Source organism: Neobacillus niacini, from assembly GCF_000759675.1.
Classification (GTDB): Bacteria; Bacillota; Bacilli; order Bacillales; family Cytobacillaceae; genus Neobacillus; species Neobacillus niacini_A.
The window spans coordinates 1-109,044 of record NZ_BAWM01000020.1 but is presented as its reverse complement, the minus strand read 5'-3'; the positions used below and the strand labels follow the sequence as shown (position 1 = coordinate 109,044).

General features: G+C 38.4%; 119 protein-coding genes, 1 other RNA gene and 1 riboswitch. Of the genes, 91 read left to right on the top strand and 29 right to left on the bottom strand.

Features of this window, described 5'->3' with window-relative positions; all coding sequences use genetic code 11:
• The first annotated feature begins 482 nt into the window (after positions 1-482).
• From secG to ssrA, 5 genes are all read left to right on the top strand, one after another.
• Positions 483-716, top strand: a complete 234-nt coding sequence (gene secG / locus TR08_RS10495) for a preprotein translocase subunit SecG (protein ID WP_045518079.1) — start codon at positions 483-485, stop codon at positions 714-716.
• Between the two features lie 138 nt (positions 717-854).
• Entirely contained in the window at positions 855-1,601 is a 747-nt protein-coding gene (locus TR08_RS10490) for an alpha/beta hydrolase (RefSeq protein WP_045518078.1), read from the top strand.
• Positions 1,602-1,621: 20 nt separating this feature from the next.
• Positions 1,622-3,964: a ribonuclease R gene (rnr, locus tag TR08_RS10485; RefSeq protein WP_045518076.1), complete on the top strand. Its 2,343-nt coding sequence runs from the start codon at positions 1,622-1,624 to the stop codon at positions 3,962-3,964.
• An 87-nt stretch (positions 3,965-4,051) separates the two neighbouring features.
• Positions 4,052-4,519 carry an SsrA-binding protein SmpB gene (gene smpB / locus TR08_RS10480; protein WP_045518074.1) on the top strand — a complete coding sequence of 156 codons (468 nt, stop codon included), beginning with the start codon at positions 4,052-4,054 and terminating at the stop codon, positions 4,517-4,519.
• A gap of 147 nt (positions 4,520-4,666) precedes the next feature.
• Positions 4,667-5,025: a transfer-messenger RNA gene (ssrA, locus tag TR08_RS30955) on the top strand.
• 125 nt (positions 5,026-5,150) lie between these two features.
• Here ssrA and TR08_RS10475 read toward each other — a convergent pair.
• Together TR08_RS10475 and TR08_RS10470 are read right to left on the bottom strand one after the other, a co-directional pair.
• Positions 5,151-8,693 carry a bifunctional 2',3'-cyclic-nucleotide 2'-phosphodiesterase/3'-nucleotidase gene (locus tag TR08_RS10475; RefSeq protein ID WP_045518072.1) on the bottom strand — a complete coding sequence of 1,181 codons (3,543 nt, stop codon included), beginning with the start codon at positions 8,691-8,693 and terminating at the stop codon, positions 5,151-5,153.
• 298 nt (positions 8,694-8,991) lie between these two features.
• A complete protein-coding gene (locus tag TR08_RS10470) occupies positions 8,992-9,666 on the bottom strand; it encodes a spore coat protein (RefSeq protein ID WP_045518070.1) in 675 nt (224 codons plus the stop codon).
• A gap of 163 nt (positions 9,667-9,829) precedes the next feature.
• Here TR08_RS10470 and TR08_RS10465 point away from each other — a divergent pair, with 163 nt between their 5' ends.
• Genes TR08_RS10465 through TR08_RS10455 form a run of 3 tightly spaced genes read left to right on the top strand, consistent with a single transcriptional unit; the run spans position 9,830 to position 11,615 of the window.
• Complete coding sequence (locus tag TR08_RS10465; RefSeq protein WP_045518068.1) at positions 9,830-10,399, top strand: IMEF encapsulin system ferritin-like cargo protein; 570 nt, start codon at positions 9,830-9,832, stop codon at positions 10,397-10,399.
• A gap of 20 nt (positions 10,400-10,419) precedes the next feature.
• A complete protein-coding gene (locus TR08_RS10460) occupies positions 10,420-11,268 on the top strand; it encodes a family 1 encapsulin nanocompartment shell protein (RefSeq protein WP_045518066.1) in 849 nt (282 codons plus the stop codon).
• Positions 11,268-11,615 (top strand): 2Fe-2S iron-sulfur cluster-binding protein, encoded by a 348-nt coding sequence (locus tag TR08_RS10455; protein WP_052427412.1) that lies wholly within the window; start codon positions 11,268-11,270, stop codon positions 11,613-11,615. Before TR08_RS10460 ends, TR08_RS10455 begins: the two co-directional genes overlap by 1 nt.
• Positions 11,616-11,740: 125 nt before the next feature.
• On the opposite strand, the gene TR08_RS10450 is transcribed toward TR08_RS10455, so the two are convergent.
• Entirely contained in the window at positions 11,741-12,205 is a 465-nt protein-coding gene (locus TR08_RS10450) for a hypothetical protein (protein WP_045518064.1), read from the bottom strand.
• Positions 12,206-12,419: 214 nt separating this feature from the next.
• On the opposite strand from TR08_RS10450, the gene TR08_RS10445 reads away from it, so the two are divergent.
• Positions 12,420-12,713, top strand: a complete 294-nt coding sequence (locus TR08_RS10445) for a hypothetical protein (protein WP_193747712.1) — start codon at positions 12,420-12,422, stop codon at positions 12,711-12,713.
• Here TR08_RS10445 and TR08_RS10440 read toward each other — a convergent pair.
• From TR08_RS10440 to TR08_RS10425, 4 genes are all read right to left on the bottom strand, one after another.
• On the bottom strand, positions 12,679-14,565 hold the full coding sequence (locus tag TR08_RS10440; protein WP_052427411.1) for a vWA domain-containing protein: 1,887 nt from the start codon (positions 14,563-14,565) through the stop codon (positions 12,679-12,681). The two genes, TR08_RS10445 and TR08_RS10440, sit on opposite strands and share 35 nt — an antisense overlap.
• 175 nt (positions 14,566-14,740) lie before the next feature.
• The gene (locus TR08_RS10435; protein ID WP_045518061.1) at positions 14,741-15,688 is read right to left on the bottom strand and encodes a Tad domain-containing protein; all 948 of its coding nucleotides are present in this window, start codon (positions 15,686-15,688) and stop codon (positions 14,741-14,743) included.
• Positions 15,689-15,830: 142 nt separating this feature from the next.
• Positions 15,831-16,907: a Tad domain-containing protein gene (locus TR08_RS10430; RefSeq protein WP_045518059.1), complete on the bottom strand. Its 1,077-nt coding sequence runs from the start codon at positions 16,905-16,907 to the stop codon at positions 15,831-15,833.
• A 96-nt stretch (positions 16,908-17,003) separates the two neighbouring features.
• Positions 17,004-17,342, bottom strand: a complete 339-nt coding sequence (locus tag TR08_RS10425) for a DUF192 domain-containing protein (RefSeq protein WP_045518057.1) — start codon at positions 17,340-17,342, stop codon at positions 17,004-17,006.
• Between the two features lie 239 nt (positions 17,343-17,581).
• Between TR08_RS10425 and TR08_RS31895 the strand changes: the two genes are divergently transcribed.
• The 9 genes from TR08_RS31895 (at position 17,582) to TR08_RS30950 (ending at position 24,310) form a co-directional block, all read left to right on the top strand.
• Positions 17,582-17,758 carry a Flp family type IVb pilin gene (locus TR08_RS31895; protein WP_152597386.1) on the top strand — a complete coding sequence of 59 codons (177 nt, stop codon included), beginning with the start codon at positions 17,582-17,584 and terminating at the stop codon, positions 17,756-17,758.
• Positions 17,759-17,843: 85 nt separating this feature from the next.
• Positions 17,844-18,368, top strand: a complete 525-nt coding sequence (locus tag TR08_RS10420) for an A24 family peptidase (RefSeq protein ID WP_045518056.1) — start codon at positions 17,844-17,846, stop codon at positions 18,366-18,368.
• On the top strand, positions 18,368-18,733 hold the full coding sequence (locus TR08_RS10415; RefSeq protein ID WP_045518054.1) for a TadE/TadG family type IV pilus assembly protein: 366 nt from the start codon (positions 18,368-18,370) through the stop codon (positions 18,731-18,733). Before TR08_RS10420 ends, TR08_RS10415 begins: the two co-directional genes overlap by 1 nt.
• Positions 18,734-18,882: 149 nt before the next feature.
• Complete coding sequence (gene cpaB, locus TR08_RS30240) at positions 18,883-19,509, top strand: Flp pilus assembly protein CpaB (RefSeq protein ID WP_052427410.1); 627 nt, start codon at positions 18,883-18,885, stop codon at positions 19,507-19,509.
• Positions 19,506-20,690 carry an AAA family ATPase gene (locus TR08_RS10405; RefSeq protein WP_045518053.1) on the top strand — a complete coding sequence of 395 codons (1,185 nt, stop codon included), beginning with the start codon at positions 19,506-19,508 and terminating at the stop codon, positions 20,688-20,690. The genes cpaB and TR08_RS10405 overlap by 4 nt, the downstream gene beginning before the upstream one ends.
• Before the next feature lie 10 nt (positions 20,691-20,700).
• Positions 20,701-22,041 carry a CpaF family protein gene (locus TR08_RS10400; RefSeq protein ID WP_052427409.1) on the top strand — a complete coding sequence of 447 codons (1,341 nt, stop codon included), beginning with the start codon at positions 20,701-20,703 and terminating at the stop codon, positions 22,039-22,041.
• A gap of 2 nt (positions 22,042-22,043) precedes the next feature.
• Complete coding sequence (locus tag TR08_RS10395) at positions 22,044-23,006, top strand: type II secretion system F family protein (protein ID WP_045518052.1); 963 nt, start codon at positions 22,044-22,046, stop codon at positions 23,004-23,006.
• 4 nt (positions 23,007-23,010) lie between these two features.
• Positions 23,011-23,943: a type II secretion system F family protein gene (locus TR08_RS10390; RefSeq protein ID WP_052427408.1), complete on the top strand. Its 933-nt coding sequence runs from the start codon at positions 23,011-23,013 to the stop codon at positions 23,941-23,943.
• 28 nt (positions 23,944-23,971) lie between these two features.
• Entirely contained in the window at positions 23,972-24,310 is a 339-nt protein-coding gene (locus TR08_RS30950; RefSeq protein WP_081954433.1) for a helix-turn-helix domain-containing protein, read from the top strand.
• Between the two features lie 37 nt (positions 24,311-24,347).
• On the opposite strand, the gene TR08_RS30235 is transcribed toward TR08_RS30950, so the two are convergent.
• Positions 24,348-24,989 (bottom strand): DUF2085 domain-containing protein, encoded by a 642-nt coding sequence (locus tag TR08_RS30235; RefSeq protein ID WP_052427407.1) that lies wholly within the window; start codon positions 24,987-24,989, stop codon positions 24,348-24,350.
• Positions 24,990-25,048: 59 nt separating this feature from the next.
• A complete protein-coding gene (locus TR08_RS10375; protein WP_045518051.1) occupies positions 25,049-25,267 on the bottom strand; it encodes a hypothetical protein in 219 nt (72 codons plus the stop codon).
• Between the two features lie 240 nt (positions 25,268-25,507).
• Here TR08_RS10375 and TR08_RS10370 point away from each other — a divergent pair, with 240 nt between their 5' ends.
• From TR08_RS10370 to TR08_RS10360, 3 genes are all read left to right on the top strand, one after another.
• Positions 25,508-26,515, top strand: a complete 1,008-nt coding sequence (locus tag TR08_RS10370) for an AI-2E family transporter (RefSeq protein WP_370576297.1) — start codon at positions 25,508-25,510, stop codon at positions 26,513-26,515.
• 12 nt (positions 26,516-26,527) lie between these two features.
• Positions 26,528-26,761, top strand: a complete 234-nt coding sequence (locus TR08_RS10365; RefSeq protein ID WP_045518048.1) for a hypothetical protein — start codon at positions 26,528-26,530, stop codon at positions 26,759-26,761.
• Between the two features lie 132 nt (positions 26,762-26,893).
• Positions 26,894-27,862, top strand: a complete 969-nt coding sequence (locus tag TR08_RS10360) for a cation diffusion facilitator family transporter (protein ID WP_045518047.1) — start codon at positions 26,894-26,896, stop codon at positions 27,860-27,862.
• A 29-nt stretch (positions 27,863-27,891) separates the two neighbouring features.
• Here TR08_RS10360 and TR08_RS10355 read toward each other — a convergent pair whose 3' ends face one another.
• On the bottom strand, positions 27,892-28,404 hold the full coding sequence (locus TR08_RS10355) for an acyl-CoA thioesterase (RefSeq protein WP_045518044.1): 513 nt from the start codon (positions 28,402-28,404) through the stop codon (positions 27,892-27,894).
• A gap of 150 nt (positions 28,405-28,554) precedes the next feature.
• On the opposite strand from TR08_RS10355, the gene nadE reads away from it, so the two are divergent.
• The 9 genes from nadE (at position 28,555) to TR08_RS10310 (ending at position 38,350) form a co-directional block, all read left to right on the top strand.
• Positions 28,555-29,370, top strand: a complete 816-nt coding sequence (nadE, locus tag TR08_RS10350; RefSeq protein WP_081954431.1) for an ammonia-dependent NAD(+) synthetase — start codon at positions 28,555-28,557, stop codon at positions 29,368-29,370.
• A gap of 585 nt (positions 29,371-29,955) precedes the next feature.
• Complete coding sequence (locus tag TR08_RS10345; protein ID WP_045518041.1) at positions 29,956-31,383, top strand: amino acid permease; 1,428 nt, start codon at positions 29,956-29,958, stop codon at positions 31,381-31,383.
• Positions 31,384-31,553: 170 nt separating this feature from the next.
• Entirely contained in the window at positions 31,554-32,387 is an 834-nt protein-coding gene (locus tag TR08_RS10340; RefSeq protein WP_045518039.1) for an amino acid ABC transporter substrate-binding protein, read from the top strand.
• Positions 32,374-33,069, top strand: coding sequence for an amino acid ABC transporter permease (locus tag TR08_RS10335; RefSeq protein ID WP_193747733.1), 696 nt, complete (start codon positions 32,374-32,376; stop codon positions 33,067-33,069). Before TR08_RS10340 ends, TR08_RS10335 begins: the two co-directional genes overlap by 14 nt.
• 21 nt (positions 33,070-33,090) lie before the next feature.
• The gene (locus TR08_RS10330) at positions 33,091-33,825 is read left to right on the top strand and encodes an amino acid ABC transporter ATP-binding protein (protein ID WP_045518035.1); all 735 of its coding nucleotides are present in this window, start codon (positions 33,091-33,093) and stop codon (positions 33,823-33,825) included.
• Between the two features lie 121 nt (positions 33,826-33,946).
• Positions 33,947-34,480: an NfeD family protein gene (locus TR08_RS10325; RefSeq protein ID WP_045518032.1), complete on the top strand. Its 534-nt coding sequence runs from the start codon at positions 33,947-33,949 to the stop codon at positions 34,478-34,480.
• 13 nt (positions 34,481-34,493) lie between these two features.
• Positions 34,494-36,005 carry a flotillin family protein gene (locus tag TR08_RS10320; protein ID WP_045518031.1) on the top strand — a complete coding sequence of 504 codons (1,512 nt, stop codon included), beginning with the start codon at positions 34,494-34,496 and terminating at the stop codon, positions 36,003-36,005.
• Positions 36,006-36,285: 280 nt separating this feature from the next.
• A complete protein-coding gene (locus TR08_RS10315) occupies positions 36,286-36,996 on the top strand; it encodes a response regulator transcription factor (protein WP_045518030.1) in 711 nt (236 codons plus the stop codon).
• A complete protein-coding gene (locus TR08_RS10310) occupies positions 36,974-38,350 on the top strand; it encodes a HAMP domain-containing sensor histidine kinase (RefSeq protein ID WP_045518028.1) in 1,377 nt (458 codons plus the stop codon). Before TR08_RS10315 ends, TR08_RS10310 begins: the two co-directional genes overlap by 23 nt.
• A 10-nt stretch (positions 38,351-38,360) precedes the next feature.
• Here TR08_RS10310 and TR08_RS10305 read toward each other — a convergent pair whose 3' ends face one another.
• Genes TR08_RS10305 through TR08_RS10290 form a run of 4 tightly spaced genes read right to left on the bottom strand, consistent with a single transcriptional unit; the run spans position 38,361 to position 41,660 of the window.
• The gene (locus tag TR08_RS10305; RefSeq protein WP_045518027.1) at positions 38,361-39,134 is read right to left on the bottom strand and encodes an ATP-binding cassette domain-containing protein; all 774 of its coding nucleotides are present in this window, start codon (positions 39,132-39,134) and stop codon (positions 38,361-38,363) included.
• Entirely contained in the window at positions 39,131-39,829 is a 699-nt protein-coding gene (locus tag TR08_RS10300) for an ABC transporter permease (protein ID WP_045518026.1), read from the bottom strand. Before TR08_RS10300 ends, TR08_RS10305 begins: the two co-directional genes overlap by 4 nt.
• A 32-nt stretch (positions 39,830-39,861) precedes the next feature.
• On the bottom strand, positions 39,862-40,728 hold the full coding sequence (locus TR08_RS10295; RefSeq protein WP_045518025.1) for a substrate-binding domain-containing protein: 867 nt from the start codon (positions 40,726-40,728) through the stop codon (positions 39,862-39,864).
• Positions 40,722-41,660, bottom strand: a complete 939-nt coding sequence (locus TR08_RS10290) for a substrate-binding domain-containing protein (RefSeq protein ID WP_045518024.1) — start codon at positions 41,658-41,660, stop codon at positions 40,722-40,724. The genes TR08_RS10295 and TR08_RS10290 overlap by 7 nt, the downstream gene beginning before the upstream one ends.
• 246 nt (positions 41,661-41,906) lie before the next feature.
• Here TR08_RS10290 and TR08_RS10285 point away from each other — a divergent pair, with 246 nt between their 5' ends.
• The gene (locus TR08_RS10285; protein WP_045518023.1) at positions 41,907-42,569 is read left to right on the top strand and encodes an FMN-dependent NADH-azoreductase; all 663 of its coding nucleotides are present in this window, start codon (positions 41,907-41,909) and stop codon (positions 42,567-42,569) included.
• Between the two features lie 508 nt (positions 42,570-43,077).
• Here TR08_RS10285 and TR08_RS10280 read toward each other — a convergent pair.
• Positions 43,078-43,860 carry an undecaprenyl-diphosphate phosphatase gene (locus tag TR08_RS10280; RefSeq protein ID WP_045518021.1) on the bottom strand — a complete coding sequence of 261 codons (783 nt, stop codon included), beginning with the start codon at positions 43,858-43,860 and terminating at the stop codon, positions 43,078-43,080.
• A 359-nt stretch (positions 43,861-44,219) separates the two neighbouring features.
• On the opposite strand from TR08_RS10280, the gene TR08_RS10275 reads away from it, so the two are divergent.
• Together TR08_RS10275 and TR08_RS10270 are read left to right on the top strand one after the other, a co-directional pair.
• A complete protein-coding gene (locus TR08_RS10275) occupies positions 44,220-44,996 on the top strand; it encodes a DUF4931 domain-containing protein (protein WP_045518020.1) in 777 nt (258 codons plus the stop codon).
• A gap of 136 nt (positions 44,997-45,132) precedes the next feature.
• Entirely contained in the window at positions 45,133-46,302 is a 1,170-nt protein-coding gene (locus TR08_RS10270; protein ID WP_045518019.1) for an FtsW/RodA/SpoVE family cell cycle protein, read from the top strand.
• 57 nt (positions 46,303-46,359) lie between these two features.
• On the opposite strand, the gene TR08_RS10265 is transcribed toward TR08_RS10270, so the two are convergent.
• Positions 46,360-47,352: an ABC transporter substrate-binding protein gene (locus TR08_RS10265; protein ID WP_045518018.1), complete on the bottom strand. Its 993-nt coding sequence runs from the start codon at positions 47,350-47,352 to the stop codon at positions 46,360-46,362.
• 265 nt (positions 47,353-47,617) lie between these two features.
• Here TR08_RS10265 and TR08_RS10260 point away from each other — a divergent pair, with 265 nt between their 5' ends.
• The 5 genes from TR08_RS10260 (at position 47,618) to TR08_RS10240 (ending at position 51,738) form a co-directional block, all read left to right on the top strand.
• Positions 47,618-48,622: a FecCD family ABC transporter permease gene (locus TR08_RS10260; protein ID WP_045518017.1), complete on the top strand. Its 1,005-nt coding sequence runs from the start codon at positions 47,618-47,620 to the stop codon at positions 48,620-48,622.
• Entirely contained in the window at positions 48,619-49,674 is a 1,056-nt protein-coding gene (locus TR08_RS10255) for a FecCD family ABC transporter permease (RefSeq protein ID WP_045518016.1), read from the top strand. The genes TR08_RS10260 and TR08_RS10255 overlap by 4 nt, the downstream gene beginning before the upstream one ends.
• A 265-nt stretch (positions 49,675-49,939) precedes the next feature.
• The gene (locus TR08_RS10250; protein ID WP_045518561.1) at positions 49,940-50,758 is read left to right on the top strand and encodes an ABC transporter ATP-binding protein; all 819 of its coding nucleotides are present in this window, start codon (positions 49,940-49,942) and stop codon (positions 50,756-50,758) included.
• Positions 50,751-51,530, top strand: coding sequence for an IucA/IucC family C-terminal-domain containing protein (locus tag TR08_RS10245; RefSeq protein ID WP_052427406.1), 780 nt, complete (start codon positions 50,751-50,753; stop codon positions 51,528-51,530). The genes TR08_RS10250 and TR08_RS10245 overlap by 8 nt, the downstream gene beginning before the upstream one ends.
• Entirely contained in the window at positions 51,490-51,738 is a 249-nt protein-coding gene (locus tag TR08_RS10240; RefSeq protein WP_045518015.1) for a DUF2573 family protein, read from the top strand. Before TR08_RS10245 ends, TR08_RS10240 begins: the two co-directional genes overlap by 41 nt.
• 25 nt (positions 51,739-51,763) lie before the next feature.
• Here the strand turns inward: TR08_RS10240 and TR08_RS30945 are convergent, their stop codons facing one another.
• Positions 51,764-51,895, bottom strand: a complete 132-nt coding sequence (locus TR08_RS30945) for a YuzL family protein (protein WP_081954429.1) — start codon at positions 51,893-51,895, stop codon at positions 51,764-51,766.
• A 409-nt stretch (positions 51,896-52,304) separates the two neighbouring features.
• On the opposite strand from TR08_RS30945, the gene TR08_RS10235 reads away from it, so the two are divergent.
• From TR08_RS10235 to yunB, 22 genes are all read left to right on the top strand, one after another.
• Entirely contained in the window at positions 52,305-54,692 is a 2,388-nt protein-coding gene (locus TR08_RS10235; RefSeq protein ID WP_370576292.1) for a 3-hydroxyacyl-CoA dehydrogenase/enoyl-CoA hydratase family protein, read from the top strand.
• A gap of 36 nt (positions 54,693-54,728) precedes the next feature.
• On the top strand, positions 54,729-55,904 hold the full coding sequence (locus tag TR08_RS10230; RefSeq protein ID WP_045518013.1) for an acetyl-CoA C-acetyltransferase: 1,176 nt from the start codon (positions 54,729-54,731) through the stop codon (positions 55,902-55,904).
• A 20-nt stretch (positions 55,905-55,924) separates the two neighbouring features.
• Complete coding sequence (locus TR08_RS10225) at positions 55,925-57,709, top strand: acyl-CoA dehydrogenase family protein (protein WP_045518011.1); 1,785 nt, start codon at positions 55,925-55,927, stop codon at positions 57,707-57,709.
• A 179-nt stretch (positions 57,710-57,888) separates the two neighbouring features.
• A complete protein-coding gene (locus tag TR08_RS10220; RefSeq protein ID WP_045518009.1) occupies positions 57,889-58,245 on the top strand; it encodes an arsenate reductase family protein in 357 nt (118 codons plus the stop codon).
• An 85-nt stretch (positions 58,246-58,330) separates the two neighbouring features.
• Positions 58,331-58,714, top strand: coding sequence for a glycine cleavage system protein GcvH (gene gcvH, locus TR08_RS10215; RefSeq protein WP_045518007.1), 384 nt, complete (start codon positions 58,331-58,333; stop codon positions 58,712-58,714).
• 114 nt (positions 58,715-58,828) lie between these two features.
• The gene (locus TR08_RS10210) at positions 58,829-59,071 is read left to right on the top strand and encodes a YusG family protein (protein WP_045518006.1); all 243 of its coding nucleotides are present in this window, start codon (positions 58,829-58,831) and stop codon (positions 59,069-59,071) included.
• A gap of 131 nt (positions 59,072-59,202) precedes the next feature.
• Complete coding sequence (locus TR08_RS10205; RefSeq protein ID WP_045518005.1) at positions 59,203-59,559, top strand: toprim domain-containing protein; 357 nt, start codon at positions 59,203-59,205, stop codon at positions 59,557-59,559.
• Positions 59,560-59,562: 3 nt separating this feature from the next.
• On the top strand, positions 59,563-59,871 hold the full coding sequence (locus tag TR08_RS10200; RefSeq protein WP_045518004.1) for a thioredoxin family protein: 309 nt from the start codon (positions 59,563-59,565) through the stop codon (positions 59,869-59,871).
• Positions 59,872-60,035: 164 nt separating this feature from the next.
• On the top strand, positions 60,036-61,352 hold the full coding sequence (locus tag TR08_RS10195) for an O-acetylhomoserine aminocarboxypropyltransferase/cysteine synthase family protein (RefSeq protein WP_045518003.1): 1,317 nt from the start codon (positions 60,036-60,038) through the stop codon (positions 61,350-61,352).
• A 134-nt stretch (positions 61,353-61,486) separates the two neighbouring features.
• A riboswitch (SAM riboswitch) is annotated at positions 61,487-61,596 on the top strand.
• A 163-nt stretch (positions 61,597-61,759) separates the two neighbouring features.
• Positions 61,760-62,785 carry a methionine ABC transporter ATP-binding protein gene (locus TR08_RS10190; RefSeq protein WP_045518002.1) on the top strand — a complete coding sequence of 342 codons (1,026 nt, stop codon included), beginning with the start codon at positions 61,760-61,762 and terminating at the stop codon, positions 62,783-62,785.
• The gene (locus TR08_RS10185) at positions 62,778-63,443 is read left to right on the top strand and encodes a methionine ABC transporter permease (RefSeq protein WP_045518001.1); all 666 of its coding nucleotides are present in this window, start codon (positions 62,778-62,780) and stop codon (positions 63,441-63,443) included. The genes TR08_RS10190 and TR08_RS10185 overlap by 8 nt, the downstream gene beginning before the upstream one ends.
• A gap of 16 nt (positions 63,444-63,459) precedes the next feature.
• A complete protein-coding gene (locus TR08_RS10180) occupies positions 63,460-64,296 on the top strand; it encodes a MetQ/NlpA family ABC transporter substrate-binding protein (protein WP_045518000.1) in 837 nt (278 codons plus the stop codon).
• 463 nt (positions 64,297-64,759) lie between these two features.
• Positions 64,760-65,545 carry a Fe-S cluster assembly ATPase SufC gene (sufC, locus tag TR08_RS10175; protein WP_045517998.1) on the top strand — a complete coding sequence of 262 codons (786 nt, stop codon included), beginning with the start codon at positions 64,760-64,762 and terminating at the stop codon, positions 65,543-65,545.
• Between the two features lie 23 nt (positions 65,546-65,568).
• Positions 65,569-66,879: a Fe-S cluster assembly protein SufD gene (gene sufD, locus TR08_RS10170; protein WP_045517996.1), complete on the top strand. Its 1,311-nt coding sequence runs from the start codon at positions 65,569-65,571 to the stop codon at positions 66,877-66,879.
• Positions 66,879-68,108, top strand: a complete 1,230-nt coding sequence (locus TR08_RS10165; protein ID WP_045517994.1) for a cysteine desulfurase — start codon at positions 66,879-66,881, stop codon at positions 68,106-68,108. Before sufD ends, TR08_RS10165 begins: the two co-directional genes overlap by 1 nt.
• On the top strand, positions 68,098-68,538 hold the full coding sequence (gene sufU / locus TR08_RS10160) for a Fe-S cluster assembly sulfur transfer protein SufU (protein ID WP_045517992.1): 441 nt from the start codon (positions 68,098-68,100) through the stop codon (positions 68,536-68,538). The genes TR08_RS10165 and sufU overlap by 11 nt, the downstream gene beginning before the upstream one ends.
• 161 nt (positions 68,539-68,699) lie before the next feature.
• A complete protein-coding gene (gene sufB / locus TR08_RS10155) occupies positions 68,700-70,097 on the top strand; it encodes a Fe-S cluster assembly protein SufB (RefSeq protein ID WP_045517989.1) in 1,398 nt (465 codons plus the stop codon).
• Between the two features lie 743 nt (positions 70,098-70,840).
• On the top strand, positions 70,841-71,686 hold the full coding sequence (locus tag TR08_RS10150) for a DUF72 domain-containing protein (RefSeq protein ID WP_045517987.1): 846 nt from the start codon (positions 70,841-70,843) through the stop codon (positions 71,684-71,686).
• A gap of 15 nt (positions 71,687-71,701) precedes the next feature.
• Positions 71,702-72,523 (top strand): sulfite exporter TauE/SafE family protein, encoded by an 822-nt coding sequence (locus TR08_RS10145; protein WP_045517986.1) that lies wholly within the window; start codon positions 71,702-71,704, stop codon positions 72,521-72,523.
• 18 nt (positions 72,524-72,541) lie between these two features.
• Positions 72,542-73,888, top strand: a complete 1,347-nt coding sequence (locus TR08_RS10140) for a bifunctional metallophosphatase/5'-nucleotidase (RefSeq protein WP_045517985.1) — start codon at positions 72,542-72,544, stop codon at positions 73,886-73,888.
• 60 nt (positions 73,889-73,948) lie between these two features.
• The gene (locus TR08_RS10135; RefSeq protein ID WP_045517984.1) at positions 73,949-74,251 is read left to right on the top strand and encodes a YunC family protein; all 303 of its coding nucleotides are present in this window, start codon (positions 73,949-73,951) and stop codon (positions 74,249-74,251) included.
• 105 nt (positions 74,252-74,356) lie between these two features.
• Entirely contained in the window at positions 74,357-75,112 is a 756-nt protein-coding gene (gene yunB / locus TR08_RS10130; RefSeq protein WP_045517982.1) for a sporulation protein YunB, read from the top strand.
• A 149-nt stretch (positions 75,113-75,261) separates the two neighbouring features.
• On the opposite strand, the gene TR08_RS10125 is transcribed toward yunB, so the two are convergent.
• On the bottom strand, positions 75,262-76,212 hold the full coding sequence (locus TR08_RS10125) for a M23 family metallopeptidase (protein WP_045518555.1): 951 nt from the start codon (positions 76,210-76,212) through the stop codon (positions 75,262-75,264).
• 186 nt (positions 76,213-76,398) lie between these two features.
• Here TR08_RS10125 and lipA point away from each other — a divergent pair, with 186 nt between their 5' ends.
• On the top strand, positions 76,399-77,334 hold the full coding sequence (gene lipA, locus TR08_RS10120) for a lipoyl synthase (protein ID WP_335451984.1): 936 nt from the start codon (positions 76,399-76,401) through the stop codon (positions 77,332-77,334).
• A gap of 80 nt (positions 77,335-77,414) precedes the next feature.
• Here lipA and TR08_RS10115 read toward each other — a convergent pair whose 3' ends face one another.
• Positions 77,415-78,053, bottom strand: coding sequence for a YhcN/YlaJ family sporulation lipoprotein (locus tag TR08_RS10115; protein ID WP_045517979.1), 639 nt, complete (start codon positions 78,051-78,053; stop codon positions 77,415-77,417).
• A gap of 113 nt (positions 78,054-78,166) precedes the next feature.
• Here TR08_RS10115 and TR08_RS10110 point away from each other — a divergent pair, with 113 nt between their 5' ends.
• Positions 78,167-78,442, top strand: a complete 276-nt coding sequence (locus TR08_RS10110) for a YutD family protein (RefSeq protein WP_045517978.1) — start codon at positions 78,167-78,169, stop codon at positions 78,440-78,442.
• Between the two features lie 27 nt (positions 78,443-78,469).
• Here TR08_RS10110 and TR08_RS10105 read toward each other — a convergent pair whose 3' ends face one another.
• Together TR08_RS10105 and TR08_RS10100 are read right to left on the bottom strand one after the other, a co-directional pair.
• Positions 78,470-78,754: a hypothetical protein gene (locus TR08_RS10105; protein WP_045517976.1), complete on the bottom strand. Its 285-nt coding sequence runs from the start codon at positions 78,752-78,754 to the stop codon at positions 78,470-78,472.
• 173 nt (positions 78,755-78,927) lie between these two features.
• Positions 78,928-79,194: a DUF3055 domain-containing protein gene (locus TR08_RS10100; RefSeq protein WP_045517975.1), complete on the bottom strand. Its 267-nt coding sequence runs from the start codon at positions 79,192-79,194 to the stop codon at positions 78,928-78,930.
• Between the two features lie 201 nt (positions 79,195-79,395).
• On the opposite strand from TR08_RS10100, the gene TR08_RS10095 reads away from it, so the two are divergent.
• From TR08_RS10095 to TR08_RS10085, 3 genes are read left to right on the top strand one after another with little or no spacing between them, the layout of a single operon-like run.
• Positions 79,396-80,688, top strand: coding sequence for an EAL domain-containing protein (locus TR08_RS10095; protein WP_238579115.1), 1,293 nt, complete (start codon positions 79,396-79,398; stop codon positions 80,686-80,688).
• Positions 80,689-80,711: 23 nt separating this feature from the next.
• On the top strand, positions 80,712-81,149 hold the full coding sequence (locus TR08_RS10090; RefSeq protein ID WP_045517972.1) for a DUF86 domain-containing protein: 438 nt from the start codon (positions 80,712-80,714) through the stop codon (positions 81,147-81,149).
• A 5-nt stretch (positions 81,150-81,154) separates the two neighbouring features.
• Positions 81,155-81,919 (top strand): TIGR01457 family HAD-type hydrolase, encoded by a 765-nt coding sequence (locus tag TR08_RS10085; RefSeq protein WP_045517971.1) that lies wholly within the window; start codon positions 81,155-81,157, stop codon positions 81,917-81,919.
• 321 nt (positions 81,920-82,240) lie between these two features.
• Here TR08_RS10085 and TR08_RS10080 read toward each other — a convergent pair whose 3' ends face one another.
• On the bottom strand, positions 82,241-82,741 hold the full coding sequence (locus TR08_RS10080; RefSeq protein ID WP_045517970.1) for a phosphatidylglycerophosphatase A family protein: 501 nt from the start codon (positions 82,739-82,741) through the stop codon (positions 82,241-82,243).
• Between the two features lie 210 nt (positions 82,742-82,951).
• On the opposite strand from TR08_RS10080, the gene yutH reads away from it, so the two are divergent.
• The gene (gene yutH / locus TR08_RS10075; protein WP_045517968.1) at positions 82,952-83,962 is read left to right on the top strand and encodes a spore coat putative kinase YutH; all 1,011 of its coding nucleotides are present in this window, start codon (positions 82,952-82,954) and stop codon (positions 83,960-83,962) included.
• A 43-nt stretch (positions 83,963-84,005) separates the two neighbouring features.
• Here the strand turns inward: yutH and TR08_RS10070 are convergent, their stop codons facing one another.
• Complete coding sequence (locus TR08_RS10070) at positions 84,006-84,251, bottom strand: NifU family protein (RefSeq protein ID WP_081954428.1); 246 nt, start codon at positions 84,249-84,251, stop codon at positions 84,006-84,008.
• A 150-nt stretch (positions 84,252-84,401) separates the two neighbouring features.
• On the opposite strand from TR08_RS10070, the gene TR08_RS10065 reads away from it, so the two are divergent.
• Positions 84,402-84,737, top strand: a complete 336-nt coding sequence (locus TR08_RS10065) for a YuzD family protein (protein WP_045517966.1) — start codon at positions 84,402-84,404, stop codon at positions 84,735-84,737.
• Positions 84,738-85,510: 773 nt separating this feature from the next.
• Here TR08_RS10065 and TR08_RS10060 read toward each other — a convergent pair.
• Complete coding sequence (locus TR08_RS10060) at positions 85,511-86,578, bottom strand: NAD(P)/FAD-dependent oxidoreductase (protein WP_045517964.1); 1,068 nt, start codon at positions 86,576-86,578, stop codon at positions 85,511-85,513.
• A 210-nt stretch (positions 86,579-86,788) separates the two neighbouring features.
• On the opposite strand from TR08_RS10060, the gene TR08_RS10055 reads away from it, so the two are divergent.
• Complete coding sequence (locus TR08_RS10055) at positions 86,789-87,028, top strand: YuzB family protein (protein ID WP_045517962.1); 240 nt, start codon at positions 86,789-86,791, stop codon at positions 87,026-87,028.
• A gap of 112 nt (positions 87,029-87,140) precedes the next feature.
• Positions 87,141-87,506: a HesB/IscA family protein gene (locus TR08_RS10050; protein WP_045517961.1), complete on the top strand. Its 366-nt coding sequence runs from the start codon at positions 87,141-87,143 to the stop codon at positions 87,504-87,506.
• Between the two features lie 38 nt (positions 87,507-87,544).
• On the opposite strand, the gene TR08_RS10045 is transcribed toward TR08_RS10050, so the two are convergent.
• Complete coding sequence (locus TR08_RS10045) at positions 87,545-88,543, bottom strand: NAD(P)/FAD-dependent oxidoreductase (RefSeq protein WP_045517960.1); 999 nt, start codon at positions 88,541-88,543, stop codon at positions 87,545-87,547.
• Between the two features lie 344 nt (positions 88,544-88,887).
• On the opposite strand from TR08_RS10045, the gene TR08_RS10040 reads away from it, so the two are divergent.
• The 9 genes from TR08_RS10040 to kapD all read left to right on the top strand — a co-directional run bounded on the left by TR08_RS10040 (position 88,888) and on the right by kapD (position 95,888).
• A complete protein-coding gene (locus TR08_RS10040) occupies positions 88,888-90,105 on the top strand; it encodes an NAD(P)/FAD-dependent oxidoreductase (protein ID WP_045517959.1) in 1,218 nt (405 codons plus the stop codon).
• Positions 90,106-90,187: 82 nt separating this feature from the next.
• Entirely contained in the window at positions 90,188-90,682 is a 495-nt protein-coding gene (locus TR08_RS10035) for an NUDIX hydrolase (protein WP_045517958.1), read from the top strand.
• Between the two features lie 156 nt (positions 90,683-90,838).
• Positions 90,839-90,970 carry a YuiA family protein gene (locus TR08_RS32470; protein WP_193747711.1) on the top strand — a complete coding sequence of 44 codons (132 nt, stop codon included), beginning with the start codon at positions 90,839-90,841 and terminating at the stop codon, positions 90,968-90,970.
• Positions 90,971-91,135: 165 nt separating this feature from the next.
• Positions 91,136-91,459: a YuiB family protein gene (locus tag TR08_RS10030; protein WP_045517957.1), complete on the top strand. Its 324-nt coding sequence runs from the start codon at positions 91,136-91,138 to the stop codon at positions 91,457-91,459.
• Positions 91,460-91,590: 131 nt separating this feature from the next.
• Positions 91,591-92,208 (top strand): 3D domain-containing protein, encoded by a 618-nt coding sequence (locus TR08_RS10025; RefSeq protein WP_045517955.1) that lies wholly within the window; start codon positions 91,591-91,593, stop codon positions 92,206-92,208.
• A 118-nt stretch (positions 92,209-92,326) separates the two neighbouring features.
• Positions 92,327-93,835, top strand: a complete 1,509-nt coding sequence (locus TR08_RS10020; RefSeq protein ID WP_045517953.1) for a leucyl aminopeptidase — start codon at positions 92,327-92,329, stop codon at positions 93,833-93,835.
• Between the two features lie 530 nt (positions 93,836-94,365).
• Positions 94,366-94,593 (top strand): hypothetical protein, encoded by a 228-nt coding sequence (locus TR08_RS10015; RefSeq protein WP_045517951.1) that lies wholly within the window; start codon positions 94,366-94,368, stop codon positions 94,591-94,593.
• 114 nt (positions 94,594-94,707) lie between these two features.
• On the top strand, positions 94,708-95,091 hold the full coding sequence (locus tag TR08_RS10010; RefSeq protein ID WP_045517949.1) for a hotdog fold thioesterase: 384 nt from the start codon (positions 94,708-94,710) through the stop codon (positions 95,089-95,091).
• Between the two features lie 176 nt (positions 95,092-95,267).
• Positions 95,268-95,888 (top strand): 3'-5' exonuclease KapD, encoded by a 621-nt coding sequence (gene kapD, locus TR08_RS10005; protein ID WP_045517947.1) that lies wholly within the window; start codon positions 95,268-95,270, stop codon positions 95,886-95,888.
• A gap of 38 nt (positions 95,889-95,926) precedes the next feature.
• Here kapD and TR08_RS10000 read toward each other — a convergent pair whose 3' ends face one another.
• Positions 95,927-96,307: a kinase-associated lipoprotein B gene (locus tag TR08_RS10000; RefSeq protein WP_045517945.1), complete on the bottom strand. Its 381-nt coding sequence runs from the start codon at positions 96,305-96,307 to the stop codon at positions 95,927-95,929.
• Between the two features lie 100 nt (positions 96,308-96,407).
• Between TR08_RS10000 and TR08_RS09995 the strand changes: the two genes are divergently transcribed.
• The 6 genes from TR08_RS09995 (at position 96,408) to TR08_RS09970 (ending at position 100,195) form a co-directional block, all read left to right on the top strand.
• Positions 96,408-97,148: a peptidylprolyl isomerase gene (locus TR08_RS09995; protein WP_045517943.1), complete on the top strand. Its 741-nt coding sequence runs from the start codon at positions 96,408-96,410 to the stop codon at positions 97,146-97,148.
• 88 nt (positions 97,149-97,236) lie between these two features.
• Entirely contained in the window at positions 97,237-97,452 is a 216-nt protein-coding gene (locus TR08_RS09990; RefSeq protein WP_045517941.1) for a hypothetical protein, read from the top strand.
• A 76-nt stretch (positions 97,453-97,528) separates the two neighbouring features.
• Positions 97,529-98,050 carry a superoxide dismutase family protein gene (locus TR08_RS09985; protein WP_045517939.1) on the top strand — a complete coding sequence of 174 codons (522 nt, stop codon included), beginning with the start codon at positions 97,529-97,531 and terminating at the stop codon, positions 98,048-98,050.
• Between the two features lie 131 nt (positions 98,051-98,181).
• A complete protein-coding gene (locus tag TR08_RS09980; RefSeq protein WP_045517937.1) occupies positions 98,182-99,384 on the top strand; it encodes a serine-tRNA(Ala) deacylase AlaX in 1,203 nt (400 codons plus the stop codon).
• A 63-nt stretch (positions 99,385-99,447) separates the two neighbouring features.
• Complete coding sequence (locus TR08_RS09975; RefSeq protein WP_045517935.1) at positions 99,448-99,825, top strand: PH domain-containing protein; 378 nt, start codon at positions 99,448-99,450, stop codon at positions 99,823-99,825.
• 106 nt (positions 99,826-99,931) lie between these two features.
• A complete protein-coding gene (locus TR08_RS09970) occupies positions 99,932-100,195 on the top strand; it encodes a DUF1871 family protein (protein WP_045517933.1) in 264 nt (87 codons plus the stop codon).
• 25 nt (positions 100,196-100,220) lie between these two features.
• Here TR08_RS09970 and TR08_RS09965 read toward each other — a convergent pair whose 3' ends face one another.
• On the bottom strand, positions 100,221-101,045 hold the full coding sequence (locus TR08_RS09965; RefSeq protein ID WP_045517931.1) for an alpha/beta fold hydrolase: 825 nt from the start codon (positions 101,043-101,045) through the stop codon (positions 100,221-100,223).
• A gap of 200 nt (positions 101,046-101,245) precedes the next feature.
• A complete protein-coding gene (locus TR08_RS09960) occupies positions 101,246-101,461 on the bottom strand; it encodes a helix-turn-helix domain-containing protein (RefSeq protein WP_045517929.1) in 216 nt (71 codons plus the stop codon).
• Positions 101,462-101,666: 205 nt separating this feature from the next.
• Here TR08_RS09960 and yugI point away from each other — a divergent pair, with 205 nt between their 5' ends.
• The 3 genes from yugI (at position 101,667) to TR08_RS09945 (ending at position 104,740) form a co-directional block, all read left to right on the top strand.
• Positions 101,667-102,071, top strand: coding sequence for a S1 domain-containing post-transcriptional regulator GSP13 (yugI, locus tag TR08_RS09955; protein ID WP_045517927.1), 405 nt, complete (start codon positions 101,667-101,669; stop codon positions 102,069-102,071).
• A gap of 156 nt (positions 102,072-102,227) precedes the next feature.
• On the top strand, positions 102,228-103,427 hold the full coding sequence (locus tag TR08_RS09950) for an ornithine--oxo-acid transaminase (RefSeq protein ID WP_045517925.1): 1,200 nt from the start codon (positions 102,228-102,230) through the stop codon (positions 103,425-103,427).
• A gap of 23 nt (positions 103,428-103,450) precedes the next feature.
• Positions 103,451-104,740: a Glu/Leu/Phe/Val family dehydrogenase gene (locus tag TR08_RS09945; RefSeq protein ID WP_045517923.1), complete on the top strand. Its 1,290-nt coding sequence runs from the start codon at positions 103,451-103,453 to the stop codon at positions 104,738-104,740.
• A gap of 39 nt (positions 104,741-104,779) precedes the next feature.
• Here the strand turns inward: TR08_RS09945 and TR08_RS09940 are convergent, their stop codons facing one another.
• Complete coding sequence (locus tag TR08_RS09940; RefSeq protein ID WP_045517921.1) at positions 104,780-105,007, bottom strand: DUF378 domain-containing protein; 228 nt, start codon at positions 105,005-105,007, stop codon at positions 104,780-104,782.
• 131 nt (positions 105,008-105,138) lie between these two features.
• Between TR08_RS09940 and TR08_RS09935 the strand changes: the two genes are divergently transcribed.
• The 4 genes from TR08_RS09935 (at position 105,139) to TR08_RS30940 (ending at position 108,930) form a co-directional block, all read left to right on the top strand.
• Positions 105,139-106,302, top strand: coding sequence for an iron-containing alcohol dehydrogenase (locus TR08_RS09935; protein WP_045517919.1), 1,164 nt, complete (start codon positions 105,139-105,141; stop codon positions 106,300-106,302).
• Between the two features lie 481 nt (positions 106,303-106,783).
• Positions 106,784-108,130, top strand: a complete 1,347-nt coding sequence (locus tag TR08_RS09930) for a glucose-6-phosphate isomerase (RefSeq protein WP_045517917.1) — start codon at positions 106,784-106,786, stop codon at positions 108,128-108,130.
• 87 nt (positions 108,131-108,217) lie between these two features.
• Positions 108,218-108,616, top strand: a complete 399-nt coding sequence (locus tag TR08_RS09925) for a YugN-like family protein (protein WP_045517915.1) — start codon at positions 108,218-108,220, stop codon at positions 108,614-108,616.
• A 131-nt stretch (positions 108,617-108,747) separates the two neighbouring features.
• Positions 108,748-108,930 (top strand): aspartyl-phosphate phosphatase Spo0E family protein, encoded by a 183-nt coding sequence (locus TR08_RS30940; protein ID WP_081954427.1) that lies wholly within the window; start codon positions 108,748-108,750, stop codon positions 108,928-108,930.
• Positions 108,931-109,044 lie beyond the last annotated feature (114 nt).

Here is a 109,044-nt window from a genome sequence, read left to right as displayed (position 1 = left end):
AAAAGAAGAGAGTTCACGGTCACTCCAAGGGTGCTGGAGTGACCGAAATACAAAAAGAAGAGAGTTCACGGTCACTCCAAGGGTACTGGAGTGACCGAAACATAAAAAGAAGAGAGTTCACGGTCACTCCAAGGGTGCTGGAGTGACCGAATCATAAAAAGAAGAGAGTTCACGGTCACTCCAAGGGTGCTGGAGTGACCGAAACATAAAAAGAAGAGAGTTCACGGTCACTCCAAGGGTGCTGGAGTGACCGAAATACAAAAAGAAGAGAGTTCACGGTCACTCCAAGGGTGCTGGAGTGACCGAAATACAAAAAGAAAAGGGTCCATGGTCACCCCAGAGGGGGATCTAGTTTGGAATGGTCTCATCCATCTTTAGGTAAATTCCTATAGGCTGACACAAACACTAGTATTGTTAAAAGGGCAATAATATGGTACATTTAAAATACTGTGAAATGTACGAACAAACAGGAGGTGGCTTACATGCATGCATTGGTTGTTACATTATTAGTAATCGTTAGTATTGGACTTATTCTTGTTGTTTTATTGCAATCAGGTAAAAGTGCTGGATTATCTGGTGCCATTTCAGGTGGTGCAGAAACATTATTCGGTAAGCAAAAAGCACGTGGACTTGATTTGATTCTACATCGTATTACTGTAGTATTAGCAGTTCTTTTCATTATTCTTGCAATCTTAGTTGCATACTTCGAAGTTTAATAAAGAATGCTCAAAAACCTGGTTTATGTCAGGTTTTTTTTAATGCACAAAAATCGAAGGCTTTTTTCTGGAATGTTACCCATTAGTTTGCTTAAACTAAGATAATGGATTTTGATTAGAGTTGAAGGAGTTTTTACTATGAAAATTGCTACACCGAAGCCTTTTACCTTTAAAGGAGGAAAACGAGCGATTCTATTGCTTCATGGATTTACAGGTAATTCGGCTGATGTTCGGATGTTGGGACGCTTTTTAGAAAAAAAGGGCTATACCTGTCATGCCCCTCACTACAAAGGGCATGGAGTCCCCCCAGAGGAACTTGTGCATACTGGTCCAGCAGATTGGTGGCAGGACGTCATAAATGGCTATAATTTTTTGAAAAATCAAGGACATGCAGAAATTGCAGTTGGAGGACTTTCGCTTGGCGGCGTATTTTCCTTAAAATTGGGTTACACTGTACCTATAAAAGGTATTGTTCCGATGTGTGCACCTATGTATATAAAAAGTGAAGAAGTGATGTATCAAGGAATTCTCGAGTACGCCCGTGAATATAAGGTACGGGAAGGGAAAACCGAAGAACAAATCGAATTGGAAATGAATGAGTTTGCGAAAACGCCGATGAAGACCTTAAAAGAGCTTCAATCATTAATTTCTGACGTCCGTAATCATGTTGATATGATCTATGCTCCAACATTTGTCGTTCAAGCTAGTCATGACAAAATGATAAACACAGAAAGTGCAAACATAATTTACAATGAAGTAGAGTCTGTAATGAAGGAAATAAAATGGTATGAGGAATCAGGACATGTTATCACGTTAGATAAAGAACGTGATCAGCTTCATGAAGATATTTACGCCTTTTTAGAAAAATTAGATTGGCAGAACTAATCCTTTGAGGAGGGATTTTATTGGAAGATAATATTCAACTGCACGTTGATAAACTATTACAATATATGAAAGATGAGGCTTACAAACCTTTAACAGTCCAAGAGCTGGAAGAGGCATTTGGTATTTCAGATTCGAGTGATTTTAAGGAGTTTGTAAAAGCGCTTGTTCAAATGGAAGAAAAAGGGCTTGTAGTTCGTACTCGCAGCAACCGCTATGGTTTGCCGCAAAAAATGAACCTTATTCGTGGGAAATTAACGGGTCATGCTAAAGGATTCGCTTTTGTGATACCAGATGAGCCAGGAATGGACGATATTTTTATTCCACCAAATGAAACTAATACGGCAATGCATGGAGATACCGTACTTGCCCGTATATCATCAGAAAGCTCTGGTCAGCGCAGGGAAGGCAGCATTATTCGCATTCTTGAGCGTGGAGTACAACAAATTGTTGGTACCTATGTAGAAAGCAAAAGCTTTGGTTTTGTGATTCCAGATGATAAGAAGTTTGCTAGTGATATTTTTATTCCCAAATCAGCATCAAAAGGTGCGGTAGAAGGACATAAAGTTGTCGTCAAATTAACGACCTATCCAGAAGGCAGGAAGAGTGCTGAAGGAGAAGTTATTACGGTTCTTGGACATAAAAATGATCCTGGTGTGGATATTCTCTCTGTTATTCATAAGCATGGTCTGCCGATGGCATTTCCAGATGAAGTATTAAAGCAGGCAAATGAGACCCCTGATACTATCGATGAAAGCGAATTGGCGAACCGCCGTGATCTACGAAATGAAACGATTGTCACTATAGATGGAGCTGACGCGAAAGACCTTGATGATGCGGTTACTGTGACCAAGCTTGAAAATGGCAATTATAAGCTTGGCGTACATATTGCAGATGTCAGCTATTATGTGAAAGAAGGAACGCCAATTGACCTTGAGGCGGAAGAACGGGCAACCAGTGTTTATTTAGTCGACAGGGTTATTCCGATGATCCCCCACCGTTTATCCAATGGTATTTGTTCTTTAAACCCACAAGTTGATCGGTTAGTATTGTCTTGTGATATGGAAATCAACAGTGAAGGTCAAGTGGTTAATCATGAGATTTTTCAAAGTGTCATTAAAACGACTGAGCGGATGACCTATCATGATGTAAATAAGATTTTAGTTGATAAAGATGAAGAAACAAGGAGTCGCTACGATTCACTTGTGCCGATGTTTGAATTAATGGAAGAACTAGCTCAAGTTCTTCGTGAAAAAAGAATGAAGCGCGGTGCTATTGATTTTGATTTTAAAGAATCAAAGGTCTTGGTGGATGATGATAGTAAACCTGTTGATGTTGTTCTGCGCGAGCGTTCTATAGCTGAAAGGTTAATTGAAGAATTCATGCTTGCTGCTAATGAAACAGTTGCAGAGCATTTTCACTGGATGGAAGTTCCGTTTATTTACCGAATCCACGAAGATCCGAAAGAAGATAAGCTAAGAAGATTTTTTGAGTTTATCACCAATTTTGGATACATTGTCAAAGGAACGGCGAATGACGTTCATCCAAGAGCCCTGCAGGAAATTATTGAAGAAGTTCAGGGTAAGCCGGAAGAGATGGTTATTTCGACCGTTATGCTCAGGTCCATGCAGCAGGCGAAATACGATCCAGAAAGCCTAGGACACTTTGGTCTATCGACAGAGTTTTATACTCATTTCACATCGCCAATTCGCCGATATCCAGATACTATTGTTCATCGTTTGATCCGGACGTATCTAATTGAAGGAAAGCTCGATGAGACAACAAGGGAAAAATGGAATGCAAGATTACCGGAAATTGCTCAGCATTCATCAAAGATGGAGCGTAGAGCTGTTGACGCAGAACGTGAAACGGATGAACTAAAGAAAGCTGAATATATGGAAGACAAAATTGGTGAAGAATACGACGGTATCATCAGCTCAGTCACCAATTTTGGGATGTTTGTCGAACTGCCAAATACGATCGAAGGTCTCGTTCATGTCAGTTATTTGACGGATGATTACTATCGTTTTGACGAGCGCCATTTTGCGATGATTGGCGAACGGACAGGGAATGTGTTCCGAATCGGTGATGAAATTACTGTTAGAGTAGTAAAAGTCAATAAGGATGAACGTTCCATCGACTTTGAAATCGTCGGCATGAAAGGGACCCGCCGCGAGCGTACAGAGACTACTAGGGTGTTCAAAACAGGCAGCGATACGAAAAAGCCGCGCCGCAATAAAGCTCAAGAAGGACGCGGAGGTCAAAAGTCAGAAGGTACTGGTCAAGGCAGTACGAGAAAGAAAAAGAAGTTTTACGATAATGTCCCTAAGAACAAAAGCACCAAACGGAAAAATAAGAAAAGATAATTTAGGAGAGGGCCTTTTTAGAGGCTCTCTTTCAATTGTTATGAATAACGTTTTCTGCTAAAATTAACCCATAACGAGGTGAGAGACATGCCAAAAGGTATAGGGAAAGTGGTTGCACAAAATAAAAAAGCATACCATGATTACTTTATAGAAGAAACATACGAGGCTGGAATTGTTCTTCAAGGAACAGAAATCAAGTCCATTCGTGCTGGAAAAGTGAATTTAAAGGATTCCTATGCAAGGATCCATAATGGTGAAATGCATTTGTTAAATGCGCATGTAAGTCCGTATGAGCAAGGGAATCGCTATAATCACGATCCATTGCGTCAAAGAAAGCTTTTGCTCCATAAGCGCGAAATAAATAAGCTTTTTGGAGAAACAAGGGAAGCAGGCTATGCACTAATACCATTAAAAATTTATCTGAAAAATGGATTTGCAAAGGTATTATTAGGACTAGCAAAGGGTAAAAAGAATTATGATAAACGTGAAGTTCTGAAGCAAAAAGAGGCAAAACGTGATATTGAGCGAGCATTCCGTGATCGACAAAAGATGTAATTACAAATAATTACAATTGAAAAATTTGCTCAGTGTGTTATAATAAGTTTGTCGCTGAGAAACGCGACGGAAACTTTTGCTCAAACTATTGTTGAGCATCCTAACGCTTGCTAAAATCTTTAACTAGATTTCAGCACATTTTATAATGGGGGCGCTACGGATTCGACAGGGGTAGTTCGAGCTTGGGTTGCGAGTCGAGGGGATCGGCCTCGTTAAAACGTCAACGCCTATAACTGGCAAAACTAACAACAACCTAGCTTTCGCAGCTTAATACTGCATAGCTGTTCGCCCCTCCATCGCCTATGTGGTAGGGTAGCGGACTCACTCTAAGTAGGCTACGCCGGAGTCCACCGTCTGAGGGCGAAGGAAGAGAACAACCAGACTAGCTGACCGGCCGCCTGTCGATAGGCAAAAGGATCAGCGAAGCGCCAATATGTCGACTACACTCGTAGAAGCTTAAGTGCCGATATCTTTGGACGCGGGTTCGATTCCCGCCGTCTCCACCATACATAAGGTGGATAACAAGATCAGTAGAAATACTGGTCTTTTTTATTTTTAAAAAAGTATTCAGTAAAATGAAAATCAGCCTAACAAAGAGAAATTTCCTTTGTTAGGCTGCAGTTTAAAACTATTAAGGTGTTACTTTTTGAATTCGACCTTCTGCTTTGTATTCAAATTGGGATGGTAGTGTTTTTACATAGTCAACTGTTGCTTGTAGATCTTCAGGACCTACTTCTAAGCCCGTTGCTAAGGCACCAATACCATAGCTGGCATTACCATACATGTAATTGTTTACTACAACTGAATACTCTTGGGCTGGGTCAATTTTGCTTCCATCCGGTAAAAAGATGTCAACAACCTGACCTGTTTTTGCTGTATCATCCCAAGTGTATGTGTACTTGAACCCAGCAATATGATAGTCAAGACCTTTTGGTGTAATTTGCTTGTTTAATACTTCTTTTAAATCCGCACCACTTAGGTTAATTTTATTTAATACATTCCCAAATGGTTGAATGGTGAATAAATCCCCGAATGTTACTTCACCAGCGTCAAGCTGTGCACGAACACCCCCGCCATTCATTAGGGCAAAATCTGTGTTCATAGCTGCTTTCATTCCATCAGCAATTAAGTTGCCAAGACCATTATCAGCAAACTCTCCAGCTGTTGACGGATATGCTTTAGCTAATGTAGTTGCAGAGCTACCCACTACTTCCTCTTTCATTGGAGCCACTAAATCTTGGTACTTTTTCATAATCGCTGAAACAGTAGGATCTGGCGTGTAATCAGCTTGATATACTGTTACCACTTCTGCTTCTTTCTTTACAATCTCTCCCGTTTCAGGATTAATTACTAGATCCACATCAGAGAATGCCGAACCATAGGAATATGCTTGAACAATTAACTTGTTATCTACTACTTTATCATTGAAAACATGGTTATGAGCAGCAAAGATAACATCTACTTCATCATCTACTTTTTCAGCAATTCTGGAAGCGTCAAATCCATCTGTATAGCCTTCTTGACTAGTAGGGTTATGCGCTAAAACTACAATTGCTTCAATACCTTGATCTTTTAACTCTGCAGTATACTTGTTAATTGCTTCTGCTTCGTCAGTAATTTGAAGATTTTCATTTCCTTTAGTCACTATCATATCAGGAGTTTCTTGTGTAACGACACCGATAAATCCGATCTTTTGACCAGCAACTTCCTTAATTACGTATGGTGCACCTGTAATTAATTCACCTGTTGATTTGTCAAAAGCATTGGCTGCAATAACTGGGAAATTCATTCCGTCATAGTCTTCAGTACCTTTTCCAGCTGGATGGTCACCACCATTGATCATTCGGCGTAATTCTGCAATTCCCTCGTCAAACTCATGGTTGCCAAGAGTTCCGACATCAAAGCCCATTGCTTCCATGACCTCTACAGTTGGCTCATCTTGGAACAATGCTGAAACAAGCGGACTTCCGCCAATCATATCACCTGAGTGGACAAGAAGTGTATTTTCGTTTGTAGCTTCACGTTGCTTGATTGCAGCAGCTGTGTATTCCATACTTCCAGCCAATACATCTTGGCCATCTCTTTTTAATTTTGTATCCGTATCAAGCTGACCGTGTAAATCGTTTAAGCCAAGAAGCTGAATATTAACAGGAGTGAAACCAATGTCTAATTTAAAAATACCAAAGCCAGCGGAATCTGTTTTTCCAGTATAGGAAATATTGCCGCCTTCAGTGGTATATTTCTTGGCAACTGGTGAGGTAGTAAACGTTACGTTCACATCACCAGGGATTGGTGCAATTGACCAGTTATTATCAGCAGTTGGAGTGATTTCCTTCATCTCAGTGATATAATCCATCAAAATTTGACGGTTTTCATCAGCAGAGTCAACGACCAATTCGCTTCCTTTTACTCCTGGGAAGTTACCGCCGCCGCCAGCACGATAGTTATTTGTAACAACAATAAAGTCTTGATTTGGATCCACAGGCTGGCCGTTATAAGTCAAGTTAACCACACGGCTGGATTCTGGGTTAATCACATTTCCGGATGGATCATATTTTGCTGGAGCTGTGACATCAATTTGATATTGAACTCCATCAATGACATCGAAGTTAAAAACTTGGAACGCTGGATTTAATAATGGTTGTTCTTCTGTTTTATTAGGGTCAATGGTATTGAACTTCCCAGCAGTCATTTCAATCCACTCTTTAACCACTGAGCCTTTAACTTTGACCGCTTTCAATGTATTGTCATACAAGTACAAGTCTCCTGCACTGCGTATGGTTAAATCACCTGCTTGGATTTCGGTATACTCGGCCACACCATTACGGCCGGCCTTGAATGGAGCACCAACTGAAAGGATAGGCAGGTCCTGATATTCCGGCTTGCTTTGGGTAATGTACTTTTCGACATACCATTTTTGTGCATTAGTCACTACTTGGATGGAAGGATCATCTTGTACCAGTGAGAAATAACTGTGAATGTCATCTGTTGTTTTTCCAATTGGAGTATTTACGTAATTTATCGTTGCTTCATGGTCAGCCATAACTGCATCAACGATGGATTGAACAGGCTTAACTTGTGTTGGCGAAGAAATCTCACGTGTTGAAGATTGAGAATCTACTACAGACCATTTACCTTTTACTTTTACAAGGTCAAGGTCGATAATTCCTAATGAACCGCCACCGTATCCAGCTTGTACCGCTGGAACGCCGTTTATGGTTCCTTTCGCATTGTCTACACCAGGAAGCGGTTTACCGTCAGCACCTTTAAATAAACCATCAAGCGCTGCATCTGTTTTTGCCGGGAATAATTTATGTGTATGCGAGAATGTAATCGCATCGATTCCAGGGACTTCACTTAATGCATAAATGACATCTTCTGTGTTTTCCTTATTGCCGCTAAAGCCAGAGTGTGTCATCGCAACGATTAGATCGGCACCCTCTTCTCTCATTTGCGGCAGGAATTTTTTTGCTGTCTCTACGATGCCTTTTGTGATTACTTTCCCATCTAGATTAGCTTTATCCCACTCGTTAATCTGTGGAGGGGCAAAACCGATAAACCCAACCTTTATAACATGTTTTTTCCCCTTTTCATCAACGACTTTTTTGTTGACGATTTTAAAAGGGGTAAATTTATTTTGGTCATTATCAGGATTATTGTCATTATCATCTACATAGACGTTGGCATTGACAACAGGAAAATTCGCATCATCATATGCTTCTTCTAGAAAGTCGAGACCATAGTTAAACTCGTGGTTACCTAATGTAGCAATATCATAGTCCATTCGGTTCATCGCTTTAAATACTGGGTGAACTTCTCCATCTTCAAGTGGATCAATTTTTGCCTTATACGTTCCTAATGGAGTTCCTTGAATTAAGTCACCATTATCAACCAATACACTGTTTTCTACTTCAGCACGAGCAGATTTTACAAGAGCTGCTGTACTTGCTAAGCCAACTTTTAGATACTCTGCATTTTTGTAATAGTCGTAGCTTAGTAGATTTGTATGTAGATCTGTTGTTTCCATGAGCCGAAGTTCTAAAACAGGATTTTTATCTGTTTTCGGTGCTGCATTTACTTGAGTTGATGAAAGGAATGGAAATACAAGAAGTGTTACAGCAAGAGATGATGTTAAAATTTTCTTTGCACTCCGTAATGGTTTCTTTTTCAACATGGTCACCTTCCTAGTAATATAGTATTTTTTACTACGAAAAACAGCAGAATCTCCCCAAGAAAAATTTCAAAGAAGAAAACGAGTGTCATTGTGCCTAATTAAGAACAAGTACGATCCTTCTATTTGTAAAAATTTTGCACTTTTGGGACATGCCTTCCTAATAATAAAAAAGTTCTATTCGTTACGTAAGGGGAAAAAGTCATAGGTCTAAAAGAGGAGAAGCATTTTTACTAAATGCGGGGATTAAGTTAATAGTAAAAAAAAACGTTATCCTTATTGAAAGGATAACGTTTTTTTGTTAATGAGGTAGGTTATTATTTGGCATGTGCATTTGACCCATTTGTTGTCCCGTTGCTTGGCCTTGTGCAGGTGCGAATGCATTTCTGTACTGATTCATGTCAGTCTCTGCAAGCTGCGGCACTTGATAGTAATGATGTTTATTTTGATAAATAGAAAGTTCATAACCCATTTCAATGCAATTAGGTACCGAATCAGCAAGCACGCGGCGAACAACTGGATTGGTTGTTTCTAGTGCTGCCATGGTTTTCATCGAAGCGCCAGATTTGCAGGAGCCCAGCATACAGCTTGAAATGTATTCATCATTTACCTCAGACACCGATTGCCAAGGTTTTTTTGGCTGAGTTGGCTTCATACCGTAGATGAAGTCATTGCCTTGCTTCATTTCATACCTAGAAGTAGGATGGGAAGGATTTTGTCCTGACCTGAAACACTCCACTGTGATATTGTATTCATCCTGCATAAATTTATATTGGCGGTCAAGAATGTCGAGTAATTCAGGATCTTTTACATGTTGACGTAATAACAAATACGAATTTAATGTACCAATTGATGCTCCTAATACTTCATGTAAATCAAATACCTCATGTCCACCATGATTAAGCTGCGATGGCACATTACCGACATGCATATTTTGATGCATTTGTCCTTGTTGACCTTGCTGATTTTGCATCATATACTTCTCCTCCTAATCGATTAATATTAGCCATTGTTATTATGTATCAATCAACCAGAGTTATTCACTAAACCAATTTGTTCAGAAGATTGTAACATTAAGGTTTTAGAAAAGAAATTCTACGTCAATAATGACAGGTAGTGAGTATTAGGAGGTGCAGGCAGTGCAGGAAGAGTTAAAGATTTTTTTTCAAATATTTACGACTACCAAAGATGCGATCGAGAAATTTATGAATATGCTTGACCCGGTCATTCAAAATGCCACCGACGAACATGAGAGACTGTATTATCACCATATTTATGAAGAAGAAGAACAGCGTTTATCCCGTCTAGTTGTACTTATACCGCTTATTAGTAAATTTCAACAAGTAAAAGACGAGAAAGATTTTTCCCCAACCAACAATGAATTTAATCGACTTTTACAAGAACTTAATCTTGAAAAATTCGGTTTACATAATTTCGTCGAACACTTAGATTTAGCCCTTTTTCGATTTACGGATGAAGAGCGAAGTACGATGTTAAAAAGCTTAAGGGAAGTTTCGTATAAGGATTATCAGCAGGTAAAACAAATGCTAATTGAAATTAATAGTCGATTTGATACCAATTATGTAGACCCACATGCCCATCACGATGAGGATCATGATCATTTAGACCGATCAACAGCTACAACGGTAGAAACCCATACGCCTCAGACTAAACAGAGAAGGGGCTTTACGGTGGGAAGCTTAATCTAAGGAAATGAGAGGATAGACTAATGAACAAAATACATTTATACCCGGATTCACCATTATCGAATCAAGAGTTTACTCAGTTGGATCAAACCGTCATCGATGCTGCCAGGAGGCAATTGGTCGGGCGCCGCTTTATTGAACTATATGGTCCGCTTGGAAGAGGCGTACAAAGTATTTTTAATGACATATTTGCAGAAAATCTAGAAGCAAAAATGGATTTTCAGGGATCCTTCGATACAGATATTGAGACAAGTAAAAGGGTGAACTATACCATTCCTTTACTATATAAAGACTTCGTTTTATACTGGCGTGACCTAGAGCAGGCAAAGGTATTAGATATCCCTATTGACTTTTCAGCCGCAGCCAATGCTGCCCGAGATGTAGCGATTCTAGAAGATCAAATGATATTCCATGGAGCCAAGGAATTTGACATTCCAGGTTTAATGAATGTACCTGGCCGTTTAACACATTTAATTGGTGAATGGTTTGAATCTGGAAATGCTTTTCAGGATATTGTCGATGCAAGGAATAAGCTGCTTGAAATGAATCACAATGGACCCTTTGCACTTGTACTATCCCCTCAGCTATATTCACTTATCCATCGTGTCCACCGCGATACCAATGTATTAGAAATTGAGCATATTCGTGAATTGGTTACCGATGGGGTATTTCAATCACCTGTTTTAAAAGGGAAATCGGGTGTGCTGGTTAATACAGGGAGAAATAATCTAGACCTTGCTATATCAGAGGATTTTGATACTGCTTACTTAGGTGTCGAAGGGATGAATCATCCTTTCCGTGTTTATGAAACAATCGTTTTACGAATTAAACGCCCTTCAGCTATTTGTACATTGGAATCAATGGGGGACTAATGAATAATCGCGTATTCACAGTTGGTTCCCTAATTCCAGGAAGGCTGATTGTAAAACCGCAGGTGGCAGTACCGACCAAGAGCAAAAAAATCAAGACAGAAGAAATCACCGTGGAGCAAAACGGCAGTAAGATTGAAATTCACCCTGTAAAAGGAAAGCTGTTGGACGCAGCCCTGAATCAAGGGAAGCAAATAAATTATAAATGCCGCAAAGGAACATGCGGACAGTGTACAGTCAAAGTCATAAAAGGTACGGGATTATCTGCGCCAAACGAGCAGGAACAGAAAAAACTAAAGAATGAACTAACAAACGGACATCGTTTGGCGTGTCAGGCAGAAATACTTTAAAAAATCCTTTCAAAAGTCCAGCTCGCGGGATTATTGGTGAAACGCGCGAGATTCACTCGAATTCTGGCGGGAATATTCCTCACTACCCAAAAAAACGAGGTCCATTTTATTGGACCTCGTTTTTATTATGCTAATTTAACAAGTTTGTCTTCAACTGGGAATGGCAGTGAAATATTGTGGTTGTTTAATTCATTTACACTAATATCCTGAACAAGTCTAAGTGCTTCTTTTTTAAAGGTTTTTGTTACAAATCCAGCATTTACTTCACATAGCTTTTGTAAGTATTGTAAAGTTTCCCGGACGAGCATTTGTTTAATATATGCGTTATTTAGCTGGCAGATTAATTTATGCTCTAATCCTTTTATGACTGCAATTTGGTCGACATGGGCAATAATGTTTTGTCCTTCTCCATCAATAAATCCAACAGAAACATATTGTCCTTTGGAGAAATCAACATTTGTAAACACTGGGTTTAGATAGGTATCGCCCGAAGAAAGGCGTATGGAATCGGCTTCTGCAGCACCGCCAATTTTACGTTGATTTGCAATAACCGTGTGAATATCCTTAAGCCCAAATAGCATGTTAAACATGTTGTTGATCCCCCTTTTTTCCGAATCAGCTTATATAGATTATTTTATAGAGAATGAGAATCATTGTCAATGGAAGGAAGTGTCTAATTTTGACGTTTGTATGAAAATACCTAGTAGTAAATCTTACCAATTCTTAGACAAAAAGCCAATTAAGTTACCGAAATATGTGCACCCGCATATAGTCTTTATGATGTTATTTGCAGGAGGCACGAAAATGAATAATGATTATCATAAGTACTTGAAACAGCTTTTATACACTTGGGAAAGTAAGCAACATATTATCCCCTCACCATATTTAGAAAGACTGCTATTCCAGTTACACGATAATACAGCAGATCCTGATATCAAATTTTTTAATAAAGATTTACTAAAAGTAGAAAATCTACACTTCGAATCTTACCGAGTTATGGTACTTTATATATACCTAAAAAAGGCGATGAATCTCTATTTACTAGAAATCCATCGCCTTTTTCTTATGCTTGTTTTAGCTTCTGTACTTGATGCTTAATTTTTTCTAAACCGATGATCTGAATATAAATCGATTTATTCGCTTCTTTTAAAAAGATGCACAGCTTATCGTTGGGTCTAAATCGGTGGTATTCCTCCCCCATCATCACACCGTTCATTTCAATCACACAGTTTGATTTATTAAAGAGCAGTAACGCAAAATCTGTAAGTGGTACGAAATTGATTTGATCCGTTTCGATGAATTCTTGAGTTAGCTTAAACAGCTCCCGTAAACAGAATTCTCCTTTAAAAGCTCTTAATTTTTCAAATTGTGGTTGGGAAAGTTCTCCTGTTTCTTCGTCTTTAATTTCAATAACAATTTGTCCGTAAAAGCCTCGATTTCTTTTCCTCTTACCAGAGGTTAAGGTGAAGGCAGGGGCCGCTGTTGTTTGCTCGATGAAACCACTTTTTACTTTCCTTCTATTTTTAGAATAGTAATGGATAGGAATAATCAATAGAATAGCTACGAACAAAATGAGTGCAGCATACATCCAAGGGGGAAGCTGAGATTCTTCCTGCGGACTCGCATTTACTGCTGCAGGTGAAGCTGCCACCACCTTTGCTACCTTAATTTGTTGCACAGACGTTTCTCGGTAAAAGCTGCTGCCTTCGGCTTTTACCATTATTTCATAGTTTTCCGAATTACCAATCGTAAATTCGCCAGTAAACCCCCGCTCATCTGCTACTAATGGGATTTCCTTTGTTTGCCCTGTCCCAAGATCCTTTACGAAGAGAGAGGAATTCATTGTTTTATAAAGATCTTTGTTTACAATTTGGTTGCCATTATCCTCAAAGAATGCCTCAACCTTGATGGTATCCCCTGTTTTATAATACTTATTTACAATAGATGAAAGTGTGAGCTGTAAATCATAGTTGAATACGAAATTGATATCAATTTTATCTTCTGGAACACCTTTTATCTTCAATGTCCAATCACCTGGAATTGGATTAATCATCTTTATCATTGAGTAAGACTTAGATTTTGTAAGAAGATTTTTATCTGACGGTAAGGTTTGTTCGCTGCCGGAAGGGTCGATTAATTTTACTTCTACTGGCTGGTTAGAGACGAGCGATAGGTTTGCTTCTACTATATTTGAATTTGGAATAGTGAGAGTGATATCTTGGAAATCACCTTTCCCGATATGCTCATCAACCGGAACGACTTTTAATTTTAAATGATCGGCAAAAATCTCACTTAGGATTCCAGGCAAATCATCGGCACTGCTCGTTTCGAAAAATTTACCGTTCGTGGTGCTGGCAATGTTTTGAAGGATATCTTTATTGAGGGTTCCATCCTCGTTTAAGCCAATCACATAGATTGGGTAACCCTTAGCCTTGGCGTCAGCGACTGCCACGTTAAGACCGTCTGCTGCTTGTTGCATTGTTTTACCCTTTTTTTCATCTACATCATTGTTTCCATCCGCTAGTAATACAATGAGTGGAAGATAATCTTTTTCATGACTGCCGTCTAAAGCTTTTACGGCATCCTGTAGCCCAACCGAGATATCTGTATTTGCAAAAGGTGCAAGTGAGTCAATGAATCCTTTAAGGTCATTTTTATCTTTTTCTGACTGCAGCTTAACAAGGCCCTTTTTGGCAACCACCTCACCTGCATAAGCAACTACACCGATTTTATCCCCTTTAAGTGAAGACATATCAATAAACATCTTCATGGCTTCATTGCTGATTTTGTTCGGATCACTTGTCAACATGGACTTACTTACATCTACGACTAGAACCCCTTCCATCCTTGTAGAGGTGATAAACGATTCTTCAGCTTGTACATGGAAAGAATTCGTCAGTGAGAATAAATAAATGAGCATGATTAAAATACTAATCTTCGTTTTCAACACCTTGGTACCACCTCCATATTATGGAATCATTAGGTAGAATGAATTGTTCGTTATATAAAACAGTCTTTTCATCAAATTCTTCATTTTATACCTCATTAACCAGAGTCATTTTTTTACGCGCAATCACCATTCGGTTTACAGGTTGAATGGAGTCATCATAACTGAAATAATGATTCTACTGAATTAGTTTAGAAATAAAAGTTCCATAATCTGAGGTTTCATCACCAATTTCACCTGGAAGAATCTTTCTTTGAAATTCAGCTTTTATTGTATGTGTATCTTTGTCATAGCCAGTTAATTTAAATACAGCAAACCCTTCAACCGTTACTACCTTTGCTCCTGTCTCTTCTGATACATGGACATCACCAACTATTGGCACATAAACAATCTGTCCAATCAAGTCTGTAATAGCCTTACTAACAGGAGTTTTGGGTGTTCCTTCACGAATTTCAATTTCATCGTCGATAGAGATGTCTACAGGAGAACCATCTGCTATATATCCGGTAAGATCTTTTGTTCCTTGGTTTGCCTTATCAGGATCTATAGAAGAAAAATCGAGATAGCCATACCAGCCCGGATCGATTGCCTCGCCAGGTTGTGCGATTATATCAACTGGTCCTAATGTGAAATCCAAAGGTTGTCCAAATAGTAGGTCTTTCTCCAGATGGATACCTACCGGAATAACTTTTCCTTTGCCATAGGATTTTACCTCTGCGATTTTAACTTTTGCAACAGCATTTACTAATGTGTCATTAAAACCTAGAACTTGCATTAACATCATAGAAACTTGTTCTTCACCGGAAACTTCAACGTAATCTGCTTCTTCACGAAAAGCATCATAGTTAAAAGTACCATCCGGATAATTATTTTCTGTAACTCCCTTTGCGACACCTTCAGCATCAGTATAATCACTATCGGTTACCGGTCGCACCACCAAGGTGTCTATTAGAGAATCAGCACCTGCAAGTGCTCCAGCATCAACCGCTTTTTGAAGCTCGGATTTGGCTAAATAAAGTTTTCCCCCATCAATTGCTAAACCTGCAAACCCAATCAGTGCCACCAAAAAAACAGCAACTAGAACCATGGATTGCCCTTTCTCTTCTACTATCAGCTTTTTTATCATCACTTCACCCCCATACTGCAATATCTAAAAAAGCACGATTATGTTCGCTATATAGAATTATTTTAACTGTCATTTAAACAATATTCAATTAGGGAAAAATAAAAAGATTCTGTGTAATTCGTGCAAAAAATATAAAAAAGTTTTATAAAATTAATTTAGAAACGATCGGTATATATTCAATCGGAACATCGCCAATTTCGCCAGGAACAATTTTTTCTATGAATCTTGCATTAATTGTTTTTTCGTCATCGGAAAGAGATAGTATTTCAAAAGCAGCAAATCCTAGAATCATAACAGTGCTTTTACCTGATCCAAACTCACTAATTATAGGTATATATACAATCGTTCCAATTTTAGCTTTTATTTTGGGTAAAATAGTGTTACTTTTTATTGGAACACCCGTTTTTGTTTCTATTAACTGCCCTACCTCCATTGGTGCAGGGGAACCATTTTCTATATAATCTCCTACTGCAGCAGCGCCACCATTGCCTCCGCCGTTGCCGCCACCCTTGCCACTGCCTTTCCCACCACCGTTATGCTTATCCCCATCACTTGTATCTTCTTCTTCTTCTTCACCACAATCCCCGCTATCGGCTACTGGTACTGGTTCCTTTTGAGGTGGTTTACTACCTGGCTCTAATGAAGAGAAATCCAAAAAGTTGAAATTCCCTTTATCAGCATCACCAGATTCTTCTATTAGTTGAAAAGTTAGGTCACCAGCCTTAAGTTTCTTGCATAGTTCATTCCCATTAACCCCTATTGGAATAATTGCGCCTTTATTGGCCTTTACTATTTCACCAATATCTACTCTTGCTACTGCTGAAACCACGGTTGTATTTTTTATTCCTAAGACAGGCATTAACAACAGCGTTACATCTTCTTCCCCGTTAACCTGTACATAATTCACCTTTTTACCAGAATCAAGTTCTGATTTAGCAATATAAGAGACATTATCATTATTGTAGTTATTTATTGCTATAGTTTCAGCTTTTCCTACCGCAATAGAATGATCGAAAACAGTACTCGTTTTTTTGTTATCTAACAATGCATCTGCTCCAGCAAGCACGCCAGCATCAACAGCCTTTTGCAGTTGTGATTTTGCAAGATATAACCTTCCACCATCAATAGCTAACCCAGCAAACCCTATTAATACAGCTAAAAATATAGCAGTAAGGACCAAAGATTGTCCTTTTTGTTCTACGAGTAATTTTTTAAACAATAATAGACCTCCTTCGTTCGTTCTCTATAAAGAATATTAATACTATTATTGTTCTTTGTACAGAGTAATTTTCTTTTAACTATATTAGGTAGAAACTTATTTAAAAACTGAACAATGTATATTATCGCCTGTACCAATTCCTAACTTCTTAATAGATCCAACTGGAAGTTCCAGAGTTGAGTGGGCAGTTTTAACTGGTTTCGTTATTCTCCATGGCTTTAAATCTTGATGTACGGCTACGACCTCATTTTGTTTGTTAAGAAGGACGATATCAATAGGAAACTTCATAAAGAACATATGCACAGCATTACAAGGCACAATCCAAAGTCCTTCATCCTTAATAGGATCCTTCCGAAACATTAATCCTTTTAACCTGGTAAAAAAAGAATCCGCCATCATTATCTGAAAAGGGATTATGATAGTCTTTCCTTTCATATAATAGCTCCTTTCGTTTTGTTTTCAGTAAGTTCATTATAGTAAACTTTTTTGTTCTTAAAAAAGTACAAAAAACAAAGAAATAATTAGAATAATAGAGAAAAAGGGAGATTAATCCATAAAAATTCGTCAAAACGAACAAAAATGGACATTTTCAAATCTTTTAGTGCGGTATATATTTAATTTAAGTTCTTAATATAGAACGAAACAAAATACTAAAAATAGTAGGAGGTAACAAAATGTTACAAAAATTAAAGAATTTAGTTGTTGAAGAAGAAGGGCAAGCATTAACTGAGTACGGGTTGATTATTGGGTTGATTGCTGTTGGGTGTATTTTGGCACTTGCTGCTTTTAAGGATAAAATTGTAGCACTATTCGAGGGAATTTCGTTTACTGAAACTCCTGGTGGAGAATAATAATTAATTTTTAATAAATATTAAAAACCCCTGCTTTTTCTAAAAGAGAAGCAGGGCTTATTTTTAAGAGAGGGGGAAACTTATATTGGAAAATATCATCTTAATAATTGTCCTTTTTATTTGCCTAATTACTGATATCAAATCAAGGAAGATATTAAATATCATTACTTTGCCTACTATCGTTTTTGGATTAGTTTTTTATATATTTACATCAGGGTTCGAAGGGTTTTTATATAGTGGTCAAGGATTTCTAGTCGGGCTAGTTCTTTTATTGATTCCATATTTATTAGGTGGGATGGGAGCGGGAGATGTAAAACTTATGGCGGCAATTGGCGCTCTAATGGGAACCAGTTTTGTTTTTTATTCTTTTATTTATACAGCTTTGTTTGGAGGAGTTATTTCAATTCTATTAATTTTTAAAACATATGGTTTTATTAATACCATGAAATCATTATTTATTAATATTAAGTCATTCTTTTTTATTATATTTTTTAGGAGCAATCTGGGTTCAATAATTTTTTCGAAAGAGAAAAAAAGTAGAGTAGAATTCCCTTATGGAGTTGCCATTGTTTTAGGAACTTTTTGTACACTTGTGTGGGGTGGATTTTGATGAAATCTGAAAAAGGCCAATCCCTTGTTGAATTTGCACTGATTCTTCCTCTATTAATGCTTCTGTTGTTTGGAATTGTTGATTTTGGGCGAATTTTTCATGCGTACTTAACCATTGATCATGCTGGAAGAGAGGCTGCACGCGAAGCAAGCATAGGAAAAGGGAATGAAGATGTTATTGATGCTGCAACGGAAAAGGCAGTTGGTATTGATTTAACTGATGTCACCGTCACCCCAGAAGCTAGGCCATCAGGAACTGATGTAACTGTAACCATTACCTATGACGTTACATTTCTGACCCCATTAATTGGAGGTATTGTTGGACCCATAACACTAACAGATAATACCGTAATGAGGGTGGAATAACATTTCAGATTATTAAAATTGCTAAATAGAGCTGTGGAGCATCCTTTTAGTAACCTTTAATAGGTTACTCTTTCAAGGTTTCGCAGCTTTGGGGATAGATTTTTATTAAGTGAATTTAATCTCAAGTGTGGGATAGATAGGAGTATAGTATGAATACAAAAAAAATATGGATGATTTCCTTAATCTTAGGATTGACGGTGGCAGGTATTGTGTATATTTCGATATTTGCAAAGGATAATACATCGACTCCTGCTAGTGTATCAGTTAGTCAGGATCAGGATGATACGAAAGATAACGCTAAGACTGAGGAAGAAATAGTAAAAGAGAAACAGGCTGAAAAAGAAAAAGCCCTTTTAAGAGAATTCGTTAATCCAATTGTGGATGTAAGTACAGGGAAGAGGGCGATTTCGATAAGAGTAGATTTAGCGCAGGGTGTATCTGGGTACATCGCGCCGAATTCGATAGTTGATGTAATCGCTTATGAAACAACGAAGGATGATGCAACCAAAAAAGAGTTTAAATCAGCAGTTTTAGTTCTTGAAAACGTAAAGGTCCTAACTTCAGGAAAATCGTCAGACCCTAAGGAAAGTGCCCTTAACTATGAAACCGTTATATTGGAGGTTACTGTCGAGGAGGGAGTCATGCTTGGTTTAGCTTCCAAAGATAAGGATGGTTTCTATTTAATGTTAAGAAATACAGAAGATACGGAAACCGGAAAAGCTGGGCTTAAGCATACAAGAGAAGTAATCAAAGAGGAGGCTGAAGAGAAGAAATGAGCATAAATTGGGTTTATTTTTCAGATACGAAAACCTCTCCTAGTGAAATTAAGACACTTTTAGAAAAGGACGACTTTCAATTAACAACAACTTATCAACTGGAAAGGCTCCATAGTCTATTAATGGAGAATAGCCAGTCTGTTATCTTTTTAAAATCCGGCTCCCTTTATAACGTTTATGATCTTTCCCAAGAAATTTCTGCACTTTACCCCCATGCCTATATCATTATTATTGTTCCTGATAACATGGAGAATCTAAAAAGAGCCATGCAGATGGGGGCATCAGATACATTAAAATCTTCATTCGAAGAAGAAGAACTATTGGAAACAATTCTTCATGCAAAGAAATTCATGCTGCATCGGGCCAAAATGGATCACAATAATATAAATCTACCAAAAGTAGAAAGCAGAGTACTTGCTATTTCCAGCCCAAAGGGTGGTGTTGGAAAAACTGTATTAACTATAAATCTCGCAGTCGCATTTGCCAAGATGGGGAAAAAGGTTGCGATAATAGATGGTAACCTTCAATTTGGTGATGTCGCGATGTATTGTAATTTGAAACCGAAACGAACAATCTATGAGTGGGTCAAAGAAGGCTACGGCCGAGATACCTATCCGCTTAGCCAATATATGACAAGCAGCGAGTTTGATGTCTCCATCCTTGCTGCACCACAAAGACCTGAATTTTTTGAAGGAATATCGGAACAGCATATAAAGGCTGCAATCGAAGAAATGAAGAAGCAATTTGATATCGTTTTAATTGATATGGCAACGTATTTATCAGATATTCACTTACGCTGCATTGATTTAGCAGACGAAATTCTATTACTTACTACGAATGAACTATCGGTTATGAGATTAACACAGCTTTATCTTGAAACTTTAGAGACTATTAATTTAAGAGATAAAGTTAAGCTTATTTTGAATCGGTTTCAAAAGGGTCAGAGCCTAGAGGTAAAAAAAATTGAAGAAATCTTTGATATGGATGTTTACCACACCTTTCCAGAACAATCAAATGTTGTATTGGAATCCATAAATGCTGGATATCCGTTTATCCTTTCCAATTCACGCAGCCATATTGGTAAGTCGGTCCTAAAGTTATCAGAGAGACTGTTTACAGAGAATAAAGATGAAATATTAGAAGTAAAAAAGGATAAACGTTGGTATCTACTGGGGAAGTGAGGCGAAGGACATGTCACTGTTTAAACGATTTATCGAAGAAACCAATACTATAACTGCGAATGAAACAATTCAAGAATCTCCTGGTGTAATAAAGTCCCAGGAATTCTGGGATATAGAGGCGAATCTCCACAATTACCTATTAGAAGAACTGAAAAAATACCCTGGTCAAAATAAACAAGAGGAAAATGAAAAATTAGAGGAATTAGCTGAGGATTTTTTTGAACAAGAAGGAACCCGACTGACCTTTGAAGAGAAGAAAGATCTTCTTCATTATGTAAAAGATGAACTGCTTGCTTATGGGCCTATTACTCCTTTGTTGGAGAACCCCTTAGTCAGTGAGGTTATGGTCAATAGTTACAATGAAGTTTACTATGAGAAAAACGGTAAGGTTTTCCGAAGTAACGTACATTTCATCGATAACCAGCATGTTATGCGGGTAATTGAACGGATTGTTTCTCCAATTGGGCGTCGTGTGGATGAAAGTTCACCAATGGTTGATGCCCGCCTCCCTGATGGCTCGCGTGTAAACGCGATTATTCCTCCGCTTGCACTTAAGGGACCAAGTTTAACAATCAGAAAATTCTCTGAAACCCCTTTCACGATTCAAGATTTAATCAATTTTAATACGCTCAATGAAAAGATGGCGGAATTTCTCGAGATTTGTGTTAAATCCAGGCTTAATATTTTTATTAGCGGTGGAACAGGTTCTGGGAAGACCTCGACATTAAACGTGTTATCTTCCTTCATCCCAAATGATGACCGGATTGTTACGATTGAAGATGCTGCTGAACTTAAGCTAAACCAGGAACATATTGTTGCGCTTGAATCCCGGCCGCCGAATATCGAGGGAAAAGGTCAAATTACCATCCGTGATTTAGTGCGAAACGCACTTCGGATGCGTCCTGACCGAATTGTTGTCGGAGAGGTCCGTGGAGAGGAAGCTTTAGATATGCTTCAAGCGTTGAATACCGGTCATGATGGAGGTTTAAGTACTGGCCACGCCAATTCTCCACGAGACATCCTTTCCCGATTAGAAACAATGGTGTTAATGGCAGGCTATGAACTACCTGTAAAAGCAATTCGTGAACAGATTGCCAATGCACTTGATTTAATTGTCCACCAATCAAGGATGAAGGATGGGACAAGGAAAATTACCCATATAACAGAAGTGTTAGGGTTGGAAGGGGATACCATTGTCCTTCAAGATCTTTTTGTCTTTAAGGAAACTGGTATAAATGATGGTCGAATTAAAGGGGAATATATCAGCACGGGCATTCGTCCAAGGTTCACCGAGCAGCTTGAAATAAATGGTTATCAGCTGCCTTCATCATGGTTTGTTGGAGAGTGGTAGGAATGAAAATAGCCATAACAATTTTTCTACTATTTATAATCGTCAGTGGATCCGTTTTTCTTTTGTTAGTGAGCTATACACAAAAGCGAAGAATCAATCAACGTATTAAAGAGTTTTTACCTACTCCTGGGCAAGTGGAAGTAACGTCTGAGCGAGAGAAGAAACCTTCTGTCAGTAACCAGTTATTTAATAAAATTGCGACTATATTTAAAAACGTTCAATTTAATGAAAGTACACAAAAGGTATTACTCGAAGCAGGAAGCAATTTGAAACCAGAAGAATTCTTTTCGCTTAGACTTCTCGCTGCTGCCTGCATTGGATTGATAGGACTAGTTCTTGGATTACCATGGTATTTCAATACGATAGTGATTATCATTGGCTTTGCTATTCCCAAAATATTTATGAAACAAAAAAGGAAGAAACGCTTAGCATTTGTTAACTATCAACTGATAGAAGTATTAGGAATGATAGCAAATTCTATGCGGGCAGGATTTAGCTTTATGCAGGCGATGCAGCTTGTTGGAAAAGAAGTTTCTGATCCGCTAGGACCTGAATTTGACCGCGTCGTTCGCCAGGCAGGTCTAGGCGTTCCGTTAGAGGATGTATTTGAAGAATTAGCCGAACGGTTACCAAATAAAGAGTTAGAAGTTGTTATACAGGCCATTCTTGCTCAAAGAAAGAGTGGTGGGAACTTGGCAGAACTGCTTGAAACAATGGAAGACACCATTAGAGGCAGGGTTAGAATCTTAGAAGAATTACACACAATAACAGCTCAAGGCAGGATGTCATCTTGGATCATTACCTTATTGCCAGTCGGCCTTGGTTTGTATTTAGCGCTAGTAAACCGTGAATATTTTGCACCCATGCTTGAGCATCCGTTAGGATGGACGATGCTGTTCGTAGCCTCAGTTTCGATTATCATTGGCTGGGTCGTCATTCAGAAAATCATTCGAATTGAGGTGTAAGGTAATGCTAGATTTACTTCTTCTATTATTGTTAGCAGGGTTCGCAACAACCTTATTAGCAGGAATTATGTTAACGATTTTCAAAAAGCAAATTGCTTTTAATGACCGAGTGAATATGTATTTTGGTGAACATTTTAAAAAGCAAAAAGAGGATCTCCTAAAAGACGTTAATAAAAAAAGTATTAAAATGTCTATTAACACCTACTGGAATAAAGGAACCGAAATTTTAAATAAAAGAGTTTCAAAAGCAGAAAGAAAAAAATTAGACGTGCTCCTTAGGGATGCAGGTTATCCTTTTAAGTCGGCGGTTGATTTTCGATTATTCCAAATCGTTTTAAGTGCAGGGCTAAGTTTACCAATCTTGTTCTTTCTTCTCCCTGGTTCAGATAACAAAATGTTAACATGGGTCATGGTTTTTACCATGGCACTCCTTGGGTTTCGATTCCCGGTATTTTATCTTGGCAAGAAAAAGACAGCACGGATTAAAGCGATTAATGTAGCGATGCCAGATTTTTTCGATACTGTAAATCTCTTACTAGAGGCAGGAATGGGGTTAGATTTAGCTCTTGTTGAAGTATCAAAAAAGATTAAAGGGCCATTGGCTGATGAGTTCTTTCAAACGTTAGAGGATATGAAGTTGGGTAAATCGAGAAGAGAGGCTTTTTATGAGTTACGGAAACGAGTTCCTTCAGATTCATTCCAGAGTGTCATTACTTCATTGATTCAAGCAGACCAACTAGGGATTGGAATGGCAAAGGTGTTAAGTAATCTAACAGTTCGGATTCGTGAACAGCGCAGAGAGGCAGCCCGTGAGCAGGCCATGAAGGCTCCAGTAAAAATGCTATTTCCGATGGTTTTTTTTATCTTCCCGTCATTATTTATTGTAATCTTAGGTCCATTGGCTATTACATTGATTACAAAGGGTCTTGGCGGTTAGCCAGCCCAAAACGTCTGGGAGGGATTCTATGGACGGAAATAAACTAAAAGTAATGAGGATTGAAAGAGGAATTTCTCTAAATAAGCTAAGTGAACTTACAGGAATTTCCAAGTCATACTTAAGTTTAATAGAGCGAAATATTCAAAAGAACCCAAGCATTGATATACTCGGAAAATTAGCGAAAACGTTTGAAGTCGAAGTAGAAGATTTAGTTCGTAGAAAACAAGAGGGCAATGAAATATTTTGCAAAAAAAATCTACCCATTAAAAGTAAACTTAAATTAGAAATTGAATTAACTGAAGACCAGCTAACTCCTGAAAAATTAAAACAAATAAAAGAATTAATTGAAGCGTTTAATACTGATTAAAAATTCCGCTCTCCAATATGAGAGCGGAATTTTTGATTTATATAGCAAACGATAATACCCAGACATGCGCCAAAGATAGCAGTGAAAGAATAGATAAACTGACCAAAATAGAAAGAGCCCATTTTATACGTACTCGACGTATGAATGGAAATAAAAAGGAAGCCAATAGACTAAACCATCCTATGACAGTAACAATAATCAAGCTATCCAATACTAAATGTGATGGTTGTCCGAAATAGAATAGAACTCCAAAACAAATACTTACCAACAGGGGGATGAATAAATCCTTACTACTCTTTACAACTGGTTCATTTTTTTGTTCTAGTGATTCTTTTGAGAGCAAAGGATAGATAAAATAAGGCAACACAAAACCAAAGGCAATACCAGTCAGTAATCTCCGAGGATTATTCGATTCAAAAAGATGTGTATAGGAACCAAGTCCGTCTACCATTAATGGGACAAGAAATAACAGGAGTAAAAAGCTATATTTTATAGAAGGAATTGTAATACTTTCCCCTCGTTTAGAAAAATGTAAATAAATGAGTGTAGAAAAAATGCCTATATAAATCCCAGTATCCCTTGCGCAAACTGCCAGGGCCTCACCGGACACGTGAAGCGATCGTTCGCGTAGCTGATGACAAATGGCTCTCCCAAAAAAATGCAAAATTTCATGAAGCAACCAAATCACTCCTACAACTAAGAACCCAATTCAATCGTATGAACTGGGTTCTCATCAAATTAGTACGTCATAAAGGCAGGGATAATGGAAAGGGCTGAAGCGGCAAACCAGCAAATACAACTAAGGACAATGGAAACAATACCAATGATTAAACACGTTTTTCCGATAGCTTTCTTGTCTATATCTAGATCATTCATCCAAACAATCCCTAATATGATTCCGACAACAGGTATGATAAATGACAAAATGTATAAAAGTGCTCTTTGACCTCCCGACAACTATATCCCCTCCGTCTGAAAAATACTACCTAATCATTTAAATTCACGCTCTTTGGATATGTATGAGATGGGGAAGGATAATTTGCCTGTCTACTTATAGAAATTTCCTATAGTTTCATGAGTCTAAAGAAGGAATCTTTTTTATAAAAAGATTCAGACTTAAAAGTAACAATCCTATACTTATTTGTTATAATAAAGTTATTACATAGTTTTTCAGGACATAAAAATGGGGTTTGGTAAATTAATATGATAAATAAACTATTTCAAAGCAGCGGTTTTAAAAGAATTTCTATTTTTGTCTTACTCGCTTTAGTTCTTTATGGACTAAAAGATATGATCAATTTGATTTTATTTACGTTTATATTTACCTTTTTAATGGACCGGTTAGTAATCTTCTTGTCCAGAAAAATACCGCTTAATCGAAAAATACTGGTTGTTGCGTCCTATTCCACGATTGTAGGTCTTCTCTCTTACGGTCTTGTGAAATACTTACCAATGATTGTTGGTGAAATAACAGCATTAATTAAACAAATCACAGCATTCTATACCCAAAAGCATGACAATATCATTTTAAATTATTTGGTTAGCCGTCTTGAGGAAATTCAGATTTCTAGTTATTTGGAGAGAGGCTTTACCTTTTTAATTACCTATTTCACGGATATTAGCACCTTTAGCTTGCAAATACTTATTGCTCTTTTAATGAGCTTATTTTTCTTATTAGAAAAACCTCGATTGATTGAATTTACGAAAAAATTTAAAACGAGTAAAATAGCCTCTATTTATGCAGAAATAGAGTTCTTCTCTTTAAAATTTGTTGGTACATTCGGGAAGGTAATTGAAGCACAATTAATTATTGCCGTTGTTAACTGCATACTGACAACCATAGCATTATGGATTTTTGGCTTCCCGCAATTAGGCGGCCTGTCCATTATGATTCTATTCTTAGGTTTGATACCAGTTGCAGGAGTCATCATTTCTCTTATTCCACTCGTAATCATAGGATATAGCATTGGTGGAATCATGACAGTACTATATGTATTTATTGCGATCATGATTATTCATGCAATCGAAGCATATATTTTAAATCCAAATTTAATGTCTTCCAAAACAAATTTACCTGTCTTCTATACATTCCTAGTATTAATTTTTTCTGAACACTTTTTTGGAGTTTGGGGTTTAATCATTGGTATTCCAGTTTTTGTTTTCATATTGGATGTATTAGAAGTAACAGACCATAAGAAAGTTTAGAAGGTGATTATAATGAGCGAATGCAAACTAAATCATTCACATGAAGATGTAAGAAATAAATATGAATCACAAGCAGCGTTTCTTCCGGCAGACATGAAGCCATTGTTTGAACAGTTCCTAACCAAAGAACATACACAAGACCTTTTAAATGAAGTGTTCCATCTATTAAAAAAATATGACTTAGTTTCGGAAGATGAGAAATATGAGAGAAATAACCGATTATTTTTGGTATTGAAAAACGTTTAGAAATTTAAACCTCCAGCAATGGGGGTTTTTATTTTGGGAAAATCTCACTCAATAGGAAAGTGGCTATGTTTATGAAATGTGCTTTTTTAGAAAATAGTAAAGATAACTAAAAAAGCAGGAAGAAGGTATATAATGGGGGAGTTATTTAAATCGTTAAAAAAAGGCAATAAATCCGCAATGATCGCCGCCATTGTCAACACCATCATTGCGATAGCCAAAGGGGTAGCTTATACCTTTACAGGAAACGTCGCTATGTTTGCAGAAACGATGCACAGTCTTGGAGATGCAGCAAACCAGTTTTTCGTATTTGTTGGTTCTGCCTTAAGCAAGAAAGCGCCAACCAATCGCTTTCCAAATGGTTTTGGTCGATTGGTTAACTTAGTCTTATTAGGAGCAGTATTAATCGTTGGGATTATGGCGTTTGAAACCATCCAAGAAGGTTATCATCATATTCTTCACCCAGCTGAATCAGAAGGGTTCTTAATTAATGTAGGCGTACTTGCATTTGCCCTCATCCTTGAGATATACGTTCTTTATAAGGCAATGAAGGAAGTTATGCATGAAGTTGGTGAAGAAGCAAGCGGTCCGAGTGTTATTTTTAAAAGTTTTGCCCATTTGGGTAGAGCCAAGCCTGCCACCAAGCTAGTTTTCATGGAGGATTTAGTAGCAACGAGCGGTGGCTTACTGGCAATACTTGCTGTTATCCTATCCCATTTTACCGGTGTCCTTTGGATTGAGGGTGCAGCTTCCATTCTCATCGGTTTAATGATGTTCTTTGTTGTAGGTAGAGTCTTCTTGGATAATGCAGCCGGTGTTCTTGGCCAGGCAGATGAGGAGATGGAAGAGAAAATAGGTCAATTAGTGATGGCTGACCTGGATGTAAAGGACATTCAAGACCTTGCCGTAATTAAAGAAGGGGAAGATTTGCATGTCGAGTTGGAAATTGAGATTGATTCAAATCTAACAATCGCAGCAGCAGATGATATTAAAGACCGTTTGCAGGAGAAAATCATGGCTGAAAAAGGTGTCGTTGATGTAACGATTGAGTTTGATGAAGAAGATGGGGTCACGACGTGGAAAAGTGATTCTACAGAAAAATGAAGATAGGCTAGCTAAGTAGCCGCCTATCTTCATTCCCAAGGTTTTTCAGTTGTAAAATAACTCGCAAGTTCCTTACTGCTTTTTCGATGTTCTTTACGTTTTTCAGCTCTTTCTTTTCCTGTTTCAAACAGCTTTTTTTCCTCTTCGGTTTCAGGAACAATCTCAGGAACCTTTGTTGGTTTACCATTTTCATCTAAAGCAACAAAGGTTAAAAAAGCGGTAGCAGCTATTTTTCGATTACCCGTTATTAGATTCTCAGCAATTACTTTGACGAAAACCTCCATTGAACTGGTCCCAGTCCAGGTAACGAAAGATTCAATACATACAGAGTCCTGTTGAGTAATCGGACTTAAAAAATCAACAGAGTCTGTTGAGGCGGTAACAACTTCTTTTCTTGAATGTCGCACAGCCGATATGGAGGCAATCATGTCCATGTCACTCATTAACTTGCCCCCAAATAAGGTATTATGATTGTTTACATCATTCGGAAATATTCTGCCCGTCCTAACCACTCTTGTTTCATTACACGTTTTTGAATCCATATGTCTCCCCCGAATCTTATGATGAATTTATTTTTAGCTGTAATCGTATTCTATAATCATTCAGATTGCAATAAATTTAGGTTAGAATTTAAGCGAGCGATAAGCAATTATGATAAATTACATATATGAATACATATAATGGAGGTAACCATGCAAAAAGAAATCAGCCAGGCATTAAATGTGAAATCTGAGATTAATCCTAAGGAAGAAATAAGAAACCGAATTAATTTCTTAAAAAGCTATTTGTTAAAAACAAAGGCAAAGGGTTATGTATTAGGAATTAGTGGCGGGCAAGACTCAACATTGGCGGGAAGGCTTGTTCAGCTCGCTGTTGAGGAACTTCGAGCTGAAGGTAAGGATGCATTATTTATTGCAGTCCGCCTGCCTTATGGTGTACAGCAGGATGAAGCGGACGCTGTCCGTGCTTTGAACTTTATTCGTCCAGACCGTGAGTACACCTTTAATATTCAAAGTGCTGTCGACGCCGTTCAATCCGAGTATAATGCTGTTTCTAAAACTGAACCATTAAGTGATTATCATAAAGGTAATGTGAAGGCGAGAATGAGAATGATTGCTCAATATTCCTTTGGTGGTATGGAGGGGCTGCTCGTCATAGGGACAGACCATGCAGCAGAAGCGGTTACAGGCTTTTATACAAAATATGGTGACGGCGGAGCTGACGTCCTGCCGTTAAGTGGATTGTCGAAACGTCAGGGCAAAGCATTGTTAAAGGAACTAGGTGCAGAGGAAAGTCTATATATGAAAGTCCCAACTGCGGATTTGCTCGATAAGAAGCCAGGGCAAGCTGATGAGACAGAATTAGGGATTACATATGATGACATCGACGATTACCTCGAAGGGAAGCCTGTATCAAAAGAAATTGCAGAAAAAATTGAACAACGTTATCTACTTACAGAACATAAACGACAGCTGCCAGTATCAATGTTTGACCATTGGTGGAAATAACGAGAAGGGGGATCCATGTATCCCACTTCCTTTTATTTGAAAAATCCATAAAAATGATATAATTTAAACGATTATTTTTGCACGCTGGTTTTATAATTATAGATAAACCAATTGTAAATAAGGATGTGGAAAATATGAAATCAATTATGACGGAAACGAAGTTTCTGCTCTATACGGTTAGAGCCATTTTTCTATTGATGATGGTTCGTATTTTCCTATCACAGATAAATAACATCTATGATTAACAAAGAAACTTCAAGAAGGTCTCACCTTTGAAATGGTTTTTCAGGATAAAGTTTTGTTAATTTCCATAAAACCTTCTGTTGACGAATTTGGTCAAGATGCTATACTAGGAACGGCGATGGACATGACGGGGGTGTTTCCTCGAAGGGTCAATCCAAAGCAGAATAGGCAAGAAGAAAATATAAATGTCAAAATAGTAATGTAATCAAATCAAAGGATTACCTTACTATTTTTTTTGATTTTATATATTTTTGTGTGATATGTATATTTCCATTGACTATGATGGTGGTGCTTCGTATTATTACATTACTATAATAAATATTCGCCTTAGGAGGTTACATCTTGGGGAATTCAAATAAATTAGGTTTTTGGATATTAACGGCACTTGTCGTTGGAAATATGGTCGGTTCTGGTATTTTTATGCTTCCTCGTTCGTTATCTGAGGCGGCAAGCCCTGCGGGGGTTATGTTAGCTTGGCTTTTTACCGGAGTAGGTGTATTAATGATTGCACTTGTTTTTGGTAACTTAGCGATTCTTAAACCAAATTTAACAGGTGGACCACAGATTTATGCAAAAGAGCTTTTTAAGCCTGGATCACAAACTTCTGTACTTTCAGGCTTTATGGCGTCATGGGGTTATTGGATTGGAAATCTAGCAGGAAATGTAGCGATAATCACAACATTTGCAGGTTATTTATCAACCTTCTTCCCCATCTTAACGAGTCAAGCTGAGTGGTTTACGATTGGCGGTTATTCTCTAAAGGTTGGTAATGGGTTGACGTTTATCGTTTGTACCATTCTTTTATGGGGGACTCATTTCATAATTTTACGCGGCTTAGAAAGTGCGGGAAAATTAAATTTTGCAGCAACAGCCGCAAAGGTAACAGGTTTTATGCTATTTATTATCGTTGGTCTTTTTGCTTTTGAAAAAACAAATATGCTTCCATTCATGGAAACTCGATTAGGCGATTCAGGACAAACATTTGGGTTGATGTCTCAAGTTAACAATGCAGCCTTAGTTACGTTATGGGCATTCTGTGGATTAGAGTCAGCGGTAGTCTTTGCCTCACGTGCTAAGAGGAAATTAGATGTAAAACGGGCAACAATAGTTGGTCTTTTCATTGCTCTAGGTATTTATATCGGTATCAGCACCCTTGTTATGGGGATGTTGGATCAAAATACGCTTATTTCGTCAGAAAAGCCATTAATTGATGCGATTCAAACCGTTTTAGGTCCTGTAGGGGGAAAAGTATTAGCAGCCATTGGTTTAGTAAGCTTATTTGGCTCAACGATTGGGTGGGTTATGCTAAGTGCTGAAGTACCTTATCAAGCGGCAAAGCAAGGATTATTCCTGCCTGCTTTCTTAAAAGAAAACAAAAAAGGCCTGCCAATATTCTCACTTGTTTTAACAAATGGTATTGCACAGATTTTTATTTTTTCTACAGTCTCAAAGTCAATCTCAGGAGCATTCGACTTCATTATTGTGATTGCTACTCTTGCATATTTAGTACCATATTTTATCGCTTCCATATATCAGCTTAAATTAGTTATTAAGGGTGAATCCTACCAAAATACCAAGTCTAGAATGATCGATGGATTCATTGCATTGGTTGCAACTATCTATTCAGTCTGGGTTATCATCGCAGGGACATCAGACTTAAAGACCTTCATTTTGGGGGTTGTCCTTTTATCAAGTGGAATCTTCTTTTATGGCCCGTTTAAGAAAAAATATGCTAAAGATAATGAGGATAACGAACTATTATCAGCGTAATAAAAAATGTAACACCTGCTGGGTTTCTAGCAGGTGTTTTACATTTTAGTTGAGAAAATAGGGGATGATAAAATTGTGTACATTTTATATTTTTCCTTTACAGCCACAAAAGATTGTATTAAGATAATTTAATCCGAGAAAAACAATCAGAATTAGGAGGATAAGCAGAAATGAAGAAATTACCTATTATTTTTGCACTTTTAGTCAGCTTTATGTTGATATTGTCAGCATGTGGTAAAGCTGAAAATGCGAACGAGGAAAATAAGGAAGATAACAAGACTGCTGAAAATGCAGAGGATCAGGATTTATTAGCAAAAATTAAGGATGAAGGAAAGCTGCTAATTGGCACAGAGGGTACATATGCACCGTTTACTTTTCATGATGAAAGTGGAAAGCTTACCGGATTTGATGTTGAGATTGCGACAGAAGTTGCAAAACGTTTAGGGGTAGAACCTGAGTTTAAAGAAACACAGTGGGATGCCATTTTTGCTGGGCTCGATGCAAAGAGATTTGATATGATTGCGAACCAGGTTGGAATCCGCCCTGACCGCCAGGAAAAATACGATTTCTCTGAGCCATATATTAAATCAGCAGCTGTCTTAATTACACACAAAGATAATAATGCTGTAAAAACTTTTGAAGATATTAAAGGATTAAATTCAGCACAATCGTTGACAAGTAACTACGGCGATATGGCTAAAAAGTTTGGGGCCAATCTAGTTGGTGTGGAAGGCTTTACCCAAGCGGTTGAACTTCTTGCTTCTAAACGTGTTGACGTAACGATAAACGATCGGATTTCGTTTTTAGATTATACAAAGCAAAGACCTGATGCCCCAATAAAAATTGTCGATACAAGTGAAGATGCATCTGTTAGCGGGCTTATGTTTAGAAAAGATAATGATACACTAGTAGCTGAAGTTAACAAGGCTTTGACAGATATGATTGATGACGGCACATACACAAAAATCTCAGAGAAATGGTTTGGTGAAGATGTACTTAAATAGTATTTTTGCTGACCCAGAAAGAACCGCCCGATTGATTGACATTGCTCAAAGTTCCTTTCTGCCCCTTATGAAAGGGGCTATTTTTTATACGATTCCGTTAACAATTATTACTTTTATTGTCGGCTTACTATTGGCCATACTCACTGCACTGGCACGGATTTCTCATGTGAAGATTTTTCAAATCATTGCAAGGATATATGTTTCAGCGATTCGTGGGACCCCGCTATTAGTACAGCTTTTTATAATTTTTTATGGACTTCCAAGCATAGGGATTATTATTGATTCCTATATAGCCGCAGTGATTGGCTTTTCTCTAAGTGTCGGTGCCTACACTTCTGAAATCATTCGCGCAGCGATTCTTTCAACCCCAAAAGGGCAATGGGAAGCTGGCTATTCGATTGGAATGAGTTATTCACAAGTGTTAAGAAGAATTATCCTGCCTCAGGCAGCAAGAGTTTCGATTCCTCCACTCTCAAATTCATTTATTAGTCTTGTGAAGGACACTTCCCTTGCATCCCTTGTGCTTGTATCCGAGATGTTTCGCAAAGCCCAAGAAATTGCTGCAAGTAATTATGAATTTTTATTAGTCTATTCTGAAGCTGCCCTAATCTATTGGGTCATTTGCTTTATCCTTTCAAGCATCCAGCAGATGATGGAAAAGAAACTGGACAGATACGTGTAATAGGAGGGAGGGGATTTTTCGATGATTTTAATTCAAGGACTTTATAAGCAATTTGGAAAATTAGAGGTTTTAAAAGGTATTGATCTGGAAGTAGGAAAAGGCAAAGTGGTTGTGGTTATCGGTCCATCTGGCTCAGGGAAAACGACCATGCTCCGGTGTTTAAACGTATTGGAAACACCAACTAATGGTGTTATTAGTATTGAGGATAATACCTTAGATTTTTCCAAGAATGTACCGAAAAAAAATATCGCAGAATTTCGCCGATTAACAGGTATGGTGTTTCAAAGTTACAACCTCTTCCCGCATAAAACAGCTCTCGAGAATGTGATGGAGGGTCCGATAATTGTAAAAAAAGAGAACAGAGACGCTGCACGAAAAAAGGCGCAGGCATTACTTGAAAAGGTCGGTCTAGGGGATAAAATTGATTTTTATCCTGCACAGCTCTCAGGTGGACAACAGCAAAGGGTTGGGATTGCCAGAGCATTGGCAATGGAGCCAAAGGTTATGCTGTTTGATGAACCGACTTCAGCGCTTGATCCTGAGCTGGTGGGTGAAGTGTTAAAAGTTATGAAGGACCTTGCGAACGAAGGGATGACCATGATTGTCGTAACACACGAAATGCGCTTCGCAAGAGAGGCAGCAGATGAGGTTATTTTTATGGACCAGGGTGTAGTTGTCGAAAGAAATAAACCAGAAGAAATCTTCACCAATCCAAAAGAAGAACGGACAAGAAAATTCTTAAATATGATTCAGTAAGTGTTATGGCAAAAGTCATAGCACTTTTTTTATTATTGGGGTAAAATTTTAATAGAAATGTGAAACTTTTCCATTTTTAAAACGTATTGAAGTTGTGTACATAGGGAAGGGAGTGGTGCCGATGGAAGTATTCAATCTGCCATTAGAAACGATCTATTTGTATGGATTAATTGGATCAGGTATTTTAACCATTTTGTATGTCTTCTTTGCGGATGTTGTTCATTTTGACGGACCAGATTTTCTTAATCCGGTGATTATCTTTGCATTTGTAACGATTTTTTCAGCCAGCGGGTATTTATTCGAGAAACTTACCGCAATTCATTACTTGGCAATCTTAGGAATATCAGCAATAATAGCCCTTATCCTTGTTACTTTTTTAAATGTATTTGTTCTTATCCCATTGTCGAATGCCGAAGAGTCACTTGTTTACAAAGAAAGTGATTTAAGGGGTAGAATTGGAACCGTAATCACTGCCATTCCAGCAGACGGTTATGGTGAAGTACTGATAGAAAGTATAAGCGGAAGAATTGCAAAACCAGCGACAAGCTTTGATCGTGTTCAGATTGCGGATGGCACGAATGTGCTTGTGGTTGATATAAAAGATGGGGTACTACAAGTATCATCCCATCAAGAAATAGAGAAATATTTACTTTAGGGAGGTTGTTTCGATGGAATTAGGTTTTTGGATTGTTATTGGGATTGTTGCATTTATTTTAATTGCTTTAATTGGTGTTTTTATCACGAAGTATCGAACTGCAGGACCAGATGAAGCACTAATTGTTACAGGTAGTTTCTTAGGAAACGGGAATGTTCATGTTGACGAATCAGGTAATAAAATAAAAATCATCCGCGGTGGTGGTAGCTTTATTTTACCAGTATTTCAACAGGCAAAGCCGCTTAGCTTGCTTTCTAGCAAGCTTGAGGTAACAACACCTGAAGTGTATACAGAGCAAGGTGTACCAGTTATGGCAGATGGTGTCGCGATTATTAAAATTGGCGGTTCCATAAGTGAAATTGCCACTGCAGCTGAACAGTTCCTTGGTAAAGCGAAGGAAGACCGTGAAAATGAAGCAAAGGAAGTCCTTGAAGGTCACCTGCGCTCGATTCTTGGTTCGATGACGGTGGAAGAAATTTATAAAAACCGTGATAAATTCTCGCAAGAGGTTCAACGAGTCGCTTCACAGGATTTGGCGAAAATGGGTTTATTGATCGTTTCGTTTACCATCAAAGATGTTCGAGATAAAAACGGTTACCTTGATTCCCTTGGTAAGCCGCGTATTGCTCAAGTGAAACGAGATGCTGACATCGCTACAGCTGAAGCTGATAAAGAAACAAGGATTAAAAAAGCGGAAGCAGCTAAAGAAGCAAAGCGGTCTGAACTAGAGCGTGCAACCGAAATCGCTGAAGCAGAAAAAATTAATCAATTAAAAGTTGCAGAGTTCCGACGTGAACAGGACAGTGCTAAAGCCCGAGCTGACATGGCATACGAGTTGGAAAGTGCAAGATCGAAACAGGAAGTAACGGAACAGGAAATGCAAATTAAAATTATCGAAAGACAAAAGCAGATTGAACTTGAAGAAAAAGAAATTCTACGCCGAGAGCGTCAATATGACTCAGAAGTAAAGAAAAAAGCTGATGCGGATAGGTATTCTGTTGAACAGGCAGCAGCAGCGAATAAAGCAAAACAAATCGCAGAAGCCGAAGCCAATAAGTATCGTATTGAAGCAATGGCAAAAGCGGAAGCAGAACGAGTTCGCTTAGATGGTTTGTCCAAAGCAGAAGCACAAAAGGCACAAGGTACTGCAGAGGCTGAAATTATTCGTCTGAAGGGTTTAGCAGAAGCCGAGGCAAAGGAAAAGATTGCAGAAGCGTTCGAGCAATTTGGTCAAGCAGCGATCCTGGATATGATTATCAAAATGCTTCCTGAATATGCGAAGCAGGTAGCTAGCCCACTTTCTAATATTGATAAAATTACTGTAGTAGACACTGGTGGTTCTGGAGAGAATGGCGGTGCCAATAAGATTACTGGATATGCTACAAATCTAATGGCCACTCTTCAAGAATCGTTAAAGGCTTCTAGTGGAATCGATGTCAAAGAATTAATCGAGAACTACTCAGGAAAAGGAAATGTAAAGCGAAGCATTGAAGAACTGACTGACACGATGAAAAAAGCAGAATAATAGCGATACAAATCCTTATCAAAATTTGATAGGGATTTTTTTATCAAAAAAATAGGACACCCCTAGGGCATCCGTATGTAAAAAAGAGAGATTAAAATTTGGGAGAGCAAGATGGTTAATACCAAGTATAAACCTTAGAGAGTTAAGTATCTCTTTCATTGCTACAGGTACATCCTATCGAGAAATATTGTAGATGTTATGAAGAAGTTGTGATGAATTTGTGAAGATGAAAAAAGGAAATCCCCAACATGATATATTATTGTTAAGGGGAGTGAGAACAATGAAAATACTACTTGTTGATGATGAAAAAAGAATCATAGAAGTTCTCGAAGCCTACCTCGAAAGAGAAGGTTATGAAATTCATTGTGCTGATAACGGAATTGACGCCTTAAAAAAAGCGAAAACAATAAACCCAGATTTAATTATATTAGATTTAATGCTTCCCGATATTTCTGGTGAGGAAGTATGCCGTTTAGTAAGAAAAGAATCGGATGTTCCGATTCTGATGCTGACCGCTAAGTCTGCAGAAGATGATCGGATAAATGGGATTGTCATGGGGGCAGATGATTATTTAACAAAGCCATTTAGCCCTCGGGAAGTGGTGGTAAGGGTTCAAGCAATACTAAGACGAGTAAAGAAAACTGAAAAAGTGGAACGAATTGAATTTAATAACAAACAATTGGCGATTGACCTTAGCAAAAAAGAAGTGATCGTTAAAGGGCAGGATGTTATTTTGACACCGATTGAATATAAGCTGCTCACCAATATGGCTTTAAATCCGGGAAGAGTCTACAGCCGAATGGATTTACTCGAAAAAATCCAAGATGAAGGAATGTATTATGAAGGATACGAGCGCAGTGTTGATACGCATATAAAAAATCTTCGGAAGAAAATCGAATTGGACGCTAGACAGCCAACGTTAATCCTGACAGTATTTGGGATGGGGTATAAATTTGGAGGGGTGCTAGATGTTTCAAACACTCCGGTCTAAAATTCTCTTTTATTTATTACTCAGCTCGATGATTGGGATCCTCTTTGTTAGCTTTTTTATGCAGTGGGGATTTGAAGAAAGCTTTAAGAGTTATTTAGACCGGAACCGAGAGAAGAAGATTGATAGAATCATCACAGAGATTGAAAAGGATTATAAGAAGAATGGACATTTTACAAGTGATCCTGTATTTGGTCTCCTGCATGAGCATGCAATGACAGATCAGCTCTATTTTCAATTGTTTGATCGAGTGGGACAGCTGCAGATGGATTCATCCAATATAAGAGGAATGTTGAATAGTTTAGGACTAGCCGAGCCAGAACCAAATGGGGAGGAATGGCATTCCGCTTCCTATACGCTAAGAGTAGACAATAATATCATTGGAAAGCTCGTTGCTATTTACCCGGTGGGCTTAATTGATGATGAGTACAATTTTTTACAAACGATTCAGTTATACATTTATGGTGCTGTGTGTTTAACAATCCTGTTATCGATTCTATTTAGTATGTTATTTTCGAAAAAATTAACCTCTGGATTAAATAAAGTTTCCTTTGCAGCAAATGAACTTCAGCAGCATAATTTATCAATCCGAATTCCTTTAACTGGATTACCAACTGAGGTTAAGCAGCTCGCGATATCATTTAATAATTTAGCAGAATCATTGGCAAAGGGAGAAATGTTAAGAAAACAATTCACTGGAGATTTAGCCCATGAACTCCGGACACCACTTGCCACATTAAGAAGTCAAATTGAGGCATACCAGGACGGGATTTGGGAGCCAACCCCAGCTCGATTACAATCAAGCCACGAGGAGCTCATGCGATTAGTAAGACTGGTTAATGAGCTTGAAAAGCTGCTTGCAGCGGAAAATCCACAAATTCGATTGGAAAAAGTAGAAGCAGAGGCTGGCATTGTTTTAGCAGCATTATGGGAAATGTTTTTACCATTATTTAAGCAAAAGGGTGTTCACCTTCATATCGTCGAGCCTGATCAGGAACTCTTTTTCCCAGCCGACAAAGACCGCTTGATGCAAATTCTCTCCAACGTTTTGAACAATGCTTTAAAGTATACGCCTGAAGGGAAGAATGTAACAATCTCCATATTAACTGAAAAAGAAGGCTATGTTGGCTTCAAAATTGAGGATGAAGGGTCAGGTATGGCGGAGGATGATATTCCGCATATCTTTGAGCGCTTTTACCGGGGCGATAAATCACGCGACAGAAAAACAGGCGGGGCTGGTATCGGGCTCTCGATCGTCAAGGCCCTAATGGAAGCTCATAAAGGAATGATTAAAGTAAAAAGTCGAATTAACAAGGGAACAAGCATCATTTTATGGTTCCCCGAAGAAGACGATTAAAAAAAGGCCGCTATCTCATGATGGATAGCGGCTTTACTGTATTGTTGCTTAAGGGATAAAATTTCTTCCATTCATTAAGAAATGGAGAGGTAGCTGAATTGGGATGTTCAAGGACCCTCTGGGTAGGTCCATACTGCTTTACCTCTCCATTTACAATAATGGCAAGAGTATTGGTTAGATAATTGATTTCCATCAAGTCATGACTGACGAAGACGGTTGTGGTTCCCGAACCTTTAATAATTCCTTTAAAGTCATCCATTAATTTAATTTTCGTTGGAAAATCTAATGCCGAAAAGGGTTCATCAAGAAAGAGAATTTCGGGTTTGACAATCATTGCTCTTGCAAGGTTTACACGCTGTGCCTCACCACCTGAAAGGAAATGGACATTTTTTTTCGCAAGATGACTGATTTGAAACTGATCCATCCATAACAAAACCTTTTCTTTAATTTCTGCTTTGGGAACATTTCTAAGCTTCAAGCCAATCGCAATATTTTGAAAAACAGAGCCTTCTAATAACAATGCTTGCTGTAATGCTACTGAGAATTTTCTCCGCAGTTCAAGTGAGGGAGTTCCCTTTGGAACAGCTTGCCCACGGTAGAAAATTTCACCACTACTAATGCCGTCTAGCATGGCCATTACTTTAAGCAATGTACTTTTTCCAGCGCCATTAGGTCCCATTATTCCAAGAAATTCACCTGCTTGGAGTTGGATATTAGGAATGGAAAGAATATTTTTATGATTCGCTTGGTAAGTAATGTTTTTAAGCTCAATCAATAGGTTCATGATAATCGCTTCCTTTGCTGTAGCATCGTTAAGGCTGCTGTGATCAATAGTGCAACGGTTAATAAAATGAAGGAAATCGCAAGAGCGACATCAAAGTTCCCTTTTGATACTTCCATGACAATAGAAGTGGTGAGAATACGCGTATCTCCTTGAATATTCCCACCGACCATCATGGCAGCACCGACCTCAGCAATCACACGACCAAAGCCTGCCATGATGGCAGCAACAATGGCGATTTTCGTTTGTTTTAAAAGAATCATAATGGTTTGAATTTTTGTTGCACCTAATGCTTTTATTTGTAAAAGCATTTTATCATTGATTTGTTGAAAAGCAGAGCTTGTTAAGCCAGTTACGATTGGTAAGGAAACAAGCACTTGTGCCATTACAATCGCTGTTGGGGAATACAATAATTGTAAATGACCAAGGGGGCCAGAGCGCCACAAGAGCATGGTAATCCATAAGCCAGCCACAACGGGGGGTAAGCCCATACCAATATTAATGAGGGTTAGGATTACTTTTCTGCCTTTAAATCTTTTCAGCCCAAGGAACATTCCAAACGGCAAGCCAATCAAGGAACTAATTAGGATAGCCATAAGGCAGACTCTAAGCGTCAGCCAGGTTATTTCAAGAATCTCACGATCGCCCGTGAGAATCATCTCTATCGCTTTCCTTAAGCCATCAATTATTAGTTCCATCCTGCCTTGCACCCTTCCACTATAAGCTGCGTTTACTCGGTATATTTAAAGAATAATGATTGTCCGTAATCTTCCTTACCAAAACCTTCGATTACATCTTGTGTTTCGCTACTAATCATAAACTCTACAAACTTTTCTGCATCTTTACTGTTTACCATGTCGTGTTTCTCTGGATTTACCTGCATGACATGATAGATATTCATTAAATCTTTTCCGCCCTCAACAACAATTTTAAGATTTGTTAAGTTCTTTTCTTGTGCAAGCCAAGTAGCACGGTCCGTTAAAATATAGCCATTTTTCTCATTTGCAATTTGTAAAGAAGCACCCATTCCTTGACCTGTTGAGATATACGTGTCACCACTCGGTTGGATGTTGACAGCAGTCCAGATGCCTAATTCCTTTTTATGTGTACCAGAATCATCACCGCGAGTAACAAAATTAGCTTTTGTTTCGTTGATTTTTTGGAATGCTGCGTTAATATCCTCTCCACTTACGCCTGCTGGATTATCTTTTGGTCCTACTAAAATGAAATCATTGTACATCACGCGCTTACGATTGACAGCGTCTCCGCTTGTTACAAGTTCTTCTTCTGATTTAGGAGCATGAACTAAAAGGACATCTGCTTCACCTTTTGTCCCCATTTCTAATGCTTGTCCTGTACCAACTGCAATCGTTTTTACTTTAACATTGTTTTCTTCTTCAAAGATGGGCAGTAATACATCTAACAAACCGCTGTCTTGTGTGCTAGTTGTAGTAGCAAGAATTAGTTCAGTAGGTTCTGCCTTGGGTTCAGTCTTTTTCTCTTTTGCGTCAGCTTGATCAGGTTCGGTGTTTCCACAAGCTGATAAAATAAGAAGCATGAATACAAATAGTGTAGCAAAAAAGCGATTCTTTAACATGATGTTTCCTCCGTTTTACTAGTTTGGTATATTATTTTTCCTAGATCTTGTATATCATAGCCTTCTAAATCAGTTAAACTGCTTTTAAACTCTGGAGATTGTAGATATTCAATTAAGTCTGTTAAGCTTTGTTTGTTTTCATTCGTAAAGCGAAACACAAGATCAAATTGTTCCTTAGCAACCGGTATGAAATCAAGACCTAAATGACTTGCGGCAGATTGAATTCCAAAGGCCACATCAGCCATACCTCTACTTATATAAGAAGCTGTTGATAGATGGTTCCATTCTTCGTTCGTGTAACCACTTATTTTTACTGGATCGATTCCATTTCTTGAAAGCATAGAGTCTAAAAGAAATCTGGTCCCCGCACCTTTCTGACGATTAACAAACTGAACCTCATTTCTAGAAAGATCATAAAAGTCAGAGATACCTTTTGGATTTCCCTTTGCTACAATAAAGCCTTGCTCTCTAGAGACCAATCGAACAACAGATATGGATTCATAAACAAAGAGTTGATGGATAAAAGGGAGATTGTATTCTTGTGATGCTGGATCCAAAAGGTGAATGGCTGCAATATCGGATTGCCCTCGATAAAGCATCATTAAGCCTTCAAGGCTGCCTATGTAAGTTGGCTGGACCTGCAGCTGCAAATCTTTAGCTGTTTGTTTAACAAAATGCTCAACTAGAAAGTCATGGCTTCCGGATAGTCGTATAGGTAGAGAAGTCTGTATATTAGGCTGATCCACCTGCTTTTTTTTTGCAGGAGCTTTTGTGCTCTCCTTATATCTTTCGATCTCTTCGTGTTCAATCCGCATTTTATTTCCAACTTTAAATGCCTGTAATTCACCTCGCTTGATAAGTTCATAAACAGTATGTTTCGAGATTTGGAACAGTTGAGCTACTTCATCTGGTGTATAAGCCTTTCCATTCATCCATAATGCCTCCTCTCTTTTCGCACTGTAAAATATAATACAAATATAATATGATTCAAGTGACTTTTGTTAAGTTTCGTTAAGTTTTGTTTGGTTTTATTCGAAATTGTCACCTTTTGTTCACGGATAATCGGAAAAGTTCACACTTTCTTCATAAACGTCACTTATTGTTCATCAGTGAACAATGAAGTTTGTTGTACTATATGGATAGAGAAAAAATATATAAATTAAAAGGGTGGAGATCAGATGTCAAAACTTCTTTATATAACTGTAAACCCCAAAAATGATATAAAACTTTCGAAGGGTATGCAGCTTGGAGAGGCTTTTTTAGAAGAGTTTAAAAATCAAAAGCCTGAAGTAGAAATTGAACATATGCATTTATATGATATGGATATCCCTCAAATTGATATGGATTTGTTATACGCTCGTGCCAAATTATCCTTCATGGGCAAAACCTTTGATGAACTTACAGAAGGGGAACAAAAACAAATAACTGCCATGCATGCGTTAGCAGACCGCTTTATTGATGCTGATTATTATGTGTTTGTAACTCCAATATGGAACTTTGGCTCCCCAGCTATTTTAAAAGCCTTCCTTGATAATTTATTTATTGTGAATAAGACGTTTGTCTATTCGAAGGAAGGTGCTAAAGGAATTCTTACGAACCGCAAAGCCCTTCATATTCAAACTCGTGGTGGAATCTACTCAACTGGCCCAATGGTTGACTTTGAATTTGGTGACCGTTTTCTAACAAAAGTTTTAGGATTTTTAGGAATGGAAGTAATACCTACCGTGTTTGCCGAAGGTATGGATCACTTCCCAAAACAGGTACCTGAAATTATGGCAAAAGCAAAAGAACAAGTTATTGAAGCAGCAAGAGAAATGGCAAAAGAAAAAGTTACAGTATAATAACAAACAAAAATGCGACTCGATAAACGAGCCGCATTTTTTTCATTAAAATAGAGTGGGAAAAGGCTGTCTGGTCACAATTAGAGTCTGGAGTGACCGAAAAGTGAAAAGAAGAGATAGTTGGGTCACTCCAAGGGGTCTGGAGTGACCCAAAAGTGAAAAGGAGAGAAAGTTGGGTCACTCCAAGGAGTCTGGAGTGACCGAAAAGTGAAAAGAAGAGATAGGTGGGTCACTCCAAGGAGTCTAGAGTGACCGAAAAGTGAAAAGAAGATAAAGTTGGGTCACTCCAAAGGGGTTGGAGTGACCGAAAAGTGAAAAGGAGAGAAAGTTGGGTCACTCCAAGGGGTCTGGAGTGACCGAAAATCAAAAAGAGCAGCAGTCACGGTCAATATAAGCGGTCTATAGTAGCCGAAAATGAAAAAGAGCGGCAGTCACGGTCACTAAAGCAGGTCTATAGTGACCGAAAAACAATAAGAGTAGTAGTCATGGTCACTATAAAAATTATACATTAGAATTTCCCTATATACTGGAAGAACAAAACAGCAAAGCCAAGCACCCAGACATAAAAGGCAAAAGGTTTTAAGGAATGTTTCTTTAAAAATCCAATCATCCACTTTACAGCAAAATATCCAAAAACAGCAGAGGATACAATACCAACAATCAAGGCAGATAGAGAGATTTCTTCTCCCGTACCGCTAAATAAATCTAATGACTGAAGCACGACTGCTCCGGCAATGGCTGGTGTAGATAAGAGAAAAGAGAAATATGCAGCCGTTTCGTGGTCTAATTTCCTCCATAGTGCAGCCACAATCGTGAAACCTGAGCGTGAAATCGCTGGGAAAATGGCAGCTGCCTGAAAGGAACCAATGATCAGAGCATCGGTATAACTTATATCATCCATTTTTTTATAGCCGTTCTTTGCTGAATCAGCAATCCATAGAAATAAACCGGTAACTAAAAACTCCCACCCAATAGTAACTCCTGTCTTAGATATTTCCTCAAAGTAGTCTTTAAAAAGCAGACCTATCACTACAGCTGGAATCGTTCCGACAATTAACAGGAAGGTGAGTTTACTAAAGGGGTTTCTAATAATCTTAATAAACTCGTCCTTATAAAAGACAAAAACGGCAAGTAAGGTACCTACATGCAGCATGGTATCAAGTAATAGACCCGCTTCCTGTAATCCAAATAAATTCCGTCCTAAATATAAGTGTCCCGTACTGCTAATTGGTAAAAATTCAGTTAATCCTTGAATAATTCCTAATATGAGTGCTTCTAATTTACTTAACATATTCAACCTCTCTTTCTGCACCATAAGAGCCTGTACATAGTATAGATATGCGCGATCATCAGCAAATAATTAATAATTTTTTGGCTTTGTTAAAGAATAATGTTGTTTTTAACCACTTGTTTATTTTCGTTACAGGCACGAAGACTCCTGCGGGATAAGCGAGACAGGCGAGACCCCGCAGACACGCAATGTCGAGGAGGCTCGGCGGTCGCCCGCGGAAAGCGAAGTGCCTGGAACGGAAATCAACAACCAAGTTTAACAGAGCAAATTTTTTAAATATTACTAAGGCAAAAATAGTGCAAAAGAGGCGGAATCTCCCATAAAATATAATTAAGTACTTTTGGAGAGGAGCTGCACATTTGAAAAATAACCATCTACATTTCAATACATCCATCGGAGTTAAGAAACCAGAAAATATTAGAAATAAACAGCAAGCATGCCCTTTTTGTGCAAGAGAAGAGTTGACAGATCTCATTGAAGTGGATGGACCAATCATACTTTTAAAAAATAAATATCCTGTTTTAGAAAATGCCTACCAAACGGTATTGATTGAAACGGATGATTGCCATGGTGAATTATCTACCTATGAGCTTCCCTATCTACATATGCTCTTACAGTTTGCCATCAGGCATTGGCTTGAACTTGATAAAACAGGAAAATATGAATCGGTTATTTTTTTTAAGAATCATGGTCCATTGTCAGGGGGGACCATTGCGCATCCTCATATGCAGATAATTGGTTTAAATGATATTAACTATAAGGAAAACATATCGGAAGAAGTGTTCAAGGGTATTACTATAGAAGAAAAAGATGGGGTCACGTTTACTTTATCGACAAAACCGAAGGTCGGATTTTATGAGTTTAATATTGATATGGACGATTCTAGGTATAACGAAACCTTCGGGGTTAATCTTCAAAAAGCCGTGCATTATATTCTAAATAACTTCCCATTTAAAGCAAGCAGCTACAATCTTTTCTTTCATCATTATAATAAAAGAATATATGTGAAAATTGTTCCCCGATTTGTCACGACTCCACTTTATATCGGCTACGGGATCCCACAGGTGCCAAACAATTTACATTGGATGGCAGATGATATAAAAAGTATATATTTCGCTGACAAAGGAAGCGCCTAAACAAGGAGCTTCCATTTTCTTTGTATATGTAATTTAACCCATTCTCTGTTTATAAGTTGTGCTTTGCTCTATAAGAAAATATAATGAAATAATGTACAAGTTCCTTTTGAGGTTTTGACATAAAGGAGTGTGAATGATGACATCATCTAATAATAAAACTTCAAAACTTGATTATAATCTTGTTTTCATATTAATTTTATTATTTCTGGCTAGCTGTTTATCGATTTATAGTGCTCAGGCAAGCGGTCAATATGACAGTAACTTCCTTATAAAGCAAATTATCTTTTATGGAATTGGGTGTGGAATTATTGCCGCTGTTATTAGGCTCGACTCCGACCAGTTAAAAAAATTAACTTGGTATGCTTACGGAGTAGGAATATTTCTACTTGTTCTTTTAATCATAGCGCCAGAAAGCATTGCCCCGGTGATTAATGGAGCAAAAAACTGGTTTAAGGTACCTGGGATTGGTTCACTCCAGCCCTCTGAGTTTGTCAAAATCTTTATTATATTAGCGTTAGCAAAAGTAATTGATGATCATCACCAAAAGAACCCAGTTAAAACCATTTCCTCTGATTTTTGGCTGCTAATAAAGCTTTGCGTCGTCACGATGGTACCCTTAATGCTTATTATTAAGCAAGACTTAGGGACTTCGCTCGTATTTTTAGCGATCCTTTTAGGGATGATTTTTATTTCCGGCATAACATGGAAATTACTAGTACCAATATTTTCAATTGGAACTGCACTTATTTCGGTCATTTTTTATTTTGTATTGTTGAAGCCAGAGATTCTTGAAAAATATTTAGGTGTGCAGCAGTATCAATTTAGCCGTATCTACTCTTGGCTGGATCCCTATAACTTTCAAAGTTCAGCAGGTTACCAGCTGACAAGATCACTCTTAGCAATTGGCTCAGGACAAACTGGTGGTAAAGGATACGGGAATAGAGAAGTATATTTGCCTGAAAGCCATACCGATTTTATCTTTAGTGTCGTCGGAGAAGAGTATGGTTTTATTGGTGCAAGTGTGCTAGTTAGTTTATTTTTCTTGTTGATTTACCATATTACAAAGGTTGGTATGGAAACAAAGAATAATTTCTATACGTATATTTGCGTCGGTGTAATCAGTATGATTACTTTTCACGTTTTCCAAAATATCGGGATGACGATAGGTGTGCTGCCGATTACAGGTATTCCATTACCGTTCATCAGCTATGGAGGTAGTTCGTTGATGGGGAATATGTTAGCAATGGGTTTAATTTTCTCCATTCGCTATCACTATAAAAAATACATGTTTTCTACAACAGCATAAAATAAAAAAGAACGAGGTCATGGCAGCCTCGTTCTTTTTTATAGCATTTTTTTGAATTTATTTTTCTAGCATGATTTTTTCAAGATCATCCAGCATGATGTTTGCAGCAAGAACACCGCCAGCTGTATTCCAAGTAGCATCACTAACCTCATAGGCTTTTCCATTTTTAACGGCATTTAAATTTTTCCAAAGTGGATCATTTGTCCATTCTTTCGCTGTATCAAGGGCTGCTTGATCACCGTTTGGTGCATATGTGAAGTAGAAAAGGATGTCTCCGTCCATTTTTGGAATGACTTCTTTTCCAACCTCGATTGCAAGATTGCCTAGCTTATTATCAGGAGTGAAAAGCTCTGCTTGTTGTTCTGCGCGTTTTAATCCTAATTGATCAAAGATAATCCCAGAGAAGGAATCGGTGTAATAAATTCGAGACTTTCCAGCCATAAAACGGACAACAGAAACTTCTTGATTTAGCTTATCACCGAGGTTTCCTTTTACATCTTCTACGTGTGCATCAAAATCGCTTAAAACTTGGTTCCCTTTTTCTTCTAAGTTTAAAGCCTTTGCATAAAGTTTAAAGTTTTCTTTCCAATCTCCTCTTAGTGTTTCCGAAAAAACAGTAGGAGCAATCGCGCTTAATTGGCTGTAAACCGCTTCTTGACGCAGCTTGTTACCGATAATTAAATCCGGTTTAAGCACTGCGATTTTTTCCAGATTTACTTCTCCCTCAACACCTACAACTTCGACGCCATCCATATCTTTTTTGATATGATCATACCACGGATCGCCAAGCCAAGATTGAACTGCACCAACTGGTTTTACTCCTAGTGCAAGTAAGGCTTCAGTACCTTCATTTGTTAATATAACGACCTTTTTAGGCGTTTTTTCTAATGTCGTTGATCCCATAGCATGTTCTACAGTATAGCTTGTATCTTCTGTTTTCTTAGCATTTTCATCTTTTGCTGCCGGTTTCTCTTCAGTGTTTCCGCAAGCAGCGAGAAGGAAAATAGCAATTAATGAAATGACTGCAAATAAATTTTTAAAACCCTTCATCTTATGTAACCCTCCAAATAAATGTTGTTAATGATAATCATTTTCATTTACAAACTAATAATAAAACGATTTCAGTAGTGTGTCAATCATCAAAATGAAAATGATTATCATACTCATTGAAAATTTTGTGAAGCCGTTTTTTAACAAATGAAAATGATTATCAACTCATTGACAGTTTTCCGCTATTCTAATAGACTGATACATGAAAATACAGATACATAAAGACGCATTTTATATATTAAGTAGTTTAGAAGGGAATTCGGTTATGCTGCTAAAACACACAGGTCAAAGGTGGGCGGGACTTTTTATTGCTATTATTGTATTGCTTTTCTTAATCTCAGCAAGTATTGTCTACGGGTATACAGATACTACTTGGAAAATGGCTATAGATGCTTTAACTAATTTTGATGGTTCAAATGAACATATTGTTATCCAATCTGTCAGAATCCCCCGTGCGTTTATCGCTGCTGCGGTGGGTGCAAGTTTAGCTATTTCGGGTGTCTTAATGCAGACAGTAACGAAAAATCCTCTCGCATCCCCTGATATTTTTGGGGTCAATGCGGGAGCCGGAGTTGCTGTCGTCATTGCCGTTACGGTCTTTAGTGTAGGAAGCCTTCAACTATTTACCTGGTTATCCTTTGCTGGTGCAGCTGTAGCCGCAATAAGTGTCTATGCAATTGGGTCGGTCGGCAGGGAAGGGTTAACACCCATGAAGCTAACACTTGCCGGAGCCGCAATGACAGCGTTATTTGCCTCCTTTACACAAGGAATACTCGTCTTAAATGAAGCAGCCTTGGAGCAAGTATTATTTTGGCTTGCGGGTTCAGTGGCAGGAAGGAACCTTGAAAATCTAATTGCTGTCCTTCCCTATTTAGTAGTAGGTTGGATTGCTTCTTTAGTCATAGCAGCAAAAATGAATGTCTTATCTATGGGTGAGGATGTTGCCAAAGGTCTTGGATTAAACACTGCACTGTTAAAAATAATTATCGGGATCGTTGTCATCCTGCTATCAGGAGGAGCAGTTGCTGTTGCAGGACCAATTGGATTTATTGGAATAGTCGTACCACATCTTACCCGTTCGATCGTAGGAATTGACCATCGCTGGGTCATTCCTTTTTCCGGTCTTCTTGGAGGGGTGCTTTTACTGGCTGCAGATATCGCCTCCAGATATATTTTAATGCCTCAGGAAGTCCCGGTTGGCGTCATGACGGCGATTATTGGAACCCCATTTTTTATTTATATTGCTAGAAAGGGGTTCAATGGGCGATGAGTAAATACAAAATCTTTCGAATCAAACAAGGGAAAGTTTCTTATTTAATTGATATAAAGGCGTTATTTGTGTTTATTGGATTGTTACTTGGAACCGCAGCTGTTTTTGTTATTAGTACGGGATTAGGAGAAATGAAAATCAGCCCTTTAAATGTACTGAAGGTGTTTTTCGGCGGCGGGTCTGAGATGGATGCCCTTGTTATTCAATCCTTCCGATTACCAAGAATCATTGTTGCTTTAATGGCAGGGATGGGACTGGCAGTAGCAGGGGGGATTTTACAGGGGATGATCCGAAACCCGCTTGCTTCTCCTGATATGTTAGGGATAACAGGTGGAGCATCTGTTGCGGTTGTTGGTTTCTTGGCGATTTTTAGTGATAAGAATCATGTATTAACCGTTAGTATACAATGGTTGCCAGTTGCTGCCTTTATCGGCGCGGCAGTAGTGGCCTTTCTAGTATATACTTTGGCATGGAAAAATGGGGTTTCTCCTATTAGACTTATTTTGATTGGTATTGGTTTGATGAGCTTAACGAAGGCTTTGACCACGTTTATGATGGTTTTAGGTCCTATTTACCAAGCAAGCCAGGCAAACATTTGGATTACGGGCACAGTCTACGGGTCAACTTGGAAAAATGTTGGTGCCCTTGTACCGTGGATAACCATACTGGTTTTCATTGCATTCATCTATGCAAGGAATATCAATATTCAGGAACTTGGTGATGAAGTAGCAACAGGCCTTGGCGGACGAGTGCAAAAACAGCGCTTTGTATTAATGCTGCTAAGTACCGGTTTGGTCGGGGGTTCGGTTGCTTTCGCTGGAGGAATCGGTTTTGTTGGCTTGATGGCACCGCATATGGCTAGAAGATTAGTTGGCTCTTCCTTTGGAGCGTTGTTGCCTGTATCAGCACTCCTGGGAGGAATTTTAGTAATGCTTGCAGATTTAGTTGGGAGAACATTATTTTCACCATTAGAAATTCCTGCGGGTGTCTTTACGGCAAGTATTGGGGCACCATACTTTATCTACCTATTATTTAAGACTAAAAACACTTAGTTTTCAAAAAAGAGAAGTCCATTTCCCTTGAAATGGCTTCTCTTTTGTTAATGAAAGTACATTTTGTGAACAAAATAGTATATACAAATGAAAATGATTTTCATACTCATTGACAATCATTATCAATTAATTATAAACTTAGAACTGTAGACAATATTAATACTATATAAGACGTTAATACAGCCACTAAATGGGTTTAAATCATAAACTATAAACAAGCCTTATTAACATATACTTGATTGATTACAAAAGGAGTGGGCAGATGATGAATGCGGTTGAAACGAAAAATTTATCACTTTCATATGGGGATACACTCATCATTGATGAATTAAATTTAAAAATTCCTAAAGGTGAAATTTCCGTTTTTATCGGAGCTAATGGCTGCGGAAAATCAACTCTCCTTCGTTCAATCGCCCGTCTTCTTAAGCCAAAATCCGGTGCCATTATTTTGGAGGGTGAAGCCATTGCTAAGCTTTCGACGAAAGAAGTAGCGAAAAAAATGGCGATACTTCCTCAATCACCGGCTGCTCCTGAAGGACTGACGGTCCTTCAACTCGTTAAACAGGGACGTTATCCTCATCAGTCTTGGTTAAAACAATGGTCAGAGGAAGATGAGAAAAAGGTTAATGACGCGCTAAAAGCTACTCGGTTAGAGGATTTGAAAGAACGAACGGTTGATTCTCTTTCAGGTGGACAGAGGCAGCGCGCATGGATTGCTATGACTTTGGCACAAGATACCGATGTCATTCTTTTAGATGAGCCGACAACGTATTTAGATATGACCCATCAAATTGAAATTCTTGATCTCTTATTTGAATTGAATGAAAAGAAAAGAAGAACTGTTGTAATGGTACTTCATGATCTTAATCTGGCCTGCCGCTATGCACACAATATTGTTGCCCTAAAGGATCAGAAGATTTATGCACAAGGAAAGCCTGAGTACGTAGTTAATTGCAGCCTTGTCAAAAATGTATTTGGTATGGATTGTGAGGTTACCATGGATCCTTTATTCGGTACACCGCTTTGTATTCCATATGGAAAAGGAAGATGTATCCTCCAAAAGGCAGCCGTATCCAATGGTTAATATACTAAAAGAAAATGATTTGAGCGCCTTACAGAAATATAGGCTCAAATCGGAAACAGGTAAATCATTTAACGTTGCAAATTTAATGGAAAAGGCATATGCAATTGATTTCATGAAGAATTTAGCTCTTACGATTGGTGCACCTTCAGAAAGAACAGCAGCATCCATTTTTATAAAAAGATATGCATTTATTGCTGTCATTTCCCTTTTTGCGATGACAACAGGAAATAAGAAAATGAATCTATCTTTGGACAATATTGAAATGGAAGAAGTGGAACGCGGGAAAGACTGGCTGCCGATGATTTCATTAAAGGATTCATCTATCGAGGAATGGTATGGTGAAGACCGGGATGAATGGCGGAAAAGTGTATATCGTGATCTTTTTGCTAACAATATCTACCCGATCATTGAGCATTTTGAAAAAACGTTTAAGATATCCAAACTAATCCTGTGGGAAAATATCGCGGTTTACCTATTCTGGCTTTATGAAACGGAGTTAAAGGATAGCGAAAATCCAAACATTCTAAATGATTTCCGTTTCTTAATCATGGAAGCAGAAGGTAATCTGTTTGGAAAATATAACCTTAATCCTATCCAAAAGTATTATTCCGAGAAGAGTTTTCCAGATGAGGTAAGAATAAGAAAAACATGTTGTTTAACCTATCAGCTTGGGTCGAAACGATGTAAAACATGTCCATGTACGCATATTGCTAAGGATGGAGTGTGTTACGATGGAGAAAATATTTGCGGAGCAGTTCGAAGCATTACTTGAAAAATATAGTGACCTGCTTGTTGGTGAGTCCAGTGAGGAAACCAAGGATAAGGTAAAGACCTGGGCTTTATATACCCATATTGCCAAATCAATGCCAGCCTTAGCGAAGCACTGGAATGAACTCTATCCGGAAGCGAAGGAAGAAATGAAAACAATCATTAATGAAATTAAACAACTAAACGAACAACATCGTGCTACTAAAAGATAAACAGGAGGCTTTTGAAGCCTCCTGTTTATCTTTTATATTGATTATTTTGGCTGTTAACCTTGTTTTTCTCTGCTGGTTCTCCGCCAGGACCTGCGTTTCCTTGAACGCTAGCAGCGCTTACGCCTCTTTTAGATGGATCTTTCTTCATTTTACCCATACTTCATCACCTCATTACTAGGATGCCCAAATCGTAGTCTTTATGTATATGGTAAGGAAAAAACTATTTTTAAAATTGGCAGTGTTAATGCTTATTATTGATTTTGGCACTCTGTTGATTTGCGTGGAAGGCACGTAGACTCCTGCGGGAGGACGGGGCAGGGGAGACCCCACAGGCGCTTAAGCACCGAGGAGGCTCCCCGAACCGCCCGCGGAAAGCGAAGTGCCTGGAGCGCAAATCAACAGACCAATTTAGCACTGCAAAAAAAAAAATAAATTTTCCGCGTTTATTTATTGCGCAAATTTTTGAAATATTCTATAGTAATAATTAGCAGAACTCATTCAATTGTGAATTTTTTTTGACGAAAAAATGAATGAGTATTCATTCAAAATGTGTGAAGGGGGAGACAATGTTGAACCAACTTATTAAAAAAGCAGCTGTTCTAGGATCAGGAGTCATGGGATCGGGGATTGCTGCCCATCTAGCAAACATCGGTATACCAACATTATTATTGGATATTGTACCTCGGGAGTTAACCGACGATGAAAAAGCAAAAGGACTTACGTTAGAAGATAAGCAGGTCCGTAATCGCATTAGCAGCCAATCAATCCAAAAATTATTAAAGCAAAAACCAGCACCTTTAGCGGTAAAAAAGAACTTAACACTTATTGATGCAGGGAACTTAGAAGATGACCTAGTTAAATTAAAAGATGTGGACTGGGTAATCGAGGTTGTCGTTGAAAATCTCAATGTAAAGAAAGAGGTTTTTGAGAAAGTAGACCAATACAGAAAACCAGGAAGCATTATCAGCTCTAATACATCTGGTATATCTGTTGAGGCGATGGCAGAAGGAAGGTCAGAGGATTTTAAAAAGCATTTCCTCGGCACCCACTTCTTTAACCCGCCAAGATACTTAAAATTACTTGAAGTAATTCCAACGCAATACACTAGCCCAGAAGTCGTCTCTTTCTTGAAGACCTTTGGTGAGGATGTATTAGGAAAAGGTGTCGTTCTTGCAAAGGATACACCAAACTTTATTGCAAACCGGATTGGAACATATGGTCTCCTTATCACCGTACAAGAAATGATAAAGGGCGGCTATAGTGTTGGGGAAGTAGATTCTGTGACTGGACCATTAGTCGGTCGTCCTTCCAGTGCAACCTTCCGCACGCTGGATGTAGTAGGACTGGATACCTTTGCACATGTAGCAGGTAATGTGTATGAGAAAGTAACGGGTAAAGAAAAGGAAGTTTTCGAAGTCCCTGCATTTATGAAAACGATGCTTGAAAAAGGCTGGCTGGGGAGCAAATCCGGGCAAGGTTTCTTCTTGAAAAAAGGAAAAGAAATTCTTGAACTGGACCCTGCTACACTAGAATATATACCACGTAAAAAGCTGAAAACAGCAGCAACTGAATTGAGTAAGCAGGAAAAAGGAACAGTGAATAAATTGAAAGCGCTTGTATATGCGGAAGATTGTGCTGGTGAGCTGTTATGGAACATCTTTAGTCCGGTACTAGTATACTCTGCACAGCTTTTGGGAGAAATTGCTGAAACAATCGTTGACATTGACCGTGCCATGAAATGGGGCTTCGGCTGGGAACTGGGTCCGTTTGAAACATGGGATGCCATTGGATTAGAGAAGTCTATTGAGAAGATGAAGAATGAAGGTCAAGAAATCCCTGCTTGGGTGACTGATATGCTTGCTAAAGGGCATACATCGTTCTATTTAGAGGAAAATGGCGAAAGATTCTTCTACAACAAAGGTGAATACCGCCTGGTTGAAAGTAATCCAAAAGCGATTGATCTGAAAAAGTTGAAAAAGCAAAAAGGTGTTATTAAGAAGAATGGCGGTGCCAGCTTAATTGATTTAGGTGATGGAGTGGCACTCTTAGAATTCCATTCTCCGAATAATGCGATTGGTCTTGATATTATCCAGATGATTAACTTTGCCATAGACGAAGTGGAGAAAAATTACAAAGGACTTGTAATTGGTAACCAAGGTAAGAACTTCTGTGTCGGTGCAAACCTCGCGATGATGTTAATGGAAGCACAGGATGACAATATCTATGAGCTTGAAATGGTAATCCGTCAATTCCAAAATGCGATGATGAAGGTTAAATACAGTGCAAAACCAGTTGTAGCAGCACCATTTGCCATGACACTTGGGGGCGGAGCTGAGGTTTGTTTACCTGCAGCGCACATTCAAGCATCTGCAGAAACTTACATGGGGCTCGTTGAAGTCGGTGTTGGATTACTCCCTGGCGGCGGTGGTAATAAAGAGCTATATATTAAGCATTTAGAAGGACTGCCTAATGGCGTTCAAGTTGACCTGCAAGCTATTGCGAATAAAGCGTTTGAAACCATTGCTACTGCGAAAGTATCCACTTCTGGTGCAGAAGCACGTGAGAACAATTTCTTAGGCTTAGCAGATGGAATAAGCATGAACGGAGATCACTTATTGTACGATGCAAAGCAGGCTGTTCTTGCATTGTATGAGCAAGGATATGTACAAAAAGCCCGCAGAAAAGTGCCAGTTGTGGGTGATACAGGCTACGCGACACTATTATTAGGTGCACAAAATATGTTCCTTTCTGGATATATTTCAGAGCATGATTTAAAAATCGCCAAAAAGGTTGCCTATGTTATTGCAGGCGGCAAAGTGCCATATGGTACCGAAGTTGATGAGCAATATTTATTGGATCTAGAAAGAGAAGCTTTCTTAAGCTTAATTAGAGAAGGAAAAACACAACAGCGTATGCAGCACATGCTTGTAAAAGGAAAACCTTTAAGAAATTAATAGATTGCTACTATATGAGGAAAGTGAGGGAACGAAATGAGAGAAGCGGTAATCGTCGCCGGAGCTCGGACCCCGGTAGGTAAAGCGAAGAAAGGAACGCTTGCCCATGTTCGCCCTGATGATTTGGGAGCATTGGTTGTCAAAGAAACATTAAAGCGCGCCGGAAATTATGAAGGAAATATTGATGATTTAATCATGGGCTGTGCGATGCCAGAAGCAGAGCAGGGGAATAACATGGCTCGTAATATTGGTGCATTAGCAGGCCTGCCACACACAGTACCAGCCATCACTATTAATCGTTTTTGTTCATCTGGACTACAGGCAATTGCCTATGCAGCACAGGGAATAATGCTCGGACACACAGATACAGCAATTGCAGGCGGAGCCGAATCTATGAGTCTGATTCCAATGGCGGGGCATGTGGTTCGTCCCAATGTAAAATTAGCTGAAACAGCTCCAGAGTATTATATGGGAATGGGTCATACCGCAGAAGAAGTAGCAAAGAAATATGGTATTTCTCGTGAAGATCAAGACGCATTTGCCGTTCGAAGTCATCAGAAAGCGGCAAAAGCCATCCAAGAAGGAAAATTCGTAGACGAAATTGTTCCTGTTGATGTTACCTTCCGCACAGTTGGAAAGGACAATAAACTTTTAGAAAGGACCATTCAATTCTCGCAAGATGAGGGCGTCCGTCCTGATACGAACTTACAATCATTAGCAAAACTTCGCCCTGCCTTCTCAGTGACAGGTTCCGTTACTGCAGGGAATGCATCGCAAACAAGTGATGGAGCAGCAGCATTAATGATTATGGACCGTGAAAAGGCTGAGTCACTTGGACTAAAGCCATTAGCAAAATTCAGATCATTTGCAGTTGGAGGAGTACCACCGGAAATAATGGGAGTTGGTCCGGTAGTAGCAGTACCAAAAGCTGTTAAGCTGGCTGGGTTAGAGTTGTCGGATATTAACCTTTTTGAATTGAATGAAGCCTTTGCTTCCCAGTCCCTTCAAGTAATTCGAGAGCTTGGTCTGGATGAAGAAAAAGTAAATGTGAATGGTGGTGCCATCGCACTAGGTCATCCACTTGGATGTACAGGTGCAAAACTTACCTTAACACTTATCCATGAGCTAAAGCGCCGAAATCAACAATTTGGTGTAGTAACCATGTGTATAGGCGGCGGAATGGGTGCTGCAGGAGTATTTGAGCTTTTATAAAAGAATAGGAGGAAATTTTAATGGCACAACAAACTGAAAAAATCATAAAAGGCGGAAGCTTTTTAATCGATGATATTTCATTTGACCGTATTTTAACACCTGAGGATTTTAACGAAGAGCAATTAATGATTGCCAAAACAGCAGAAGACTTTATTGAAAAAGAAGTACTTCCACAGCTAGAACATCTTGAAAACCATGAATTTGACCGTACCGTAAAGCTTTTAAAGCAAGCGGGTGACCTTGGTCTGTTGGCTGCGGATGTACCTGAAGAGTATGAAGGTTTAGGGTTAGATAAAGTAACTTCATCACTTGTTACTGAAAAAATGTCAAAAGCTGGCGGCTTCTCTCTATCTTATGGAGCCCATGTTGGTATTGGCTCTCTGCCAATCGTTTTATTCGGTAACGAAGAGCAGAAGAAAAAATATTTACCTGCTCTTGCTTCAGGTGAAAAATTAGCTGCCTATGCTTTAACAGAGCCTGGTTCAGGTTCTGATGCTCTTGGCGCAAGAACAACTGCGAAATTAAATGCAGAAGGTACTCATTATATCCTAAACGGTGAAAAGCAATGGATTACCAATGCAGGTTTTGCAGATGTATTTGTTGTCTATACCAAAATTGATGGCGAGCACTTTACCGCATTCATTGTGGAAAGAGATTTCCCAGGAGTTTCTACTGGAGCAGAAGAAAAGAAAATGGGAATTAAGAGCTCATCCACTCGTACTCTTATCCTAGAAGATGTACCTGTTCCTGTTGAAAATCTATTAGGTGAATATGGCAAAGGTCATGTCATTGCGTTTAATATTTTAAACATCGGACGCTATAAATTAGCGGTTGGCGGTGTTGGCGGATCTAAGAATGCATTTGAGTTAGCGGTTAAATATGCAAACGGCCGTAAGCAATTTAACACACCAATTTCTCAGTTCAATTTAACAAAAGAGAAGTTCGGGACCATGGCTTCTAAAATCTATGCAGCAGAAAGCTCTGTCTACCGTACTATTGGATTATTCGAAGAAAATCAAGGCAAACTTACTACAGACGAGCAGAAGGATATTAAATTAGTGGCAAATTCTATTGCTGAATATGCGATTGAGTGCTCCGTAAATAAATTCTTTGCCAGTGAAGTATTAGATTATGTTGTTGACGAAGGTGTCCAAATTCACGGCGGATACGGCTTCATGCAAGAGTATACGATCGAAAGAGCCTACCGTGATTCCCGTATTAATCGAATTTTCGAAGGTACAAATGAAATTAACCGTCTTCTAGTACCAGGAACCTATATTAAAAAAGCTTTCAAAGGAGAGCTTCCGTTATTCCAAAAAGCAATGGCGCTTCAAGAAGAAATCATGATGTTAATGCCTGAAGAGCCAGGTGATGAGCCGCTTGCACAAGAAAAACATTTAGTAAGCAATGCTAAAAAGATCGGTTTGCTGGCAGCTGGTTTAGCTGCACAAAAATTTGGTAAAGCTCTTGATAAAGAACAGGAAATTTTATCAAATATTGCAGACATAGTTTCTAATGCATATGCAATGGAATCTGTCGTTTTACGTTCAGAAAAAGCAATTGCAAAGTCTGGTCTCGAAAAAAACAAACAAAAGCTTCTTTATACACAAATCTTTTGTCAGGAAGCTTTCAACGAAATCGAGCAGCATGCTAAAGAAACCTTGGTTGCTACTGAACAAGGGGATACTCTCCGTATGCTTGTATCTGCACTACGCAAACTTACTCGTCACACACCAATCAATGTGATTGCGAAGAAACGTGAAGCTGCTGATGTTGTTATTGAAGCTGAACGCTATATTGTTTAATTGATAAATTTTAGGCTCCCAGCGATATAGCGGGAGTCTAAAGTTTTTTTCTATGGTTTAGCAGGATTTTAGCGGAATTAGTCGAATTTTTAAGTGAACCATTTTTACTTTTTTTCCCGTTATGTTACTATTCAAGTGACGAATACCGTCATAATGTTTGGATTAGGAGGGTGGAAAGGATGTCTCTTACTTTTTACTGGTATCCGAAATGTGGTACCTGTCGAAATGCAAAGAAATGGCTAGATGAACATCATCTTTCCTACAAAGAAATACATATTGTTGAAACTCCACCATCTCGTGCTCAACTTCAGGATATCTACGAAAAGAGCAACCTTGAATTAAAGAAGTTCTTTAATACAAGTGGGCAGAAGTACCGTGAACTGGGTATAAAGGATAAAATTTCTTCTGCTTCTGAAGAGGAGCTGCTAGATCTGTTAGCTTCAGATGGGATGTTAATCAAAAGACCATTAGTAACGAATGGAGAAAAAGTGACAGTTGGCTTTAAAGAAGAAGAGTATGAGAAAATGTGGTTGTAAGCATTTTATTACTTTTCAAATTGTTAGTAGGGTAAAATCGATTTATGTCGATAATAATTTTAGAAAATAATGGAGGGATTTTGTAATGACGACACCAAAGGAATTGCGTTATTCTGAAGAACATGAATGGGTAAAGGTTGAAGGAGAAACTGTCCGTGTAGGGATTACTCACTTTGCACAATCTGAACTAGGCGATATCGTTTTCGTTGAACTCCCTGAAGTTGGCGATGAAGTGACTGCAGATGAGCCATTTGGAAGTGTTGAATCTGTAAAAACAGTTTCTGAATTATATGCACCTTTAAGTGGTAAGGTTGTACAAGTTAACGAAGATTTAAGTGATAGCCCTGAATTCGTAAACGAATCTCCATATGAAAAAGCATGGATGATCGTCATTGAGCCTTCTGATAACAGTGAATTGGACAACCTAATGACTGCAGAACAATATGAAGAAATGATTAAAGAAGACTAATATTACGTAAACACCTTGTTTATCAAGGTGTTTTTTTATGGGAAAAATTCGCACCTTCTATATTCTAAAACTAGGGGACACTATAATAAACTTTAACTAAAAGGGGCTCTTGGTATGACATTGAATCCGCAGAAAATTGATGTGACAGATCGAGTTATTGGAAAAATGGAAAATGGAGAAATGGAATTATTTCTTGATAACACTTCTATTGGAAAGATACAGATACCAGGGGACATGACATTTCAGTTAGATCAACGATTTGAAGTAGAGCAGCGGAAGATTTTTCAGAATGTGACAGTTACGGAACAGCCCGACGCAAAATATACAGATTGTGATGATGATGGTGGATGGTGCTAGGAGTATACTCATGAGCAAACACCTACTATCAAAAAGACAATCGTGGTATAGTTAACATATTCACACGTTATTAATGTTTTCGAATATGTTAACATCAAACAAATAACTTTCTTTCATATAGGTGATGAATGATGAATGATACGTATGGTGATAAAGTTCTGATTGTAGAAGGAAAATCAGATAAGAAAAAGGTGAAAAGTATCCTGAAGGAACCGATAGAGATTATTTGCACAAATGGAACCATCAGCATGACGAAATTGGAGGAATTAATAGATTCTCTAGAAGATAAAGAGGTCTATATCCTCGTTGATGCTGATGATGCAGGTGAGAAGCTTCGCAAACAATTAAAAAGGGAATTCCCTCAAGCGGAACATATTTATATAGACAGGATGTACCGTGAAGTAGCAACTGCTCCAGTGTACCATCTTGCAACAGTCCTTTTAGGTGCAAATATCGATGTTCATTCTGAATTTTTAGAGATGGGTTAAAAAATGAACGATTGGAACCTAGATGAAGTATCATCATTTTTAAATAATCATTCATCCGGACTTATTTACTTCTATACTCCTTTATGCGGTACTTGTCAGGTAGCATCGAGAATGCTCCATGTCATTGAAAATATGGTTGATGTGAAAATAGGAAAAATTAATCTGAATTATTATCCTGAGTTGGCGGAAAGGTTTGAAATTGAAAGTGTTCCATGCCTGTTATTCATCAAGGATGGAGAATTACTTGAAATGATTTATGCTTTCCACTCTGTTCCTTTCTTATATGAAAAAATTAAACAATTATCTAACTAAAACAGATGCAGGTGCGTCTGTTTTTTTTTGAAATAAAAAATAGATATTCATGGAAGAAATTAGGCAGGACTTTTAGTCGATTTACCCGAATATATAACAGGTGAGGGGAAGTATTCAATTATTTCATAAAATGATTTTTATTATAAAATTTGAGGAGTGCTAGTATGGGGGAAAATCAAAAAAATTATCGTTTTGAAACCTTAAGTGTTCATGGTGGTTTGGCTCCAGATCCAGTAACAGGGGCACGAGCAGTCCCAATCTACCAAAATAATGCCTATCAATTTAAAAATACGGATCATGCGGCAAATCTTTTTGCATTGAAGGAGCCTGGATACATATATACTCGAATCCATAACCCAACAACAACTGTTTTCGAAGAAAGAGTTGCATTGTTAGAAGGTGGAGTAGGAGCTCTTGCAGTAGCGAGTGGGATGGCTGCAATTACCCTAGCCATCTTAAATATTGCTGAAGCAGGTGATGAAATCGTTTCAGCATCAACTTTATATGGTGGGACATACAATTTATTTGCTGTTACGCTTCCGAAATATGGAATCAAGGTTAAGTTTGTAGACCCTGAAGATCCAGAAAATTTCCGTGCTGCGATTAGCGATAAAACAAAAGCTGTATTTGCGGAAACGATTGGTAATCCGTCTTTAAGAATTCTTGATATTGAAAAAGTAGCAGACATTGCTCATGAAGCAGGAGTTCCATTAATTATTGATAATACATTTGCCACACCATACCTATGCAGACCGATAGAATATGGGGCTGATATTGTTATTCATTCAGCAACAAAATGGCTTTTAGGAAATGGAACAACAACCGGTGGAGTTATCGTTGATGGAGGAAAGTTTGACTGGAATTCACCTAAATTCCCTGGTTTTACAACCCCTGATCCAAGTTATCATGATCTTGTTTATGCAGAAACACTGGGTGCTGTTGCTTATATTATAAAAGCACGTGTACAATTATTGCGTGACCTGGGACCTTCTTTAAGTCCGCAAAACGCATTTCAATTCACACTTGGACTTGAAACGCTTCATGTCCGGATGAAGGAACATATTGCGAATACTAAGGAAGTAGTAGCTTATTTATTAAATCATCCTGCTGTAGAATGGGTATCATATCCTGGACACAATTCGCACCCTGATTATGAATTAGCAAGCAAGTATTTACCAAAAGGAGCTGGATCCATCATTGTTTTTGGTATCAAAGGTGGAAGAGAAGCAGGAGCAAAGTTAATTGATGCTATTACCCTATTTGCCCATGTAGCGAATGTTGGTGACGCGAAAAGCTTAATTATTCACCCTGCCAGCACCACCCATCAGCAGCTAGATGCAGAAGGACTTAAAGCATCTGGGGTTTCTGAGGACTTAATTCGACTTTCTATTGGTATTGAGAATGTTGAGGACTTAATAGAAGACCTAGAAGCAGCCATAGAGGCAGCTACAGGTGTAGCATCTCTAAAAGCAAAAGCTTAATAAGGAAAAATATTTATTCGGAATTGGTACACAATTTCGTTGACACCCTTTTTTATTCATGGTACGATAATTTTTGTACTAAAATTAATTGCTCTAATTTAACGAACGTGTTAATTGAATATAGAATGCTGTAACTCTTATCAAGAGAGGTGGAGGGATGTGCCCGATGAAGCCCGGCAACCGTCAATATTTATTATTGAAATGGTGCCAATTCACACAAAGCGGAAGCTTTGGAAGATGGGAGAAAGGTCTTATTAATGATGCCTTTCTGCCTATGCAGAAAGGCTTTTTAATTTTTCTAATATAAGAATGTTTTTCTGGAAACAATCAAACCCTATATTTAAGCACTGCGGTCTAATCGGAATTTTTGCAATTCATATTTTATTGGATAAAAAGAAGGTGATGAAATGATTTCTATAAAAGATGTCCGAAAGGTTTTTCCTTCTAAACAGGGGCAGCTTAAAGCAGTTGATGATGTTAATTTAGAAATTAAAGAAGGAGAAATCTTTGGTGTAATCGGATATAGTGGTGCTGGAAAAAGCACTTTAATCCGAATGCTTAATGGACTGGAGCTGCCGACAGAAGGTTCTGTTACCGTAGCTGGTCGTGTTATTTCAAAAATTAGGGGCAGCGAGCTTCGAAAAGCACGTCAGGAAATTAGTATGATTTTTCAGCATTTTAATTTGCTCTGGTCAAGAACAGTTAGTGAGAATATTGCCTTCCCATTGGAGATTGCTGGAGTAGGTGGATTGGAAAGACAAAAACGAGTAAATGAACTGATTAAATTGGTAGGTCTTGAAGGTAGAGAAAATGCTTACCCATCACAGCTTAGCGGCGGTCAAAAACAGCGTGTAGGAATTGCACGAGCACTGGCCAACAATCCGAAAGTACTGCTTTGTGATGAAGCAACTTCAGCGCTAGACCCACAAACAACCGATTCCATTTTGGACTTGTTAGTTGATATTAATAAAAGACTAGGTTTAACCATCGTGTTAATTACACATGAAATGCATGTTATTCGGAAAATCTGTCATCGGGTAGCCGTTATGGAAAGTGGTAGAATTGTGGAGCTTGGTCAGGTGTTAGAAGTCTTTAAAAACCCCGAGCAGCCAATTACAAAACGGTTTGTTCAACAGGTAACAGTGCCTGAAGAAACAAAAGAAACGGCGGAGCATTTGTTAGAACGCTATCAATCAGGTCAGGTCGTTCAATTATCCTTTATCGGCGAGTCAGTCGAGCAACCGTTAATCACCAATTTAATCCGTCAAAATAATGTAACTGTCAACATTTTGCAGGGGAAAATTTCGCAAACGCAAAGTGGTTCCTATGGGACCCTCTTTATTCATCTTGATGGTGACGAATTAGAAGTTAACAAGGCAGTGGACTACATTCGCTCCCAGCAAGTCGGCGTGGAGGTGATTAGTAATGGCTAACTTTACGGAAATGGTAAAGTGGAATCAATTATTAGAAGCCACACGTGAAACCCTTTATATGACTTCCATTTCAGTCCTTACTACATTTATTTTGGGATTAGTGCTTGGTCTGCTGTTATTTTTAACGGGTAAAGGTAATATGTGGGAAAACAGGGGTATGAATGTTATTATTGCTGGATTTGTAAATATTTTCAGATCAATACCCTTTATTATCTTAATTGTATTATTAATTCCTTTTACTAAATTATTGATTGGAACCATGCTCGGTGCAAATGCGGCGTTGCCTGCCTTAATTATTGGAGCAGCTCCTTTTTACGCAAGAATGGTGGAGATTGCTCTTCGGGAAATCGATAAAGGTGTAATTGAGGCATCTCAATCAATGGGAGCAACACATGGTCATATTATTTTTAAAGTATTAATACCAGAATCTTTGCCGGCATTAATTTCAGGGATTACCGTCACGGCTATTTCGTTAGTCGGCTTTACAGCAATGGCCGGAGTAATTGGAGCAGGTGGACTTGGACATTTTGCCTATCTTGAAGGTTTTCAGCGCAATAGACCGATTGTTACGTTAGTTGCAACGATTGCCATTTTAATTTTAGTTTTTATCATCCAATTTATTGGAGATTATTTTACAAAGAAAACAGATAAACGATAACAGGAGGAGTTAGATTATGAAAAAAGCAGTTAGCATAATTATCATTGCGTTAGTAGCACTTGCCCTAACAGCTTGCGGTGGGGCTAAAAACGATACTGCAGATAAGGCAGGAGAAGAAGGAAACAAAAAATTAGTTGTTGGAGCTTCTGCTGTACCGCATGCGGAAGTGTTAGAGGCGGCAAAACCTTTATTAAAGGAAAAAGGCATTGATCTAGAAGTGCAAGTTTTTCAAGATTATATCCTACCAAACGTAGCATTAAGGGATAAAGAACTCGACGCAAACTATTTTCAAACACCAGGGTATTTAGAACTGCAAATGAAAGAAAATAAGGATTTTGATTTTGTAAGTGTTGGTGGAATTCATAAGGAACCAATCGGAATTTATTCTAAAAAATACAAAAGCTTAAAAGACCTTCCAAAAGGTGCAAAAATTATTATGAGTGATTCACTAAGTGACCATGGACGTATTTTACCTATTTTTGAAAAAGAAGGATTAATTAAGCTTAAAGAAGGCGTTGGAGCGAGTGCAAGAGTAGAGGATATTGTCGAAAATCCAAAGGACCTTGATTTCTCAACTCTAATTGAAGCAAAACTATTAGCTTCTTCTTTCGATAGCGGTGAAGGTGATGCGGTTGTGATTAATACGAACTACGCATTAGAGGGCGGTATTGACATTGGAAAGTATGGAATTGCATTTGAAGGCAATGAAGTTGTACCGGCAAACCTTGTTGTCGTTCGCTCTGAGGACAAAGACCGCGAAGAAATTAAAACACTTGTAGAGGTTCTACAATCAGAGGAAATTAATAAATTCCTGCAAGAAAAGTACCAAGGTGCTGTTATACCGGGAGAATAACCACAAATTTGTAAATTAGTCTAAAAAAATACTAATAAATAGGAAGAAAGCAGGAAGCCGGTGATGATGATTCACTGGCTTTCTTTTTTATCTATCACAGTAATATACATTAATCCGGTGGATAGGTAAAAATAGGTAGGAAATAATAATAGCGAAGCCTTGGCAAACTAGAGAAAAATAAGTTATGATTTAGTTCGTATGTGAATACATAAAGCGGTCACAAGTTTTCAAATTCTGAATTTATTATAGTAGAAACACATCTTGTCTACTAATTCATTCTCATTTGGATTGTGTTGAGTGAAAATAAAAATCTTTTATCTATTCATAAAAGTTAATACTGTTTATAAGTTGCTAACAGATTCGATTTGTTATAAGATTGTAATGAGAATAAAGTGAGAATAGAGTTTTGGGGCCAAGTGTTTTAGGCTACAAGATACAAAATTATCTTTGCGGAGGTATATATATGGCTGGATCAAAATTAACAATCAAAGATTTACATGTAGGAATTGATGGAAAAGAAATTTTAAAAGGGGTAAACCTTGAAATAAAAGGTGGAGAAATCCACGCAATCATGGGACCAAATGGTACTGGTAAATCTACTTTATCTTCTGCTATCATGGGTCATCCGAAATATGAAGTAACTAGCGGAAATATTACTTTAGATGATCAAAATGTTCTTGAAATGGAAGTAGATGAGCGTGCGCGTGCTGGACTATTTTTAGCAATGCAATACCCAAGTGAAATTAACGGGGTAACAAATGCCGATTTCCTACGTTCTGCGCTAAATAGCCGTCTAGGAGAAGGAAATGAGATTTCTCTTATGAAATTTATCCGTAAAATGGATAAGCAAATGGAATTCCTTGAAATGGATCTTGATATGGCACAGCGTTACCTAAATGAAGGATTCTCAGGTGGAGAGAAAAAACGTAATGAGATTTTACAATTAATGATGCTTGAGCCAAAAATCGCAATTTTAGACGAAATTGACTCTGGATTAGATATTGATGCTTTAAAGGTAGTTTCAAAAGGAATCAATCAAATGCGCGGAGAAGAATTTGGCTGTTTAGTCATTACTCACTATCAACGACTTTTAAATTATATCACTCCTGACTATGTGCATGTTATGATGCAGGGACGTATTGTGAAATCAGGCGGACCAGAACTTGCACAACGCTTAGAAGCAGAAGGATATGACTGGATCAAGCAAGAGCTCGGAATCGAAGATGAAACAGTTGGGCAAGAAGCGTAAGAGTTAGCGTTAGGAGGATAATCATGACAACAGAAACGAATTTATCATTTGATAAAGATTTTGTTCGTTCGTTTTCAAAAGAAATGAACGAGCCTGCGTGGATGGAAGAATTTCGTCTAAAAGCATTAGAACTGAGCGAAACCCTTCCAATGCCACGACCAGATAAAACAAAAATTGAGAAGTGGAACTTCACTCAATTTGATGCGCATACCGTAAAAAGTGATGCCTTTACTTCACTTGCTGAGCTTCCAGAGGAAGTAAAAGCATTAATAGGTGATGAGTCGACAGCTAAAAATTTGTATATTCAACGAAATCATACACCTGCTTACATTTCTTTAACAGAGGAATTAAAAGGGCAGGGCGTCATTTTTACGGATATCTTTACAGCAGTTCGTGAACATAGTGAACTTGTAAAAAAATATATATTAACAGAAGCGGTCAAAACGGACGAACACCGTCTAATTGCCCTACATGCAGCACTTATTAATGGTGGAGCATTCTTATACATTCCTAAAAATGTTGAGATTAAAGAGCCAATCCATTCTATTTACTTACATGATCATGCTGATGCAAACCTAGTCAATCATGTCATAGTGGTTGCAGATGATAATAGCTCAGTTACGTATGTAGAGAACTATCTTTCAACACTTGAATCTTCCAATAGTGTTTTTAATATCGTGACAGAGGTAATTGCTAAGGCTGGTGCCAAAGTTCAGTATGGTGCTGTTGATACTCTTGCTAAGGGCATAACAACTTATGTGAACCGTCGTGGATCCGCTGGAAGAGATGCTCGGATTGAATGGGCACTTGGCTTGATGAATGAAGGAAATACCATTTCTGAGAATACGACCAACCTAGTTGGTGATGGTGCTTACGGTGATACCAAGACAGTTGTTGTCGGACGTGGTGAACAGACACAAAACTTTACGACAAAGGTTGTTCATTTTGGTAAAAACACAGAAGGTTATATTTTAAAGCACGGTGTAATGAAGGACAGCGCTTCTTCCATCTTTAATGGAATTGGTCATATCCTGCATGGTGCATCGAAATCAAATGCAGAACAGGAATCACGTGTGCTAATGCTTAGCGAAAAAGCTCGTGGCGATGCCAATCCAATTCTTCTTATTGATGAAGATGATGTAACAGCTGGTCACGCTGCTTCAGTTGGACGTGTTGATCCGGTTCAACTTTACTACTTAATGAGCCGCGGAATTCCGAAAAAAGAAGCAGAACGTTTGGTTATCCATGGTTTCCTTGCTCCGGTAGTGAATCAGCTTCCAATTGAAGGAGTTAAAAAGCAGTTAACTGCAGTGATTGAAAGGAAAGTACGATAATGAATGTCCAAGATATTCGTCGTCAATTTCCTATTTTAGATCAGGAAGTAAATGGAAAACCTCTAGTCTATCTGGATAGTTCAGCAACATCTCAGAAACCAATCCAAGTCATTGAGACAATGGAAAAATATTATAAAGAAATCAATTCCAATGTCCATCGTGGTGTTCACACACTCGGAACAAGAGCAACGGATGCATACGAAGGGGCAAGGGAAAAGGTTCGAAAGTTTATAAATGCAAAATCCACCCAGGAAGTTATTTTTACCCGGGGTACGACAACAGCTTTAAATACGGTTGCCGCAAGCTATGCGCAAGCGTTTCTAAATGCTGGTGATGAGATTGTCATTACGTATATGGAGCACCACAGTAATATTATTCCTTGGCAGCAGGTTGCGAAACGTACGGGAGCACTGTTAAAGTACATCCCACTACAAGAAGACGGAACGATTTCTCTTGATGATGTTCGAGCAACCGTCACAGCTAACACCCGTGTTGTTTCTGTCATGCAGGTTTCAAATGTACTAGGTGTCATTAATCCTGTTAAAGAAATTGCTAAAATTGCTCACGAGAATGGTGCTATTATGGTAGTCGATGGTGCACAAAGTGCGCCTCATATGAAAATTGATGTTCAAGATTTAGACTGTGACTTCTTAGCTTTTTCTGGACATAAGATGTGTGCTCCTACTGGTATCGGGGTACTATATGGGAAAAAGCATTTGTTAGAAAAAATGGAACCAATTGAATTCGGCGGAGAAATGATCGATTTTGTTCATTTACAAGAATCTACTTGGAAAGAGCTCCCGTGGAAGTTCGAAGCCGGAACACCAATCATTGCGGGTGCAATTGGTCTTGGCGCTGCCATAGACTTTTTAAATGAGATTGGCTTAGAAAATATTGCAGAACACGAGCATAAGCTTGCGGCATACGCATTAGATAAAATGTCTTCTGTTCCTGGAATGACCATTTACGGACCATTAGATGCTGCAAAACGTGCAGGTCTTGTTACTTTTAATATTAGCGATGTACATCCGCATGATGTCGCTACTGTTCTTGACGCAGAAGGAATTGCTGTCCGGGCAGGACATCATTGTGCACAGCCATTAATGAAATGGTTGAAGGCTTCAGCAACTGCTCGTGCAAGCTTTTATTTATACAACACAGAAGACGATATTGATAAACTGGTTGAAGGACTTGTTAAAACAAAGGAGTATTTCAGCGATGTCTTCTAATAATTTAGATAATCTATACCGTCGTGTCATTATGGATCATTATAAAAATCCACGTAATCGTGGGATTTTAGAAGATGGAAGTCATACAATTAATATGAACAACCCTACTTGCGGAGATCGAATTCAATTAACTTTTAAGGTTGAAGATGGAGTCGTAATCGACGCAAGATTTGAGGGAGAAGGCTGTTCCATTTCAATGTCATCTGCTTCGATGATGACCCAAGCAATTAAAGGGAAAAAAGTCGAGGAAGCGATCAAGCTTTCAAAGATATTTTCCGATATTATGCAAGGAAAAGATTATGATGACGATATCGATTTAGGTGATATTGAAGCACTTCAGGGTGTTGCCAAATTTCCAGCACGGATTAAATGTGCCACGTTAGCGTGGAAGGCAATGGAAAAAGGATTAACTGAAGAGGAACAACAATAAAACGAAATTGCGGTAGGAGATGTCTAGCTCCAGCGCCTGGCCCCTCGTGGTCGCTTCGGTCCTCCCGATGAAGTCAAAGAACGACTTCACCGTCAGGACCGCAAGTAGCTGTCGGGGCTGAGCAAGGCGCTTCCGCTTTTCAATGAAGGAGGAACAGGTCGATGGCGAAAAAAATGCCGGAAATCGGTGATTATAAATACGGTTTTGCCGATAAAGATGTTTCTATATTCCGTTCAAAGCGTGGATTAACTAGCGACATTGTTAAAGAGATTTCGAAGTTAAAAAACGAACCTCAATGGATGCTCGACTTCCGTTTGAAATCACTTGAGCATTTTTACAAAATGCCAATGCCACAATGGGGCGGAGATTTAGCTCCGTTAAACTTTGACGAAATCACTTATTATGTAAAACCATCTGAGAAATCGGAAAAATCTTGGGATGAAGTTCCTGAAGAGATTAAAGCAACGTTTGATAAGCTTGGAATTCCAGAAGCAGAGCAAAAATATCTTGCTGGTGTATCTGCTCAATATGAATCTGAGGTAGTTTACCATAACATGAAGGAAGAACTTGAAGATTTGGGTATCGTTTTTAAAGATACTGATTCTGCTCTAAGAGAAAATGAAGATATTTTCCGTGAGCACTGGGCGAAGGTTATTCCTCCAACGGATAACAAATTTGCTGCATTGAATTCTGCAGTTTGGTCTGGCGGCTCGTTCATCTATGTTCCACCAGGTGTTAAAGTAGATACTCCTTTACAGGCGTACTTCCGAATTAACTCAGAAAATATGGGACAATTTGAGCGTACATTAATCATTGTTGATGAAGGCGCACATGTTCATTATGTAGAAGGCTGTACGGCCCCTGTTTATACAACCAACTCACTTCATAGTGCGGTTGTTGAGATTATCATTAAAAAAGATGCTTATTGCCGTTACACAACGATTCAAAACTGGGCAAACAATGTATTCAATCTTGTTACAAAGCGTGCTGTTTGTGAAGCGAATGCAACTATGGAATGGATTGATGGTAACATCGGTTCAAAATTAACGATGAAGTATCCTGCTGTTATATTAAAAGGTGAAGGCGCACGTGGAATGACGTTATCGATTGCCATTGCCGGTAAAGGTCAGCACCAGGATGCTGGAGCAAAGATGATTCACTTAGCTCCAAATACTTCTTCAACCATTGTTTCTAAATCAATTTCTAAGCATGGTGGTAAAGTAACCTACCGTGGTGTTGTTCACTTCGGACGTAAAGCAGATGGCGCACGTGCAAATATCGAATGTGATACGTTGATTATGGATAATCAATCAACATCTGATACCATTCCATACAACGAAATTCTAAACGATAACATTTCACTTGAGCATGAAGCTAAGGTTTCTAAAGTATCTGAAGAGCAGCTCTTCTACTTAATGAGCCGTGGTATTTCAGAACAAGAAGCAACTGAAATGATTGTTATGGGCTTCATCGAGCCTTTCACAAAAGAACTACCAATGGAATACGCAGTCGAAATGAACCGTCTAATCAAATTCGAGATGGAAGGTTCTATCGGATAAAAGTATTGGTCCGCTTGCCGTTTAGGCAGGCGGATTTTTCATTATTAGGTCGATGAGAACTGGAAACCCCTTGAAAAAGGACAAGCGATCACTCAAGGCTCATGAGAGCCCGAGAACCTCCCGAAAAAGGACAAACGGTCACTCATAAGGTTCATGAGAGTCCAAGACCCTCCTGGAAAAGGAAAAGCGGTCACTCATAAGGTCGATGAGAGCCCAAGAACCTCCTGAAAAAGGACAAGCGGTCACTCATAAGATTCATGAGAGCCCGAGAACCTCCCGAAAAAGGACAAACGGTCACTCATAAGGTTCATGAGAGCCCAAGATCCTCCTGGAAAAGGACAAAGGGTCACTCATAAGATTCATGAGAGCCCGAGAACCTCCCGAAAAAGGACAAACGGTCACTCATAAGGTTCATGAGAGCTCAAGATCCTCCTGGAAAAGGATAAGCGGTCACTGATAAGGTCGATGAGAGCCCAAGAACCTCCTGAAACTCATAAGGTTCATGAGAGCCTGAGAACCTCTTGAAAGAGGAAAAGAGGTCACTCATAAGGTCGATGAGAGCCTGAGAACCTCTTGAAAGAGGACAAGCGGTCACACCCATAAGCAACATGAGAGCCCGAGAACTTCTTAGAATAGGAAAAGCAGTCACTCATATAGCTGATGATTTAGTACAAAAAGTGTGAATCACCGGAATACGTTAAAAAATAAGGTTATGCTATTATTAAAGGTGGAGGTGAGCAGGGTTGATTTATATTGGTGTAACAGGTTGGGGAGACCATGATAGCTTGTATCCTGGTCAAGTTTCTTCACGCGATAAGTTAAAAGAATATGCGGGTCATTTTCCAACAGTAGAAGTGGATACCGCTTTTTATGCCATTCAACCGAAGAGGAATGCAGCTAAATGGGTAAACGATACACCAGACTCCTTCCAGTTCATTGTGAAAGCCTACCAGGGTATGACCGGTCATGAGCGCGGTGAAATTCCATTCGCAACGAAGCAAGAAATGTTCCAGGCTTTTAAAGAATCTTTAGATCCATACATAGAAGCAAACAAATTAGCAATGGTCCTTTTTCAATTTCCGCCATGGTTTGATTGTAAGCGGGAAAATGTTGAATATTTACGATGGTGCAAAAATGTTATGGGTGACTTACCCTGTGCCCTTGAGTTTAGGCACCAATCTTGGTTTACACCTCGTTATCGCCAGCATACGCTTGATTTTATGAAAGAGGAAAAATGGATACATAGTATTTGTGATGAGCCCCAATCAGGTGAGGGGTCTATTCCAGCAATAATAGAGGCGATTGATTCCGAGAATCTTCTGATTCGATTCCATGGACGTAACGTTCATGGCTGGCAAAAACGTAATGCTGAGAATTGGCGTGAGGTTCGGTACCTCTATCGGTACAATCAACAAGAACTCCAGGAATGGGCTGATACGATCACAAAATTAGCCAAGGAATCTACAAATGTCTACGTTCTATTTAACAATAATTCCGGCGGGGATGCTGCAGATAACGCAAAAGAAATGATTACCCTTTTAGATATAAAATATGAGGACCTTGCACCTAGACAACTAGATCTATTTTAAAAAAGGAGAAAGATTATGGAGTGGATTGTTTTAGTATTGATAGGGATAGCAGGTAGTTCCTTAGGCAGTTTAATTGGATTAGGCGGGGGGATTGTTATCGTTCCCTCCTTGCTCTTTTTAGGCTCTCTGTCTGCATTTGGTTATATCTCACCTCAGACAGCAGTGGGTACCTCCCTTTTTACGATGATTTTTACCGGTTTATCCTCGACGTTAGCTTATATGAAGCATAAAACGGTGGATTATAAAAGTGGCTTAATTTTTTTGATTGGAAGTGGTCCTGGGAGTATTCTGGGAGCATGGGTAACAGAAATTTTAAATTTAAAATCATTCAATTTATTTTTTGGGATTTTTATTATATTTGTTTCATTTGTTCTGTTATTAAAAGATAAACTAAAGCCGATTCCATTTCGTAAAGATAAGGGGATTGTCAGAAGCTTTACGGATAACTCAGGGAAAATCTTTGAATATGGATTTAACCCTTGGCTGGGAGTTATTATCTCGTTTTTTGTCGGTTTTCTATCAGGTATTCTGGGTGTTGGCGGCGGATCGTTAATGGTGCCGACCATGATCCTGTTCTTTTTCTTTCCACCTCATGTAGCGACAGCAACATCGATGTTTATGATCTTACCAACATCAATCCTCAGCTCCATTACCCATATCACTCTAGGGAATGTTGATTGGCTGCTTGCATTGGCATTAGTTCCTGGGGCATGGATAGGTGCGAAAGTCGGTGTCTATTTAAACACAAAGCTAAAAAGTAAAACAATTGTATTTTTACTACGAACCATACTAATAATCGTTGGCATACGATTAATTTATCAAGGTATTTTTGGTTAAAAAGGAAGCGAATCATGCATGGAATTCATTCACATCTATCATACAAATGATCTTCACAGCCATTTAAAACGATGGCCGAGAATTCAGCATTTCTTAAAAAGCCGAAGAACACATCATGAAGAAGCTGGGGAAGAATTTTTTCTTTTTGACATAGGTGACTTTATTGACCGTTGGCACCCACTTTCTGAGGGAACACATGGGCAGGGGAATATTGAGCTGTTAAATGAAAGTCGTTATACGGCTGTTACTATTGGTAACAATGAAGGAGTCAATTTTCCTTATGAAGGGTTGAACCATTTGTATGACAACAGGGATTTTGATGTAGTATTAGCTAATCTCTATAACAGTAACTGTCAACATCCAACATGGCTAAAACCATACAAAATTTATCAGACAAAAAAGGGTACACGGATTGGTGTGATTGGACTAACAGCCCATTTTACGCTTCTTTATGGGCTATTAGGCTGGCGTCTGACAGAGCCGATTGAAGAGTTGAAAAATTGGATAAAACCATTAAAGGAACAATCTGATGTAATCATCCTACTTTCTCATCTCGGACTTAACCATGATGAGCGAATTGCTATGGAATATCCAGAGATTGATGTCATTCTTGGGGGTCACACCCACCATACACTTCCTGAAGGAAAGCAGGTGGAGAAGACTCTGCTTGCCGGGGCTGGGAAGCATGGAAGGTTTGTCGGGCATGTTACCCTTCAAGTCGATAAACGAAACCCTATTAGCTCACAGGCTAAATTGTATAATGTAATGGAGCTTTCGGCATTACCAGATGAGAAAGCAATCTCCAAGGAACTTTACCGTAAAGGGAAAAAGTTATTAAATCAAAAAATTACTACACTTCCTAAAGAACTTCCACATGATCCATTTCAAGCAACTGAGCTAGCCAAGATTCTATGCCAGGCTCTAAGAGAATGGTGCAAAGCGGATTGTGCCTTTATTAACGCTGGTCTTATTTTGGGCCCATTATCAGGAAATGTGACCTCATATGATTTACTGTCTATTTGTCCTCATCCTATTAATCCTTGTAAAATCGAACTCACTGGCATGGAATTAAGGGAGGTTTTACTTGAAACGAAAGATGAAAACTGGGCGTATAAGCAAGTTGTCGGGCTTGGGTTTAGGGGTTCGGTAATGGGTGTCAGTGTTTACGACCGGATTACTTTTAATGAAAACAAAGATATCTATATAAATGGTATGGAACTGGATTTAGCTCAAACCTACTCTCTTGCCGTTCCAGATATGTTTACCTTTGGACATTTTTTTAAAGAGATTTTTCCAAATAATAAAAAAGAATATTTCCTTCCTGAGTTTTTGCGGGATTTATTAAAATGGAAATTGCAGTCCTAGTTTGTTACACGCTTTTTCTTTTGCTTTCATAAGTTGATAGTGAGGAAAGGAGTGTGTAAATTGATTGAGCTATCACCGGTAGAGATTAATGGTCACACGTTCTTGGCTGTTACTGTATTACTACCAAAAACAACACTGCTCTCCATAAGCAGTGACAAGGGATATATTATGTGCGGTGCCTTAGATGTGGGTTTATTAAATGAAAAGTTAAAGGATCGCAAAATCATTGCCGCTAGAGCGGTAGGTGTAAGAACCATTGACCAGCTCCTTAATGCTCCAATGGAGTCAGTTACAGCCGAGGCGGAAAGCTTAGGTATAACGAAGGGAATGCTAGGAAAAGATGCCTTGCTGAAAATGATTTGAAAAGCTTGCACTCATGCAGGCTTTTTCTTATGCCTAGCTCTCATAAATTTATAGGCTAGTTCACCTCTTTCCCGCATACATATAACATGTAAGGGGGGATCATATTTGGTTAAGTTTCGTGTGCGTCACCGAAAACGGGGACCGTTACCTTTCCGATACGTAATGTTATTATCGTTTGTATTCTTTCTTTTGTCTACTGCGATGGGAATATGGTTAGTTAACAAGGGGATTGAACCTTCCCTAATGAGATATGCGGAATCCAAAACAAAACAAATTGCCTCACAGGTTATCAATAAGGCGATTAACAAAAAAACGGTAGAAGTGGGAGATGTCATTGCGGTTGAAGCTGGTCAAAATGGTGCGCAGCCAAGTGCAAGTTTAAAAACGGAAGTGATTAACCAGAAATTATCAGAAATCACCAATGAAATACAGAAAAACTTAAATGCAGCAGAAAAAGGAGATCTTGATTCATTAGAGAAATTAACAGACGTTGATATTGAGGTAAATACAGAGAAACAGGATGGGATTGTTTGGAATGTGCCGCTTGGTCAAGCAACCAACATGGCATTGTTAGGAAATTTAGGTCCAAAAATACCAGTAAGGTTTCATGCAATCGGTGAAGTAAGACCAGATGTTAAAATTAACCCCAAACCAATGGGAATCAATAATACATGGATTGATGTTGCCATCCATTTAGAGGTTTCAGTACAAATCATTACGCCGTTTGCAACGGAAATTACTAAATTAGAGCAGAATATTCCAGTGGGCGGAAGATTAATTCAGGGCGAGGTACCACAATTTTATAATAATGGCGGCGGCGGGGTTACTCCATCCATTGAAATACCATCTCCTGAAAGTTAAGAGGACTGTCAATCGACAGTCCTTACTTTTTTATCTAGCTACAGCGCCTAGGGGCTCGGGGTCATAAGTCACCCCCTGAAGAAGGCAAAAAACGCCTTCTTGCAGGGTGCGTCATATGCCTGTCACCCCTGGACAAGGCGCTTCCGCTTTTATCTCTTCTTTACTAATGCATGTCTTTCTTGCTGTTTCCACAATCTTAAATGTGGCGTTGGGTCAAAGGACCATTCGGTGTAACCATTATCTTTATACATACCATAGTGCAAATGAGGAGGAAATTTTCCGGATGTCCCCGGTGGTCCATAACCTGAACTGCCGACACCGCCAATCATGGTTCCTGGTTCAACGATTTGACCAACTTTTAAATCTTTAGCAAAACCGCTAAGATGAGCAAAATAATGATACGTATTATTAATATCACGAATTCCTACTCTCCAGCCACCAAACTTATTCCAGCCCTTCATTTCAACTATGCCATAATTTGTAGCACGTACAGGAACACCATAGTCTGCAAATATGTCTGTACCCTCATGAATTCTTCTGCCTCCCCAGCCCCTAGCATCACCCCAAGTACTGCGATAGCTGTGATTGCTGCGCAGCGGTAGAGGAAATACATGTGTATCTAATTCTAACCGACCAAAATGGCGGTAAATTTGCGCCTTGCCAACAATAATGCCAACTGTCTTATCACGCTGATAATAATTCCATAACCCGATTTTAATATTATCGTGATCTGTTCCATATGAAAGAAGATAATTGGCAAAAGCATATAAGACATCTTCGTCATTTTTTAAACTAGCTTTACCATCTCCATCCCCATCAACGCCCATACCGTTGAAAAACTGGATAATTGCAGGGTTTTCTTCCTCAGTTTTTGGATTTGTTGGACCAGCCCATTTCTCGGGGGTGAAATAAATCCCAATCACACTTTCCGCTTTAGGTAAGTCTTTACGTACCTGTCGGATATTCCTTTCGTATTGATCCACTGCTGCTAAGTAATACCAAGGAATTTGCGTGAGTGTTTCCACCTTTTTGTAAAGCTTCATTCTTTCCTGATGCTCATCAGGACCTTTAGCATGAGCATCCCTGAGAGAAAGGCTCATAAATAAGAGGATAGTTCCAATTATCAGAAATGCCCGCACAGGAATCCTCCTTCCGATTATTGTACGCTTTTAGTTTATGATTTCTAGGCAATTTCATTATGGACAATAATTGGAAATAGGAGCTTACGAAGTTAGTCTGCTTGTCGTTGTTACAAAAAGTATGGTAAAGTGACAAGGAGCAAACTCATTTATAGGGGTGGAAAAGTGAGCAGAAATGAAGAATACCTAAGAAAACCGGAATGGTTGAAAATAAAATTAAATACGAATGAACATTATACAGGCTTAAAAAAAATGATGCGCGAAAAAAACCTACATACGGTATGTGAGGAGGCGCGCTGCCCCAATATTCACGAATGTTGGGCTGAAAGAAGAACGGCTACCTTCATGATCCTCGGTGATACATGTACACGTGCCTGCCGTTTCTGTGCAGTTAAAACAGGATTGCCAACAGAATTAGATTTGGCAGAACCAGAACGAGTGGCAGATTCTGTTCAATTAATGAACTTAAAACATGTTGTGGTTACTGCGGTAGCCCGGGATGATTTAAAAGATGGCGGTGCAGGAGTTTTTGCAGAAACCGTTAAAGCGATTAGAAGAAAGAATCCTTTTACTAGTATTGAGGTTCTCCCATCAGATATGGGTGGAAAGGAAGAAAATCTAGCATTGTTAATGGATGCAAAGCCTGACATCTTAAATCATAATATTGAAACGGTAAGAAGACTTACACCAAGAGTTAGAGCACGTGCAAAGTATGAGCGTTCATTAGAATTTTTGCGCAGAGCGAAAGAAATGCAGCCTACAATACCAACGAAATCAAGCTTAATGGTTGGTCTTGGAGAAACAAAAGAAGAAATTATCGAGGTCATGGATGACCTAAGAGCAAATAATGTAGATATAATGACAATTGGACAATATTTACAACCCTCTAAGAGCCATCTAAAGGTTGAAAAATATTATCGTCCAGAGGAATTTGCCGAATTACGTGAAATTGCCATCACTAAAGGTTTTAGTCATTGCGAGGCAGGTCCGTTAGTACGTTCATCCTACCATGCAGATGAACAGGTTAATGCAGCAGCTAAGCATAAACAATTGCTTGGAGAAACTGAAGCAAAAGAAGCATAAGATAAAATGAAAAGCAGAAGCGCCTAGGCGCTGTAGTAGTCAAAAAAAGAGTTCAGTCCACTAGGGCTGAACTCTTTTTTTTAACGCTTCGTTCTATTTATAGTATCATTAGCTGTAGCACCGTTTTCGTCTTCACTATCGCTCATTCGATTGCCTTGTGGTGACTTTTTCATTAGTGTAATTAGTTGGTTTACCGAATTTCGTGCATTTCTGCTTGTTGAATCAAGATTTGCAAGATTTTCCACATCTCGCATTAGGTTTTTATCGTCAGATACATACACATGATAAAATCTTGGAACAACTGACATAGCTGTTCTTTTTACCTGGTCTGCCGTTTGATTACGGTTCTTAGTATCTGAACTATAGGCAATTAGAACTTCTTGGTCTGTCACTAAAGTAGCTACATCATTTACATTAGGTACGTCCGTGCTCAGCTGACTAATAATATTAGCAACTTGTTCACGGTCAATAGCCGAATAGTGTTCAGTTCCTCCCCGGTCATTCTGGATAGGGCTTTTTTGATGACGAACAAAGCCATAATCATCGCTCACATTTCGAACACCACGACTGCCGCCTTCATTATAAAGCTCTTCTCTTTTGTTATTGACATTTATGGTATCTCCGCTTTCTTCATAAACATCACGATTTGCCATATCCTTTGAGCAGCCTGCTGCTGTTAGGAGTAAACAAAAACCAATGATCATCGACCATTTTTTCACTTAAAGCACCTCCTTTTTTTAGAATAGCCAAATAACTGATTTTTTTTCTTAGTAATTGATGGTGAATCGGTTATAATGAAAGAAAGATTTACTGGTAAATTTGAGGTGATAACATGATCAATATCAACGGCTCCACGTATGAAATAGTGCAGGAACACAGAGAGGCCTTTAATGATGAAGCCTTAAAGGCGAGATATAGTGATATATTATCTAGATATGATTATATTGTCGGGGATTGGGGTTATGGACAACTCCGGCTTAAAGGCTTTTTTGAAGATCAAAATCAAAAAGCTACCTTTGATACCAAAATCAGTACTTTAAGTGAATATTTGTATGAATACTGTAATTTTGGCTGTGCCTATTTCGTTCTAAAAAAAGTAAAAAAATAAAGGCTCGCCATTTGGCGAGCTTCTTTATTATTGATTATACGGAGGTTGTTCATCACTCTCTGGGTCGTCATGTGTTGGGTGAGCCCCTTCCATTTGCCGTGGAATATTCTGATGAAACGTTTTATCCTCATAATTAAAGGCGCTATAAAAGCGCTGCCCTTCCTGCCAGGGAGTGCTTTTATTTTCAACTGGCTCATTTTTACCTATAGGAGATCCATAGGGACCTTCTGGGTATTCCTCTGCAGTTAGAAAGTTCTTCTGCTTTTCAACATTGGATAAATCAAAATAGTTTCTTTCTTTCTTATCCGCCATACTCTCACTCCTTTTTAATAATCTAGCTGCAGCGCCTAGGGGCTCGGGGTCATAAGCCAATCCGTCAAGAAGGTTGAAAAACAACCTTCTCGCCGGCTCGTCTTATGCCTGCCGCCTCTGTGCAAGGCGCTTCCACCTTTTGTTCTTAGTATGTAAAAAGGAATGATAAAAAATTATAGTAATTCTAATAAAAAGGAACGTAATTCTTCTGCGTCCTCTTCATTTAATTGAAAAGCGTATTCTAAATACCCTTCCTCTTTCAAGTCATCCTCACCAATGATCGCAAAGCGATTCCCTTGTATATCGAGGACAAGATGTTTTCCATAATGACGGTCAGTTTTAACAATTGCCAAATCAAATCGCTGGTTGTCACCAACAAAGCTTACAAATCGTGTTTTTGTATCCTCTGTATCATCGTATAAGAAAAAACGTTCTTTCATGTATTGTGTTCTCCTTTAGTTAATTTCTCCATCCTTTTTATATTACCAAATAATATGTCAGTGGGGGAATATTGAAGTAAATAGAATATTGTTAAAAATTTACTGAAGGGGAAAACCGAATACTGTCAAATTGTGTTACAATATACTTATTATTGTCGTATGTTGCTTCTGAGAGGGATGGAGTCCATGGACTGTCGTTACATGAATAAAGTTAAAAGTGTGATGCAATGGGGAAAGATTATTTTACCTCTTTCGTCCATACGCTATTACCCTCCTCAATTTACCTTGCGCAATCCTTTAATAGAAGGGGTAACGAATGCTTTTGATGCTGGGCACGAGGTAGCAGTAATAGTTTTTAAATTAAGTAACCAAAAGGATGTAATTGAACAGGCAGAAACCCAGCAGCAGCATTCTAAGATGTTGAAAAATATGAAGAAACTTTTTCAAATAGTTGTGGAACAAGAAGTTAACCCAAAGGAATTTATTACCCTTCATGATTATTATGGGGAAGGAATTACCCTATTAATTACCGTTGACCATGATCGACATTCTATTTCAAATATTGATATTATAATGAAAAAGATATCAAACGAAGTAGCGCAAAGATTCATGAAATTGTATTCTTCTGTGTATCCGACTTTTGAAGCAGGGTATATGTTTGTCGATAAATATGAATATTCAATCCAAGATTCTATATTAAAAGCGCACAGACAAGCAATTGGCATTGCTGAGAAGCGAGAGCAGCTAGAGATTAATGAAATGCTGTTTGCGATCAACAAAATTATTACCAAGAAGGCTATTACCTTGTTAGCACAGCCAATTATTGATGTGGCCACAAATGAGATACGTGCATGGGAACTGCTTACTCGTGGTCCAAAAGGGACTGCTTTAGAAGCTCCTTTACAGCTTTTTTCTGTGGCAAGACAAACAAGCCGTCTGTATGAATTAGAAATGATTGTGTTGGAAAAAATGTTCCAGCAAGTAAAAGCATCTCGCTGCCGTCAAGATATATTTGTTAATTGTACCCCTTTAACTCTAGGGAATATTAGATTTACCAGTGATTTGAAAATGTTACTACAGAAATATAGGGGTATATCCCCGAGGAAAATTACCTTTGAAGTCACAGAACGGGATTCAATCGAAGGTTTGAAGAATTTTGCTTTTAATATTAATGTATTACGTTTAATGGGATTTAAGATTGCTGTTGATGATACAGGAGCAGGTTATGCAAGCTTAAATACGATCAGTGAACTCATGCCTGATATAATAAAGATTGATCGTTCTGTGATTGAAAATATAGATAAAAACTCTGTAAAGGAGTCAATGTTAAAGGGATTGCTCCTTATAGCTAAGGAGGCGGGGTCTTTAGTGGTGGCGGAAGGAATCGAAAACCAAGAGGAGGCTTCCGTATTAACTAGAAATAATGTTGACTTAGCACAGGGGAATTTTTACGCGCGCCCAGCTATGTTTTTTAATGAAATTGCAACGAGATGATTATTAATGAGGAAGTGGATGAAATGTATTTTGTAGACCGCGAAAAGTTGGAGACAACATTGGTTTTCTTAGAAAAGCAAATCAGCCTATTTTCTAGTCAGAATCAATGGTCAACACCGATAGAAAAAGCAGCATTAGAACGGATTACACATCTTATGATTGAGTCGGTGTTAGATGTGGGTAACGCGATGATAGATGGGTTTATTATGAGAGACCCTGGCAGTTATGAGGATATTATCGAGATATTAATGGACGAAAAGGTTGTATCGGATGAAACAGGTAAAAGCTTAAAAATACTAGTCCAGTATCGGAAGGTACTCGTCCAGTTGTATACGGAGATTGACCACAGTGAACTTCAAAAACAATTTTACAGCCATATTAATGCCTTAGCTTTATTTCCTAAGAATGTACGAGACTATCTTGCGAATGAACTAGGTCCAGTATCGGCATTTAGGGAGTGATCAACATGAAAAAGTATAAAGGTTATTTAATTGATCTTGATGGAACGATGTATAAAGGATCAGAAAAAATTGAAGCGGCAGGAGATTTTGTGAAAAAATTAAGGGATAAAGATATTCCTTATTTATTCGTAACCAATAATTCATCCCGGACTCCTGCTCAAGTTGCTCAAAAGTTAAGGGAATTTGATATTCCTGCAGAAGAAGACCTTGTTTTTACAACGAGTCAGGCAACGGCGAATTATATATATGATCAAAAGAAGAATGCGTCCGTTTATGTAATTGGGGAAGAAGGTATTCGTACGGCATTGGAGGAAAAGAAATTTACCTTTGCTGGAGAAAATGCAGATTATGTGGTAATCGGAATTGACCGTGAAATTAGCTATGAAAAATTAGCCGTAGCATGCCTGGCTGTCCGTAATGGTGCTTCCTTTATCTCAACAAACGGAGATATAGCGATCCCAACAGAAAGAGGCTTATTCCCTGGAAACGGTTCGCTCACGTCTGTAATTGCCGTTTCAACAAAGACCAAGCCGACTTTTATTGGGAAGCCTGAATCAATCATAATGGAACAGGCGTTAAAGGTTTTAGGAACCTCTAAAGAAGAAACACTCATGGTTGGTGATTATTATGAGACCGATATTTTAGCAGGGATGAATGCAGGGCTTGATACACTCCTAGTTCATACGGGTGTAACAACGAAGGAATTACTTGCTGACTATGACCGAAAACCAACATATGCGATTGATTCATTGGATCAATGGGAGCCGTAAGAAAAGGATGGATAGAACTCCATCCTTTTCTTAGATTTGAACTTAGATTACTGTCTAGCTCCAGCGCCTAAGGGATCGGGGTCATAAGCGTGTCTAGTTTCGGCACCTTGGGACTCGAGTCATAAGCCGCCCCCTGAAGAAGGCAAAAAGCGCCTTCTTGCAGAGTTCGTCTTATTCCTTCGTCCCAGAGCAGTCGCCTCCACATTTCTGTCAATCCGTCAAGAAGGTTAAAGAGCAACCTTCTCGCCGGCTCGTCTTATGCCTGTCGCCCCTAGGAAAAATTGAAATGCATTTTTCCCTGTTCAAGGCGCTTCCGCTTTTCTATTCAACATGTGCTGCTCGGTGAGCTAGTCTGCTTGAGGCGGCAGCTGCGATTGCACCGATGATGTCATCTAAAAATGTGTGACATTCTCCAGTTGATTTATCGTTCAAATGAGCTAATATACCTGGCTTTTGCTTATCGATATACCCATAGTTCGTAAAACCAATGGATCCATACACATTTACGATGGACAGTGCTAAAATTTCATCGACGCCATAAAGACTTTCATCTGTTTTGATAATGGATTGAATGGGTTCTTCCAGCATGTTTTTCTCGGCTAACATATCTAGCTGAATTCCCGTTATGATGGCATTTTGGACCTCACGTTTTGATAGGACGCGTTCCACGTTTGCAATACAGTCTTCCATTTTTAAGTTTTCATGGTATTTTTCCTGCAAGAAATAGACTAAATCAGCAATATCCTGAATATCTACGCCTCTTTCTTTGATCCATCTTCGTGCAGTTTCTTCTGTTAAATCCATTTTTTTATCTTCTGCCATCCATTTATCACCTTTTCCTTGGAATTTTTCACCTATTCTTAATTCTTAACATATGCTCGGTAATTTGAAAAGGAACGAATGAACCATCACCCTCCTTACAGATTTCTCCTATACCGTTTTTCTTATACTTTTATTCCGTAAGAAGACAACAAGTTTTTTGGGCTACTACATATATATGACATAGGAGTAGAAAAGAGAAGGGGTGGAAGGGTGCTGCAAAAATTACTTGAAAATAAGTATGGAATACAAGTCGATGAATACGTAAAATTAGACTCTTACGATGCGCTTAGAGGAAATGGCTGGCTTTATTTAGTTGCGAAATCTAACGGAAGAGAAGCTGAAGATATTAATGAACTAGAGAAAATTGCGGAACACTTAAGGAAAAATGGAGATCCCCATGTACCAGCCTTTTTACAATCTAATGAGGGAGACTTCATTACTACCTGGGAAAATCAGCAATATTGTGTGCTTGCAAATCGGCAGTTAGAAAAACCTGCAAAAGTGAAAATAGGAAGAAAGTTAGCGAAATTTCATGAGCGAGGGAAAACAGTCCCATTTAAAATTGAAAGGTCAAGCAGAATTGGACAATGGAAGCAATTATGGGAAAAGCGGTTGGACCAAATTGAAAAGGTATGGAGTGAACTTCTATATCAAACACCTGACGATGATTTTGAACGGATGTTTATTGATTCATTTCCATACTATATTGGTTTAACAGAAAATGCGATCCAGTATTTGGTTGATACCGAGCTGGACGATGAACCGAAAGAATCGGATAGTGGAACAGTGTGTCATGAACGTTTTTCATATGACTCTTGGGGAGCTAATTATTACATTAAGGACCCATTCGATTGGGTTTTTGATCATCGCAGTCGTGATCTTGCAGAATGGTCTAGGGAGCGATACTTTAGGAATACACAAACCTACGAGATTGATGTGAGACAGTTTTTCGTCGATTATCAAAGTATTGCCCCTTTATCCTCTTTTTCGTGGCGCTTATTATTTTCCCGGTTATTGTTTCCGCTTCATTACTTTGAGTGTATTGAAAATTATTATATAACTCGGTCCGAACAGAATAAGAAACTGTTAGAAGAACAGTTAAGTAAGATGTTAAAGCAATCAACAGAGTATGAACGCTTTTTAGGCCATTTTTATCATACAGTTGGAGCACCATTAAAACCATTAAAAATTCCTCAATTAGACTGGTTATCGATCAGATAATGAAAAAGCGATTGCTCTTTGTTAGCAATCGCTTTTTTCGTTATTAAAATACTTGTTCTACTTCAACTACACCAGGAACTTCTTCTAAAAGTGCTCTTTCAATTCCTGCTTTAAGGGTAATCGTTGAGCTTGGGCAGCTTCCGCATGCACCTAGTAAACGCAGTTTAACAATACCATCCTCAACATCAACTAACTCACAATCTCCTCCATCGCGAAGAAGAAATGGACGTAATTTATCTAAAACTTCCTGAACCTGCTCAAACATTTCTTGTACTTCTTGTTCTGCCATACTTATCGTCTCCTTCCTACCTTATATTATAATGTCATTGAAGGGAAAAATCCATTCTCATGAAATGGGAATGCGCACATTTACAACCATATTTTTATGTATTCATAGTTTAAATGATGTAAAATAGAAGAAAAAGGCAGGATTGATGGAATGACAAATACTACAGTTGAAATTATCCTCTATGGTGCTGAACAATTATGTCCGAGCTGTGTTAACTTACCCTCATCAAAGGAAACATTTGAATGGCTAGAAGCGGCTATTTCAAGGAAGTTCCCAGAACAACCTTTCAAAATGACGTATGTTGATATTTATCAACCACCTAATGAAAGTGAAAAAGAGGACTTTGCTAAAAGAGTTATTGAAGACGATCTTTTTTATCCTGTCATTGTTATTAAGGATAAAATCGTCGGAGAAGGAAACCCGAGATTAAAAACAATATTTAGTGAGTTGGAAAAATATGGCTACAAAGCGATTCAGGCAGAATAAACATAATCGAAACTGATTTGGCTTAATATGGACCTTTTATGGTGCCAACTTTTCAAGCAAAAAGGTAATGAAAGCCCGAAGACTGCAAAAAGAAGAGCTGACGGTCACTCATAAAGGTGATGAGAGCCCAAAAACTGCAAAAAGAAGGACTGACAGTCACTCATAAAGGTGATGAAAGCCCGAAGACTGCAAAAAGAAGAGCTGACGGTCACTCATAAAGGTGATGAGAGCCCGAAGACTACAAAAAGAAGAGTTGACGGTCACTCATAAAGGTGATGAGAGCCCGAAGACTGCAAAAAGATGAGCTGACGGTCACTCATAAAGGTGATGAGAGCCCAAAAACTACAAAAAGATGAGATGGCGGACACTCATAAAGGTGATGAAAGCCCGAAGACTACAAAAAGAAGAGCTGACGGTCACTCATAAAGGTGATGAGAGCCCGAAGACTGCAAAAAGAAGAGCTGACGGTCACTCATAAAGGTGATGAGAGCCCAAAAACTGCAAAAAGAAGGACTGACGTTCACTCATAAAGGTGATGAGAGCCCAAAAACTACAAAAAGATGAGATATAAGTCGAAAAACAGTCACCATGGACCCATCATGGTGACTATTTTTTATGAAAAAATCGAAATACGGTCACCATGGACCTTTCATGGGACCACTTTTCTTTATTTGAATTTCTATCAAGTTAGCCCTAGTTTTTTTAAGTTGATATAAAAAAACAGTGCAGATGCACTGTTTGAATTACTCCCTCTTGAAAGGGAAATTTAGTTATCATCCGTTATGGTACTTGTAGAGCCAAAGAACTCCAGATTTTATTAAACGAGCAACTCGACCTGTAATCGCACGGTCTGCCATCATACCAAAACCATGTTTCTTACCAAGGGAACCTAGAACACCTTTTAATTTAATGGTTGGGAATTCTGCCGGTGGCTCCTCGCCATTCCAGCGCTTCTTCAACACTTCGACGATTTGCTCCGCCTGTCCCTCTGCTAATTGAGCACTTGGGGCATGTGGTAGGCTAGCGCAATCTCCTAGAATAAAAACATGCTCATCATTCGGTAAATGATGACGAGGTGTGATAATGAGTCTGCCTGAGCGGTCCATTTCTTCCCCTAATTCACGAACAACCTTATTCGCCTGGATACCAGCGGTCCAAACAATCACATCACACGGGATAGGCTCATCATGGTTGTAAAGCAAATTTTCCTCAACTTTTGTGATATTAGAGTTATTAATAATTTCAACATTATTTTTATGAAACCAATTTTCAACATATTTACTTAAGCGGTCAGGAAATGCAGGAAGAATGTGTTTACCACGATCAAATAGTTTAATTATTAAGTCGCCACGACTTTCACTTAATTCACTAGCAAGCTCCACACCACTAAGACCTGCACCCACGATACCAACAACAGATCCTGGTCCTAAATTATTTAGTACCGAATAGGTCTTGCGGGATTTTTCAATGCTTTGAATGCTGTATGTGTATTGATCTGCACCTGGTACATCATGATACTTGTCCTCGCAGCCTAGACCGATGATTAAGGTGTCATAGGAAATAGGCTCTGAATCTTTAAGGAGGACCTTTTTATTATCTTTTTCAATTCCTGTAACTTCCCCATATTTAATCTCTAATTGAGGATGTTCTGGAAAGGAAACGCGCAACTCCTTATCAGAAACAGTTCCTGCCGCCAAGGCATAATATTCAGTTTTCAAACAATGGTATGGAACGCGATCAACAAGTGTAATTCTTACATCCTCAGGTAAATTGTTTGGAAGAAGTTCAGTCAAAATCTTCATTCCGCCGTATCCGCCACCGAGAATTACAAGGTTTTTCATTTTATTATCCCCTTTGTAAACCAGTAATCATGTCTATATTTTAAGTTGTAAATAATAGTAATATAGTCTTTAAATCCATTAAAAGTATAGCTGAATTATGACAAAATAACAACACATATGACAATTTTATTGACATTTCGACATGAAACATGGTATTTGACGTAGCTAAAGAAAGATAGTAGGATAATATGTTGTGGAGAGGTGATAGCCATGTTAATGCCAATTATTGAATTTTGTATGAGTAATCTAGCTAGTGGTGCCCAAAAAGCTCTGGAGAGGTTAGAAAAAGACCCGAATCTTGATATAATTGAATATGGATGCCTCGGATATTGCGGGAAATGTGCTTCCACTCTTTTTGCACTTGTAAACGGTGAAGTTGTAACAGGTAATACACCTGATGAACTTGTGGAAAATATCTATCAATACTTAGATGAGAATCCAATGTTTTAATAAAATGGGGCGGAATTCCGTCCCTTTATTTTATTCTCAAAGTTTAATTAGTTGAGTCATAAAGTTACAGTGTATATACTATAAGAAAGACCTCAACAAGGAGGAAAAATGAATGAGTAATGATGTTGTTATTTTAACGGAAGCTGCGGCTCTTCAAATAAAAGAAATGATGAAACACAATGAAGAAGAAGGTGCCCTTTTGCGTGTTAGTGTAAAAGGTGGAGGCTGCAGTGGTTTATCATACGGTATGGGATTCGATCATGAAGTGAAGGAAGAGGATCTCCATTTTGCTCAGCATGGAATTCAAATTCTTGTGGCTAAAGAGGATGCCCCGATATTAAATGGTACAAAAATTGATTATAAGCAATCGATGATGGGCGGCGGATTTACCATCGATAATCCTAACGCGATTGCATCTTGCGGCTGTGGTTCATCGTTCAGAACCGCAACAGCAACAGGTACACCAGAAGAATGCTAATAAAAGTAAAAGGCACCTCTAGGGGCGCCTTTTGTTCGTTAATTTCCAAACATTGATGAACTGTGAAGAGGCTGGATTTTTGCTTTTGGATCGATAAATGCTTTTGCATTGTTGACAGCGGTAGGCGCTTCACCAAATCCGCAGGCAATCAATTTTACTTTACCTTCATAGGTACAAATATCTCCTGCAGCATAAATTCCTGGTACAGTTGTTTCCATTTTAGAGTTAACGACAATAGAATTCTTCTCGATTTCTAAGCCCCATTCTTTAATTGGACCTAGAGAGGAAACGAAACCATAGTTACAAATAACCGCATCCACATCAATAGCTTCCTTGCCATCCCCATTTACTCCAGTAAGGACAACTTGCTTAATACCGCTGTCATCACCAATTAATTCAGCAGGTACAAAAGGAGTTTTAACAATTACTTTTGAGTTATTCAGGTTCTCAACACTATGCTCATGTGCTCTGAATTTATCTCTTCGGTGAACAATCGTTACTTCCTTGGCAATAGGCTCTAACATTAATGCCCAGTCCACAGCTGAATCACCGCCGCCAAACACAACAACTTTTTGACCAGCAAACTTGTTAAGGTCGTCAATAAAGTAGTGTAGGTTTTTACGCTCATATTGTGCAGCACTTTCAAGTTCTAATCGGCGTGGTTGGAATGCACCGTTTCCTGCAGTAATAATAACTGTTTTTGAATAATGTACTTCGGAATTGGTTGTTAATTTGAAGGTGCCATCTTCTTGTTTTTCCAATTTCTCAACGGATTGCTCTAAAGCAACAGCTGGCTCAAACTTTGCCATTTGCTCCTTTAGGTTATTGATTAGTTCTTGTGCACGGACCTTTGGAAATCCAGCAACGTCGTAAATATATTTTTCTGGGTATAGTGCCGATAATTGACCACCTAATTGTGGTAAGCTTTCAATAATCTTTACAGAAGCTTGTCTCATTCCGCCGTAAAAGGCAGTAAATAGACCGGTAGGACCGCCCCCAATAATGGTAATATCATAAACTTTTTGATCTTCTTGCACCCTATATCCCCCCAACTATGTAGTAACAGACTCCATTCCTTATAATATCACAAAAACATAAAATCCTCACAACTTTTGGGAAATATTCAGATAGTTAAGATAGGAAAATTTCTATTATTTTTTTAAAAAATAATCCTATAAATCACTTGAAAATGTGAAGAGTTTAGCATAATATGTATGGAGGATAGATGTTAAATTTGTGTGACAAAAAAAGAAACAATTTGTGACACTATACGTGAAGTATATCACAAACTTTTTTCCTCTAAACAAAATAAAAATGTAAAAAGCTGAGGAAGATAAGAACAAGTATTTTACTTAAAATAAAAAAGGTGGAAGTGATCACTTTGAGAAAGCCAAAAATAGTTATTGTTGGTGCGGGGTATGGCGGGCTTATGACAACTGTAAGGTTGCAAAAGCTTGTTGGAGTGAATGAAGCAGATATCGTTTTAATTAACAAAAATGACTACCATTATGAAACTACATGGCTGCATGAGGCTTCTGCAGGCACACTTCATCATGACCGTGTACGTTATGACATTCGTGATGTTATTGATAGAAGTAAAGTTGATTTTGTTCAAGATACAGTTGTTGAAATCAAGAAAGAAGAGAAAAAGGTAATCTTAGAAAAGGGCGAAGTTGAGTATGATTACCTCGTTATTGCTCTTGGAGGAGAACCAGAAACTTTCGGAATTAAAGGCTTAAAGGAGTATGCTTTTGGAATTACAAATGTAAATTCTTCACGCCAATTACGTGAGCATATTGAGTATCAATTTGCCACTTATAACATGGAAGAAGAAAAGAATGACAATCGTTTGGTGATCGTGGTTGGCGGTGCAGGCTTTACAGGTATTGAGTTCTTAGGTGAATTAACGAATCGAGTACCTGAACTATGTCACGAATACGATGTAGACTCTCACAAAGTAAAAATTCTTTGTGTAGAAGCGGCACCAACTGTTCTTCCAGGCTTTGACCCTGAGCTAGTAAACTATGCTGTATCCCAATTGGAACGTAAAGGGGTAGAATTCTTAATTGGAACAGCGATTAAAGAATGTATGCCTGATGGAATCATTGTAGCAAAAGGTGAAGAAGAACCACGTGAAATAAAAGCTGAAACTGTAGTTTGGGCTGCTGGTGTACGTGGAAATTCAATTATTGAAAAATCAGGTTTTGAAGCAATGAGAGGTCGTGTGAAAGTACAGCCTGACCTCCGTGTACCAGGCTTTGATAATGTGTTTATTATCGGTGATAGCTCACTTGTTATCAATGAAGAAATCAATCGTCCATATCCACCTACAGCACAAATTGCTATGCAGCAAGGTGAAGTCGTTGCACGTAACATAGCAGCATTGGTCCGAAATAAGCAGGAGCTTGAAACCTTTACGTTTGATAATAAAGGAACAGTATGTTCACTTGGTCATGATGATGCCATTGGTGTTGTGTTTGGTAAAAAGGTAACTGGCAGCAAGGCGTCCTTGATGAAAAAAGTAGTCGACAACCGTTCTCTATACATGATCGGCGGCGCTGGACTTGTATTAAAAAAGGGTAAATTTAACGTATTCTAATTACTAATTTGGCAAAAGGGCAGAGAAATCTGTCCTTTTTTTGTTACTATATATATAAATAGGTTTTGCGAGGGGGGCTCTTATGAGTAATAAAGAGAAACGAGGCAAGGTTTGGTTAGCGGTTGGAGGGTTAGTCAAATCTTCTGAGGGGCATTGGCTGGTCGTAAAAAAGCGTTATGGCGGTCTAAAGGGAAAGTGGTCACTTCCTGCGGGTTTTGTAGACGAAGGTGAAACTGCTGATGAAGCAGTGGTTAGGGAAGTAAAGGAAGAAACGGGAATAGATTGCGTTGTCAAGGGATTAATTGGGCTACGAACAGGTGTGATCTCAGAAGAAATTAGTGATAATTTGCTCGTCTTTTTACTTGAGCCGCTTGATGAAGGGGGATTGCAGCATCAGGAAAATGAGCTATATGAGGCAAAGTTTATATCACCTGAAGAACTCCTCCAAGAAAAGGATGCTTCCATTATGCTACACTACCTAATCAATCAAAATGAATCTTCCGTTACCAAGCCAGGTTATGATGGCCTAAACCCTGGAGATCAGTTTAAGTACAGTGTCTATAAATTATTTTTTTAATATTTAGAAAATTTAAGTAACGTTTAGAAAATGAAAGGAAACTTATGATGTATCCGTTTTCTTACCTAAATATGATTAAATATCGTCCTTTTCTTTCTGTCTAATTTTTGATATATTATCAGAAAATTTAAATAATATTTTAAGGAGCTGATTTGAATGAAAACGACTAGTGTAGATACTAAAAAATGTGATTATTGTTCAGGTACGGGATATTTTCAATTACTGCTCGGGGGTTCTGAAACATGTACCTGCTGCGCGGGGTCTGGAAAGAAACAGGAAAAATATTAATTCTAGCTTCTAAAGTCAACTAGAGCTGCTTCCACGAGAAACTTCGGGAAGCTATTTTTTTTGAATTTTTTTCCACGTATATGTACCTATAAACTGATGTGTAAGGATTGACTCCCTTTTGGACATTAAGTAAACTTATAAATGATGTGTAAAGGAGGTATTTCCATGCAGATGAGTATTGTAGTATTAATCATTTCGATCTTGTTATTCTTTGTGTTGTTTTTTGGAATTGGTTTTATTCTAAATATGCTTTTAAGAATGTCTTGGATCATGGCAATTATATATCCGATTATTGCTATATTTATTATTGATAAGGTAAAGTTTATCGAATACATTACAAATAGTAAAATTGCGTTTCAAGAGCTTGGGCAAAAGTTAGGGTCATTAGCAACGGCTGATATCCTCATTTTACTAAGTGGGTTAGCTGGAGCAATTGCGGCTGGTGTTACAATCAAAATGTTACGGAAAAATGGATATCAAATGTTTTAAGACTCTTAACCGGGTTAAGCCGGTTAAGAGTTTTTTGTTTTAATTCGCTTTTTTTAAATGGGTTTTTACTTCTTTTTGAATATTTCTGGGCAGGTTGGGAAATGAATATTTTGGGAGGAGTGAAAATTTTAATGAATACAATCAAAACTGGGACAAAGCGTTTTGCAATGACCGTTCTTTTCCTGCTTGCCATACTAGTGACTTTACAAACTATTACAGGTATAAATCTTAAATTGTTCATTAAACAATTGGTACAACTTGAAGCACATGCCGCTTCAAACGAACCAACTTCAGAGACACCACCGGCTTTAGAGGATGCCTTTGACTGGACTAAATACCCGAAAAAAACGGTAATCGCAACAGGATATACTGCAGGAGTTGAATCCACAGGAAAAAATGAAAGCCATCCTGAGTATGGAATTACCTATTCAGGCGTAAAAGTAAAACGAGATTTATATTCTACTGTAGCAGCAGACTTATCTGTTTTTCCAATTGGAACCATTCTCTTCATTCCGGGTTATGGCTTAGGGGTTGTAGCTGATAAAGGCGGGGCTATTAAGGGGAATAAAGTCGATCTATATTATGAAACGGTTGAGGATGTATATAACAAATGGGGTAAAAAGGAAATCGATGTATATATTATTGAGCAAGGAAATGGAAAACTAACAGAAGCTCATTTACAGGCATTAAATGAAGACAAATCAATGCAGGTATTCCGTCAGCAGTATATTCGTTCAGAGAGAAAATAGTGCAGGCTTAAAGCCTGCTATTTTTATTGGTGGAATGTAATGAAAATACTTAGAAAGTCGAAAGATATTCATTTATCCGATATAATGAATAGGTAATTCACACGGAGGTGGGAAAACCATGTTTGATGTTAAAAATGAGATTGATCTCTCTGCAGGTCACGAAGGATTGATTATTGGGCTTTTTGATAAACCTGAAAAGTTTACAGGTACCTTGGAGAAGCTGGATGAACAATTTGAAGGTCAATTAAGGGAGCTTGTCAAAGCTGGTGATATTTCAGCCAAGTTTAAAAATATTAGTAAAGTACATAGTTTCGGGAAAACTGGAGCAAAAAGAATTTGGTTTGTGGGTCTTGGAAAGGAAAAGGAATTTAGTTTTGAGAGGCTGAGTGAGGCTTTAGGGAAGGCGTATAAAGCGCTAAAAGCAAGTAAGCTCCAAGAATGTGCTGTTCTTTTAGATTCCTTTACTGCAGAGCCTGTAAACGGACAAGAAGCTGCACATGCTGTAAGCGAAGCATTTGCGCTATCTACCTATCAATTTCATGGTTACAAGCAAAAATCAAATGAGCCAGAGAAGAAGTTAGGAAAAGTTACAGTCTATAGTGAAAGTCCTGATAAGGAAGAAATTCATGCTTCTCTAACAGTGGGTCTTGCTTTTGGAAAAGGTACAAACTCTGCTCGTTCACTTGTAAATATTCCAGGCAATCTGCTGACAGCGAAAGACATGGCCGATTATGCCCAAGAGCTAGCTTCCAAATATAATTTTGAAGTTGAAATTCTCGATAAAGAAGAGATTGAAAAGCTAGGTATGGGGGCTTTCTTGGCCGTTAACCAAGGATCCACAGAGCCACCTAAGATGATTGTTCTCAAGTACCAAGGGAAAGAACAATGGCAGGACGTTATTGGACTTGTTGGAAAAGGAATCACCTTTGACACAGGCGGCTATTCTATTAAAACGAAGGCTGGAATTGTAGGTATGAAGACGGACATGGGCGGAGCTGCGGCTGTTCTTGGTGCAATGGAAATCATCGGGGAATTAAAACCGGAACAAAACGTTGTCGCGGTTATCCCTTCAACGGATAATATGATTTCGGGTAATGCCTTTAAACCAGATGATGTAATCACCTCCATGAGCGGAAAGACAATAGAAGTCTTAAATACTGACGCAGAAGGCAGACTTGTCTTGGCAGATGCTGTAACCTATGCGAAGCACCATGGTGCGGAATATTTAGTTGATGTGGCAACCTTAACAGGTGGTGTCATCACTGCACTTGGATTACATACAACGGGTGCAATGACCAATCACGAAACATTATATGAACAAGTATTGGAAGCCTCAATGGAAGCAGGAGAGCCAATCTGGCAATTACCATTGTTTGAGAAGGATAAAGAACGAGTAAGAAACAGCAAAGTGGCAGATTTAAACAATTCCCCTGGAAGTGAAGGTCATGCTATTGTAGCGGGTGCCTTTATAGGTGAATTCACAGAGGGGACTCCTTGGGTCCACTTGGATATTGCTGGAACCTCTACGACTTCTAAGGAACATGATCTTGGCCCAGCTGGAGCTACTGGTGTAATGACCAGGACACTTGCTTTATTTGTTGAGCGTTTTGAGCCAATTGAAAAATAATGTTTAAAGCCATGATGTTAGATTAATTTTTCCTTTTAAGAAAGGCTGTGTTAAAGCTAAATGTTGATATTGGCACTCTGTTGATTTGCGCGGAAGGCACGAAGACTCCTGCGGGAGGACGGGGCAGGGGAGACCCCACAGGCGCTTAAGCGCCGAGGAGGCTCCCCGGACCGCCCGCGGAAAGCGAAGTGCCTGGAGCGCAAATCAATAGACAAATTTAACACAGCCTTAAGAAAAATAAAGCCCACGAAATTTCACATTTCGTGGGTATTTTGTTTATATTTCAAGGAGTAACTCTCATGTTAGAGGAATCGATAATTTCTTTAACTGGTCATGAAGACAAAACTAGTAAGCGTCGAAGAAGATTTGTCCTTAAGAGGGGGTCTTGAAGAAATAGATCTCTGGCCAAACCTTAAATCTATATATCACGAAACGGGCGCTACCACATTTCTATTTGCCCAACCCATCTGCCATCTTTTTGCATATGAAGTAGTGTAGGCAAGTATAGAGATTAAAAGGAGGTTTGTTGGATGTATCAATATCGAAGTCCATATCCAGTAAGTGATCAGAGATTTATTGGTTTTGGTCTGCCATTTTTAGGCGGTTTAGTGGGTGGACTATTAGGAAGTGCATTATTTTATCCTCGACCATTTTACGGTTATCCGCCCCCATTCTATGGGAACCAATTCTATGGGAACCAATTTTATGGAAATCAATTTTCAGGTTACCCTGGATTCGGGGCACCTGGTTTTTATTAAGATGTTTAAAAAAACAGCTTTCGAGGCTGTTTTTTCTTTTTATAGAATAAAAGGAAATTACGCTATAGAAAGAGAATATACAGATACAAACAATGAATCGAAAGGAAGAAAAGGATGATTAAAAACACATTAATTGAAACGTTAGGTATAGAAATAACTCATTTAGAACCGGGGAAAGTCATCGCAACAATGCCAGTAGATGAAAGAACACGCCAGCCATTTGGTTTATTACATGGCGGTGCTTCCGTGGCACTAGCAGAAACGGTCGCAAGTATTGGGGCATATGAATTGGTGGATAAAGAAACAGAAGGCGCTGCTGGTTTAGAAATTAACGCTAACCATGTTCGTTCTATTACAGAAGGAACCGTAACAGCTGTAGGAACAATCCTGCATCAAGGAAAAACAACTATGGTTTGGGATATCAAAATTACGGATGAAAAGGACCGGCTCATCTGTATTTCAAGATGTACAATCGCAGTTATTAAATTAAAAAAGTGACCTTAAAAAGGATGGGGTATTTTCCATCTTTTTTTTTGGTTAATTGAAAAAATATTTAAAAAATTCATGTTAATTTCGTGATATAATGTAAGAAATATAGAGAATTAGTACAATACTTTGTACAGGTTTCTTTATATAATAGTAGTAAGAAAATGGTCAAAAAAGGTGGTGAAAGTATGAAGGAAAAGAGACAAACTATCTTTATTGATTTTGAATTTACCATGCCTGAACGAAATGTTCGCATGAAAGACTTTTTCGCAGAGATTATTGAAGTAGGACTCGTGGCAGTCGTTGATGATCAAATTACTGAGCAATTCTCATCCTATGTAACACCGCTTAAGTTCCCTATTCTTTCTGAACGCTGTAAATCATTCTTACATATTTCACAGCAACAGGTTGACCAGGGAATTTCATTTTATGAACTCATCCGAAAGTTAGGAGAATTCAACAATCAATATGAAACTACCATCGTCACTTGGGGAAATATGGATATGAAGGTTTTGCGGCACAATTGTTTAGAGGCAGGTGTGGCATTTCCTTTTAAAGCAGTGGAGTTGGATTTATCAATGGAATATAAGCGGTTTTTCGGGGATCAAAATCAAACGGGATTATGGAAAGCTGTACAGGAATATGGGAAAGAAGGAACTGGAAGGCATCACAGGGCACTGGATGATGCATTGACTACCTATAATATATTCCGACTTGTTGAAAAGGATAAACGCTATTTAGAAAAGCCCAAACCAACCACAATTGGTGACCGCATCGATTTTTCAAAACTATTAAATGAATTCGCATAAAAGGCCAAATCATTCAATCTGATTTGGCCTTAAATTATTTATTTATAATAATCTTTTTCTAGAGAAGCAATACTATTTAGACTCATTTCTGCCCACTTGGATGCATTTTCTGTTAATTCATTTTTCATTTTTTCAACTGCTAGTCTTAATGATTCGAGATAGTCAGGTACTTCTTCCTTGAAAGGCTTTACCATTTGCTTTGGAATATTGGCCTGCTCTCTATAGGAAAGAGCTTTTCTTTCATGGAAAATAAGTACATCTGCTTCTTTTGGATTATGTAAATCACCTTGCATTGGATGTTTGACAACAGCTAAAACTCTGACTAAATAATGCTGTGGACGAACTTCTGTTATTTCCCCAATATATTTCCCTGTTTTATAAATTCCGGTAACAATTTCGCCAATCTGCAATTCTGACATCAAGTTCCCTCCTTCACTCTTCTATCCATATATATTATATAAAAAACAAAGTGCAAAAAACAAAAATATCGGTTAAATTAATTATATGGAGGGATGATAAATGAGAAAGATTTTGCAATTTTTGTTCGTGCTAATCGTTGGAATTCTTGTCTTGGCTGGTTGTGGGACAAGCCAGGAGAAAGAGGAAGCGGCACCTAAGAGTACTGCTCCAAAAACAGAGGAAAAGGAAGGGAGCGATCAAGTGGCAGACGCAGTTTATCCTCAACTTTCAAATGAGGTTTCAGAAAATGAAAAACTCGTTGAAATAGAAACGACAATGGGAAACATTAAAATTAAATTGTTCCCTGAATATGCGCCAAAAGCAGTAGAAAATTTTGTGAAGCATAGTGAGGAAGGGTATTATGATGGACTGATCTTTCACCGGGTAATCAATGACTTCATGATTCAGGGTGGTGACCCGAATGGAGACGGAACTGGTGGAGAAAGTATTTACGGTGAGCCATTTGAGGACGAATTCTCAACCAACCTTTTCAATTTACGCGGAGCATTATCTATGGCTAACTCAGGGTCAAATACGAACGGCAGCCAATTTTTTATTGTACAAAAGAAATCAGTAGATCCATCAATGAAAACTGAAATGGAAAAGGCAGGATTTCCAAACGAAATTATTGAGGCCTATGAGGGTAGGGGAGGCACTCCTTGGCTAGACAAGCGCCATACAGTTTTCGGACATGTAATTGAGGGAATGGATATTGTTGATAAAATTGCTGAAACTCCTGTAGACCCTAAGGATAAACCAGAAGAAGATGTGATTATTAAAGATATTAAGGTATTGAAGTAACCTTTTTGGATTCATTTAATGGCAGGATACACATTTTGTTGCTATAATAAATCATTAGTAACATGCCTTTAAAGAAAGGGAGAAACAGATGATCCAGCCATTTGTATTATCGTTATTTCTATACTTTCCAGAAGATAAATCGGAATATGGTCCAGCAGCCATTACTTTTTTGATCTTTGTAATAGGAGCCCTTCTAACCATGCGGTTCTTTATCAAGGTCTCAAAGCGGGAAGCTATGAAAGCGAAAGAACTCGAAGAAAAATTAATGTCTAAACAGCTTAGTCAAGGAAACAGTGAACATTAAACTGTTTCTTTTTTTTACATAAAGTGTTCGCCCCAAGTTGATACTATGACAAAATGTCTATCTTAGGGGGATACTTATGAAAAGAGCTTGGATCATCATCCCACTTATTCTACTCACGGGTTGTTTGGAAAAGGATATTACAAAACTAGATGTTAAAATGGTAAATGATAAGGGTGATTCTCTAGGAACCATCACATTGCAAGAAGTTTCCAGTGGAGTAAAAGTATATTTGAAATTAAATGGACTTCCTCCAGGTGAACATGCCATTCACATTCATGATAAGGGTAAATGTAAAGCTCCAGATTTTAAATCAGCGGGTAAAGATTTAAACCCCGATGATAAAGAGCATGGTCTTTTGCACCCGAAGGGCTCGCATGCCGGTGACCTTCCTAATTTAATTGTAGAGGATGACGGGTCTGTAAAGGCTGAATTAATGGCCGCGAATGTAACATTAAAAGAAGGGAAAAAATCACTTTTTCCAAAAGAAGGAACGTCCATTGTAATCCATGAAGAAAAAGATGATGGTATGACCCAGCCTGAAGGGGATTCTGGAAATAGGATTGCATGCGGTGAAGTCTCCAAGGATAACAAGAAATAACTGAAAAAAGCAGCAAGGGCAAAAAATAAGCAAGAGCAAAAAATAAGAATGAAATATTAGACGTAACAAGCCTGTTTCTTCATAATTGAGGGGACAGGCTTTCTTATAATTAAAAACTAGGAGTATAAAATATGGAAAATAAACTATTTTATCAAGACCCTTACATAAAAGAATTCACAGCAAAAGTAGTTACACAAGGAAAAGATGAAAATGGAAATGACTATATTGTGTTGGATCAAACTGTATTTTACCCAACAGGCGGAGGGCAACCTCATGATGTTGGAACAATTGAAGACATTAACGTTCTGAATGTGGAGGAAGTCGAAGGAGAAGTTCGTCACTACCTCGAAACCGAATTAGATGATGTAAATTCTACCGTGCATGGTGTTATCGATTGGGATAGAAGGTTTGATCATATGCAGCAGCATGCAGGACAGCATATCCTCTCGGCTGCCTTTGAACAACTTTTCGGATACAAAACAGTAGGCTTTCATTTAGGAAACGATATACTAACAATTGATTTAGAGACAGAGACTCTTTTGGAATCTGAAACATTACGTGCACAGGACCTGTCCAACCAAATCATTTTAGAGAATTGGCCGATAGAAACTAAGTGGGTAACAGAAGCAGAGTTAGTCAATTATAATTTACGAAAAGAGACAAAAGTAAAAGAGGATATTAGACTTGTCATAATTCCGAACTTTGACTACAACGGCTGTGGCGGAACTCACCCAAAAGCCACCGGGGAAGTACAGGCTATCAAAATATTGGACTGGGAAAGGCAAAAGAAAAAAACCCGAGTACAATTTGTTTGTGGAAATCGTGTTATCAAACAGTTAGGCCAAAAACATAAGGTGCTAATAGAGCTAACTAAGCTGCTGAATGCTCCTGAAAAAGATATGCAGCATGCAGTCATTCGGCTTTTAGAGAATGGGAGAACTACAGAGAAAGAATTAGAACAAGCACTAGAAACTTTACTGCACTATGAAGCAAAGAGTTTATTAGGTAATAGTATAAGTAAAATGGAGAAAAAAATTGTCAGTGATGTGTTTCAAAACAGAAAGATTCAGGAGCTGCAAAAATTAGCGCAAATCATCATTGCAGAGGATGAGGAAGCGATCGCGTTATTTGTTTCTCAAAATGAGAATAGGTTACAGCTAGTTTGTGCGAGAGGTTCGGCAGCAAACGTAAGGATGAAAGAGTTAATTGGTAATGCACTTACTTCCATAAATGGTAAGGGTGGCGGAAGTGATGCGTTTGCACAGGGAGGAGGAGAAGCACTAATTTCAGCCGAACAAATGCAGCAGCATTTGTTGGAGTTAATCCAATATTGATGGTTGCACATAAAACTTTCATATATAATAATTTAGAAAGAAGCTAGGAAAGGTGTGAGTTTGATGGGATTTTTTGATGGTATGATGGGAAATGCCGCAGAGGTAAACCCTGCAGAAGCACAAAGGGAATTTGCTAGAATTCTTGCTAATGATGAAAGAATTGAAAAAGCATATAAATTAATTAGAGATTTATTTATTTTTACAAATAAACGGTTAATTCTTGTGGACAAGCAGGGGCTAACAGGAAAAAAAGTTGAGTATCACTCCATTCCCTATAAAAGTATTACCCATTTTAGTATCGAGACGGCAGGAAGCTTTGATTTGGATGCAGAATTAAAAATCTGGATTTCAGGTAATGCACTCCCTCTTCAAAAACAATTTAACAAAAACTTAAATATATATGAACTTCAAACTGTTCTTGCAGAATATGTTCTTAAATAGAAGGCTGTGTGAAAGAAATTGTTGAATTTGGCACTCTGTTGATTGGAGCGGAAATCAACAGACAAGTTTAACACAGCCAAATAGAAAAGAAGTAGGAGAGAATGATATGGAAAGTGAAATGAAAACAAATCTACAATTTGTGGACGTATTAAATGAATGGGATCCTTTCAAGTTAAAGAATGGCAATTATGACACCGAAATAGCTGATACCATACAAGCCATACATGAGACAGACCAACCAGATCTACTAGCAACAAGAATACAAAGTATATATGAATTCTCCTTTGAGAAAATCATACCGATCGACCAATGCTTAAAAATAGCAAAAGAGCTACTCGCGATAAAGGATAACGACTCCTGTACCATATAAAACGACAGCATAGTGCTGTCGTTTTTTACGCTAGGAATTGTTTAATATGGTGGAATACAACTTCAGGACGTTCTTCAGGTACTAAATGACCTGTTTCCTTTAATATTACAAGTTCAGATTCTCTTAGATCATTTTTCAAGCGCTCCCCGACGGATAGTGGTACAACTCTGTCATATTCGCCCCAAATTAATAAACATGGATGAGTAATTGTGCTGAGTGCACCAGCTGATAGATCACCTTCATGGTCACGTATCATTCTTGTTAAAGCTAAGAAAATTTCATCCTCTAAAAAGGGCTTTAAATAGCCAAACAGCATCTCGTCATTTAGTAAATTATGGTCATGGACAACATTCTGAAGATTTTTCATTACACCTGAACGAGCGAGCCAAAACTTAACATATAAGTGGAAATAGGGAATGTAACTACCAATGACCAAAGGTAATCTTGAACGTTTTGCATAAGATGAACTACAAAGCAGGACTGCTTTATCGGCTATATCAGGCTGTTGATGTAGGATATTAAGGACAATTTGTCCGCCCATAGAATGACCGATAAGTGTAATCTCATTTAAATCAAGTGTAGAAATAAGCTGAATAACTGTTTGCGCCAGATTACGATAGGAATATACAAATTTGTTGCTTTTTCCACTTTTTCCAAAAGGAGGGAGATCAATGGAAACCACTTGAAATTCGTTGTTTAAATAAGGAATTAACCGCCGAAAGCTAAAAGTGGAAGAAAGAAACCCATGAAGTAGTACAATCGTCTTTTTGGAATTAGGATTTGGATAGAATTCATAATAAATATTTATATTATTGACTAGCTGATTACGGTAAATAACCTTCTCTTCCACTTATTCAATCCACCTTCTGCTGATATGTTAGTGTTAATAATTTCTCCAGTAGACTCTTATTTCAATCTTCCTATAATATTTTTTCAAAAAAAAGAGGACACACCACATTTGGTTGTCCACTTCAAAAAAGGGGGAATACTAGAAAGCTTATATGTTAATGATTTCCTGATTATTAACATTCTATACAGTTATTTTGAAAATTAAATATGTTGATCTAGTTGGTCTAATAATAGTTCAGAAGCAGGGATATCTAGAACAGTAGATAATTTGAGAAGGGTTTGAGTACTAGGGATTTGTTCACCAGATTCATAATTTTCGATGGTCTGAACCCCTACTCTGATTTTTTGTGCTAGCTCCTCTTTCGTCATCTTTAAATGTTCTCGATAATTTTTGATCGTACTGCCAATTGTGTTCACGCTGATCACCTCTCCTATTTAGACATTATCTCACTTTTATTTTAGCATAAAATTCTATTTTCTTGGAAAAATCGTTTTCGAACATTATGTTAACGTTTCCACAATATCCTTAAGGAAAACCTTTTTTGATTAAATGTTCACAATGTGCTATAATTTCTTATTGCGTATATAGAAGATAAAATAATTATTTCTTAGGAGTGTTTACATGACAGAAAAGATCGAAACTGGAAGTATTGTAACAGGTAAAGTAACTGGAATTCAACCATATGGTGCGTTCATAGCATTAGATGAAAATACACAAGGACTTGTGCATATTTCAGAAATCACGCATGGCTATGTAAAAGATATTAACGACCATCTTAAAGTTGGAGATGAAGTTAAAGTAAAAGTATTATCAATTGATGAAAATGCAGGAAAAATTGGTTTATCTATCCGTGCAACAGAAGAAGCCCCTGTGCAACAGGCTGTTGCTAAACCAAAGAAGCCTCGTAAGCGTCAAGCGGCTGCAATCGTACCAGAAGTTGAAGGGCAACAAGGTTTTAACACATTAAAAGACAAGCTTCAAGAATGGATCGACCAATCACAGCGTGAAGATCTAATCAAGAAATAATAAAACATTAAAAACCTAGTTCTATGCTATTAATTAGCCGGAACTAGGTTTTTTTATTACCTAGAAAAGATTTTTTCCTTAATGGTTCATTCTTTTTGCAGGCTCGGCTACAATAGGTATATACATAATTCACCTTTGAATGGAGGAAAAAGATTTATGGCAACGGGCATTAATACAGAGGCATTAATCGAACAAACCGAGAAATATGGGGCAAATAATTATCATCCACTTCCAATTGTTATTTCACGTGCTGAAGGAGTTTGGGTAGTAGACCCTGAAGGTAATAAATATATGGATATGTTAAGTGCTTACTCTGCAGTAAACCAGGGCCATCGCCATCCAAAAATTATTCAAGCATTAAAGGATCAAGCAGATAAGGTAACATTAACTTCGCGTGCATTTCATAATGACCAATTAGGTCCGTGGTATGAGAAGATATGCAAATTAACAAATAAAGAAATGGCGCTTCCAATGAATACAGGTGCTGAGGCAGTCGAAACAGCAATTAAAGCAGCACGCCGCTGGTCTTATGATGTAAAGGGTGTTGCAGAAAATCAAGCAGAAATTATCGCTTGTGTGGGTAACTTCCATGGCAGAACGATGACTGCGGTTTCCTTGTCATCTGAAGCAGAATATAAACGAGGTTTCGGACCAATGCTTCCGGGAATAAAGCTTATTCCTTATGGAGATTTAGAAGCTTTAAAATCAGCCATTTCTTCCAATACTGCAGCCTTTTTAATTGAACCCATTCAAGGAGAGGCTGGGATTGTTATCCCTCCTGAAGGCTTCATGAAAGAAGCTTTTACCCTTTGTAAGGAAAACAATGTTCTCTTTATCGCCGATGAAATCCAAGCTGGTTTGGCTCGTACCGGAAAAATGTTTGCATGTGAGTGGGAAGGAATTGAGCCAGATATGTATATCCTTGGTAAAGCGCTTGGCGGCGGTGTTTTTCCAATCTCCTGTGTAGTTGCAAACAATGATATTCTAGGTGTTTTTAATCCTGGCTCTCACGGCTCAACTTTCGGAGGAAATCCATTGGCATGTGCGGTATCAATCGCTGCTTTGGATGTCCTGATTGACGAGAAGCTCTCTGAAAAATCCTTGGAATTAGGCGAATATTTCGTAAGCAAATTAAAGGAGATACAAAATCCAAGAATTAAGGAAGTACGAGGTCGTGGGTTGTTTATCGGAGTAGAATTAACGGAGCCAGCACGTAAATATTGTGAAGAATTAAAGGAGCAAGGGCTTTTATGTAAGGAAACGCATGATACAGTGATTCGTTTTGCCCCTCCGTTGATCATTAGTAAAGATGAATTAGATTGGGCTATTGAACGCATTCATAAAGTGCTTAGTTAAATGAAAAAACAAGAGGTGCCAAAATGGGGAAGAATGATGTAACAACTCGTGTAGGTGAAAACGATAAAGAGAAAGAGACCTTAAATCTACTTACATCAACACAGATTGTTATTCATGATGCATTAAAAAGATTAGGGCTTCCAGAAGAGGCATATGAACTATTGAAGGAACCATTACGGATGATGCAAGTCAGGATTCCTGTTCGGATGGATGATGGTTCTGTTAAAATTTTTAGCGGATTTAGGGCACAACATAATGATTCAGTTGGACCGACGATTGGTGGTGTTCGCTTTCATCCTAAGATAAATGACGATGAGATAAAAGCATTGTCGATGTGGATGAGCATGAAATGTGGAATTGCCGATTTACCCTTTGGCGGTGGAAAGGGAGGTATTATTTGTAACCCCCGTACCCTTTCATTTGGTGAACTTGAGCGCTTAAGCCGCGGGTATGTTCGCTCTATTAGTCAAATTGTTGGTCCAACTAAAGATATCCCGGCACCGGATATGTATACAAATTCTCAGATTATGGCCTGGATGATGGATGAATACAGCCGTCTTCGCAAGTTCGACTCTCCTGGGTTCATAACCGGGAAGCCACTTGTCCTCGGAGGTTCAGAAGTTAGGGAAGAAGCTGGTGCATTGGGAGCAGCCATTTGTATTGAAGAAGCAGCAAAAATACGAGGCATTCCAATTAAAGGGGTGCGTATCATTATTCAAGGTTTTGGAAATGCAGGCAGTTACATTGCAAAATTCATGTATAAATCGGGAGCCATTATTGTTGGGATTTCAGATGTATATGGCGCCCTTTATGACCCGGATGGGCTAAATATAGAGTATTTACTTAGTCGTCGCGACAGTTTTGGTACAGTAACTTCCCTGTTTGAAGGAACGATTACCAACGAAGAATTACTTGAACAAGAATGTGATATCCTTATACCTGCGGCTATTTCAAATCAAATCACAGCTAAGAATGCTCAAAATATTAGGGCACAGATTATAGTGGAGGCAGCAAATGGTCCCACAACAATTGAGGCAACCAGGATTCTTTCTGAACGTGGCATACTACTTGTTCCTGATGTTCTGGCGGGATCTGGGGGAGTCACTGTCTCTTATTTCGAATGGGTACAAAATAAGCAGGGATATTATTGGGACGAAAAAGAAGTAGCAAATAAATTACGGCGAAAGATTGTCCGTGCCTTTCATCAAATTTATGAGATTTCAAAAATCAGTAATGTGAATTTGCGTGTAGCCGCCTATATGGTCGGTGTGAAAAAAATGGTAGAAGCCTCAGCGTTTAGAGGGTGGATATAAAAAATCCTTGCAAAATTATTTGCAAGGATTTTTTATTTCTTAACGACGATTAGTTTCTGGTTCTCTTACATACTCTTCATTTGGTTTGAAGAGAAGACCAAGATTTATAAGTCCAGCTATTCCAACTAAGCCGTAAATAATTCTTGAAAGTGCAGAATTATCACCAAAAATGGACTCAACTAAATTAAATCCAAAAAAACCAATTAATCCCCAATTAATAGCGCCAATGATGGTAAGAATTAGAGCAATTCTTTGAATTGTACTCAAGCTAGATTCCTCCTATCAAATATACTTTCATTAGTAGGTTGCTGAAATCAAGTATAAATATTCATCTGTGTATCCTTTGCAAAATATATTTTTTTCAATAATAATGAGATGTGGAAAGGATGGTGCATACCATGCGAAATTTTACATTTTGGAATCCAACCAAATTAATTTTTGGTAAAGGACAGCTTGAGCAATTAAAAAATGAAATTCCTCGATATGGAAAGAAAGTACTTGTGGTTTATGGTGGGGGCAGCATTAAGCGCAGCGGTCTTTATGATAAGGTAATTAACTTTTTAAAAGAAATTCATGCACAAGTGTTTGAATTACCTGGGGTTGAACCAAATCCTCGAATTACAACGGCTCGTAAAGGGGTAGAAATATGTAAAAATGAAGGGATTGACTTCCTTTTAGCCGTTGGCGGCGGCAGTGTCATCGACTGTACGAAGTTAATTGCAGCAGGTGCTAAATATGACAGCGATGCATGGGATCTGGTCGTTAAAAAGGCTCCGGTAAGCGATGCATTGCCATTTGGAACGGTACTGACACTAGCGGCTACGGGTTCAGAAATGAATTCAGGATCCGTTATTACAAATTGGGAGACAAATGAAAAATATGGGTGGGGAAGTCCGTTCACATTTCCGAAATTTTCAATACTAGATCCTGTGCATACTTTTTCTGTTCCAAGAGATCAAACCATATATGGAATTGTAGACATGATGTCCCATGTATTAGAGCATTATTTTCATTTGGATGAGAATACATTATTCCAGGATCGTATGTGTGAATCGTTACTCATTACTATTATGGAAACTGCACCTAAATTGCTTGAGAATCTAGAAAGCTATGAACATCGTGCAACGATCCTTTATAGTGGAACAATGGCTTTAAACGGTATTTTAAATATGGGCTATCGAGGCGATTGGGCTACCCATAATCTTGAACATGCTGTATCAGCGGTTTTTGATATTCCACATGGCGGCGGTCTTGCAATTTTATTTCCTCACTGGATGAAACATAACCTTAAAGTAAAACCAGAGCGCTTTAAACAGCTTGCTGTAAGAGTTTTTGGGGTTGACCCTGCAGGGAAAAGTGCAGAGGAAACTGGTCTAGAAGGTATTCAAAAATTGCGTGAATACTGGAATAGTATCGGAGCACCCTCTCATTTAGCAGACTATAATATAGATGACAGCAAAATTGAGTTGATGGCTGACAGAGCAATGGTGTACGGTGAATTCGGAAACTTTACAAAACTAAATAGAGAAGACGTGTTAACCATTTATCGTGAGTCACTTTAATCAGAATGCTGTGTTAAAGCTAATTGTTGATTTTGCACCCTGTTGATTGGAGCGGAAGGCACGAAGATCCTCGAAAATGCTATCGCATTTTCTTCGTGCGGTGCTCATTCACTGAAGCTTATTCAATGTCCTGCGGGAGGACGGGGCAGGGAGAGACCCCACAGGCGCTTAAGCGCCGAGGAAGCTCCCCGGACCGCCCGCGGAAAGCGAAGTGCCTCGTGACAGGCAAAAATCGCCTGTCACTGCGGTGATTATTCGAAGAAGCTTTCCTTAGTGGAGCGGAAATCAACAGGCGAATTTAACACAGCGAATTAATAAGAAATGGGCATTTATTCATGCTCGTTCTTTTTTTCGACAAAAAAGGGAGAATGTAAAAAAAATGGCGAAAATGGGTACGCTTACATAGGGGGACCATTCTTGATAATCTGTCCAGCATTCGTTAAAGTGAGAATTGTAAATAAAATATTGGAGGATTACATACATGACACACATACGTTTTGATTACTCAAAAGCGTTAGCCTTCTTTGCAGAACATGAAATTACATATTTACGTGACGCCGTAAAGGTCGCACACCATTCCCTACATGAGCAGACAGGAGCAGGAAGTGACTTTTTAGGCTGGATAGACCTTCCAACCAACTACGATAAGGAAGAGTTCTCACGCATTAAGAAAGCAGCGGAAAAAATTAAATCCGATTCAGATGTGCTCCTCGTGATTGGGATTGGTGGATCTTATTTAGGAGCAAGAGCTGCAATTGAAATGCTGCAGCATAGCTTCTACAATGCACTTCCAAAAGAGAAGCGAAAAACACCGCAAATTATTTTTGTGGGCAACAACATCAGTTCTACGTATATGAGAGATGTTATGGATCTTCTTGATGGTAAAGACTTCTCAATCAATGTCATTTCAAAGTCGGGAACAACGACGGAACCAGCCATTGCCTTTAGGATCTTCCGAAAGCTTCTTGAGGAAAAATACGGCGTGGAAGAAGCGCGCAAGAGAGTTTATGCAACCACAGACAAAGCAAGAGGTGCTTTGAAAACTTTGGCCAACGAAGAAGGCTTTGAATCTTTTGTGATTGCAGATGATATTGGTGGACGCTATTCCGTACTAACTGCCGTTGGTTTGCTTCCAATAGCTGTAAGTGGGGCAGATATTGATAAAATGATGCAGGGGGCTGCAAAAGCACAAGAAGACTTCAGCCATTCGGAGCTAGAAGAAAATCCTGCTTATCAATACGCGGCTGTAAGAAATGCTCTTTATAATAAAGGAAAAACAATTGAAATGTTGATAAATTATGAGCCTGGTCTTCAATATTTTTCTGAATGGTGGAAGCAGTTGTTTGGAGAAAGTGAAGGCAAAGACCAAAAAGGGATTTTCCCTTCTTCCGCAAACTTCTCAACGGACCTCCATTCACTTGGACAATATGTACAAGAAGGTCGTCGTGATTTATTTGAAACGGTTATTAAAGTAGAAAAACCTCGCCATGAATTGGTTATTGAAGAAGCCGAAAGTGACTTGGACGGTTTAAATTATCTTGCCGGACAAACCGTTGACTTTGTAAACAATAAAGCATTCCAAGGAACCATGCTTGCACATACAGATGGAGGAGTACCAAATTTAATCGTATCCATTCCTGAACTCGACGAATACACATTTGGCTACCTTGTCTATTTCTTTGAAAAGGCGTGTGCAATGAGCGGATACTTACTAGGTGTTAATCCATTTGATCAGCCAGGGGTTGAAGCTTACAAGGTCAACATGTTTGCTTTATTAGGGAAGCCAGGATTCGAAGAAAAGAAAGCTGAGCTTGAAAAAAGACTTTAATAAAAATGTAGAGTACTGAGAAATTCAGTACTCTATTTTTTATTTTTGGGGAAAACTAATAAATAATGATGAAAAGGGGGCTCGATCATGATTGAAATACCATCAAGTATAGAAGGTAAGCAGTTTGATTTGTATAAGCTCGAACAGAAATTAAAGCCAATCGGATATTCAATCGGCGGTAACTGGGATTATGACCACGGTGCCTTTGACTACAAAATAAATGATGCAGTGGGTTATCAGTTTTTAAGGCTGCCGTTTTCAGCCATAGATGGTCAGTTAGACGCACACAGCTGTACAGTTGAGCTTGGAAGACCATTCCTATTGTCTCATAAGTATCAAATAGGTCTTGATGACCAAATTGGTGAGGGAGGCACTTTAAATCAATTTTCAGAACCAGTTGATAAGGATGCCAGTTTTCCTGAACAGTATATTGAAACAGGAAAAGATCTTGTAAAAGAGCTTGAATCCATTTTGAGTTCTGATTAATCCTTTATAATCGCTGGAATATTGTACAAGTATAATGTTCACGAAAGATACAATTAATTTTAATCTAGTCTACTTGTTTTAAAGTGAAAAATTTTTAAAATTAAGGTTAATAATATAAATGAGTTATAAACATGAAAAGAGGTTGGGCCATGGAAACGAGCATGAACTTTTTGTTATCTGATATTGAAAAAACGAGGATAGAAATGATTGATTTAGCACGACAATATGGATATTCAAACCCAAATGTTATTCAATGCAGCCAAAAGCTCGATCTTCTCTTAAATGTTTACGAAAATAAACAGGTAAAACACTAAATGCATAATAAAAAACCTTCCGTTAAATTGGAGGGCACTGAAAAAGTCCGCTTTTAACAATCAGGGGGTCAATTGCTCGATATTAGTCGAGCGATTGACCCCCTTTTGCTTTAT

Bases quoted from the DNA above. Each gene is read 5' to 3' on its own strand.
- TR08_RS10325 (WP_045518032.1), top strand. From the start codon at position 33,947: ATGGAAGTATTCAATCTGCCATTAGAAACGATCTATTTGTATGGATTA.
- TR08_RS10300 (WP_045518026.1), bottom strand. From the start codon at position 39,829: ATGGAACTAATAATTGATGGCTTAAGGAAAGCGATAGAGATGATTCTC.
- gcvH (WP_045518007.1), top strand. From the start codon at position 58,331: ATGACGACACCAAAGGAATTGCGTTATTCTGAAGAACATGAATGGGTA.
- TR08_RS10165 (WP_045517994.1), top strand. From the start codon at position 66,879: ATGAATGTCCAAGATATTCGTCGTCAATTTCCTATTTTAGATCAGGAA.
- TR08_RS10230 (WP_045518013.1), top strand. From the start codon at position 54,729: ATGAGAGAAGCGGTAATCGTCGCCGGAGCTCGGACCCCGGTAGGTAAA.
- TR08_RS10450 (WP_045518064.1), bottom strand. From the start codon at position 12,205: ATGTTTAACATGCTATTTGGGCTTAAGGATATTCACACGGTTATTGCA.
- TR08_RS30940 (WP_081954427.1), top strand. From the start codon at position 108,748: ATGAAAAGAGGTTGGGCCATGGAAACGAGCATGAACTTTTTGTTATCT.
- TR08_RS10050 (WP_045517961.1), top strand. From the start codon at position 87,141: ATGAGTAATGATGTTGTTATTTTAACGGAAGCTGCGGCTCTTCAAATA.
- TR08_RS10240 (WP_045518015.1), top strand. From the start codon at position 51,490: ATGGAGAAAATATTTGCGGAGCAGTTCGAAGCATTACTTGAAAAATAT.
- TR08_RS10310 (WP_045518028.1), top strand. From the start codon at position 36,974: ATGTTTCAAACACTCCGGTCTAAAATTCTCTTTTATTTATTACTCAGC.
- TR08_RS10390 (WP_052427408.1), top strand. From the start codon at position 23,011: ATGCTAGATTTACTTCTTCTATTATTGTTAGCAGGGTTCGCAACAACC.
- TR08_RS10030 (WP_045517957.1), top strand. From the start codon at position 91,136: ATGCAGATGAGTATTGTAGTATTAATCATTTCGATCTTGTTATTCTTT.
- TR08_RS10270 (WP_045518019.1), top strand. From the start codon at position 45,133: ATGACATCATCTAATAATAAAACTTCAAAACTTGATTATAATCTTGTT.
- TR08_RS10140 (WP_045517985.1), top strand. From the start codon at position 72,542: ATGGAATTCATTCACATCTATCATACAAATGATCTTCACAGCCATTTA.
- TR08_RS10190 (WP_045518002.1), top strand. From the start codon at position 61,760: ATGATTTCTATAAAAGATGTCCGAAAGGTTTTTCCTTCTAAACAGGGG.
- TR08_RS10060 (WP_045517964.1), bottom strand. From the start codon at position 86,578: ATGAAAAACCTTGTAATTCTCGGTGGCGGATACGGCGGAATGAAGATT.
- TR08_RS10285 (WP_045518023.1), top strand. From the start codon at position 41,907: ATGTCAAAACTTCTTTATATAACTGTAAACCCCAAAAATGATATAAAA.
- TR08_RS10415 (WP_045518054.1), top strand. From the start codon at position 18,368: ATGAAATCTGAAAAAGGCCAATCCCTTGTTGAATTTGCACTGATTCTT.
- TR08_RS10010 (WP_045517949.1), top strand. From the start codon at position 94,708: ATGATTAAAAACACATTAATTGAAACGTTAGGTATAGAAATAACTCAT.
- TR08_RS09980 (WP_045517937.1), top strand. From the start codon at position 98,182: ATGGAAAATAAACTATTTTATCAAGACCCTTACATAAAAGAATTCACA.
- smpB (WP_045518074.1), top strand. From the start codon at position 4,052: ATGCCAAAAGGTATAGGGAAAGTGGTTGCACAAAATAAAAAAGCATAC.
- TR08_RS10330 (WP_045518035.1), top strand. From the start codon at position 33,091: ATGATTTTAATTCAAGGACTTTATAAGCAATTTGGAAAATTAGAGGTT.
- TR08_RS10180 (WP_045518000.1), top strand. From the start codon at position 63,460: ATGAAAAAAGCAGTTAGCATAATTATCATTGCGTTAGTAGCACTTGCC.
- sufU (WP_045517992.1), top strand. From the start codon at position 68,098: ATGTCTTCTAATAATTTAGATAATCTATACCGTCGTGTCATTATGGAT.
- kapD (WP_045517947.1), top strand. From the start codon at position 95,268: ATGAAGGAAAAGAGACAAACTATCTTTATTGATTTTGAATTTACCATG.
- TR08_RS10490 (WP_045518078.1), top strand. From the start codon at position 855: ATGAAAATTGCTACACCGAAGCCTTTTACCTTTAAAGGAGGAAAACGA.
- TR08_RS10470 (WP_045518070.1), bottom strand. From the start codon at position 9,666: ATGATGCAAAATCAGCAAGGTCAACAAGGACAAATGCATCAAAATATG.
- TR08_RS10225 (WP_045518011.1), top strand. From the start codon at position 55,925: ATGGCACAACAAACTGAAAAAATCATAAAAGGCGGAAGCTTTTTAATC.
- TR08_RS10320 (WP_045518031.1), top strand. From the start codon at position 34,494: ATGGAATTAGGTTTTTGGATTGTTATTGGGATTGTTGCATTTATTTTA.
- TR08_RS10400 (WP_052427409.1), top strand. From the start codon at position 20,701: ATGTCACTGTTTAAACGATTTATCGAAGAAACCAATACTATAACTGCG.
- TR08_RS10055 (WP_045517962.1), top strand. From the start codon at position 86,789: ATGTTAATGCCAATTATTGAATTTTGTATGAGTAATCTAGCTAGTGGT.
- TR08_RS10260 (WP_045518017.1), top strand. From the start codon at position 47,618: ATGCTGCTAAAACACACAGGTCAAAGGTGGGCGGGACTTTTTATTGCT.
- sufC (WP_045517998.1), top strand. From the start codon at position 64,760: ATGGCTGGATCAAAATTAACAATCAAAGATTTACATGTAGGAATTGAT.
- TR08_RS10095 (WP_238579115.1), top strand. From the start codon at position 79,396: ATGAATAAAGTTAAAAGTGTGATGCAATGGGGAAAGATTATTTTACCT.
- TR08_RS09935 (WP_045517919.1), top strand. From the start codon at position 105,139: ATGCGAAATTTTACATTTTGGAATCCAACCAAATTAATTTTTGGTAAA.
- TR08_RS10355 (WP_045518044.1), bottom strand. From the start codon at position 28,404: ATGGATTCAAAAACGTGTAATGAAACAAGAGTGGTTAGGACGGGCAGA.
- TR08_RS10250 (WP_045518561.1), top strand. From the start codon at position 49,940: ATGAATGCGGTTGAAACGAAAAATTTATCACTTTCATATGGGGATACA.
- TR08_RS10315 (WP_045518030.1), top strand. From the start codon at position 36,286: ATGAAAATACTACTTGTTGATGATGAAAAAAGAATCATAGAAGTTCTC.
- TR08_RS09950 (WP_045517925.1), top strand. From the start codon at position 102,228: ATGGCAACGGGCATTAATACAGAGGCATTAATCGAACAAACCGAGAAA.
- TR08_RS30945 (WP_081954429.1), bottom strand. From the start codon at position 51,895: ATGGGTAAAATGAAGAAAGATCCATCTAAAAGAGGCGTAAGCGCTGCT.
- TR08_RS10085 (WP_045517971.1), top strand. From the start codon at position 81,155: ATGAAAAAGTATAAAGGTTATTTAATTGATCTTGATGGAACGATGTAT.
- TR08_RS10200 (WP_045518004.1), top strand. From the start codon at position 59,563: ATGAACGATTGGAACCTAGATGAAGTATCATCATTTTTAAATAATCAT.
- TR08_RS10235 (WP_370576292.1), top strand. From the start codon at position 52,305: ATGTTGAACCAACTTATTAAAAAAGCAGCTGTTCTAGGATCAGGAGTC.
- TR08_RS10185 (WP_045518001.1), top strand. From the start codon at position 62,778: ATGGCTAACTTTACGGAAATGGTAAAGTGGAATCAATTATTAGAAGCC.
- TR08_RS10195 (WP_045518003.1), top strand. From the start codon at position 60,036: ATGGGGGAAAATCAAAAAAATTATCGTTTTGAAACCTTAAGTGTTCAT.
- TR08_RS10255 (WP_045518016.1), top strand. From the start codon at position 48,619: ATGAGTAAATACAAAATCTTTCGAATCAAACAAGGGAAAGTTTCTTAT.
- TR08_RS09990 (WP_045517941.1), top strand. From the start codon at position 97,237: ATGATCCAGCCATTTGTATTATCGTTATTTCTATACTTTCCAGAAGAT.
- TR08_RS10125 (WP_045518555.1), bottom strand. From the start codon at position 76,212: ATGAGCCTTTCTCTCAGGGATGCTCATGCTAAAGGTCCTGATGAGCAT.
- TR08_RS10065 (WP_045517966.1), top strand. From the start codon at position 84,402: ATGACAAATACTACAGTTGAAATTATCCTCTATGGTGCTGAACAATTA.
- TR08_RS10020 (WP_045517953.1), top strand. From the start codon at position 92,327: ATGTTTGATGTTAAAAATGAGATTGATCTCTCTGCAGGTCACGAAGGA.
- TR08_RS10080 (WP_045517970.1), bottom strand. From the start codon at position 82,741: ATGGCAGAAGATAAAAAAATGGATTTAACAGAAGAAACTGCACGAAGA.
- nadE (WP_081954431.1), top strand. From the start codon at position 28,555: ATGCAAAAAGAAATCAGCCAGGCATTAAATGTGAAATCTGAGATTAAT.
- TR08_RS09925 (WP_045517915.1), top strand. From the start codon at position 108,218: ATGATTGAAATACCATCAAGTATAGAAGGTAAGCAGTTTGATTTGTAT.
- TR08_RS10360 (WP_045518047.1), top strand. From the start codon at position 26,894: ATGGGGGAGTTATTTAAATCGTTAAAAAAAGGCAATAAATCCGCAATG.
- TR08_RS10460 (WP_045518066.1), top strand. From the start codon at position 10,420: ATGAACAAAATACATTTATACCCGGATTCACCATTATCGAATCAAGAG.
- TR08_RS10100 (WP_045517975.1), bottom strand. From the start codon at position 79,194: ATGAAAGAACGTTTTTTCTTATACGATGATACAGAGGATACAAAAACA.
- TR08_RS09970 (WP_045517933.1), top strand. From the start codon at position 99,932: ATGGAAAGTGAAATGAAAACAAATCTACAATTTGTGGACGTATTAAAT.
- TR08_RS10335 (WP_193747733.1), top strand. From the start codon at position 32,374: ATGTACTTAAATAGTATTTTTGCTGACCCAGAAAGAACCGCCCGATTG.
- TR08_RS10455 (WP_052427412.1), top strand. From the start codon at position 11,268: ATGAATAATCGCGTATTCACAGTTGGTTCCCTAATTCCAGGAAGGCTG.
- TR08_RS09995 (WP_045517943.1), top strand. From the start codon at position 96,408: ATGAGAAAGATTTTGCAATTTTTGTTCGTGCTAATCGTTGGAATTCTT.
- secG (WP_045518079.1), top strand. From the start codon at position 483: ATGCATGCATTGGTTGTTACATTATTAGTAATCGTTAGTATTGGACTT.
- TR08_RS10280 (WP_045518021.1), bottom strand. From the start codon at position 43,860: ATGTTAAGTAAATTAGAAGCACTCATATTAGGAATTATTCAAGGATTA.
- TR08_RS31895 (WP_152597386.1), top strand. From the start codon at position 17,582: ATGTTACAAAAATTAAAGAATTTAGTTGTTGAAGAAGAAGGGCAAGCA.
- TR08_RS10365 (WP_045518048.1), top strand. From the start codon at position 26,528: ATGAGCGAATGCAAACTAAATCATTCACATGAAGATGTAAGAAATAAA.
- TR08_RS10210 (WP_045518006.1), top strand. From the start codon at position 58,829: ATGACATTGAATCCGCAGAAAATTGATGTGACAGATCGAGTTATTGGA.
- yugI (WP_045517927.1), top strand. From the start codon at position 101,667: ATGACAGAAAAGATCGAAACTGGAAGTATTGTAACAGGTAAAGTAACT.
- TR08_RS10395 (WP_045518052.1), top strand. From the start codon at position 22,044: ATGAAAATAGCCATAACAATTTTTCTACTATTTATAATCGTCAGTGGA.
- cpaB (WP_052427410.1), top strand. From the start codon at position 18,883: ATGAATACAAAAAAAATATGGATGATTTCCTTAATCTTAGGATTGACG.
- TR08_RS09945 (WP_045517923.1), top strand. From the start codon at position 103,451: ATGGGGAAGAATGATGTAACAACTCGTGTAGGTGAAAACGATAAAGAG.
- TR08_RS09975 (WP_045517935.1), top strand. From the start codon at position 99,448: ATGGGATTTTTTGATGGTATGATGGGAAATGCCGCAGAGGTAAACCCT.
- TR08_RS10205 (WP_045518005.1), top strand. From the start codon at position 59,203: ATGAATGATACGTATGGTGATAAAGTTCTGATTGTAGAAGGAAAATCA.
- TR08_RS10435 (WP_045518061.1), bottom strand. From the start codon at position 15,688: ATGATAAAAAAGCTGATAGTAGAAGAGAAAGGGCAATCCATGGTTCTA.
- TR08_RS10295 (WP_045518025.1), bottom strand. From the start codon at position 40,728: ATGTTAAAGAATCGCTTTTTTGCTACACTATTTGTATTCATGCTTCTT.
- TR08_RS30950 (WP_081954433.1), top strand. From the start codon at position 23,972: ATGGACGGAAATAAACTAAAAGTAATGAGGATTGAAAGAGGAATTTCT.
- TR08_RS10425 (WP_045518057.1), bottom strand. From the start codon at position 17,342: ATGAAAGGAAAGACTATCATAATCCCTTTTCAGATAATGATGGCGGAT.
- TR08_RS10025 (WP_045517955.1), top strand. From the start codon at position 91,591: ATGAATACAATCAAAACTGGGACAAAGCGTTTTGCAATGACCGTTCTT.
- TR08_RS10000 (WP_045517945.1), bottom strand. From the start codon at position 96,307: ATGTCAGAATTGCAGATTGGCGAAATTGTTACCGGAATTTATAAAACA.
- TR08_RS10090 (WP_045517972.1), top strand. From the start codon at position 80,712: ATGTATTTTGTAGACCGCGAAAAGTTGGAGACAACATTGGTTTTCTTA.
- TR08_RS09930 (WP_045517917.1), top strand. From the start codon at position 106,784: ATGACACACATACGTTTTGATTACTCAAAAGCGTTAGCCTTCTTTGCA.
- sufB (WP_045517989.1), top strand. From the start codon at position 68,700: ATGGCGAAAAAAATGCCGGAAATCGGTGATTATAAATACGGTTTTGCC.
- sufD (WP_045517996.1), top strand. From the start codon at position 65,569: ATGACAACAGAAACGAATTTATCATTTGATAAAGATTTTGTTCGTTCG.
- TR08_RS10035 (WP_045517958.1), top strand. From the start codon at position 90,188: ATGAGTAATAAAGAGAAACGAGGCAAGGTTTGGTTAGCGGTTGGAGGG.
- TR08_RS10305 (WP_045518027.1), bottom strand. From the start codon at position 39,134: ATGAACCTATTGATTGAGCTTAAAAACATTACTTACCAAGCGAATCAT.
- TR08_RS10070 (WP_081954428.1), bottom strand. From the start codon at position 84,251: ATGGCAGAACAAGAAGTACAAGAAATGTTTGAGCAGGTTCAGGAAGTT.
- TR08_RS10220 (WP_045518009.1), top strand. From the start codon at position 57,889: ATGTCTCTTACTTTTTACTGGTATCCGAAATGTGGTACCTGTCGAAAT.
- TR08_RS10340 (WP_045518039.1), top strand. From the start codon at position 31,554: ATGAAGAAATTACCTATTATTTTTGCACTTTTAGTCAGCTTTATGTTG.
- TR08_RS10475 (WP_045518072.1), bottom strand. From the start codon at position 8,693: ATGTTGAAAAAGAAACCATTACGGAGTGCAAAGAAAATTTTAACATCA.
- TR08_RS10110 (WP_045517978.1), top strand. From the start codon at position 78,167: ATGATCAATATCAACGGCTCCACGTATGAAATAGTGCAGGAACACAGA.
- TR08_RS10405 (WP_045518053.1), top strand. From the start codon at position 19,506: ATGAGCATAAATTGGGTTTATTTTTCAGATACGAAAACCTCTCCTAGT.
- TR08_RS10105 (WP_045517976.1), bottom strand. From the start codon at position 78,754: ATGGCGGATAAGAAAGAAAGAAACTATTTTGATTTATCCAATGTTGAA.
- TR08_RS10445 (WP_193747712.1), top strand. From the start codon at position 12,420: ATGAATAATGATTATCATAAGTACTTGAAACAGCTTTTATACACTTGG.
- TR08_RS10145 (WP_045517986.1), top strand. From the start codon at position 71,702: ATGGAGTGGATTGTTTTAGTATTGATAGGGATAGCAGGTAGTTCCTTA.
- TR08_RS10245 (WP_052427406.1), top strand. From the start codon at position 50,751: ATGGTTAATATACTAAAAGAAAATGATTTGAGCGCCTTACAGAAATAT.
- TR08_RS09985 (WP_045517939.1), top strand. From the start codon at position 97,529: ATGAAAAGAGCTTGGATCATCATCCCACTTATTCTACTCACGGGTTGT.
- TR08_RS10290 (WP_045518024.1), bottom strand. From the start codon at position 41,660: ATGAATGGAAAGGCTTATACACCAGATGAAGTAGCTCAACTGTTCCAA.
- TR08_RS10265 (WP_045518018.1), bottom strand. From the start codon at position 47,352: ATGAAGGGTTTTAAAAATTTATTTGCAGTCATTTCATTAATTGCTATT.
- TR08_RS10015 (WP_045517951.1), top strand. From the start codon at position 94,366: ATGTATCAATATCGAAGTCCATATCCAGTAAGTGATCAGAGATTTATT.
- TR08_RS32470 (WP_193747711.1), top strand. From the start codon at position 90,839: ATGAAAACGACTAGTGTAGATACTAAAAAATGTGATTATTGTTCAGGT.